Source organism: Kitasatospora sp. NBC_00070, from assembly GCF_045041205.1.
Taxonomy (GTDB): domain Bacteria; phylum Actinomycetota; class Actinomycetes; order Streptomycetales; family Streptomycetaceae; genus Kitasatospora.
In genome coordinates, this window is sequence record NZ_CP108247.1 from 5,184,670 (window position 1) to 5,300,012 (window position 115,343).

A 115,343-nucleotide genomic window follows, 5' to 3' on the forward strand; every position below is an offset into this window, starting at 1 on the left:
CGATGCGCTCTGGGTGCTGGTGTTCGTGACCGTCTACCAGCAGATCGAGAACTACCTGCTGCACCCGAGGATCACCGCGAAGACGGTGGACGTGCACCCGGCGGTGGCCTTCGGCTCGGTGATCGCGGGGGCGGCGCTGCTCGGCGCGGTGGGTGCGCTGATCGCGATCCCGGCGGCGGCCACCCTGCAGGGCTTCGTCGGGACGTACGTCCGCCGGTACGAGGTGGCCACCGACCCCCGGATCGACCGGGGCGCGGACCGCAAGGGGCGCCGGGAGCGCCGTCGGCAGGCGGCCCGCAGGCTGCGGCGGATGGTGCGCGGCTCGGACCGGCACGACCAGGACGACAGCTGAGCGGCCCGGCCGGGCGCGAACTGACGGGCGGTCACCCCTGACGGGGTGACCGCCCGTGTCGTCACTGCGGGCAGGCGTCGGGCATCTCGTTCAGGCTCTCGATGTGAGTCCGGGCCCGGACCACCGGCTCCGGCGGTGGGTCGGTTGACCTGAATCGAACTGGTGTTCCCTATACTGGCTCGCGGCGAGTTTTCCACAGGCGCGACCCATTCGGGGTGGATTGTCAGTGGGACGCGCTAGCGTCGAGCACGATGAAGCGCACAGGACAGAACCCGAGGGTGGAACCCATGGCAGGTACGGACCGCGAGAAGGCCCTTGAGACCGCACTCGCCCAAATCGAGCGGCAGTTCGGCAAGGGCTCGGTGATGCGCCTCGGTGAGAAGGCCAACGAGCCGATCGAGGTGATCCCGACCGGCTCCACCGCGCTGGACGTCGCACTCGGCGTCGGCGGGCTGCCGCGTGGCCGCGTGATCGAGATCTACGGCCCGGAGTCCTCCGGCAAGACCACGCTGACCCTGCACGCGGCGGCCAGCGCCCAGAAGCTCGGCGGCACGGTGGCGTTCGTGGACGCCGAGCACGCCCTCGACCCGGAGTACGCCAAGAAGCTCGGTGTGGACACCGACGCCCTGCTGGTCAGCCAGCCGGACACGGGTGAGCAGGCCCTCGAGATCACCGACATGCTGATCCGCTCCGGTGCGGTCGACCTGATCATCATCGACTCGGTCGCGGCGCTCGTGCCGCGCGCCGAGATCGAGGGCGAGATGGGCGACTCGCACGTCGGTCTGCAGGCCCGGCTGATGAGCCAGGCCCTGCGCAAGATCGCCGGTGCGCTCAACCAGTCGAACACCACCGCGATCTTCATCAACCAGCTCCGCGAGAAGATCGGCGTGATGTTCGGCTCGCCCGAGACCACCACCGGTGGCCGTGCGCTGAAGTTCTACGCCTCCGTCCGGCTGGACATCCGCCGGATCGAGACCCTGAAGGACGGCACCGAGGCGGTCGGCAACCGCACCCGCGTCAAGGTGGTCAAGAACAAGGTCGCCGCCCCGTTCAAGCAGGCCGAGTTCGACATCCTCTACGGCCACGGCATCAGCTGGGAGGGCGGCCTGATCGACATGGGTGTCGAGCACGGCTTCGTCCGCAAGGCCGGCGCCTGGTACACCTACGAGGGCGACCAGCTCGGTCAGGGCAAGGAGAACGCGCGGAACTTCCTGCGCGACAACCCGCAGCTGGCGGAGGAGATCGAGCTGAAGATCAAGCAGAAGCTCGGCATCGGTCCGAAGGTCGTGGAGCCGGCCGCTCCGGCCGACGCGCCCGCCGACGCGGCCACCGAGGAGGAGGCCAAGCCGGCCGCCAAGACCGCGGCCGCGAAGAAGACGGCGGCGGCGAAGAGCTGAGCCGACGTTGACGCACCACAGCGACGCCGAGGTGCCGGGTTCGGACGAACCCGGCACCGAGGTGTTTCCGGGTCTGCTGCGCGCCTCCGAGCTGACCGGCGGCCGTCGCCGCCGCCGGTCGGAGCTGGCGCCCCCGCCGACGGAACAACTCCCCGAGCCGCCGGTGCGCGAGCGCAGGCCGAAGCGGGAGCAGCGCCGGGCCGCGGCCCCCACCGACCCGGCGGCCCAGGCCCGGGACATCTGCCTTCGGCTGCTCACCGGCACGGCCAAGACCCGGAAGCAACTGGCCGACGCCCTGCGCAAGAAGGAGATCCCCGAGGAGGTCGCGGCCGAGGTGCTGGACCGCTACGAGGAGGTCGGGCTGATCGACGACGGGGCGTTCGCGGCGGCCTGGGTCGAGTCCCGGCACGCCGTCCGCGGGCTCGGGCGCCGGGCACTGGCCCAGGAGCTGCGGCAGCGCGGGGTGGCGGGGGAGCTGGTCGAGCGCGCACTGGAGCAGGTCGGTGGCGAGGACGAGGAGGAGGCCGCCCGCGAGCTGGTCCGCCGCAAGCTGCGGACGATGCGGGCACTCGACCCGCAGGTCAGGACACGGCGGCTGGTCGGCATGCTGGCCCGGCGGGGTTACTCCGAGGGCCTGGCGTTCCGAGCGGTGAAGGACGTGCTGGCGGAGGAGGACTGATGGACTTTCAGTGCCCGGACGTGATGGATCACCGACACATCTTGACCGTTTCGTGACCCACGCTTAGCCTCACAGAAATATGTGCTGAGCAGGACGGAGCGGTGCCCGATGTGGATCGCGATGGGGTGCGTCGGGGCGTTGCTGCTGGCCTGGGCGGTGTTCCGCCGGGTGCGGGCCACCGAGCGACGGGCCGTCGGCGCGGTGGCGTTCGTCGAGGCCGAGGTCGGCCGGCGGCGGGCGGAGCTGGAGCGACGGGAGGCGGCCGTCGCCGAGCTGGAGTCCGAGCGGCGCCGGGAGCTGGAGCGGCTGGCCGGTCTGACGGCCGGTCAGGCCCGGGCCGAGGTGCTGCTGGCGGCCGAGCTGGAGGCCCGCCGGGCGGCCGCGGTCACCGTCCGGGAGATCGAGCGGCGGGCCCAGGAGGACGGCGAGGCCCGGGCCCGGGAGATCGTCGCGGGGGCCGTGCAGCGGCTGGCGGGTGAGCAGACGGCGGAGACCGTGGTCTCGGTCTTCCGGCTGCCCGGCGAGGAGTTGAAGGGCCGGATCATCGGCAAGGAGGGGCGGAACATCCGCGCCTTCGAGGCCGTCACCGGCGTCAACCTGGTGGTGGACGAGACCCCGGGCGTGGTCCAGCTGTCCTGCTTCGACCCGGTCCGCCGGGAGGCCGCCCGGCTCACCCTGGAGGTGCTGGTCTCGGACGGCCGGATCCAGCCGGCCCGGATCGAGACGGTGCACGCCCGCAGCCTGCGGGAGATCGAGCGGCTCTGCACCCGGGCGGGCGAGGACGCGCTGCTGGCGGCCGGGGTGGGCGAGCTGGAGCCGGAGCTGACCCGGATGCTGGGGCGGCTGCGGTACCGGACCTCGTACGGGCAGAACGTGCTCGGGCACCTGGTGGAGAGCGCCAACCTGGGCGGGCTGATGGCGGCCGAGCTGGGCGCGGACGTGGCGCTGGTGCGGCGGGCCGCCCTGCTGCACGACGTGGGCAAGGCGCTGAGCCACGAGGTGCCGGGCAGTCATGCGGCGGTCGGCGCCGAGTTCGCCCGGCGCTGGGGCGAGTCGGCCGAGGTGGTGCACGCGATCGGGGCGCACCACGGCGAGGTCGAGCCGGAGACCGTCGAGGCGGTGCTGGTCCAGGCCGCCGACGCCTGCTCGGGCGGGCGCCCCGGTGCCAGGAAGGAGTCGGTGGAGGCCCATGTCCGGCGGCTGGAGCGGCTGGAGGAGATCGCCCGGGAGTTCGACGGCGTCGCCAAGGTGTACGCGATGCAGGCCGGCCGCGAGGTCCGGGTGATGGTCCAGCCGGAGCTGGTGGACGACCTCGGCGCCCAGGTGATCGCCCGCGAGGTGGCCAAGCGGGTCGCCGAGGAGCTCACCTTCCCGGGCCGGATACGGATCACCGTGGTCCGGGAGAGTCGCGCGGTGGAGTTCGCCCGGTAGACCCTGTCGGACCGTCGTCGGTGACGGCCCGTCAGGGGCTGGTGATCGGGGCCGGGCCGCCGCGGGCGTGCTGGGCCAGGGCCTGCAGGGCCTCGGGCTCGGCGCCGTGGGTGGAGCCGACCAGGTGGCCGTCGGGGCGGATCAGCAGGACGGTGTGCGGGTCGGCCGCCGGGTACCGCTCGGTGACCAGCACCTCGGTGGGGATCGGCAGGGCGGCGGCCAGCGTGGTCAGCCGGGGCATCAGGCCGGCCGACAGCCAGTGCTGGGAGGACCAGACCGTGGTGCCGGGGGCGACCAGCAGCAGCAGGAAGCCGGCCCCGAGCCGGGCGTGCAGCCGGTCGGTGCTGCCGTCGGTGGTGGTCACCGGCAGGTCGGGGGCGAGCACCCCGGGGGCGGTCGGCGGGAGCTGCTCGGTCAGCGAGGTGCCCCGGCCGCCGCGCTGCGGCGGGACCCGGCCGGGGATGCCGGACGGCGCCTCGGGGTAGGCGGGCGCACCGCCGAACCGGCCGGTGCCGAGCTGACCGTCCGCCAGCAGCGGGGCGTGCTTGCGGAACGAGCCGGTGAGCAGCGAGCGCCGGGTCTGCTGCCAGCCGCGCAGCGGCCGGAGCAGCGGCATCGCCTGGTCGACGGCGCGCAGCCGGGCGCCGACCGCACCGCGCCGTTCGGTCTCGTAGCCGTCCAGCAGGGTGGAGCCGGAGTGCAGGTGCCAGGCCAGCGCGAGCCGCCAGGACAGGTTGTCGGCGTCCCGCAGGCCGTCGGCGAGGTTCTGCATGCCGAGCGCGCCGTGCAGGTGGGCGGCGTCGCCGGCCAGGAAGCAGCGGCCGACCCGGAACCGGGCGGCCAGCCGCTGCTGGGCGGTGTGGTCGGCGGCGGCCAGCAGTTCGTACGGGGGGAGTTCGCCGCACCAGCCGGTGAGGGTGGCCTTCACCCGGGCCAGCAGGGTGTCGCCGGTGACGATGCCGGGCCAGGTGGCGTGCGGGTCGACCGGGGCGGTGGGGGCCGGGCGGCCGGGCGGCAGTCGCCAGTCCAGCCGCCAGAGCCCGTCCGGGAGCGGCCGGGCGGACGCCTCGCGGTCGCCCCGCCACGGGGGTTCGCGGTGCAGCCGGGCCTCGCCCGCGAACGGCAGGTCCACCCGGAGGGTGGCCACCGCGTGCCGGTCGACGGCGGGGCGGCCGGGGAAGCGCACCTTGAGCAGTTTGCGGACCGTCGACCGGGCGCCGTCGCAGCCGACCAGATGACTCCCGCGCCACCAGGTGACGGCGTTGGTCTGTGAGTTGACGGTCCGTGCGCTGACGCCGTCCTTGTCCTGCTCCAGCTCGACCACCCGGGTGAGCGGGCTGAGCTGGATCAGCGGGGTGGCGGTGACCGCGTCCCGCAGGCCGCGGTGCAGCCGGTGCTGGGGCAGATGGGTGATCCCGTCCAGCGGCATCCGGAGCACCTCGGAGCGGCGGCGCCAGATCGTGAAGGCGTCCCAGGCCGCCGCGTCGGAGGCGGCCCGCTGGTAGCCGAGCCTGGTCAGGAAGGCGGTGCCGTCCCGGGTGAGCACGACGCTGCGGGGGCCCTCGGAACAGACCCCCGCGCCTTCGTCCAGGACGATGCTCGGCACGTCCTGCCTGGCCAGGGCCAGGGCCAGGGCCAGGCCGACCGGCCCCGCCCCGACGATGATCACCGGGTCCACGGCGGGACCTCGCGCATGCTCGGAGGAGCCGAAAGGGCGGCGGAGCCCGACCGCATATCCGGCCCGGGCATGCGGCCCGGATATGCAGTCAGGCTCTCAGAGGTCCCGGGTGGTGTCACGAAGAGCAATGCAACAGATCACCTGGGTGTCCGTCAAGCAGCGGCAGGTGTGCGCCGGTTCGCGCCGCGGCGGCTCCGACCCTCGATCCACTTGGCGAGCGCCGTGAGCAGGAGGCAGAGCGTGATGTACATCGCGCCGATGATGATGGTGACCGGGATGTACGGGTAGCCGTCCGGGGTGGCCGTGTTGCTGGCGATCAGCTTCCCGACGTAGAGCAGTTCGGGGTAGGTGATGATCAGGCCGAGCGAGGTGTCCTTGAGGGTGACCACCAGCTGGCCGATGATGGCCGGCAGCATCGAGCGGACCGCCTGCGGGACCAGGATCGTCAGCATCACCTGGGTCTTGCGCAGGCCGAGCGCGTACGCGGCCTCGCCCTGGCCGCGCGGCACGGCGTTGATGCCGGAGCGGATGATCTCGGCCTGGACCGAGCCGTTGTACAGGGTCAGCCCGATCACCAGGCCCCAGAACGGGGAGGTGGTGAAGAGCGACTGGTACAGCGCGAAGATCATGATCAGCAGCGGCATGGCCCGGAAGAACTCGACCACCGCGCCGCACACCGCGCGGACCGGCTTGTGGTCGGAGAGCCGGCCCGCCGCGAACAGCGCGCCGAAGACCAGCGAGAGCACGGCCGCGGTGGCGAACGCCTTCAGGGTGGCGACCAGGCCGTCGGCCAGCTTCTGCTGGACCGCCTTGTACTGGAACGGGTCCCACATCGCGGCGGTGAACTGGTTGGCCTCGTCCAGGCTCCGGTAGACGTACCAGAGCAGTCCGAGCAGACCGATTCCGGCCAGCACGCCGAGCACCAGGTTGCGGGCCCGGGCCCGGGGGCCGGGGACGTCGTAGAGGACGCTGCTGCCGCTCATCGGGCCACCGCCAGTCGGGTTTCGAGGAAGCGGAAGGTCAGGGCGACGCAGGTGCTCACCAGGAGGTAGGCGAGCGCCACCCAGAAGAAGATCAGGTAGATGCCGTACCCGAGGTCGGTCAGGGTCTGCTGGAAGTGGTACAGCTCCGAGACGCTGAACGCACCGGCGACCGCCGAGTTCCGGGGGAGCGCGATGAACACGCTGCTCATCGGGCCCAGCACGGTCCGCCCCGCCTGCGGCAGCACCACCTGGGTCAGGGTCTGACCGAAGGTCATCCCCAGACTCCGGGCCGCCTCGGCCTGGCCGACCGGAACGGTGTTGATGCCCGCGCGCAGCACCTCGCAGACGAACGAGGAGGTGTACACGGACAGGGCTATCGCCGCGAACGTGAAGTTGTCGAAGTGCACGTTCAGGCGCGGGAGTCCGAAGACCACCGCGAAGAACAGCACGGTCAGCGGGGTGTTCCGGAAGGTGTTCACCCACACGGTGCCGAAGAGCCGCAGCACCGGGATCGGGGAGACCCGGAAGGCCGCCAGCAGGGTGCCCAGCAGCAGGGCGAACAGCGCACTCAGCGCGCTGAGTTCGACCGTCTGCAGGAAGCCGTCCCGGAACAGCGCCAAGTTTCCATGCTCGAACAGTGTGCCCATACCGGCGGCCCTCCTCTCGTTGCTTGGTTACTGGACGGGTCAGTTGGTCAGGGCCGGGATCTCCGGAGCCGCAGCGCCCGAGAGACCGAGGGTGGCGTCGTACGCCTTCTTCCAGTCACCGTTGTCCTCGTGCGCCTTCAGCGCGGCGGCGACGGCGGTCTGGAAGGCCGCGTCGTCCTTGGCGAGGCCGATGCCGTAGGGCTCCTTGGAGAAGGTCTTGCCGACCACCTTGAGCTTGCCGGCGTTCTTCGCGGCGAAGCCCTTGAGGATCGCGTCGTCGGTGGTGACCGCGTCGATCTCGCCGGTGAGCAGCTTGTCCACGCACTGGGCGTAGGTGTCGTACTGGGTGACCGGCATGACCGGCGCGTACTCCTCGATCTTCTTCACCGAGGTGGAACCGGTCGCGGAGCAGACCTTCTTGCCCTTGACCGACTCGGGGCCGGTGTACTCGGCCTTGTCCTTGAGCACCAGCAGGTCCTGGCCGGCCACGTAGTACGGGCCGGCGAAGGAGACCTTCTGCTTGCGGGCGTCGTTGATGGTGTAGGTGCCGACGTAGTAGTCGATCTGACCGCCCATCAGCGCGGTCTCGCGGTTCGCCGAGACGATCGTCTTGAACTCGATCTTGTCCGGGCCGAAGCCGAGGTCGGCCGCGATCATCTTGGCGATCTCGATGTCGAAGCCCTCGCGGGTGCTGGTGGTGACGTTCTCGAAGCCCAGGAACGGCTGGTCGGCCTTGGCGCCGACGATCAGCTTGCCGCGCTTCTTGGCCTCGTCGAAGGTCTTCGAGCCCGTCACCTTGGCGTCGGTCTTCACCGTGTAGGTCGGCAGCTTGGCGGTGGAGTCGGAAGCGGCCGGTGCGGCCTCCTTGCCACAGGCCGCGACGGCGGTCAGGGCGAGCACGGACATGGCGGCAGCGATGGTACGACGAGTCCTCATGGAGGGAGCTCTCCTCTGGAGTGGCCACGGAGTGTCCGGGCGCGGGGAGTTCAGGACATGACAGAAGGCTGACGCTAGGTCAGCGGGGGCCTCAGTGGTGCAGGATCTTCGAAAGGAAGTCCTTGGCACGGTCGCTGCGGGGCGCGGTGAAGAACGCCTCGGGGGTGTTCTCCTCGACGATCCGGCCGTCGGCCATGAAGAGCACGCGGTTGGCGGCGGAGCGGGCGAAGCCCATCTCGTGGGTGACCACGACCATGGTCATCCCCTCGGCGGCCAGGCTGCGCATGACCTCCAGCACCTCGTTGATCATCTCCGGGTCGAGCGCCGAGGTGGGCTCGTCGAAGAGCATCACCTTCGGGTTCATCGCCAGCGCGCGGGCGATCGCCACCCGCTGCTGCTGGCCGCCGGAGAGCTGGGCCGGGTACTTGGCCGCGTGCGCGGCCAGTCCGACCCGCTCCAGCAGGGTGTGCGCGGTCTTCTCGGCCTCGGCGCGGGCGACCTTGCGCACCTTCACCTGGCCGAGCACCACGTTCTCCAGCACGGTCTTGTGCGCGAAGAGGTTGAAGCTCTGGAACACCATGCCGACCTCGGCCCGCAGCTTCGCCAGCTGCTTGCCCTCGGCGGGCAGCGGGCGGCCGTCGATCGTGATCGCGCCCGAGTCGATGGTCTCCAGCCGGTTGATGGTCCGGCACAGCGTCGACTTGCCGGAGCCGGACGGGCCGATCAGGACCACGACCTCGCCCTCGTGGATCTCCAGGTCGATGTCCTGGAGCACGTGCAGGGCACCGAAATGCTTGTTCACACCGCTCAGCACCACCAGCGGGGCGGCGGTGGAGTCACTGACGGTGGTTTCGGTCATCGCGCCTGGCTCCCTCGTGGGCGAACCCCGGAGGTTGGTCCTCGCAGGGGGCGGTGCTGGTGCCGGGGGCTGTTCGCCGGCGGAGCTCGCAGCCCCCGGTTGGGCCGACCTTAGGGCGCTGACCATGCCACGTCAGCCGATCTGAGCGTTACTTGAGCATCACGATCCGGCCACGCTCCGTGGCCGACCGGTCCGGCCGTGACAGACGGAGCGGACTGGACAATACTCCGCAGGGATCGGACACCGAACGGAGGACCAGGATGCGACTGCTGCTCGTCGAGGACGACGAACGGGTGGCCGCCGCGCTGGTCGCGGTACTCGGCCGGCACGGCTTCCAGGTCAGGCACGCCCGCAGCGGGCACGAGGCGCTGGACGCACTGGTGCCGGACGGCAGCGACCCGTACCGGGTGGTGCTGCTCGACCTCGGCCTGCCCGACCGGGACGGCTTCGAGGTGTGCAGCCGGATCCGCGCGCACAGCGGCGTCCCGGTGATCATGGTGACCGCGCGGGCCGACATCAGGAGCCGCATCCACGGCCTCAACCTCGGTGCCGACGACTACGTCACCAAGCCCTACGACATGGGCGAGCTGCTGGCCCGGATCCACGCGGTGGCCCGTCGCGGCCTGGCCACCGAGCCGGCCGAGCCGGTCAGCCAGGGCGGGCCGCTGGAGGCCCGCGGCATCGTGATCGACCGCGAACGCCGCCGGGTCAGCGTGCAGGGGCGCGACGTCCCGCTCACCCGTAAGGAGTTCGACCTGCTGGCACTGCTCGCGCAGAGCCCCGGCGTGGTCTACCGGCGGGAGCAGATCTTCAGCGAGGTCTGGCGCTCCGGCTGGGAGGGCAACGGCCGGACTCTTGAGGTGCACATCGGTTCGCTGCGCACCAAGCTCGCGCTGCCCGGCCTGGTCGAGGCCGTCCGAGGGGTCGGTTACCGACTGATCCCCGAGCAGCCGGCCGGCTGATCCCCCGTGCGCACCCGTCTGCTCGGCATCCTGCTCTCCCTGATGACCGCCGTCCTGGCTGCCCTCGGAGTGCCGCTGGCGGCCGCGATGGCCGCCGCCGAGCAGAGCAAGGTGGTGGTCGACCGGATGGACGACGCCGCCCGGTTCGCCCAGAGCCTGCCCACCCAGGGCCGCCCGACCGCGGGCACCGCCGTCAAGGGCGACCCGAACCCGGTGGACGGCGACGGCGGCCGGCTGCACGCCCTGGTCGGCGAGGTGCAGCGCTACCACGAGCTGTACGGCATCCGGGTCGGCATCTTCCACCGGGACGGCAGCGCGGTCGCGGTCGCCCCCGCGGACTGGCAGGTGCCCTCCGACGGTTCCGCCGCCCAGGCGTTCCAGGAGGCGATGGACGGCCGCCGCAGCCAGAACCCGCCGCAGGCCTGGCCCTGGACCCCCGACCGCACCCTCACCGTGGCCGCCCCGGTGGTCCGGGACGGCGACGTGATCGCGGTGGTGATCACCGAGTCGCCGACGGGGCCGCTGCGGTCCCGGATCGTCTACCGGTGGCTCGGCATCGGCGCGGGCGAGTCGCTGGCCATGATCGCGGCCGTGCTGCTCTCGATGCGGCTGACCGGCTGGGTGCTGCGCCCGGTCCGCACCCTGGACCGGGCCACCCACGACATCGCCACCGGCCGGATGAACGCCCGGGTCGCCCCCAGCAGCGGACCGCCCGAACTCAGGCGGCTGGCCCGGTCGTTCAACGACATGGCGGACAACGTGCTGATCGCCCTGGACCAGCAGCGGGCCTTCGTCGCGGACGCCTCGCACCAGCTCCGCAACCCGCTGGCCGCCCTGCTGCTCCGGGTCGAGCTGCTCGGCCTCGAACTCCCCGAGGGCCACGACGCGGAGCTCGGCGCCGTCCGCGAGGAGGGGGTCCGGCTGGCCCGGGTGCTCGACGACCTGCTCGGCCTGGCCACCGCCGAGCACGCCCGCCCCGAGCCGGAACGGGTCGACCTGGCCGACCTGGCACTGGCCCGGATCGACGCCTGGCGGCCGGTCGCCGACCAGCGCGGCATCCGGCTCGACTGGGAGGGCCCGGCGATCGCGGTCGGGCTGGCCGATCCGATCGGGTTCGGCAGCGCGCTCGACGCGGTGCTCGACAACGCGCTCAAGTTCACCCCGAGCGGCGAGGTCGTCCGGCTCGGCGTCCAGCGCGGCAAGCGCGAGGTCACCCTGACCGTCTCCGACGCCGGCCCCGGCCTCACCGAGGAGGAACTGGCCCGGATCGGCGACCGCTTCTGGCGCAGCCCCCGCCACCAGAACGTCGACGGCTCCGGCCTCGGCCTCTCCATCGCCCGCACCCTCCTGCTGGCCGGCGGCGGCTCCCTCGAGTTCGCCCCGGTCACCCCGACGGGCCTCTCGGTCCACCTGACGGTCCCTCGGCCACGCTGACTTTTCGCAGAGCGCAGCCGTCTACGGCGTCAGGGGCTCGGGGCTCTGCTGTTGTGCGGCTCCGCCGCGTGGGCGCCGCCGGCCCTTGCAAGGTGATCGTCGCGTAGGTGGTCAGGCACTTTCGCGGTGACCCGAACGCTGGATCTCCTCGCCCACGCGGCGGAGCCGGACGTCAGCAGAGCCCCGAGCCCCTGACCGTAGATGCCCGGGCCCCTGTGAAGGGTCAGGGTTTGACGGAGAGGTAGTAGCGGCGGGCGCCCTCGTGCAGGGCCAGCGGGTCGGTGTAGACGGCGGTGCGGAGGTCCACCACCTGGGCGGCGTGGACCTCCGCGCCGATCGCGTCCCTGCTGTCGATGACCGCCTGGGTCATCCGCTCCACCAGGGCCGGGTCGACGTCGTCGCGGGTGATCAGCAGGTTGGGGACGGCCAGCGTGGCCACCGCCGTCGCGGTGGGCCGGGCCTTGGGGTAGGCGTCGGCCGGGATGGTGGCGGCGCGGTAGGCGTCGGCACCGCCGCCCTCGCCCCGGCCGACCGCCTCGGCCAGGTCACCGAGCGGGACGATCCGGATCGCGAACTGGTCCGAGAGGTCGGTCAGGGCGCTGGTGGGCAGCCCGCCGGACCAGAAGAAGGCGTCCAGCTGACCGTTCTTCAGCTGGTCGGCGGCGTCACCGACGCCGAGGTTCGCGGCGGCCACGTCCAGCTCCGGATCGAGGCCGGCCGAGGCCAGCAGGCGCTTCGTCACCAGCAGCACCCCTGACCGGCTCTGCCCGACCCCGACCCGCAGGCCCTTCAGGTCGGCGGCCCGCTGCACCTTGGAGTCGGCGGGCACCACCAGCTGCAGGTAGTCGTCGTACAGCCGGGCTATCCCGCGCAGCCGGTCCCGGCCGTCGCCCCGGTAGCTGGCCACCGCGTCGGCGGTGGCTATCGCGAACGAGTCCCGCCCGGAGGCGACCCGGTCCAGGTTGTCGATCGAACCCTGCGAGTTGTCCAGCCGCAGTTCGGCCCCGGGCATCGCGGTGTGCAGGTAGCTGCGGAGCAGCTGTCCGTACCGGTCGTACACGCCTCGTTGGACCCCGGTGGCGAAGCCGATCTCCCCGCGCGGGTAGTCCGCGCGGTCGGCGGCGGCCAGCCACCAGCCGCCCAACCCGCCGATGACCAGCAGCAACGCGGCGGCCGCGCGGCCGAAACGGCTGCGGGCCACTGCTTGCGGCAGGGCGACGGGTCTCCAGGTCATGGGGTTGGATACTGCCAGGCCGGGAGCGGGAAAGGGAGAGGGTCACGGAGCCCGATCCGGTTCTCGTACTCTTGGGTCCGTGGGTACGAGCCAGGATTCCAAGAGCTACAAGGTCGTCACGTACGGCTGCCAGATGAACGTGCACGACTCCGAGCGCCTCTCCGGGCTGCTCGAGGACGCCGGGTACGTGAAGGCCGACCAGGAGGGTGATCCCGACCTGGTGGTCTTCAACACCTGTGCGGTGCGCGAGAACGCCGACAACAAGCTGTACGGCAACCTCGGCCAGCTCGCCCCGGCGAAGACCCGGAACAAGGACATGCAGATCGCCGTCGGCGGCTGTCTGGCGCAGAAGGACCGCGACACCATCGTGAAGCGGGCCCCCTGGGTCGACGTGGTCTTCGGCACCCACAACATCGGGCACCTGCCCGCCCTGCTGGAGCGGGCCCGGATCGAGCAGCAGGCCCAGGTGGAGATCCTGGAGTCGCTGGAGACCTTCCCGTCCACCCTGCCGACCCGGCGCGAGTCCGCGTACGCGGCCTGGGTGGCCATCTCGGTCGGCTGCAACAACACCTGCACCTTCTGCATCGTCCCCGCGCTGCGCGGCAAGGAGGAGGACCGCCGCCCCGGCGACGTCCTCGCCGAGATCGAGGCGCTGGTCGGCGAGGGTGTCATCGAGGTCACCCTGCTCGGCCAGAACGTCAACGCGTACGGCTCCGACCTGGGCGACCGGGAGGCGTTCTCCAAGCTGCTCCGGGCGGCCGGGCAGATCGAGGGCCTGGAGCGGATCCGGTTCACCTCGCCGCACCCGCGCGACTTCACCGACGACGTGATCGCCGCGATGGCCGAGACCCCGAACGTGATGCACCAGCTGCACATGCCGATGCAGTCGGGTTCGGACACCGTGCTGCGGGCGATGAAGCGGTCGTACCGGCAGGACCGTTTCCTCGGCATCATCCGCAAGGTCCGCGAGGCGATGCCGGACGCGGCGATCTCCACCGACATCATCGTCGGCTTCCCCGGGGAGACCGAGGAGGACTTCGAGCAGACCATGCACGCGGTCCGCGAGGCCCGCTTCACCAACGCTTTCACCTTCCAGTACTCCAAGCGGCCCGGCACCCCGGCCGCCGAGATGGACGGGCAGATCCCCAAGGCCGTGGTCCAGGACCGCTACAACCGGCTGATCGCCCTCCAGGAGGAGATCTCCTGGGAGGAGAACAAGAAGCAGGTCGGCCGGGTGCTGGAGATCCTGGTCGCCGAGGGCGAGGGCAAGAAGGACGACCGGACCGACCGCCTCTCCGGCCGCGCCCCCGACAACCGGCTGGTGCACTTCACCCGCCCCACCGAGCCGGTCCGCCCGGGCGACACGGTGACGGTCGAGATCACCTACGCCGCCCCGCACCACCTCCTGGCGGAGGGCCCCACCCTGGCGGTCCGCCGCACCCGCGCGGGCGACGCCTGGGAGAAGCGGCAGGGCCTCCCGGCCGCGAAGCCGGCCGGCGTCATGCTCGGCCTGCCCACCATCGGGGTGCCGGCCGCGCTCCCCGTGGCCACGGGCTGCGGCGACTAGCCCTCCTGGCCCGGGGCTGCGCCGCGGGGCGTCTTTTTGCAGCTGCTCGGCCGCCTACGGTCCAGGGGCTCGGGGCTCTGCTGTTGTGCGGCTCCGCCGCGTGGGCGCCGCCGGCCCTTGCAAGGTGATCCGTCCGTGCGTGGTCAGGCATTTTCGCAGTGACCCGAACGCCAGATCTCCTCGCAGTTCCCCGAGCCCCTGGGTAGTGCAACCGAACGCCCTGCGAAAAGGTGAGCGTCCTGCCTCCCGAGGCGGATGTCCTAAGGTGAACGGCATGCTCGTTGCCGCTGCCGTCGTCCCCTGTCCGCCGTTGCTGGTGCCCGAGGTCGCCTCGGGTGCGGCGCCCGAACTGGAGCCGCTGCGGGCCGCCTGCCTGGCGGCGGTGCGGGAGTTGTCGGCCTCGGAGCCCGACCTGATCGTGCTGGTCGGCGGTGGTCCGGAGGGCGGGGTCTGGACCGAGGGCGGGGTCGGTTCGTTCCACCGGTACGGCGTCCCCCGGGTGGTGCGGCTGCCGTCGGGCGGGGTGGACGGGCCGGAGCTGGCGCCGTCGCTGGCCGTCGGCGCGTGGCTGCTGGAGCAGGCGGGGGTGACCATCCCCACCCATGCGTGTGCCGTCCCGGCCGACGCACCGACCGAGCGGCTGCTCGGCCTGGGCGGCGGGCTGGCCGAACTGGCCGACCGGGTCGCTCTGCTGGTGCTCGGCGGCGGGAGCGCCTGCCGCTCGGTCAAGGCGCCGGGCTACCTGGACGACCGGGCCGAGGGCTACGACGCCGAGGCGGCCCGGGCCCTGGGTGCGGCGGACGTGGCCGTGCTCGCCGGGCTCGACCCGGTGGTCTCGGCGGAACTGCAGGCGGACGGACGGGCGCCCTGGCAGGTCCTCGCGGGAGCTGCTCAGGGCGCCGGGTTGAACGGGAGGCTGCGCTACGACGAGGCCCCGTACGGGGTCGGCTACTTCGTGGCCTCCTGGAACTGACGCCCGGTCAGCTCTGACCCTCGTCCTTGGGCTTCGCGGCGAAGTGGTCCACCGCGCCCTTGGCCTTGCTGGTGCCGGTCTCGATCTTGTCGCTGTACTTGCCCTTGGTGGCCTTGTCCGCCGCGGCACCGGCCTTCTCGACCACCTGGTCGATCTTCTCGTTGTGCTTGCCCGCGAGCTCGCTGGCCTTGTCCTTGAGCTCCTCGGCCTTGCCCTTGAGGTTGTCCATCAGGCCCATGTCCGGTGCTCTCCTTCAGCTGGGTCCGCCCGGCGGACGGAGAAAATAGGTCATACCGTTCATATCTTTCCCCAGAGTGATCGCCTGAGACACGGCGCCACTCCCGTTCTTTGCGAGACTTGGCCCGTGAGCAGCTCTCCCGTCATCCAGCCCCGCGTCGTCTCTGTGGTCGGCGCGACCGCCGCGGGCAAGTCCGACCTGGCGGTCGCCATCGCCCGAAGCGTGGGCGGCGAGGTGATCAACACCGACTCGATGCAGCTCTACCGGGGCATGGACATCGGCACCGCGAAGCTCACCACCGCCGAGCGTGGCGGCATCCCGCACCACCTGCTGGACATCTGGGACGTCACCGAGGCGGCCAGCGTCGCCGAGTTCCAGCGGCTGGCCAGGGCCGAGATGGACCGGCTGCTCGCCGAGGGCCGGACGCCGGTGCTGGTCGGCGGCTCCGGGCTGTACGTCCGGGCGGCGATCGACGAGATGGAGTTCCCGGGCACCGACCCGGTGGTCCGGGCCCGGCTGGAGGCCGAGTGCGAGCAGCTCGGCAGCGGCGCGCTGCACCGGCGGCTGGCCGAGCTGGACCCGGCCGCCGCCGAGGCGATCCTGCCCAGCAACGGCCGCCGGGTGGTCCGGGCCCTGGAGGTCATCGAGATCACCGGCCGCCCGTTCACCGCCAGCCTGCCGACCAACACCGCCGTCTACGACACCGTGCAGATCGGCGTCCAGGTGGAGCGCCCGGAGCTGGACCGCCGGATCGAGCTCCGGGTGGACCGGATGTGGGAGGCCGGTCTCCCGGCCGAGGTCCGCGTGCTGGAGGGGCAGGGGCTGCGGGACGGTCTGACCGCCTCCCGGGCGCTCGGCTACCAGCAGGTGCTGGCGCACTTCGCGGGCGACTGCACCGAGCAGGAGGCGAAGGCCGAAACCGTCCGGGCGACCCGGCGGTTCGCCCGCCGCCAGGAGTCCTGGTTCCGCCGGGACGACCGCATCCACTGGCTGGCCCGCCCGGCCGGTGCCGACCCGACTGCGCTGCTGGCACGGGCCCTGGAGCTGATCGACCGTCAGATCTGAGCGGTTTCCGGCCATCCGGCCGGTGCAGCTGCAGGTGCACGACCAACTGAGGGTTACGGGCACATCACGTCATGGCCACGGATCACCCGACGGCCCGATGGGACCCGCGTCGGCGGCACCGGACATGCCATTATCGAGAACAACCAGGGGTCGGCCGGGTGGCCGCTCCTACCGCCCGCGAGTCCGTTGGCTCGTGTCGAACCGTCAGGGGAGGCCGCGTGTCCACGGGTACCGGCCCCGAAACCGAGGAACTGCCGAGCAGCGTCAGTGCCGAACTGGTGCTGTCGGAGGCCCAGATGCCCACCTCGTACGCCTTGGCCCTGCCGGTCCTCGCCGACCTGGCCGCACCCGGCGTGGTGCACGAGCGGGAGATCCGGCCGTTGCGCAGGCTGCGCTGGTGGCAGATCCTGCCGATCGTCCTGGTCGGTGCCGCCGGCGCCCTGATGTTCGCCTTCCCGCTCGCCTTCAGCTCCGGCGGCAGCGCCTCCGCGATGATCGGGATGCTCGGCCTGCTGCTCACCGCCGCCTCGGTCGGCTGGGGCGCGATGGCCGCCCGGGTGGCCGGGTACAAGTGGCCCGGCGTCCCGCGCCGGGGCAGTGGCCGCCGGGCCGGTCGCAAGGCGATCGTGCTCTACACTCTGGCCGCCGTGGTCGCGGTCGGTCTCGCCGTCTGGCGAGTGGTCCGCCTCGCCTCCTGACCGGTCGGTCTCAGTACCATCGGCTCTGTGAGCGCATCCAAGACCTTCGGCCTCCCCTTCCTCAAGGGGCACGGCACCCAGAACGACTTCGTGATCATCCCGGACCCGGACGGCCTGCTCGACCTCGGCCCGGCCGAGGTCGCCGCCCTGTGCGACCGCCGGGCCGGCATCGGCGGGGACGGCCTGATCCGGGTGGTCCGGTCGGCGGCCGATCCTGCGGCGGTCGGCATGGCCGACCGGGCCGAGTGGTTCATGGACTACCGCAACTCCGACGGCTCGATCGCCGAGATGTGCGGCAACGGCAGCCGGGTCTTCGCCCGCCACCTGGTCGAGGCCGGGCTGGCGAAGCCGGGCCCGATCCCGATCGCCACCCGGGCCGGTGTGCTCACCGTCCGGGTCGCGGAGGACACCGCCGAGGGGCCCGGCCTGGTCACCGTCGAGATGGGCAAGGTCCGGCTGCCCGGCCCCGACGGCGTCGAGGTGACGGTCGGCGACCTGGTCTGGCCCGCGCTGAACGTCAACATGGGCAACCCGCACGCGGTCGCCTTCGTCGACGACCTGGCCCAGGCCGGCGACCTGCTCGCCGCCCCCGGCGTCACGGCCGGGGTGTACCCCGAGGGGGTCAACGTCGAGTTCGTGGTGGAGCGCGGACCGCGGCACGTCGCGATGCGGGTGCACGAGCGCGGGTCGGGCGAGACCCGCTCCTGCGGTACGGGCGCCTGCGCGGTGGCCGTCGCGGCGGCCCGCCGCCACCACCTCGACCCCGCGGTCACCGGCGAGCCGGTCACCTACCGGGTCGACCTGCCCGGCGGCACCCTGGTGATCACCGAGCACCCGGACGCCCGGATCGAGATGGCCGGCCCGGCGGAGATCGTCGCGAGCGGGACGCTCCGCCTCTAGGCAGGGGCTCAGCCTTGTGCAGCTCCCGAGGTTGCACGATCCAGGGGCTCGGGGAACTACGAGGAGATCTGGCGCCGGGGGCACAGACGAAAGTGCCTGACCACCCACGCAACGGTGACCTGTTCCGAGGTCGGCGTCGCAGTTCCCCGAGCCCCTGCCTTCCGGACCACCTGCCAAAAGCGAGCGATGCTTCCCCGTCGGGTGCGGAGTGAATCCCCCCGTTCGGGTGGTGTTGGTGACGGTGCGGGAGCAGGGGGCTGCGGAACGTGCTCTGCTCGGTAGCATGGACCATCGCTGCCGGAGGTGCAGATGACCATCGAAGCCGAGGCTGGAAAGCGGTCCCGGAGCAGACTCAACCGAGCCTCCCTGGGCCGGGCCGGCCGCGCCGCCCTGCTGGCCACCGGCCGCGCCCCGCTGCCGGACGCGATCGAGCCGATCGTCGAGGCGCACCGGCGCCACCACCCGCAGGCCGACCTGGCGCTGCTCGGCCGGGCGTACCGGACGGCGGAGGCCAGTCACCGGGGGCAGACCCGGAAGAGCGGCGAGCCGTTCATCACCCATCCGCTCGCGGTGACCATGATCCTGGCCCAACTCGGGGCCGGGACCACGACCTTGGTGGCGTCGCTGCTGCACGACACGGTCGAGGACACCGAGGTGACGCTGGATCAGGTGGCCGAGGAGTTCGGGCCCGAGGTGGCCTATCTGGTGGACGGCGTCACCAAGTTGGAGAAGGTGGACTTCGGTGCGGCGGCCGAGGCGGAGACCTTCCGGAAGATGCTGGTGGCCACCGGCGACGACGTCCGGGTGATGGTGATCAAGCTCGCCGACCGGTTGCACAACATGCGGACCATCCGGCACATGAAGCCCGCCAGCCGGATCAGGATTGCCAAGGTGACCAGGGACGTGCTGATCCCGCTCGCCGAGCGGCTCGGGATCCAGGTGCTGAAGGCCGAGTTGGAGGACATCGTGTTCGCCACTCTGCACCCGGAGGAGTACGCCCGCACCGGTGCGCTGATCGCCGCGTACGACGAGCGGCCGGAGGAGCTGCTGCAGCCGTTCGCCGACGGGCTGACCAGGCAGCTGGCCGAGACCGGGGTGCCGGCCACCGTCACCGTCCGGCCCCGGCACTGCGTGTCCGTGCACCGGGTGCTGCTCAAGCGGACCTCGGCGGCCGGGCCGGACGGGCTGCCGCAGGATCTCCAACCCGCCGACTTCGGGCGGCTGTTGGTGGTGGTGGAGGAGAACGCCGACTGCTACGCGGTGCTCGGCGAGCTGCACACCTGCTGGACGCCGCTGCCCGGGGAGTTCAAGGACTTCATCGCGGGGCCCAAGTTCAACCTGTACCAGTCGCTGCACACGGCGGTCGCGCTGCCGACCGGCGAGGTGGTCGAAGTCCTGGTCAGGACACGGGAGATGCACCGGGTGGCCGAGTTCGGCGTGGTCGCCCTGGGCGATCCGCACCAGGTCGGTCCGGAGGACCCGGAGCGGACCGACCCGGCCCGGCCGGGCTGGCTGAGCCGGCTGCTGGAGTGGCAGCAGGAGACCCCGGACCCGGACACCTTCTGGTCCGCGCTCACCTCGGACCTGTCCGACGACCGGGAGATCACCGCCGTCACCGAGCAGGGCCAGACGCTGCACCTGCCCGCCGGGGCGAGCTGCGTGGACGCCGCGTACCTGCTGGGCGAGGAGACCGGGCACCGCTGTCTCGGGGCCCGGGTGAACGGGCGGCTGGTCGCGCTCTCCACCACGCTCGGGGACGGCGACGTGCTGGCGGTGCTGACCGAGCAGGCCCACGAGGCGTCCGGACCGGCCGCCGAATGGCTGGAACACGTCCGAACCCCGGCGGCCAGGCTGGCGATCGAACGCTGGCTGGCCGAGCACCCGGCCCGGCTGCCGGAGCCGGACGCCGGGGCGGCCAAGCCGGCCCCCGCCGGTGTCCCGTCCGCCGGGCGGCGGCAGGCGCCGGTGACCGTGCCGGGCCGTTCGGGCGGGATCGTCCGGCTGTCCAGGTGCTGTACGCCGGTGCCGCCGGACGAGCTGACCGGGTACCTGATCAGGGGCGGCGCGGTGGCCGTGCACCGGACCGACTGTCCGGTGGGGGAGCAGCTGCGGGAGGCCGGCCGGGAGCCGGTCCGGCCCTGCTGGGTGCCGGGTGCGGCGCCCGCCGACGGCTTCCGGGTGACCCTGCGGGCCGAGGCGCTGAACCGCCCCCGGCTGCTGGCCGACCTGACGGCGGCGATCTCGGCCCAGGGCGTCGGCATCATCGCGGCCGAGGTGGAACCGCCGCAGCAGCTGCGGGTCCGGCACAGCTACACGGTCGAACTGCCGGCGGCCGCCACCCTGCCGCTGCTGATGCGCGCGATGCTGCGGGTCTCGGGGGTCTACGACGTCTACCGGCCCGGCCCGGCACGGGGAAATCGGGATGACCCGGTCGGGGCGGGCGTGCGACCATCGTGGGGAATTCGCGGCCGGTCCGTGGCGTTCACCGGACGTAGTGGTTCCGGTGCCGGCCACGGCCTGCAGGGGTAGCTCGGCTCGCCACCTGGTATCGGGGCGTCAGACGGGGCACACTCCCAGGTGCGCACGGCGCACCGGCCCTTCCCGATCTACCTAAGGATGAGATTGACCTCCACGTTCGAGAGCCGCAGCAATTCCGACAGCCAAGGCAACCGACTGTCGGACCTCCGGGCGGAAGCCCTGATGGACGAGGACCTCGCGGCGAACGACGAGGGCTTCGACCGATACGACGGGGAGCAGTACGACCGGAGCGAGCGCGCCGCACTGCGCCGGGTCGCCGGTCTCTCCACCGAACTGCAGGACGTCACCGAGGTCGAGTACCGCCAGCTCCGCCTGGAGCGCGTGGTGCTCGTCGGTGTCTGGACCGACGGCACGGTCGAGGAGGCGGAGAACTCGATGGCCGAGCTCGCCGCCCTGGCCGAGACCGCCGGGTCCGAGGTGCTGGACGGCGTGATCCAGCGCCGTGACAAGCCCGACCCCGCGACCTACATCGGCTCGGGCAAGGCGCGGGAGCTGCGCGACATCGTCGCCGCCACCGGCGCCGACACCGTGGTCTGCGACGGTGAGCTGACCCCGGGTCAGCTGATCCAGCTGGAGGACGTGGTCAAGGTCAAGGTGGTCGACCGGACGGCCCTGATCCTGGACATCTTCGCCCAGCACGCCAAGTCCCGGGAGGGCAAGGCGCAGGTCTCGCTCGCGCAGATGCAGTACATGCTGCCGCGGCTGCGTGGCTGGGGTGCGTCGCTGTCCCGGCAGATGGGTGGTGGTGGCGCCGGCTCCTCCGGCGGCGGCATGGCCACCCGTGGTCCCGGTGAGACCAAGATCGAGACCGACCGTCGGCGGATCCGCGAGAAGATGGCGAAGCTCCGCCGGGAGATCGTCGACATGAAGAAGGGCCGCGACACCAAGCGCCAGGAGCGCCGTCGCAACCAGGTCCCCTCGGTCGCCATCGCGGGCTACACCAACGCGGGCAAGTCCTCGCTGCTCAACCGCCTGACCGGGGCCGGTGTCCTGGTGGAGAACTCGCTGTTCGCCACCCTGGACCCGACGGTCCGCCGGGCGCAGACCCCGAGCGGCCGGGTCTACACCCTGGCCGACACGGTCGGTTTCGTCCGGCACCTGCCGCACCACCTGGTCGAGGCGTTCCGTTCGACCATGGAGGAGGTCGCCGAGGCGGACCTCATCCTGCACGTGGTGGACGGTTCGCACCCCGAGCCGGAGACCCAGCTGGCCGCCGTCCGGGAGGTGATCGTCTCGGTCGAGGCACAGAACGTGCCGGAGATCGTGGTGATCAACAAGGCCGATGCCGCCGATCCGCTGGTGCTCCAGCGCCTGCTCCGCCGCGAGCCGCACGCCATCGTGGTGTCGGCCCGGACGGGGATGGGCATGGAGGAGCTGCTCCAGCTGATCGACGCTGAGCTGCCGCGGCCGGCCGTCGAGGTGCAGGCGCTGATCCCGTACACCCGTGGTGACCTGGTCTCCCGGGTGCACGCCGAGGGTGAGCCGATCTCCACCGAGCACACCGGCGAGGGCACGCTGCTGCACGCCAAGGTGGCGGCGGAGCTGGCGGCCGAGCTCGAGCAGTTCGCGGTGGTCACGCAGGGCTGAGGTTTCGCACGGGCTCGGCCGTCCACGGTCCGGGGGCTCGGGGAACGGCGACGATATCTGGCGTGCGGGTCACAGGCGAAAGTGCCTGACCGTGCACGCGGGAGAGACCTTGTACGAGGTCGGCGTCGCTGTTCCCCGAGCCCCCGGGTGTGTTCTGGCCGAGCGCGGTCCGTGAGCCCCTGGTGGGTTCACTCCTTGCGGGAGAAGTAGCTCAGCGCCTGTCGGGCCACGTCCTCCAGGTACGGGCCGTTCAGGGCGGTGTGGGCGAGGTTGCCGATCGAGGTGTTGCTGACCAGCGCTTCGCGGCCGTCCGGCATGGTGGCGAACCAGCCGCCGCCGCTGGAGCCGGCCGTCATGGTGCAGCCGGCCGAGAGCATCGGCGGGCGGCTCGGGTCGAAGGAGAGCTGGGTGGGGCGGCCGCTGTCGCAGCGGTAGAGCTCGCGGCCGTCGAACGGCTTGACGGAGGGATAGCCCCAGACCGAGACGGCCAGCCGGTCGCGCGGGGCGTCGAACCAGACCGGGACGGCGGTGCCCACGGTCTCCTCCAGCGAGCGGCCGCTGCCGTCCGGGTTGTGCACCTTGAGCACGGCGAAGTCGTACTGGTTGGCGGCGTTCCCGCCGTGGCCGCCCTCGGCGATCCACTGCGGTGAGCTGATCACGTTGTCGGCCCACCACTGGCCGAGCGGGGCGACCTCGGCGAGGGTGGGCTTCCGGTCGGCGGGGGTGCCGGCGCTGTTGTAGGCCGGCACGAAGATCAGGTTCTTGAACCAGCCGCCGCCGCTGCCCTCGTGCACGCAGTGCCCGGCCGTCCAGACCAGGTTGCTCCGCCCCGGGTGGGCCGGGTCCGCCACCACGGTGGCCGAGCACTGGCCGGTGCCGCCGCTCGGCGCGGTGGAGAACACCTTCCCCGAGGCCGGGTGGCTGGTGTACGGCCGGGGGACCGGGACGGCCTGCACCGGGCCCGGCTCCGGGTCGGCGGCGGCGGGGGACGCGGTCGGCACCACCGGCTGCTGCGGTGGGGCGTCGACCATCCGCTCCGGGTCCCAGAGGTCCCGGACCACCGGGTTCTCGTACAGGTGCTGCCGGGCCCAGCGGTCCCAGTCCTCGTCCCGCCAGGTCTTCAACTCCTGCCAGCGCTGCGCGAGTTCACCCCGCCACTGGGTCGGTACGGTGGTCGGCAGCCGCCAGTCGTCGGACGCCGTGCCGGTGCACCCCGTGAGCAGCACCAGTCCGAGCAGTGCCGCCGTCGTGCCCTTGGATATCGACCGCATGATTTCTCCAGCCCCCGTGTCGAACGCCGATTCTCCCACCGAGGGGCGCGGCGGGTGGCTCCGCGGTGCCCGTGTCGGTCCTGACCTGACCACTCCAACGGGTGAGTGATCGACGGGGATTCACCACAACGAGTGAGCCGATCTTGTGATCACCCGTCAGTGGCCAGTTCCCTTGGCCTGTCGGCGCCCTCGGTCCCACGAGCCTCGGCCGTCCCCCAACTCCCGGCGCCCGCACCATCGCTCGCCCCAAGGAGCAGCCTTGAGCACCGTCGCCCTCGCTGGAGTACCGCCCGTCGTCCATCCGCGGCCCCAGGACGCACTGCTCGACGCCGATCCGGCGGTGGCCGCCGAACAGGCCGGGGTGGAGAGCCTGTTGCGGTGCTGGGCGAGGGAGACCGGGGCCCGGCCGCGCCCGGACGGGACGCTCCGGGTGCCGGTGCTCGGCGGTGCGGTCGAGCTGGTCGCGGCGGTCCGGTACTGGTCGCCGACCGGCTGGCACCGGTTCGGCGAGGTCACCCTGGCCGGGCTGCCGGTGGACGTGGTGACGGTGGCCACGCTGGTCGCGGGCGCCGCCGCCGAACGGCCCGAGGCGGGCCAGCTGACCGACCTGGCCGCCCGGGTGGCCGACTCGGTGCTGCGGACCACCGAGGTGCTGGAGCGCCGCCGCTCCGGCAGCGGCCCCGACTGGCCGTTCCTGGCCGCCGAGCAGGCCCTGCTGCTGGGCCACCCGCTGCACCCCACCCCGAAGAGCCGGGACGGCCTGGGCCCCGCGCAGAGCGCGGCGTACTCGCCCGAACTGCACGGGTCCTTCCGGCTGCACTGGTACGCCGTGGACCGGGACCTGCTGGCCTCCGGTTCGGCGGTCGGCGTCCCGGCCGAGCAGCTGACCGCCCGGCTGCTCGGCGACCGGGCCGTGCTGCCGCCCGGCACCGCCGCGCTCCCGCTGCACCCCTGGCAGGCCAGGGAGCTGGCGCTGCGGCCCGAGGTGGCCGGGCTGCTGGCGGACGGTGCGCTGCACGACCTGGGCGAGCACGGCGCGGAGTGGCACCCGACCTCCTCGGTGCGCACGGTCTGCCGGCCCGGCACACCCTGGATGCTCAAGCTCTCGCTCGGCCTGCGGATCACCAACTCCCGCCGGGAGAACCTGCGCAAGGAGCTGCACCGGGGGCTGGAGGTGCACCGGCTGCTGGAGGCCGGGCTGAGCGCCGAGTGGCGGGCCGCCCACCCCGGCTTCGACATCGTCCGCGACCCGGCCTGGATCGGCGTCGACCTGCCGGGCGGCGCCGACCCGAACGGCCTGGACACCGTGCTCCGGCAGCAGCCGTTCGGCCTGCGCGAACGCGCGCTCTGCGTGGCGGGACTGGTCGCCGAGCAGCCGTTCGGCGACCGGGTCGACTCGATGCTCGGCCGGACCGTCCGGACCCTCGCCGAGCAGTGCGGCCGCCCGGTGCACACCGTCGCCACCGAGTGGTTCCTGCGCTACCTGGACGCCGTGGTGCTCCCGGTGCTCTGGCTGGACGGCCGGGCCGGGATCGCGCTGGAGGCGCACCAGCAGAACAGCCTGGTGCTGCTGGACCGGGAGGGCTGGCCGGTCGGCGGCCGGTACCGGGACAACCAGGGCTACTACTTCCGCAGCTCGTTCGCCGACCGGCTGGACGCCCGGCTGCCCGGGGTCGGCCGGGTCAGCGACACCTTCGTCGCCGACCGGGTGATCGACAAGCACTTCGCCTACTACCTCGGCATCAACCACGTGCTCGGCCTGATCGGCGCCTTCGGCTCCCAGCGGCTGGCCGACGAGAGCGTCCTGCTGGCCGCGCTGCGCGGCTTCCTCGGCGGCCGGCCGGCCGCCGCCACCGGCTCCGGGCTGCCCGCCCTGCTGCTCGACAGCCCCGACCTGCACTGCAAGGCCAACCTGCTGACCCGGCTGAACGGGATGGACGAGCTGGTCGGCCCGGTCGCCACCCAGTCGGTCTACGTGGACATCCGCAACCCGGTGGTGGCCGGGTGAGGACCGCAGCGGGTGAGTTCGAGCTCCGCGAGGTCGACCTGGCCACCGACCTGCCGCTGCTGGCCGGGTGGATGAACGATCCGGCGGTGGCCGCGTACTGGGAGTTGGCCGGGCCGCCGGAGACCACCGAACGGCACGTCGCCCCGCAGCTCGGCCCGGACAGCCACAGCTGTCCGCTGATCGGGCTGCTGGACGGCACCCCGATGAGCTACTGGGAGCTCTACCGGGCCGACGTGGACCGGCTCGCCGACCACTACCCCGCCGGGCCGGGCGACCTCGGGGTGCACCTGCTGCTCGGCCCGCCCGGCCACCGCGGCCGGGGGCTCGGCACCCTGCTGCTGACCGCACTGGCCGACCGGCTGCTGGCCGATCCCGACTGCGAGCGGCTGGTCGCCGAGCCCGACCTGCGCAACGCCCCCTCGCTGCGGGCCTTCCGGCGGGCCGGCTTCGACCCGGTCGCCGAGCTGGAGCTGCCCGAGAAGCGGGCCGCCCTGATGATCCGTCAACGCGACTAGGACGACATGGACAACCCGCAGCCCCACGCGCACGACGGACCGGCCGAGCAGCCCGAGGCGTACGACCTGCTGGGCGTCGGCCTGGGGCCGTTCAACCTGTCGCTGGCCGCGCTGGCCGACCGGGTCGGCGGGCTGGACTCGCTGTTCTGCGAGGCCAGGCCGGAGTTCCGCTGGCACCCGGGGATGCTGGTGGACGGGGCCCGGATGCAGGTGCCGTTCCTGGCCGACCTGGTCTCGCTGGTCGACCCGACCAACCCCTGGTCCTTCCTCAACTACCTGCGCGACCAGGACCGGCTGTTCCCGTTCTACTTCGCCGAGCGGTTCCAGCTGGCCCGCCGGGAGTACGACCACTACTGCCGCTGGGCGGCCGAACGGCTGGTCAACTGCCGGTTCGGCGCCGCCGTGACCGAGCTGCACTGGCATCCGGGGCACCGGCTGTTCCGGGCGGTGGCCGGCGGCGCCGAGCTCTGGGCCCGGAACGTGGTGCTCGGCGTCGGGACGACGCCGGTGCACCCGGAGGCGTTCGCCGGGCTGCGCGGGCACCCGCAGGTCTGGCACTCCGCCGAGTACCTGGACCGCCGGGCGAGCCTGGACCGGGCCAGGGACATCACCGTGGTCGGGTCCGGGCAGTCCGGCGCCGAGGTCTTCCTCGACCTGCTGCGCGGCCGGAGCGGTGACGGCACCCGGCTGCGCTGGCTGACCAGGACCAGGGCGCTGGCGCCGATGGAGTACTCCAAGCTCGGCCTGGAGCACTTCACCCCCGACTACACCCGCCACTTCCACGGCCTGCCACCCGCCACCCGGGACCGGCTGGTGCGCGAGCAGTGGCAGCTGCACAAGGCGGCCAGTGCCGAGACGCTGGCCGAGATCCACGACCTGCTGTACGAGCGGACCATCGGCCGGCCGCTGGACGCCGACCCGGTGGAGATCCGGCCCGGCACCGCCGTCACCGAGGCGCTGGCCGGGCCCTGCGGCGGCTTCGAACTGATCTGCCGTCAGGTCGACTCGGGCGTCGAGCAGGTGCTCCGCACCGACGCCGTGGTGCTGGCCACCGGCTACCGGGCGGTCCGTCCGGCGCTGCTCGACCCGCTCGCCGAGCTGGTGGACTGGGATGAGCAGGGCCGGTTCCGGGTCGGCCTGGACCACCGGGTGGTCACCCGGCCCGAGCTGACCGGCGGCCTCTACGTGCAGAACGCCGAACTGCACACGCACGGTGTCGGCACCCCCGACCTGGGGCTCGGCGCCCACCGGGCCGCCGTGATCCTGAACGCGGTGACCGGCCGGACGGTCCACCGGCTGCCCACCAGGACCGCCTGGACCAGCTTCGCCCCGCCCGTGCCCGCCGCTCCCGCTCCGGCCCTCCCGCGCCCGCAGGAGGGCCACCGTGCCGCCCCAGTCACCCGCTGAACTCCTCCGGAGGGCCACCGTGCCGCAGCCTCCCGCCGAGCTCCACCTGCCACCCCAGCTCACGGCCGCGCACTGGCGGCGGGCCCGCCGGGCGATGCTCGCCAAGATGCTCGGCGAGTTCGCCTACGAGCAGCTGCTCACCCCGGTGCCGGACGGCGCCGGCTACCGGCTCGACCTGCCCGAGGCGGTCTACCGGTTCACCGCCCGCCGGGGCGCGTACGGGAGTTGGCAGGTCGACCCGGGTTCGGTGGACTGCCCGGCGGACCCGGAGGGGGACCCGCTACGACTGCTCCAGCTGGCCCGCGGGGTGCTCGGGCTGCCCGGCGACACCCTGGGCCACCTGATCCGCGAGCTGACCGCCACCCTGCTCGCCGACGTCCGGCAGCTGGCCACCGAGCTGACCGCCGCCGAGCTGGCCGACCTGGACCACGTCCGGCTGGAGGGACGGCAGACCGGCCACCCGTGGATCGTCCCGAACAAGGGCCGGCTCGGCCTGTCCGCCCGCGACCTGGCCGCCTGGGCCCCCGAGGCGCGCAGCCCGCAGCGGCTGCCGTGGCTCGCGGTGCACCGGCGGCTGGCCGAGTTCCGGGGCCAACCGGATCTGTACGAGCAGGAGTTGAGCCCGGAGTTCCGGGCCGGGGTGGGGGAGGACTACCTGCTGCTGCCGGTGCACCCGTGGCAGTGGGACGAGGTGATCCTGCCGCTGTTCGCCCCCTGGATCGCCTCCGGCGAGATCGTCCCGCTGCCCAGCGACGGTGACCTGCGGCTGCCGCAGCAGTCGGTCCGCAGCTTCTTCAACCTCAGCCGGCCCGAGCGCTGCACCGTCAAACTGCCGCTCTCGATGCTCAACACCCTGGTCTGGCGCGGCCTGCCGACCGACCGCACGCTGGCCGCCCCCGCCGTCACCGCCTGGATCCACGGCCTGCGGGACGGCGACGAGTTCCTCCGGGACGAGTGCCGGGTGATCCTGCTCGGCGAGATCGCCTCGGTCACGGTGGACCACCCGGTCTACCGTGACCTGCCGGAAGTGCCCTACCAGTACAAGGAGTTGCTCGGCGCGATCTGGCGCGAGCCGCTCGGCAGGCACCTCGCCCCGCACGAGCGGGCCCGCACCCTGGCCTCACTGCTCCAGGTCGGCTCGGACGGCCGCGCGCTGGCCGCCGAGCTGGTCGCCCGCTCCGGCCTGCCCGCCCGGGACTGGCTGCGCCGGCTGTTCGCGGTGATGCTGCCGCCGCTGCTGCACTTCCTCTACCGGTACGGCACGGTCTTCTCCCCGCACGGCGAGAACGCCATCGTGGTGTTCGACCAGCACGACGCGCCCGCCCGGCTCGCGGTCAAGGACTTCGTCGACGACGTCAACATCAGCGACCGCGAGCTGCCCGAACTCGACGACCTCCCGGCCGAGGTGCGCGAGGTGCTGCTGCGCGAGCCGCCCGAGTACCTCTGCCAGTTCCTGCACTCCGGCCTGTTCGTCGGGGTGTTCCGCTACCTGGCGCCGCTCTTCGACGCCCAGCTCGGCGTCTCCGAGGCCGAGTTCTGGGAGCTGCTGCGCGAACGGATCACCGCCTACCAGCGGCGCTTCCCCGAGCTCGGCGAACGCTTCAAGCTCTTCGACCTCTTCACCCCCCGGATCGACCGGCTCTGCCTGAACCGCAACCGGCTGCTGCTGGACGGCTACCGGGACCGCCCCGAGCGCCCGCACGCCGCCGTGCACGGCGAGGTGGACAACCCGCTGCACTACGGCGGGAGCACCGGGCTGCCCCCGCAGCAGAGCCGGATTGTCACCCCCACGTCGTAGGCTGGGCGGGCCATGACGAACGACTCCGAACCCCAGGCCCTGCCCGGCGCCGACGAAGCCCCGGCACCCGTCTCCCGCGCCGCGCTCCCCGAGCTGCTGCACGCCGCCGTGACGGCCGTCGGGGGTGTCGAGCGCCCCGGCCAGGTCGCCATGGCCGCCGCCGTCGCCGACGCGGTCGGCAGCGGCGAGCACCTGCTGGTGCAGGCCGGCACCGGCACCGGCAAGTCCCTCGCCTACCTGGTCCCCGCGCTCGCGCACGGCGACCGGGTGGTGGTGGCCACCGCCACCCTGGCCCTCCAACGCCAGCTGGTGGAGCGGGACTTGCCCCGGACGGTGGACGCGCTGCACCCGGTGCTGCGCCGCCGCCCGCAGTTCGCGATGCTCAAGGGCCGGTCCAACTACCTCTGCCTGCACCGCGCCCACGAGGGCACCCCGAGCGAGGAGGGCGAGGGTCTGTTCGACCCGGTGGACGCGCTCGGCGGCCCGACCGGCAAGCTCGGCCAGGACGTGCTCCGGCTGCGCGAGTGGGCCGACGAGACCGAGACCGGCGACCGCGACGACCTCTCGCCCGGTGTCTCGGACAAGGCCTGGGCCCAGCTCTCGGTCACCTCCCGGGAGTGCCTGGGCGCCAGCAAGTGCACGTACGGGCAGGAGTGCTTCGCCGAGGCCGCCCGGGAGCGGGCCAAGCTGGCCGACGTGGTGGTCACCAACCACGCGATGCTGGCGATCGACGCGATCGAGGGCGCCCCGGTGCTGCCCGACCACGGCCTGCTGATCGTCGACGAGGCGCACGAGCTGGTGAACCGGGTGACCGGCGCCGCCACCGGCGAGCTCACCGTCGGCGCGGTGAACCGGGCGGTCAAGCGGGCGGCCCGGCTGGCCAACGAGAAGGCGGTGGACTCGCTCCAGGCCGCCGCCGAGAACTACCACGGCCTGATGGAGACCGCCCAGCCCGGCCGGGTCGAGGGCGAGCTGCCGGAGTACCTGGCCTACGCGGTCACCGCGATCCGGGACGCGGCCCGCCTGGTGATCACCTCGCTCGGTGAGACCAGGGACAAGGCGCTCACCGACGAGGACGCGGTCCGCAAGCAGGCGATGGCCTCGGCCGAGTCGCTGCACGAGACCGCCGACCGGCTGCTCTCCGACTCCGCGTACGACGTGATCTGGATCGAGCGCAGCGACCGGTTCGGCCCCGGCACCGCCTCGCTCCGGGTCGCCCCGTTGAGCGTCTCGGGGCTGCTGCGGGAGAAGCTCTACAAGGAGCGCTCGGTGGTGCTCACCTCGGCCACCCTCAAGCTCGGCGGCGACTTCACCGGCGTGGCCGCCTCGGTCGGCCTGCCGGGGGAGGGCCGGCTGCCGGACGAGCGCTCGCCCGAGGAGCCCGAGCTGGTGCACGGCGAGGACACCCCGCCGTACTGGCGCGGGATCGACGTCGGCTCGCCGTTCTCCTACCCCAAGCAGGGCATCCTCTACGTCGCCCGGCACCTGCCCGACCCGGGCCGCGACCCGGAGCGCCCGGAGATGCTGGACGAGCTCACCGAGCTGATCGGCGCGGCCGGCGGCCGCACGCTCGGCCTGTTCTCCTCGATGCGCGGGGCGAAGGCGGCCGCCGAGGCGCTGCGCGAGCGGCTGGACCACAAGATCCTGCTCCAGGGCGAGGACACCCTGGGCGAGCTGATCCGGGAGTTCGCCTCGGACGCCACCACCTGCCTGTTCGGCACCCTGTCGCTCTGGCAGGGCGTGGACGTCCCCGGTTCGGCCTGCCAGCTGGTGGTGATGGACCGGATCCCGTTCCCGCGCCCGGACGACCCGCTGATGAGCGCCCGTCAGAAGGACGTCGAGGAGCGCGGCGGCAACGGCTTCATGGCGGTGGCGGCCACCCACGCCGCACTGCTGATGGCCCAGGGCGCGGGCCGGCTGGTCCGCGCGGCCGACGACCGGGGCGTGGTCGCGGTGCTCGACCCCCGGGTGGCCACCAAGCGGTACGGGAGCTTCTTCAAGTCCTCGATGCCGGACTTCTGGTACACCGACGACCGGAACCAGGTGCGCCGTTCGCTGGCCGCGATCGACGCCTCGGCGGCGCCGGTCCGCCCCGTGACCAAGCGCGGCTGACGGTCCGTCGGCGGGCACGGAAAGGGCCACCCCTCGGGGCGGCCCTTTCCCGTGTGTCCGTACGGTGCGTCAGAGGCGGCGGAGCACCGCGACGACCTTGCCCAGGATGGTCGCGTTGTCGCCCGGGATCGGGTCGTAGGCCGGGTTGTGCGGCATCAGCCAGATCTTGCCGTCCTCGCGCTTGAGGCGCTTGACGGTGGCCTCGCCGTCGATCATCGCGGCCACGATGTCGCCGTTCTCGGCCACCGGCTGGCGGCGGACGGTGACCCAGTCGCCGTCGCAGATGGCCGCCTCGATCATCGAGTCACCGCGCACGGTGAGCGCGAACAGCTCGCCCTCGCCGACCAGCTGACGGGGCAGCGGGAAGACGTCCTCCACCGTCTGCTCGGCCAGGATCGGGCCACCGGCGGCGATCCGGCCGACCAGCGGCACGTACGAGGTGGAGGGCCGGCCGGCCGCCTCGGCGGTGTTCGGCCGGGCCACCTCGACGCCGCGTACCTCGTAGGCGCGCGGGCGGTGCGGGTCGCGGCGGAGGAAGCCCTTGCGCTCCAGCGCCATCAGCTGGTGCGCGACCGAGGAGGTCGAGCTGAGGCCGACGGCCTGGCCGATCTCCCGCATCGACGGCGGGTAACCCCGGCGCTGCACCGAGTCCCTGATGACCTCGATGACCCGGCGCTGGCGCTCCGTCAGCCCGGCCTCGTCGGTGCGGATGCCCGGCGGACGCCCGGCGAGCGAGCGCGTCGGGGTCGGCTGGCCGAGGACGTCGTCCTGGGCGGCGGAGTGCTCGATGGGCTGGCTCCGGCTCATGGTGGGGTCCACGCTCTCCTGCTCAGCGGTGCGCGCGGGGCGCTCCTGCACCGGGATGGAGGTCTTGGCTTCGACGGTGTTCACGGCATTCCTTCCGACAGGTCTCCCTTTGCCCAGCTCAACTGGTGCCCCTATCGAAAGGTTGCGCCAAACACACGTTCGAGTGAATTTATTCGAGTCGGGCTGACTCGATCAAGGCCTTGGGTGTACATCGCTTAAGTGTTCGACTTGCGCAGTCTATTTCACGGGTCGGAGAAATTTCACCCTGTCGCGGCGCGTCGGGCTTCCACCACTACATGTGGGGGCCTAGGTTCTCCGTTGGGCCCACCCCTAGTGGTCCGTGTAGAGTGTGCGAGTCCGTTGCGATGTTGTCAGAGAGGGAGTCCCCCGGTGCACTGCCCCTTCTGCCGACACCCGGACAGCCGCGTGGTCGACTCCCGGGCCAGCGACGACGGAAGCTCGATCCGCCGCCGCCGTCAGTGCCCCGACTGCGGCCGTCGATTCACCACGGTCGAGACCGCCACCCTGATGGTCATCAAGCGCAGCGGTGTGACCGAGCCGTTCTCCCGGTCGAAGGTGATCAGCGGTGTCCGCAAGGCCTGTCAGGGCCGCCCGGTCACCGAGGACGCCCTCGCCCAGCTCGGCCAGCGGGTCGAGGAGTGCGTGCGGGCCTCGGGCAGTGCCGAGCTCTCGACACACGACGTGGGTCTGGCCATACTCGGCCCACTCAAGGAACTGGATCTGGTCGCGTACCTGAGGTTCGCCTCGGTGTACCGCGCCTTCGACGATCTCGAAGACTTCGAGGCCGCCATCGCGGAACTCCGCGGTGAGCGCGCCCACCCCACCGAGGACGTCGCCGTCCTCTCCACCGCTCCCTGACCGACTGGTCCATGCCGGTCGTCCGGGGCGGTCCGGCGTGCCCGAAAACGGCCCGCTGAACACTGTCGTCCACCCTCAGTGCCCACGCATACTGGGATATTGGGGGATTTGCCCAAGAGGAGAAGCGAGAAGTGACCGACACCACGAGCGGGTCTGCACGCGGGTCGAAGGCTGCCAAGGGGGCCGGCAAGGCTCCCAAGGGCGGCCTGCGGATCGAACGCATCCACACCACTCCGGGCGTGCACCCCTACGACCAGGTCAGCTGGGAACGCCGCGACGTGGTGATGACCAACTGGCGCGACGGCTCGATCAACTTCGAGCAGCGCGGCGTCGAGTTCCCCGACTCCTGGTCGGTGAACGCGGTCAACATCGTCACCTCGAAGTACTTCCGCGGCGCGGTGGGCACCCCGCAGCGTGAGTGGAGCCTCAAGCAGATCATCGACCGGGTGGTGCTGACCTACCGCGCCGCCGGCGAGAAGAACGGTTACTTCGCCGGTCCGGACGACGCCGAGGTCTTCGAGCACGAGCTGACCTACGCCCTGCTCCACCAGGTGTTCAGCTTCAACTCCCCGGTCTGGTTCAACGTCGGCACCAAGCAGCCGCAGCAGGTCTCCGCCTGCTTCATCCTGGCCGTCGACGACTCGATGGACTCGATCCTGGACTGGTACAAGGAAGAGGGGATGATCTTCAAGGGCGGCTCCGGCGCCGGCCTGAACCTCTCCCGGATCCGCTCCTCCAAGGAGCTGCTCTCCTCCGGCGGCAACGCCAGCGGCCCGGTCTCCTTCATGCGCGGCGCGGACGCCTCGGCCGGCACCATCAAGTCCGGCGGCGCCACCCGTCGCGCGGCCAAGATGGTCGTGCTGGACGTGGACCACCCGGACGTCGAGGCCTTCATCGAGACCAAGGTCAAGGAGGAGGAGAAGATCCGCGCCCTCCGTGACGCGGGCTTCGACATGGACCTCGGTGGCGACGACATCACCTCGGTCCAGTACCAGAACGCCAACAACTCGGTCCGGGTCTCCGACGAGTTCATGACGGCCGTCGAGAACCGCACCGAGTTCGGCCTGAAGGCCCGGATGACCGGTGAGGTGATCGAGACCGTCGACGCCAAGAAGCTGTTCCGCAAGATGGCCGAGGCGGCCTGGGCCTGCGCCGACCCGGGCATCCAGTACGACGACACCATCAACCACTGGCACACCTGCCCGGAGTCGGGCCGGATCAACGCGTCCAACCCCTGCTCCGAGTACATGCACCTGGACAACTCCAGCTGCAACCTCGCCTCGCTGAACCTGATGAAGTTCCTCCGCGACGACGACTCGTTCGACGCCGAGCGCTTCGCCAAGGTGGTCGAGCTGGTCATCACCGCGATGGACATCTCGATCTGCTTCGCCGACTTCCCGACCGAGAAGATCGGCGAGACCACCCGCGCGTACCGCCAGCTCGGCATCGGCTACGCCAACCTCGGCGCCCTGCTGATGGCCACCGGCCACGCCTACGACTCCGAGGGCGGCCGTGCGCTGGCCGGCTCCATCACCTCGCTGATGACCGGCACCGCCTACCGCCGTGGCGCCGAACTGGCCGGCGTGGTCGGTCCGTACGACGGCTACGCCCGCAACGCGGCCCCGCACCAGCGGGTCATGAAGCAGCACGCGGACGCCAACGCGGTCGCCGTCTCCTACGACGACCTGGACGCCCCGATCTGGGCCGCGGCCACCTCCACCTGGGCCGACGTGCTGGCGCTCGGCGCCCGGAACGGCTTCCGCAACGCGCAGGCCTCGGTGCTCGCACCGACCGGCACCATCGGCCTGATGATGGACTGCGACACCACCGGCGTCGAGCCCGACCTCGCCCTGGTCAAGTTCAAGAAGCTGGTCGGCGGCGGCTCGATGCAGATCGTCAACGGCACCGTGCCGCGCGCCCTCAAGCGCCTCGGCTACCAGCAGGAGCAGATCGAGGCGGTCGTCGCCCACATCGCCGACCACGGCAACGTGGTGGACGCCCCCGGTCTGAAGCCCGCGCACTACTCGGTCTTCGACTGCGCGATGGGCGAGCGGGTCATCTCCGCGATGGGGCACGTGCGGATGATGGCGGCGATCCAGCCGTGGATCTCGGGCGCGATCTCGAAGACGGTCAACATGCCGTCCGTGGCCACCGTCGAAGAGGTCGAGGAGATCTACTTCGAGGCGTGGAAGCTCGGCGTCAAGGCGCTGGCCATCTACCGCGAGAACTCGAAGGTCGGCCAGCCGCTCTCGGCGAAGAAGACCAAGGAGGAGGAGAAGGCCGCGGCCGCTCCGGCTCCGGTGGTCGAGTACCGCCCGGTCCGCAAGCGCCTCCCGAAGGGCCGTCCCGGCATCACCACCTCGTTCACGGTGGGCGGCGCCGAGGGCTACATGACCGCCAACTCCTACCCGGACGACGGTCTCGGCGAGGTCTTCCTGAAGATGTCCAAGCAGGGTTCCACCCTCGCGGGCATGATGGACGCCTTCTCGATCGCGGTCTCGGTCGGCATGCAGTACGGCGTCCCGCTGGAGACGTACGTCTCCAAGTTCACCAACATGCGGTTCGAGCCGGCCGGTCTGACCGACGACCCGGACGTGCGGATGGCGCAGTCGATCGTCGACTACATCTTCCGCCGCCTGGCGCTGGACTTCCTGCCCTTCGAGACCCGCTCGGCGCTCGGCATCCACTCCGTCGAGGAGCGCCAGCGCCACCTGGACACCGGCTCCTACGAGCCGATCGAGGCCGAGGACGCGGATGTGGACGTGCAGTCGTTCGCGCAGTCCGCCCCGATCGCCACCCCCAAGCCCGTCCCGGTGGAGGCCCCCAAGGTCGCCCCGGCCCAGGCGCACAACTCCACCGAACTGATGGAGATCCAGCTCGGCCTCAACGCCGACGCCCCGCTCTGCTTCTCCTGCGGCACCAAGATGCGCCGCGCGGGCAGCTGCTACCTCTGCGAGGGCTGCGGCTCCACCAGCGGCTGCAGCTGATGACAGCCTGAGCGGGTGAACAGAGCGGGGAGCCGATGTGTCGGCTCCCCGCTCTGTCATGTCGCGGTGCTCTGCCGACGGGCCTGTTCGATCTCGTTGATGTGGGTCTCGGTCCACTGCCGGAGTGCGGTGATCGGCCCGGCCAGGCTGCGGCCGAGCTCCGTGAGGTCGTACTCGACCCGGGGCGGGATGGTCGGGTGGACGGTGCGGGTGACGAAGCCGTCGGCCGCCAGGGCACGCAGGGTCTGGGTGAGCATCTTCTGCGAGACGCCCTCGATGCGCCGGCTCAGGTCGGTGTACCGCATGGTGCCCTGGAGCAGTGCGTCCACGACCAGGATCGTCCACTTGCCGGAGATGTGGTCGAGCACCTGGCGGGTCGGGCACTTTGCGGAGTAGACGTCGGCCGGCAGGCCGGAGGATTCCACGACGGTCTTCATGCCGGGGGAGAGTAACGCACTTTTTAGTGCTCTCTTCCTGATGGAGCGTCACTCTCCAATAGTTAGCCGCATGACACTTTCCGTCGCGGACGCCATCCGCACCCGCCGTACGATCCGCCACTACCGGCCCGACCCGGTGCCGGCGGCCACCCTCGCCGCCCTGCTGGACCTCGCCGTCGAGGCACCCAGCAGCTGGAATCTGCAGGACCGTTCGATCGTGGTGGTGTCGGACGCCGAGGGCCGCGCCCGGCTGGCCCGCGCCACCGGCGGACAGCCCCAGCCGCAGGAGGCCCCGGTCGTGCTGGTCTTCGTCGCGGAGCCGCGAGCCTGGCGCGACGACCGCCTGGACGTCTACGACCGGGCCCGTCGCAACGGCGCATGGAGCGAGGAGTTCATCGCCGGGTTCGCCGCCGAGTCGACGGCCTTTCAGGAGGGCCTGGAGAAGCGTGGGTTGCTGCGCGAGTACGCGGTCAAGGACGCGATGATCGCGGCCTCCTTCCTGATGCTCGCCGCCACCGAACTCGGCCTGGCCACCTCCCCGATGAACGGCTGGGACGAAGCGGCGGTCAAGCAGGCGATCGGCATCGGCGACCGCGACGACCTCGCCATCGCCCTCCTGGTCTCCCTCGGCCATCCGGTGGAGCACCGTCCCCACCCGGGCCGTCGCGCCCCGGAGCGCAACATCTTCCGCGAACGCTACGGCGCGTGAAGGGCAACGGCGATTCGTCGCCCGGACCGTATTACCTGGCGGGTAATCGACCCCGGAGCGCCCGCCCGGCAGGCTGGGTGCAGGCCGCCGGGGAGGACCCCGGAGGGTCACCGACTGCTCGGAGGTTGTTCGTCATGGCTGTGAACTCGCTTGCTGGTGCTGTCCGTTCGACCGGTGCCGGGCACGGTTGGCTGCGTAGGGTGCTCGCGCTGGATGCCGTGGTGACCGGTGGCAACGGGCTGGCCTACCTGGCGTTCTCGGGGCCGCTCGGGGAGTTGCTCGGGATCGACCGGATGGTGCTGTTGGACATCGGGGCGTTCCTGCTGCTGTTCGGTGCCGGGGTGGGGTTCCTGGCGAGCCGGCGCCGGCCGTCGGAGTCGGCGGTGAAGGCGCTGGTGGACGCGAACCTGGTGTGGGCGGTGCTGAGCATCGTGTCGATGGTGGTGTGGTTCGAGCCGAGCACCGCCGGGACGGTGTGGATTCCGATGCAGGCCGCCACCGTTGCGGGGTTCGCGGCGCTGCAGTGGTGGGCGCTGCGCTCGACGGCGCGGTCAGCGCGCTAGCTGACGGTCCGTACCACCGCGCACCCCGGGGCCGAGCCGTTGCTCCCCGGGGTGCGCGCTGGTGTTTCAGGGCAGCACCTCGCGCAGGTAGGACGCGGTCTCCGGGTCGGCCGGGAGGAAGGTCTCGATGGCCAGCTCGGAGACGGTCACGTCCATGGGGGTGTTGAAGGTGGAGATGGTGGAGAGGAAGGACAGCACCCGCCCATCGTGCTCGAACAGGAGCGGGAGGGCGAACGGGAACAGTGCGGAGGCGTCCTGCACCTCGTCCTCGGCGGACGTGGGGTAGGCCCGGACCTCCTGGTAGAGCGCGCGCAGCGGCTCGGAGCGGACCAGGGCGATCTGACGCTCCATCTGCTCCAGCAGGTGGGATCGCCACTGGCGCAGGTTGCGGATCCGGGGCGCCAGGCCGCCGGGGTGCAGGGTGATCCGCATGGCGTTCATCGGCTGGGTGAGCAGTGCGGGGTCGACGTCCTCCAGCAGCAGGGCGATGCCCCGGTTGGCGGCGAGCACCCGGTAGGCGCCGTCGACGATCAGGGCGGGGTAGGGATCGTGCGCGGCGAGCAGCTGCTCCATGCCGGCGCGCAGCGCGTCCAGCGAGGGGTCGTCGAGCGGGGTCTCGGCGTAGTGCGGGGCGTAACCGGCCGCGAGCAGCAGGGAGTTGCGCTCCCGGACCGGGATGTCGAGGTGCTCGGCGAGCCGGAGCAGCAGGTCCTGGCCGGGGCGGGCCCGGCCGGTCTCGACGAAGCTGATGTGCCGGGCCGAGGAGTCGGCGCCCAGGGCGAGTTGGAGCTGGCTGAGGCCACGCCGCTCGCGCCAGTCGCGTAGCAGGGTCCCGGCGCCGGCCTCGGAGGACGTGGTGGTCATGGCACGACGGTAGCCGGTCCGTCGGGCGTCAACCTTGGTTGACAGCTGCGCTCCGTCAACCTATGTTGACATCATGAGCGAAACCAAGCAGCTCGCGGCAGCCGCGAGCAGTCGGGATCCGGGGGTCGGCCTGCGCGCCGTCCGGGCCCTGCGCGATCTGGCGGACCGGCTGGAGGACCTCCAGGTCGGCAACGCCCGCGGCCAGGGCTGGTCCTGGCAGGACATCGCGGTCTGCCTGGGCGTCAGCAGGCAGGCGGTGCACAAGAAGTACGCGAAGCGCGGCTTCGGCGGCGACGGCAAGGACGGAGGCTGAGGGATGTTCGAGCGATTCACGAAGGCGGCGCGGCAGGTGGTCGTGCAGGCCCAGGCCGAGGCGGTGGAGCTGCGGCACGGGTACATCGGTACGGAGCACCTGCTGCTCGCCGCGCTGGCCGACCCGGCGGAGCCGGCGGCGGCGCTGCTGGTGGCCCGGGGGCTGGACCACGACACCGTGCGGGCGGCGGTGGTCCGGCTGATCGGCCCGGCCGAGGGTCATGACGCGGAGGTGCTGGCCGCGATCGGGGTCGACCTGGACGCGGTCCGGGAGGCGGTCGAGGCGGAGTTCGGCGCGGGGGCGCTGGACGCACGGGGGGAGGAGCCGCGCCGGCGTGGCTGGTTCAAGAGCGACCACCGGCCGTTCACCCCCCGGTCGAAGAAGGTGCTGGAGCTCGCGCTGCGGGAGGCGCTGCGGCTCGGCGACAAGCAGATCGCGGTCCGGCACCTGCTGCTCGGACTGCTCCGCGACGGCGATGGACTGGCCGTCCGGGTGATCGCCGACCAGGGGGCCGACCCGGCCGGGTTGCGTCAGGAGTTGGAGGCGGTGGAGGGCTGACGACAGCTGCCCGGGGCGCGGTTTCCGGCCATTCACTCTGAGTGTGCAGATATCGAACGGATCGTCAGTTGTCCGCTTGAGTACAACTGGTGAATGGATATGATCTGCTGACCGCGTGTACTGATCAACCGCACGGAGCGTGTCCGAGGGCGCGCCCGTGCGGTGGTGCGCTGTCGTCCGCCCTCCCGCAGCCGTCCGCCCCCGAGGATCAGACTGATGAGAGCTCGCACGCGCCCCGACCCGGGCGCGGCCGTCCGCCGTCCGAACGGCAGTGCCGCCTGGTGGGCCGCGGCCGGCCTGCTGGTCGGGGCCGGAGCCGGAGCGGCCGCCGTGGTGCTGACCCCGACCGCGCAGCAGCCGGCCGTGGCCGGAACCGTGAGCGGGGCGCTGCTGCTCTGGTGCGGACTGCTCGCGCTGGCCTGCCGCCAGCTCGGCCGGGCCGACCGGAGCGCCGCCGAACTCGACGCCGTCCGGGACGAACTGACCGTCAGCACCGGCCGAGCCGCCACCCTGCACGCCGAGCTGAGCGCCGCGCACTACGCGGCCGCCGAGCTGCGCGCCGCACTGGCGACCACCCGGGCCGAGGCCGACGCCGCACACGCCGGACTCCGGGCCGCCGAGGTCGGACAGGCCGCCCTCCGGGCCGAGGCCGAGGACCTGCGCGAGCGGACCGGACAGGCGGCCGCCGACCGCGCCGCCCTCGACCGGCTCACCGCCGAGGTGCTGCCCGAGGTGGTCGGCCGGCTGCGCTCCGGCAGTTCGGTGGAGACCGCGCTGGCCCCGCACCGGGCGCTCCCGCACGCCGGGTTGCTGCGCACCGTGGCGACCGAGATCGGCCGGGGCGAGCGGCAGCGGGCCGCCGCGCTGGCGGTCTGCGCGACCGCCGCGGGCCGGGTCCAGGCACTCGCCACCAGCATGCACGCGGAGCTGCGTGAGATGCAGCACCGGCACGGCGAGGAGGTGCTCGGCGACCTGCTGACGCTCGATCACGCCACCGCCCAGGCGGGCAGGATGGCCGACTCGATCGCGGTGCTGACCGGTGCCCGCTCCGGCCGCCGGTGGACCAGGCCGATCGCGGTGGAGTCGGTCCTGCGCGGCGCGCTCGGCCGGATCGGCGCCTACCGGCGGGTCCGGCTGCACTCGGCCAGCAGCGCCGCGGTGGCCGGGTACGCCGCCGAGGGCGTGATGCACGTCCTGGCCGAACTGCTGGACAACGCCGCCAACTTCTCCGCCCCGCCGGCCGAGGTGCACGTCTACGTCGAGGAGGTGCACTCCGGTCTGGTGATCACGGTCGAGGACGGTGGGCTCGGCCTCGGCGAGAGCTGGCTGAAGCGGGCCGAGGCCGCGGTCTCGGCCGATCCGCTGGACCTCACGGCGCTCTCGGCCGGCACCCGGCTCGGGCTGGCCGTGGTCGGGGTGCTGGCCCGCAAGCACGGGCTGCAGATCTCGTTCCGGCCGTCCGCCCGGGGCGGCACCGGCGTGGTGGTGCTGATCCCCGAGCAGCTGGTCAGCCACCCGGCCCCGGTCCGGGCCGACGCCCCGGAGCCCGCCCCCGTGCACGAGCGGCCGACGGCCCCACCGGTCGCCGAGCGGGCCGCGACCACCGAGAACGGCCTGCCGCAGCGCCGCCGCGGCCAGACCCTGAGCACGGCCCCCGGCAGCGCCGGGGAGGCCACCGCCGCGCCCACCGCGCCGCCCGCCCGGACCGACGCGGCGGTGGCCGCCGCCCGGTTCGGCGCGTTCCGTCGCGCCCTCCAGGCCGGTCCCGGCGCGAGCCCCGACGACGCCTCCCGGAAGGACGACTCCCGATGAGCAGCACCGACCGCGATCTCGACTGGCTGTTGGAGAACCTGCTGGCCGCCACCCCGGGCGCCCGGCACGCCCTGGTGCTGTCGGCCGACGGCCTCAAGCTCTGCCACACCGCCGGGCTGACCGTCGATCAGGCCGACCAGCTGGCCGCGATCGCCTCCGGGATGCAGAGCCTGGCGCACGGTGCCTCGGTCGAGTTCGGCGACCGTACCGGCGGGGTCCGGCAGTCGATGACCGAGTTCCACGGCGGCATCCTGTGCATCGTCGCGGCCGGCGAGGGCGCGCACCTCGCGGTGGTCACCGACGAGAGCGCCGACGTGGGCGTGGTGGGCCACAACATGTACGGGCTGGTCGAGCAGATCGGCGCGTACCTGACCGCACCGGCGCGAGAGCCGGCATGAGCACCCGCCGGGGCACCCCGGGGCCGGACGACTCGCCGGACCGGCTCTACACCGTCACCCAGGGCCGCAGCCGCCCGCCGGAGCAGGCCTTCGACCTGGTGACCCTGATCGTCGCCGAGCAGGAGCCGACGCCCGGTATGCAGTCCGAGCACGCCCGGATCCTGGAGATCTGCGCCGACCCCACCGCCGTGGTCGAGCTGGCGGCCGAACTGGCCCTGCCGGTCAGCGTGGTGAAGATCCTGCTGGGCGATCTGCTGGAGTCCGGCCGGGTCACCGCCCGGCATCCGAGGTTCGCCCCCAGCAAGGCCCGGCTGCCCGACCTCGACACACTGAAGCAGGTGCTGAGTGGACTCGAACGGCTCTGACACCGCCGTGCTCCGGGCCCGGTCGGCCGCCCCGCTGCGCAGCACCGCCTCGGACGGCCTGAAGATCGTGGTGGTCGGCGGTTTCGGGGTCGGCAAGACCACCCTGGTCGCCTCGGTGAGCGAGATCCGCCCGCTCAACACCGAGGAGACCATGACCCGGGCGGGCGAGGGCGTCGACGACCTCACCGGGGTGGCCGGGAAGCGCTCCACCACGGTGGCTTTCGACTTCGGCCGGATCACCCTGGACGACCGGCACGTGCTCTACCTGTTCGGCGCGCCGGGCCAGGAGCGGTTCTGGTTCCTCTGGGACCGGCTGTTCGCCGGGGCGCTCGGCGCGGTGGTGCTGGTGGACACCCGGCGGCTGGCCGAGTCCTGGTACGCGATCGACCGGCTGGAGCAGCACGGCACGCCGTTCGTGGTGGCCAGGAACGACTTCGGCGGCCCCGAGCACAGCCTGGCCGAGGTGCGCGCCGCCCTCGACCTGCCCGACCACGTGCCGCTGATCGACTGCGACGCCCGGGACCGCGAGTCCGGCAAGCAGGTGCTGATCGGACTGGTCCGGCACATCCAGCAGTTGGCCCTGAGAGACCCAGAGGTGACCCCGTGACCGAGCCCGCGACCTCCCCGCCGCCGGGCTGCCCGGCGCACCCGGGTGCCACCCCGCTGTACGGGCCCCGGTTCCAGACCGACCCGGGCCAGCTCTACCAGGAGCTGCGCCGCACCCACGGCCCGGTGGCGCCGGTGGAGCTGGCCGGCGGCGTGCCGGCCTGGCTGGTGATCGGCTACCGCGAGCTCCAGCTGATGACCGGTCAGCCCAAGCTGTTCGGCCGGGACTCGACCCGGTGGAACCAGTGGCCGGAGATCCCGGCGGACTGGCCGCTCAAGCCGATGATGGCCCCCGTCCCGTCGATCCTGTACGCCGAGGGCGCCGAGCACCAGCGCCGGAAGGCGGCGGTCACCGAGGCACTGGCCGGCGTGGACCAGTACGAGCTGAAGCAGCACTGCGAGGAGGTCGCCGACGGGCTGATCGACGGGTTCGCCGGCAAGGGCGAGGCGGAGCTGGTCACCGACTACGCGCACCGGCTGCCGCTGCTGGTGCTCTGCCGGCTGCTCGGCCTGGACGAGGACGAGGCGCCGGTGCTGATCGCCGGCCTGGTGGCGATGCTGGACGGCGGCGCGGACGCCCAGGCCGGGGCGCAGCGGCTGCTGGACGTGATGCTCGGGCTGGTGCACCGCAAGCGCGCGGAGCCGGGCCCGGACGTCACCTCCCGGCTGCTCGGGCACGAGGCCGGGCTGACCGACGAGGAGGTGATGCGCGACCTGCGGGTGATCCTGATCGCGGGTCACCAGCCGTGCGCGTACTGGATCTCCAACGCGCTGCGGCTGATGCTCACCGACGACCGGTTCGCCGCCTCGCTCTCCGGCGGCCGGCGGAGCGTCGCCCAGGCGCTCGCCGAGGCGCTCTGGGAGGACACCCCGACCCAGATCTTCGCGGGCCGCTGGGCGACCAGGGACACCCAGCTCGGCGGGCAGCGGATCGCCGCGGGCGACCTGCTGCTGCTGGGCCTGGCCGGGGCCAACACCGACCCCTCGGTCCGGCAGCCGGACGGGACCCCGGCCGAGGGCAACCGGGCCCACCTGGCGTACTCGTACGGGCCGCACAGCTGCCCGTTCCCGGCCCAGGAGACCGCGGAGGTGATCGCCGCGACGGCGATCGAGGTGCTGCTGGACCGGCTGCCCGACCTGCGGCTGGCGGTGGCCGAGCACGCCCTGGTCTGGCGGCCCTCGGCCTGGGTGCGCGCGCTGGTGGCGCTGCCGGTCGCCTTCACCCCGGGCTACCAGGCCGGCTGACCGCGCTTCTGGCAGGTGCTCAGCCGTCTACGGAGTCAGGGGCTCGGGGCTCTGCTGTTGTGCGGCTCCGCCGCGTGGGCGACGCCGGCTTCGGGAGAGGTGATCCGTTCAGGGGTGGTCAGGCACTTTCGTCTGTGACCCGAACGCCAGATCTCCTCGCAGTTCCCCGAGCCCCTGGACCGTAGACGGCTGAGCACCTGCCAAAGGCTGAAGCCGCCACTCAACCGAAGGAGTACGTATGCCCGCACCGATCCTGATGGACCCGCTGGCCACCGACAGCGCCGCCGAGGGCGCGCTGCTGCGCGGGGCCGGGCCGGTGGTCGAGGTCGAGTTGATGGGGGGCGTCCGGGCGTGGGCGATCACCCGGCACGCTGCGGCCAGGGCGCTGCTCAACGACGAGCGGCTGGTGAAGAACGCCGAGCACTGGGCGGCCTACCAGCGGGGTGAGATACCCCGGACCTGGCCGCTGATCGGTCTGGCGGTGCCGGGGCCGAGCATGGTCACCACGGACGGTTCGGAGCACCGAAGGCTGCGCTCGATCGTGGCGCAGGCGTTCACCCCGCGCCGGGTGGAGGCGATGCGTCCCGGCATCGAGGCGATCACCGCCACACTGCTGGACCGGGTGGCGGCGGCCGGGCCCGAGCCGGACCTCAAGACGGTCTTCGCCTTCCCGCTGCCGATGTCGGTGATCGGGTCCCTGCTCGGCCTGCCGGAGCGGGACCACGCCCGGATCCGGGACCTGTACGAGCGGTTCTTCAGCAGTGTGAAGGACCCGGCCGAGGTCCCGGCGATCATCGCGGCGCTGAACGCGTTCGTGCAGGACCTGGTGGCCCAGCGTCGGGCCGCGCCGGGCGAGGACCTGATCAGCGCGCTGCTGGCGGCCGACGTCGAGGGCGGCGCGCTGACCGACGCCGAGGCGGCGGCCACCGTACGGGTGATCATCGCGGCCGGGCACGAGACCACGGTCAACCTGATCACCAACGCCGTCCGGGCCCTGCTCACCCACCCCGACCAGCTGGCGCTGGTGCGCAAGGGTGAGGTGCCGTGGTCGTCGGTGGTCGAGGAGTCGCTCCGCTGGACCCCGCCGACCAGCAACTTCCTGTTCCGGTTCGCCGCCGAGGACGTGCCGTACGGCGACGCGGTGATCCCGGCCGGGGACGCGGTGCTGGTCTCCTACAACGCGATCGGCCGGGACCCGGCCCAGCACGGCGTCACCGCCGAGGTGTTCGACGTGACCCGGGAGCCGTCCAGACTGCTCTCCTTCGGGCACGGCCCGCACATCTGTCCGGGGGCGTCGCTGGCGCGGATGGAGGGGCAGATCGCGCTGCCCGCGCTGTTCGAGCGCTTCCCCGGGCTTCGGCTCGCCGTGCCGGACGCGGAGCTGCGGCCGAGCCCGTCGATGGTGGTCAACAGCCTGAAGGCGCTGCCGGTCCGGCTCTGATCCGGCGCGCGGGTGCCCCGCCCGCGCAGCACGGCCAGGTCACGACTACGGTACCGGCCGATGAAGGTCGAACGCACACCTTGGCGCCGGATCACGACTGGGTTAACGTCTTCGAGCCAGCCCGACGGGTTGGGACACCCCCTTCTCTGGTTCAGCGCCTGTTGTTCCGTCTTAACTGCTGGCATGTCATGCCCTGGCAAGGAGGACCTCGTTGACCACCGTCCTGCTCGTGATCGAAGGCCGCCGATGACCTTTCGCCCCCGGCTGCTGGCCGTACCCGCCGTGCTCGCGTTGACCCTCACGGCGGCCTGCTCCAACTCCTCGGACAGCAACGGCGGTGGTGGCGGCTCGGCTGCCCCGCTGACCGGCGACTGCGTCAAGTACCAGCCCTACGCGGGGAGCTCAGGGAAGACGGTGACGATGTTCGCCTCGATCCGCAGCCCCGAGTCGGACTCGCTGGAGAAGTCCTGGGCCGAGTTCAGTTCTTGTACGGGGATCAAGATCTCGTACGAGGGCTCGCCGGACTTCGAGTCGCAGATCCAGGTCCGGGTGACCGGTGGCAACGCCCCTGATCTGGCGATCATCCCGCAGCCCGGGGTGCTGGCCCAGATGGTGAAGACCGGCAAGGTGGTGAAGCCGCCGGCCCAGACCGAGGCCAACCAGGCCAAGTGGAGCCCGATCTGGAAGACCTACGGGTCGGTGAACGGGACCTTCTACGCGGCGCCGATGAGCGCCAACATGAAGTCGCTGGTCTGGTACTCGCCGAAGGCCTTCAAGGCGGCCGGCTACCAGGTGCCGAAGACCTGGGCCGAGCTGATGACGCTGAGCGGGAAGATCGCCGCCACCGGCTCGACCAAGCCCTGGTGCGGCGGTATCGGCTCCGGCACCGCGACCGGCTGGCCGGCCACCGACTGGCTGGAGGAGATCGTGCTCGGCACCCACGGCGGTGACGTGTACGACCAGTGGGTGAGCCACCAGGTGAAGTTCGGCGACCCGAAGATCGCGGCCGCGATGCAGACGGTGGCGGACTGGATGCAGAACCCGGCCTGGGTGAACGGCGGTATCGGCGACGTGAAGTCGATCGCCACCACCACCTTCCAGGACGCCGGGGCGCCGATCCTGACCGACAAGTGCGCGATGCTCCAGCAGGCGTCGTTCTACGCGGCGCAGTGGCCCAAGGGCACCAAGATCGGCGCGGACGGCGACATCTTCGCCTTCCAGCTCCCGGCGGTGAACCCCTCGGTGCCCAACCCGGTCGAGGGCGGCGGCGAGTTCGTGGCGGCGTTCTCCGCGCGCCCCGAGGTGCAGGCGGTGCAGAACTACCTGTCCAGCTCGGAGTGGGCGAGCAGCCGGGTCAAGGTCACCAGTGGCTGGGTCTCCGCCAACCAGGGCGTGGACAAGAGCCTCTACACCGACCCGATCGACCAGCTCTCCGCCGCCGCGCTGACCGACCCGGCCGCGACCTTCCGGTTCGACGCCTCCGACCTGATGCCCGCCGCCGTCGGCGCGGGTGCCGAGTGGAAGGCGCTGACCGCCTGGTTCGCCGAGGGACAGGCCATCCCGAAGGTGGCGGCTGACATCGACGCGGCCTGGCCGCAGTAGCCGCCACGGGCGGCGCGGGTCCACCCGCCCGCGCCGCCCCCTCCGGCCGGTCCGCCACGCAACGTCGGACCGGCCCTCGGGCCCGGACCTCCGGGCCCGAACCGTCTTGCCGGGAAGGACACCTGAATGCCCGCCACCCTCCATGTGGCCGCCTCCGCCGGGCCGCTGGCCGCCTCGGCGTGGACCGACGCCGGGGTGAAGTTCGGCAACAGCCTCGGTGCGATCGCCGGGTTCCTGGGCATCCTGCTGCTGATCTTCTTCGCGGCCGGCCGGGCCACCGGCCGGTTCGCCAAGCCGCTCGCGGTCCTGGTGATGCTCGGCCCGGCCGTCCTGCTGCTGCTGGTCGGCCTGGTCGCACCGCTGGTCCGGACGGTCTTCCTGAGCTTCTACAACGCCGACAGCGACCGCTCGGTGGGCCTGCGCAACTACGGCTGGGCCTTCACCACCGACTCGATCCACACCGTGCTGCTGAACACCGCGCTCTGGCTGGTGGTGGCACCGCTCACGGCGACCGGCCTCGGCCTGGCGCTGGCGCTGCTGGTGGAGCGGATGCGCTGGCAGGGGCTGTACAAGTCGCTGATCTTCCTGCCGATGGCGGTCTCGCTGGTCGGCGCCGGGATCATCTGGAAGTTCGTCTACGAGTCCCGCGGCGCGGGTCAGCCGCAGATCGGCCTGCTCAGCCAACTGGCCGTCAGCCTCGGCTGGGACGACCCGCCGAACTGGATCCTCACCCAGCCGCTGAACAACTTCCTGCTGATCGCGGTGATGGTCTGGGTGCAGACCGGCTTCGCCATGGTGGTGCTGTCGGCCGCGATCAAGGCGATCCCGGACGAGGTGACCGAGGCGGCCCGGCTGGACGGTGCGCGCGGCGTGCGGCTGTTCTGGTTCATCACGGTGCCGATGATCAGGACCACCCTGGTGGTGGTGCTCACCACCGTCATGATCACCACGCTGAAGGCCTTCGACATCGTCCGCACCATGACCGGCGGCAACTTCGGCACCCAGGTGCTGGCCAACGAGATGTACGCGCAGTCCTTCACCCAGTTCGACGTGGGCCGGGGGAGCACCCTCGCGGTGATCCTCTTCCTCGCGGTGCTGCCGCTGGTGGCCTACAACATCGTCCAGCTGCGCAAGGAGCGTGAGACCCGATGAGCGGTGCGAAGGACGCGACGGACGTGGCGGACGGGGCGGACACCGCGGGGCCGACCGGGGCGAGGGCGGTCCGACGGTCCTTCAGCGGGCCGCTCGGCTCGCTGTTCGTGATCGTGGTGACGGTGCTCTGGACCATCCCCACCTTCGGCCTGCTGGCCACCTCGCTGCGCCCCAAGCAGGAGGTGGCGACCAGCGGTTGGTGGGAGGTGTTCACCCACCCCGAGCTGATCCTCTCCAACTACCACACGGTGCTGTTCGAGGGCGGCTTCGGCGTCAGCGCGGGGATGATGCCGTTCCTGGTCAACTCGCTGGCGATCAGCGTGCCGGCCACCGTCTTCCCGCTGGTGATCGCGGCGATGGCGGCGTACGCGCTGGCCTGGGTGCGGTTCCGGGGCAGCGACACGGTCTTCTTCGTGATCTTCGCGCTCCAGGTGGTGCCGCTGCAGATGGCGCTGATCCCGCTGCTCCAGCTGTTCTCCGGCGGGGCCCACCTGGGCGGCCTGACCATCATCCCGGCGGTGAACCTGAGCGGGACGTACGCGCCGGTCTGGCTGGCGCACACGATGTTCGCGCTGCCGCTGGCCACCTTCCTGCTGCACAACTTCATCTCGCAGCTGCCGCGCGACCTGATGGAGGCGGCGATCATGGACGGGGCCTCGCACTTCAAGATCTTCCGCTCCATCGTGCTGCCGCTCTGCACCCCGGCGCTGGCCTCGTTCGCGATCTTCGAGTTCCTCTGGGTCTGGAACGACCTGCTGGTCGCCCTGACCTTCGCGGGCGGCACCCCCGAGGTGGCCCCGATGACCGTCCGGCTGGCCCAGCTCTCCGGCTCGTTCGGCGGCCGCTGGGAGCTGCTGACGGCCGGTGCCTTCCTCTCGCTGATCATCCCGCTGATCGTCTTCTTCGCGCTCCAGCGGTACTTCGTGAGAGGACTGCTCGCCGGTTCCGTCAAGGGCTAGATGTCCGACGGGGTGTCATGCCCCGGGAATGTGTGGATTCTGCGTACGTGGGCTCTCCCCAACCGGTACACCGGTAACGGCATTTCGCCAAAGATGTTGTTATCAGACACTTGGGGATGGGTGTGGGGTACAGAGAACGACTCTCGGGGCTGATGGTGGCCCTGCTCGCGGCAACGGCGCTGTCCGCCGGGCCCGCGAGCGCGGCCGAAACGGCCAAGCTGGGCAACAGCACGATCGGCACCGCCACCGACTCCGGCGACTCCAACCACCTCAACGCCTCCCGGTTCGTCACCGGAGCCAAGGGGGGCCAGGTCAGCAGCATCAGTGCGTACGTCGGCCCGGTCGGGACGGCGCCGAACAACCAGTACCAGCTGGCGGTCTACCAGGACGCCAGCGGCAAGCCCGGCGCCCTGCTGGCCAACAGCACGGCCGGCACGCTGACCGCGAACAGCTGGAACACCCTGCCGGTGGCGGCCACCCTGGCGCCCAACACGCCGTACTGGCTGGCGTACAACAGCAACGGCGCGACCGGGGCGGTCAACAACCTGAAGTACAACACCGGAGGGAAGGGGATCTACAGCAACGCCGGTACGCCGTACGGCAGCTGGCCCGCGAGCTTCGGTGCGTCGACGAACACCTCGCTGGAGTTCTCGATCTACGCGACCTACACCCCGACCGGTGGCGGGGCCGCCACCCCGGGGGCCGGGCCCGGCGGTTCGGGGCCGGTGCTGCTGGTCACCACCGCGGGCAACCCGTACAGCAGGTACTACACCGAGATCCTGAAGGCCGAGGGGCTGAACCACTACCAGGTGGTCGACCTCGCGCAGGTCACCCCGGCGCTGCTGGCGCAGCACGACCTGGTGCTGCTCGGTGAGACGGCGCTGACGGACAGCCAGGTCACCGTGCTGACCAACTGGACCAACGGCGGCGGGCGGCTGGTCGCGATGCGGCCGGACAAGAAGCTCGCCCCGCTGCTCGGCCTGACCGCCACGGCGGGCACCCAGGCCGACGCCTACCTGCGGATCGACACCTCGGCGGCGCCCGGCGCGGGCCTGACCGGGGACACCATGGGCTACCACGGCACCGCCGACCGCTACACGCTGAACGGCGCGACCGCGGTCGCCACCCTGTACAGCGACGCCTCCACCGCGACCGTCAACCCGGCGGTCTCGGTCCGCGCGGCCGGCTCGGGCCAGGCCGCCGCCTTCACCTTCGACCTGGCCAGGTCGGTGGTGCAGACCCGGCAGGGCAACGCGGCCTGGGCCGGGCAGCAGCGCGACGGCACCGACGGCTACGAGGCCAGCGAGATGTTCTTCGGCCTGAGCGGGCAGTCGAACTGGAACGACCTGGACAAGGCGCTGATCCCGATCGCCGACGAGCAGCAGCGGCTGCTGGCCAACCTGGTCACCCGGATGGACCTGGCGAAGACCCCGCTGCCCCGGTTCTGGTACTTCCCCCGGGACGTCAAGGCGGTGGTGGTGATGACCGGTGACGACCACGGCGTGGGCGGCACCTCGGGCCGCTGGGACTACTACATCACGCAGAGCCCGCCCGGCTGCGTGGTGGCCGACTGGGAGTGCGTGCGCGGCTCCTCGTACCTGTACACCGGTGGTCCGATGACCGCCTCGCAGGCGCAGGCCTACTCGGACGAGGGCTTCGAGGTGGGCGTGCACATCACCACCGACTGCCGCCCCTGGGGCACCCCGGCCGACCTGCAGGCCGTGTACGCGAGCCAGTTGAGCGCCTGGAAGGCCAAGTACCCGGCGCTGCCCACGCCTTCGGGCAGCCGCACGCACTGCGTGGAGTGGGACGACTGGGCCACCCAGGCCAAGACCAAGCTGGCCAACGGCATCCGGCTGGACCACGACTACTACTTCTACCCGTCCTCCTTCGTGCAGAACCGGCCCGGCTACTTCAACGGCACCGGGATGCCGATGAAGTTCGCCGACACCGACGGCAGCCTGATCGACGTCTACCAGGCGACCACCCAGCTGACCGACGAGTCCGGCCAGTCCTACCCGGGCACGGTCAACACCCTGCTGAACGCGGCCTACGGCCCGCAGGGTTACTACGCCGCGCTGACCGCCAACATCCACACCGACTTCGCCGCCTCCCAGACCTCCGACCAGGTGATCGCGGCGGCCAAGGCGAAGGGGGTGCCGGTGGTCTCCGGCCGCCAGCTGCTGACCTGGCTGGACGGGCGGAACGGCTCGGCCTTCACCGGGCTGTCCTGGAACGGGAGTTCGCTCAGCTTCGGGATCACCGGCGGGACGAACGGGCTGCGCGCGATGCTGCCGGTGCAGTCCGCCACCGGGACGCTGACCGGCGTCAGCCGGGGCGGCCAGTCGCTGCCGTACCGGGTGGAGACGGTCAAGGGCGTCGCCTACGCCTTCTTCGACGGCGCGGTCGGCAGCTACACCGCGACCTACGGCCAGGACACCACCGCGCCCACGGTGACCGGCACTTCGCCGGTGGCGGGCGCCCCGGCCGCCCCGGCCGGGAACCCGGTCCGGTTCTCGTTCAGCGAGCCGCTGGACGGGGCCACCGTGAACGGCGCGGCCCTCACCCTCCGGCCCACCGCCGGCGGTGCCGCGGTGGCGGGCACGGTCTCGTACGACTCCACCACCAGTGGGGTGGTGTTCACCCCGACCGCGCCGCTGGCGCTGACCACCGGGTACACCGCGACCGTGCAGGGCGTTCGGGACGTGGCGGGCAACCAGTTGGCGGCGCCGTACGTCCTGACCTTCAGCACGGCCGGTCCGCCGCCGCTGACCATCGGCAACAACGAGATCGGCACCCAGATCGACGACAACGACGCCAATCACCTGAACGGCAGCCGGATCGTCACCGGCGCCGCCCCGGTGACGCTGAACCAGCTGAGCGTGCACGTCGGCGCGGTCAGCCCGGCGCCGAACAACCAGTACCAGCTGGCGGTCTACAGCGACCTCGGCGGCGCCCCGGGCACCCTGGTGGCCACCACGGCGCCGGGCACGCTGACCGCCAACGCCTGGAACGCCCTGCCGATCAACCTGACCCTGAACGCGGGGACCAGCTACTGGCTGGTCTACAACAGCAACGGGGCAAGCGCGACGGTGAACAACATGCACTTCAGCACCGGCGTGTACGGGGACGGCGCGTACCAGGGGGCGGCGGTGCCGTTCGGGACCTGGCCGAGCAGCTTCGGCACGGCGACCAAGACGGTGCTGTCGTACTCGCTGTTCGGGTCCTACTGATCGGTCAGGTTCTGTCACAGCTCTGCGACAAGGGGGTCGCGGGAGTGTTTTGAACCTGTTCAGAAGTACCGTCCGAGCCCTAGGGTCACGAGCGGCGCGGCTTCCCCGTCCGGAACCGCGCTGCTCGTCGATCTCTGAGGGAGCGTCATGTCCAGTCCTACCGTGCCCGGTCCGCCGATACCCGGGGCTGCCGCCGCTGCCCGCGCCGGTGCCCCGACCGGCCCGGCCGGCGGCCCCTGGCGGCCGCCGCCGGCGCCGCCCAAGCCCGTCTGGGTGACCGCGACCGAACCCCGGGTGCCGGTCACGCCCCCGCTGCGGGTGCTGGGTGCGGCGATCGGGGCCGGACTGTTCTCGGCGGTGCTGATGAGCCACGGCCTCGGCCTCAACCTGCTGCTGTTCGCCCTGGCCGCCGGTGCCGCCGCGGCGCTCGCCGCCCGGGCGGGCGGCCGCCGGGCCCGGCCGTGGACCGTGCTGTGGATCGTGTCCGCGCTGGTGCTGGCCGCCGTCCCCGCCTTCACCGACGCGGGCTGGCCGGTCTTCCTGGCGGTCGCGGCCGCGCTCGGTGTCGCCTCGCTGGCCCTGCACGGCGGGACCAGGTGGGCCGGGGTGCTGCTCGGCCCGCTGGGCGTCTGGGCGCACGTCCTGCCCTCGCTGTTCTGGGCGGCCGGATCGGCCCGGGGCAGGTCGTACCCCGCCAAGGCGAAGGTGCTCCCGGTGCTCAAGGCGGTCCTGGTCGCCTTGGTGCTGCTGGTGGTCTTCGGCGCCCTGTTCGCCAGCGCCGACGCGGCGGTCGCCGACCTGCTCGACGGACTGACCCCGGGTGCGGACCTGTCCGACCTGCCGGCCCGGTTGATCTTCTTCTGGGGCGGCCTGCTGGTCGCGCTGGGTGCCGCGCACACCGCCGCCGCCCCGCGCCGCTGGGACCGACTGCCCGTCAAGCCCGCCCGGGAGCGCGGCCGGACGGAGTGGGCCATCCCGATGGTCGCGCTCAACCTCCTGTTCGGCGGCTTCGTGGCGATCCAGGCCGTGGTGCTGTTCGGCGGCTACGAGGCGGTGATGAGCAAGCCCGGGCTGGTCCCCGCCGAGTACGCCCGGCAGGGCTTCTGGCAGCTGCTCTGGGTCACCGTGCTCACCCTGGCCGTGGTCGCCCTGGCTCAGCGCTGGGCGCCCCGGCGGACCGCCGCCGACCGGCTGCTGGCCAAGAGCCTGATCGGCCTGCTCTGCGCGCTGACCCTGGTGGTGGTCGCCACCGCGTACTACCGGATGCAGCGCTACGTGGACGCCTTCGGGCTGACCCGGCTGCGGATATCGGTCACCGCCGTCGAACTCTGGCTCGGCGTCGTCCTGCTGCTGGTGCTGGTCGGCGTGCTGCTCGGGGCCCGGCGCTGGCTGCCCCGCGCGGTCGTGCTGAGCGCGGTGGTCGGGGTCTCGGTCTTCGGGCTGATCCGCCCGGACGCGCTGATCGCCGAGCAGAACGTGACCCGTTTCGAGGCCGGCGGCAGCATCGACCTGGACTACCTGCGCGGCCTCTCCGCCGACGCGGTGCCCGCCCTGGACCGGCTGCCGGGCGACCGGCGCACCTGCGCGCTGCAGGAGATCGCCGCCGCGCTGACGTCGGACCGGGACCGGTCCTGGTACGCGACCAGCCTGGCCGAGGCACGGGCGGCCGAGCTCCTGCGGGCCCGGCCGGTGCCGGCGGACCGGGACGCCTGTGCCCGGTTCACCGACCCGGGTGCGTCCGCCGCCCGATAGCGGCCTCCGGGCCGGGGACTTGGCGGTCGTGGGCGTGCCGGGGGGCACGTCCACGACCGTCGGGACAGCCACGGGGGTTGTCGTAGGCTGAAGGCGTCAGACCTTCGTTGCCGGAATGGACCCCCGATGCCGTACGAGCCACCCACCCACTCGGTCGAGCGTTCGCTGCGCCGGGCGGGAGCCCAGCTGGTGGCCGGGCTGGACGAGGTCGGCCGGGGCGCCTGGGCCGGGCCGGTCACGGTCGGCGCGGCGGTGACCGGGTTGCGCAGGCCGCCGGAGGGGCTGACCGACTCCAAGCTGCTGACCGAGAAGCGCCGGACCGAGCTGGCTCCGGTACTGGCCGACTGGGTCACCGCGTACGCGCTCGGCCACGCCTCGCCGGAGGAGTGCGACGAGCTGGGCATGACCGCCGCGCTGCGGCTGGCCGCGACCCGGGCCCTGGAGGCGCTGCCGGTCCGCCCGGACGCGGTGATCCTGGACGGCAAACACGACTACCTCGGTGGCCCCTGGCGGGTCCGGACGGTGATCAAGGGCGACCAGTCCTGCGTCTGCGTCTCGGCCGCCTCGGTGCTCGCCAAGGTGAAGCGGGACGCGATGATGGCCGAGATCGGCCTGGAGCACCCGGAGTTCGGCTTCGGTGACAACGCGGGCTATCCCTCGCCGGTGCACCGCGCGGCGCTGGAGGAGTACGGCCCGACCGGGCAGCACCGGCTCTCCTGGTCCTACCTGGACGCGCTGCCGAAGTGGAGCCACCTCAAGCGCAGCCGGTTCGACGAATCCGCCGACGAGCAGCTCTCGTTGGGTTTCTGACCCCGTCGGCCTGCCGTTGGCCGGGGGTTGGCCCGCTGTTGGGACGCGCGGCGACCGTTCGGGTTCCAATGATTGCCGGTCGGTTCCAACTGGTGGGGCGCCCGTGCGCATTCGACCGGCATTTGATAGACATCGGGCATGCCTGTCTTCCCCGAGGAGCCGGAGATTCACGAGAGCAACCCGGGCCCCGGCGTTCCCTTTCCGCGAGAGTCGGACGCACGAGCCCCCCGTACACCTGTCCCCGCCGGAGCCGCCCGCCCGGTGCCGGGCCCGCGCCCGGCCGCACCCAGGCCCGGGCCCCGTCCCGGTCCGCCGCCCGCCCGACGACCCGTCACCCCGGTGCAGTTGGTGCCCTCGACCACCCGTGGCGCGGTGGACCGGGCCGACGACACCGTCGACCGGCTGCTGGAGTCCGGCCGCCGTCCGGACACCGTCCTGGTCCTGACGGTCGGTGAGCCGCACCCCTGGCAGCAGCACGAGATCGGCTTCGGCGAGGAGCGCTACTGGGCGCAGCTCACCGAGGGCGGCGACGTCTTCTACGCGGACGCCGCCGCGACCCGGACGGTCGGCCGCGAGGTGGTCGTGCTGGTGGTCAACTCCCCGGTGTCCACGCAGGGGTTGACCAAGGCCGCCCGGGCCGCGCACGCGCTGGCCGGGGAGCTGCTGCTGGTCTGCGGCGACGTCGACACGGTGGCGCCGCTGTTCCCGGCAGCCGGGGCACCGGTCCCGGCCTGACCGGACGGTGGCGGTCCCGCGCCGAGGCGCGGTGGCCGTCCCGAGCCGACGCGCTGTGGCGACCCCGGTCGGGGTCGCCACAGGCTCGGGCCCGAGGGCCCAACTCCCTTCGCGTCAGCCGATGCTGATCCGGAACAGCTTGTCCGCGCCGTCGGCCGCCCCGCCGTTGTTGTCGGCGTTGGTGGTGGTCAGCCAGAGCTGGTCGGCGCCGGGCACCTTGCTGACCGTGCGCAGCCGGCCGTAGCTGCCGACGTAGTAGGAGGTCGGCGTACCGACCGTCTCGGTGTCACCGTTGATCGGGATCCGCCACATCCGCTCGCCGCGCAGCGCCGCCATGTAGACCACGTTGCGGACGATCGCGATCCCGCTGGGGGAGGCGACGTTGACCGCCCAGCCGGCCTTCGGGTTGGTCATCCCGGCCGTGCTGCAGGTGCCCTCGCAGGTCGGCCAGCCGTAGTTGGCGCCGGGCTTGATCAGGTTGAGCTCATCGAACTTGGAGTCGCCGAACTCCGCCTCCCAGAGCCGCCCGTTCCGGTCGAAGGCCAGGCCCTGCGGGTTGCGGTGGCCGTAGCTGTAGACGTAGTTGTTGAACGGGTTGCCGGGGGCCGGCTTGCCGTCGGTGGTGAGCCGCAGGACCTTGCCGTTCAGCGAGTTCTTGTTCTGCGCGTTGGACGAGGTCTGGGCGTCCCCGGTGGTGGCGTACAGGAACCCGTCCGGGCCGAACGCCAGCCGACCGCCGTTGTGGTAGCGGTTCTTCTGGATGCCCTGGAGCAGCACGGTGTACCCGCTGAGGGTGCTGCCGTCGTAGGTCATCCGGACGATCCGGTTGCCCTCGGCGGCGGTGTGCATGAAGTAGACCCGGTGGTTGGTCGACCAGTTGGGGTCGACGGCGACCCCGAGCAGCCCGCCCTCGCCGTCGGTGGTGACGGCGTTGGGGACGGTGCCGACCTGGGTGCGGGCCCCGGCGGTGGTGGTCCTGAACACCTTGAAGCTGTCCCGCTCGGTCACCAGCGCGGTCTTGCCGTCGGGCAGCCAGTAGACGCCCCAGGGGATGGTCCAGCCGCTGGAGAGGGTGGCGGGGGAGCCGGGCACGCCGCCGTCGGCGGAGCAGGCACCGGTGGTGAAGGAGACCGCCCCGGACGGTACCGAGTAGCCGCCCGCGGTGTCCTGCGCCACCACGGTCAGGGTGAACGGTGCGTCACAGGCCAGGCCGGTCACGGCGGTCGAGGTGGCCGGCGGCGTACCGGTCACGGTCTTGACCACGGCGCTGCCGCTGCGGATCTCGTACGCCACCACGCCCTTGTCGTCGGTCGAGGCGGCCCAGGTCAGCGTCGCGCCGGTGGAGCCGACGCCCGAGACGGTGGGCGTGCCGGGGGTGCTGGGCAGCGGGTCGCTGCCGGCCGGCGTGGTGCAGTCGATCGCGACGCTGGCCGGCGAGGCGTTGCCGGAGGCGTCCCGGGCGATCACGGTGAGGTTGTAGGTGGTGCTCGGGGTGAGACCGGTCAGCTGCTTGGCGGTGGCGTCGCCGGCCGCCTCGGCGAGCTTGTTGCCGTGCTCGTAGATGTCGTAGGCGCTGACCCCGACGTTGTCGGTGGAGGCGCCCCAGGACAGCGTGAGGCCGTTCGCCGTGACGGCCGAACAGCTGGGCGTGCCGGGCCTGCTGGGCGCGCTGGTGTCGGCGCCGACGCCGACCTGGAGCCGGTCCAGGTTGGGGCCGCCGTTGGCGGTGGTGGCGGTGGCCCGCACCGTGTTGGTCCCGACGTTCAGGGCGGCGTTGACCGTCCTGGTGGACCAGGTGTCCCAGTTCGCGGTGGGCGGGAAACTCACCCCGGCGGCGATCACGGTGCCGTTCACCGTGATGTCCATCGGCCGGTCGGCCGTCCCGGCGTTGGCGTACCGGAAGGCCAGCGCGGCGCTGCCGGCCGTGGCGGCGCTGACCGTGAACTCGACGTAGCTGCCGGCGACGTTGGTGTAGTCGACGAAGCCGGTGCCGGTGTAGCCGGTGTGGTTGGTGGCCACCGCGGCCTGGCCGGTCGCCGCGTCCTCGGCCTGGTAGTCGGCGGTCGGCGCGGTGACGTCGAGGTCGAGCGCGTCGAGGTTGGGCAGGCCGGTGGCACTGGTCGAGGTGAGCCGGATCCGGTTGGACCCGGCGTTGACCTGGGCGGTGACGGTGGAGGTGGCCCAGTCGTCCCAGGTCCCGGTGGAGGGGAAGGAGCGGGCGGCGGAGACCACCGTGCCGTTCACGGCCAGATCGCCGGGCCGGTCGACGGTGGTGCCGTTGGCGTACCGGATCGCGATGGTCGCGGTGCCCGCCGTGGCGGCGTTCACCGTGAACTCGATCCAACTGCCCGCCACGTTGTCGCCGTTGACGAAGCCGGTGCCCGAGTAGCCGGTGTGGTTGGCCTCCACCACACCGAGCGAGCGGGCCGCGCTCTCGGCCTCGTACCGGGTCGGGGCGGCCGAGGCGGCCGGTACGGTGACCACCCCGACGAGCAGGGCCGCGACGGCCAGGCCGCCGACTGCCTTGAGTGGGCGCATGGTTGGTCTCCTCAGCCCTGGTACTGGACGACGATCTTGGTGAAGTCGTACGCCTTCTGGGAGATGCCGCTGCACGCGTCGGCATCGGTGCCGCTGCCGCAGGGGCGGTCCCGGTTGACGGACCAGAACGAGAACCGCGCGATGTGGTGCTGGTTGGCGTACGCCAGGATGGTCTTGAAGTCGCCGGTCGTGACGGTCTCGCCGGGCTCGTCGGTGATGCCGTTCATCGAGGAGACCCCGATGTGCCGGTAGGCGGCGTCGTCGCTGTAGCCGTAGGCGCTCTTCACCGCGGCCTTCAGCCCCTGCAGGGCGCTGACCGTGGCCTGGCCCATGGTGCCGCTGTGGCCGCCGAAGTCGAACGGCATGATGATCCAGCCGTCGTTGGCCAGGCCGGCCGCCGCGCCCCGCTTGATCAGGTCCTTGCCGGTGGAGTCCGGACCGCTCGGGGTGGTGCCCATGGTCACGTAGGTGACGATGCCGGGGTTCTTGGTCTTGACGATCTTCAGCGCGTCGACCACCCGCTGACGGACCGTCGCGTTGGAGAACTCGGTGTCCTCGATGTCGATGTCCAGCGCCTTCAGGCCGTAGGCGTTGATCACCTTCTGGTACGCACCCGCCAGCGCGGTGGCGCTGGAACACTTCTCGCCGAGTTTGTTGCCGCTCCAGCCGCCGACCGAGACGACGATGTCGCCGCCGGCCGCCCGGATCGACTTGATCGCCGCCTCGTCCGAGCCGCCGGTCAGCGCCCGGCTGCCGTCCCACTTCGGGTTGCACGAGCCGTCGGACAGGATGAACGCCAGCGTGAACCACTTCACCCCGGTCGCGGCCATCACGTCCGTGGGCTTCTGCGGGCTGCCCCAGCCCAGGTACTCGTACGGGGCGGCGGCCATCGTGCCGGGGTCGGCGGCGGTCGCGGTCGCGGTTGCGGTGGTGTTGGCGGTGGCGGTCGGGGCCAGTAGCAGGGCGGTGCCGCCTAGGGCGGCGGCCAGCAGCACGCTGGCGGTGCGACGGGGAGCGTAACTGGGCATGTCTGCTCGCTTCTTGGGTCTGGTGCGGGGGAAGTGCCGGGCGGGAAGCCGGACTTGATGGGCACCGTTCAGAATCGAGCCGCCGGGGCGAGGGGTCAAGGGTTTGGTTAGGAAAGTTTCCGATCAGTCATTCGGGGTAACTCGGCGTGGGAGTCGGGCTCGTAGGTCTCCGGCCGCCGGCCCTGGGCCTCTGACCTTGGGCCCGGGCTTGGGCTTGGGCTTGGGCTTGGGCTTGGGCTTGGGCCCGGGCTCCGGCGACCGGGGTGGCTTGCGGGCCGTGTCGTGCCGCCCGGTCAGCCCGTGGCGAACCGGTGCAGCGGGCGGACCGGGGCCACCAGGTCGGCCGGGCCCGCCTGCGCGCTCTGCGGGCGGGACGGACGCGCCGGGCGCGGGGTGAGCTCGGTGACGGTGTGCACCGGGCCGTCGGCCCAGGAGCCGGAGTGCGGGTTGCGCCCGCTGCGCCCGTCCCCGAGCGACTGCCAGCCGCTGGGGGTCAGCGCGATGTACGAGCCGCAGCGCAGCCCGTGCAGCGCGGCCGCGTCCCGCAGGGCCCACATCCAGGCGCCGTCCTGGCGCGTCCAGCCCGACGCACCGTCCCGGCAGCGCAGCAGCACGGCCGTCCGCCTCGGCTGCGCCAGCCGGAGGTCGTGCGGGGTGACCTGGCGCAGGTGGGTGAGGATCTCGTGCCGGTGCTGCCAGCCGTCCTCGCCGTGCGGGCGGGTGGCGAACGAGGCGGAGGCGGTCACCTGGTGCAACGCGTCCAGCACCGCGACCACCGTGGTGCCCGGCTGCGGGAGGTGCCGTTGGTGCAGCTCGGCGACGAACTCGCGCGGGTCGCGCAGCAGGGGGACGTCGGCGCTGTGCCAGCTCTCCAGGTCGAGAACGCGTCTTCCGGAGAACCGGTTTCGGTCGCTGCCGTTGATCACGATCCTCCTCCCGGTCCGCCGCCCGTGACGTGCTGGGTGGCAGGTGTCTGCGTACGCCGATGGCCGGGTCCGTCGGACCGGGCGCTGGGTACCTCCCAATTCTCAGGTCAGATGGGGACGAGCGGCAACGATGAAATGACGAACGCCGCCCGAATGCCGATGGTCTGCCGGATATATTCCACCGCGAGTCGGCTGCCATTCGACTGACGGAGGGTCGGCTCTGTCAGGTCGGTGGGGTGGCCCTCCCGCCGGGGTTGCCGGGGCGGGTCACCCCGGGGGTCGGGCCGGGGCAGACCAGGGGTGGTCGGGGCGGGCCGTCCGTGGTCGGCTCCTGGCGGCTTCGGCTTCGGCTTCGGCTTCGGCTTCGGACGGGGCCGGGGGGCGCGGTCGGCGGTCAGGCCTGGACGGCGAGGGTGAGCGGGAGCACCGGACCGGCGCCGGCCTGGCGGAGCAGGCGGGCCGCCACGGTGACCGTCCAGCCGGAGTCGACCAGGTCGTCGACCAGCAGCACCGGGCCGGGGGCGGCGGCGATCGCCGCCTGCAGCGCGGGGGGCACCAGCAGGGCGCCGGCCAGCGAGTGCAGGCGCTGGGCGCTGTTGCTCCGGGCGCCGCGCGGAGCTTCGCCGCCGACGTACTCCAACTGCCCGAGCAGCGGGAGCCGGCCGACCTCGGCCAGCCGGGCGCCGAGGCTGCCGACCAGCTGCGGACGGCGGGCCGAGGCCATCGTGACCACCCCGACCGGGCGGGCCGCCCGCTTGCCCTCCGCATCCGCCGGGCCGGCCCAGCCGCCCGGGCCGCGCGCCCAGTCGGCCAGCACGGTGACCATCGCGTCCAGCACCTCGGCGGGGACCTGGGTGTCCGGGGCGTCGTCGGCGAGCAGGGCACGCAGCCGGGTGCCCCAGCCGATGTCGGAGAGCCGCCCGAGCGCCCGGCCGGTCTCGGCCTGCTCGCCCGCCGGGATCCGGCCCTTGAGCGGGACGCCGATCGCCTCCATGCCGGTCGGCCAGAGCCGGCGCGGCTCGAAACTGACGCCGGGTCGGCCGAGCGCGGCCCGGGCCGCCGCATCGGCCTCCGCCGAGATCTCGGCGGTCGGCCGGGTGCCCGCGCAGTTGTCGCAGCGGCCGCAGGGGGCGGCCTGCTCGTCGTCCAGTTGGCGGCGGAGGAACTCCATCCGGCAGCCGGTGGTGGTGGCGTACTCGCGCATCGCCCGCTGCTCGGCCTCCCGGGACTCGGCCACCTTGGCGTAGCGCGCCGCGTCGTACGCCCAGGGCTGCCCGGTGGCCGTCCAGCCGCCGCGCACCCGGCGGACCGCGCCGTCCACGTCGAGCACCTTGAGCATGGTCTCCAGCCGGGCCCGGCGGAGGTCGACCCTCGGCTCCAGGGCGGCGGTGGAGAGCGGGCGGCCGGCCTCGGCGAGGGCGTCCAACGTCCGCCTGACCTGCTCCTCGGCGGGGAAGCCGAGCGAGGCGAAGTACCGCCAGATCGCCTCGTCCTCGCGGCCGGGCAGCAGCAGCACCTCGGCCCGGTCCACCCCGCGCCCCGCACGGCCGACCTGCTGGTAGTACGCGATCGGGGAGCCGGGCGAACCGAGGTGCACCACGAAGCCGAGGTCGGGCTTGTCGAAGCCCATGCCGAGCGCGGAGGTGGCGACCAGGGCCTTCACCCGATTCGCCAGCAGGTCGGCCTCGGCGGTACGACGCTCGGCGTCCTCGGTGCGGCCGGAGTAGGAGGCGACCGGGTAGCCGCGCTCGCGGAGGAAGGCGGTCACCTCCTCGGCGGCGGCCACGGTGAGGGTGTACACGATGCCGGAGCCGGGGAGCTCGGCCAGGTGGTCGGCCAGCCAGGCCAGCCGCTGCGCCGGGTCGGGCAGCTGGAGCACGCTCAGGCTCAGGCTCTCCCGGTCCAGCGGGCCGCGCAGGACCAGTGCGCCCGCTTCGCTGTCGGCGCGGTCGCCCGAGCCGGTGCCGAGCTGGTCGGCGACGTCGGCGGTGACCCGGGCGTTGGCCGTCGCGGTGGTGGCCAGCACCGGGACGCCGGGGGAGAGCTCGGCCAGCATGGTGCGCAGACGGCGGTAGTCGGGGCGGAAGTCGTGGCCCCAGTCGGAGATGCAGTGCGCCTCGTCGACCACCAGCAGGCCGGTGGAAGCGGCGAGCTTCGGCAGCACCTGGTCGCGGAAGTCGGGGTTGTTCAGCCGCTCGGGGCTGACCAGCAGCACGTCCACCCGGCCGGCCGCCACCTCGGCCTGGATCTCGTCCCACTCCTCGGGGTTGGCCGAGTTGATGGTGCGGGCGTGGATGCCCGCCTTGGCGGCGGAGTCCACCTGATTGCGCATCAGGGCGAGCAGCGGGGAGACGATCACGGTGGGGCCCGCGCCCCGGGCCCGGAGCAGCGCGGTGGAGATGAAGTAGACGGCGGACTTGCCCCACCCGGTGCGCTGTACCACCAGGGCCCGGCGGTGGTCGACCACCAGGGCCTCGATGGCCAGCCACTGGTCCTCCCGCAGCACGGCGGTCGGGCCGGCCAGCTCACGGAGCACGGCCTCGGCCTGCGCCCGGACGGCGGCGCGGTCGGGGGTGGGAGCGGGGTGGTGCAGCGGCTGGGTCATGGCTCATGGATACAGGCTGGGGACGACAGAGGGCGAACTTCGGGCGGTGAGCGGGGAGGCCGGTTGGTCATTAGATCATCTGAATGAGTGTCATTTGTCTTGATCTGTACCCATCTCGCGGCTGCTCCGAACGGGTGTACAGATGCTGAACCCCCGTAGTTGTCCACAGGCCCGGGGAGGGCTCCGGACGGCGAAGGGCTGCGGCGGGACCCTTCTCGGCATGAACGGCAACGAGGAACACCTGGTCCAGTCCGTCACCGGCCCGCTCTCCGGGCAGGTCCCGCTCCAGCTGCGCGGCCCGGCCGACATGGCCGAGATGCTGCCCTACCTGCTCGGTTTCTTCCCCGACGACAGCATCGTCGCGGTGGGCCTGCAGGGGCCGATGCTCCAGCAGGGCGGCGTCATCCGGCTGGACATCCCCACCGACCCGGCCGACTGGCCCTCGGTCGCGGCCGACACCGCCCGGCTGCTCGTCACGCTCTCCGGGCAGCGGGACAGGCCGCCCGAGCAGGTGCTGCTCTACCTCTGCCGGGATGCGGTCGCCCCGGCCCCCGGAGCCGGGAGGGAGGCCGACGACGGGGCGGGCGGTGGGGTGGCCGACGGCCCGGGGGTGCTGACCGGGCTCCGGCCGCTGGCGGAGCAGCTGGCCCAGGCGTTCCGGGCCACCGGGGTGCTGGTGAAGGAGTCCCTGCTGGTCTCGGGTGGCCGCTGGTGGTCCTTCCTGTGCGGCGGCGAGAGCTGCTGCGACCCGGCCGGGGTGCCGATCCGCTCGGTCCGGCTGCCCAGTCCGGTCGCCGCCGCTGCCGCCTTCGCGGGGGTGGCGCCGCGCGGTAGCCGGAAGGCGATCGCCGCCGGGCTGTTCCCGGTCGGGCCGCCGGAGGACGCCCCGGCCCGGGAGGCGATCGAGCGGGCCGGGCCGCAGCTGGTCCACGAGCTCTCCGGCCCCGGCGGCCGGTCGGCGACGCTGGAGCGGACGGCCGTGCTGCTCGCCGAGGTGTTGGCCGAGTTCGGCGCCGGGGCCCGCGAGCTCGACCGGGGCCGGACGGCCCGCCTGCTGGTCGGTCTCCAGGACAAGCTGGCCCGCGACCGCGCCGCCGAGTACGCCGAGCCGGACGAGCTGGTCCCGGCCCAGCGGCTCTGGCGCTACCTCGCCCGGCAGTGCGTCCCGCCGTTCGAGCACTACGCGGCACCCCCGCTGACCCTGCTCGCCTGGACGTCCTGGCTGGCGGGGGACACCGCGACGGCCCGGGTGGTGCTCTCCCGGGTGCTCGACCTGGACCAGGGGTACACGCTGGCCCAGCTGCTGTACGAGTCCCTCAACGGCGGCCTGCACCCGAGCGAGCTGCACGACCGGGTCCGCCAGGAGCGCCGGGCCCGCGAGCGGTTGGCGGTCCGCCGGCCGGCGGATGTGGTGGTGCCTCCGGACGACCCCACACCGCCCGCCGCGCCGCCCGCGCCCGGAGACCCGGCCGTGCCGACGCCGCGTCAGCACCGTCCGACCACGCCGGAGGAGCCCGCGGGCCCGGCTGGTGCGGCGAATCAGCCCGACCGGCCCGAGCAGCCCCGGGTGCCCCGTCAGGTCGGTGATCCGGGGAGCTCCGGCCGGCCGCCCTCGTCCCGGCAGAGCCGTCGGAAGGCCCGCCGCTCGGGCCGGGCGGGCGGTGGCGGCCCGGCGTTCGGCCTCCCGGAGGAGGCGGGCCCGCTCACCGTCCGGGCGGCGAGGCGGGCCCATCGTCCGCACCGGGCCCACCGGGCCAGGCGGGCCCGGTGACGGGCCCGCCCGGCCCCGGACGGCGCGTCCTAGACCTCGCCGCGTGCCATCCGGATCAGCCGGTCGAGGACGGCGCCACCACCGGCCCGCAGCCCGTCGTGCTCCCATTCGTTGGTGACCCACACCCGGGTGCCCCGGACGGCGTCCGCCGTGGCCAGCGAGTCGGCGGTGTCGACGTACATGTCGTCGTGGTAGACCGCTGCCACCACCGGGACTTGATTGGCCGCCAGCTGCTCCGGGGAGTACAGGTCCGGCCAGTCGGTCCGCTCCGCGAGCAGCTGGGCGGTCTCCCGCAGCGGCCGCAGCGCGGGGTCGTTCTCGAACAGCGCGGGGTAGATCATCTCCCCGGTGAGGAGCACCGGCCGCCCCTCCCGCACCGCCGCCTCGGCGTCGAACTCGGGGTACTCCTTGCGGACGCGCTCCGCCGCCCACTCGGTCCCGGCCGGGTCCACCGACCGCTGGCCGTAGATGGCTTCGTGCAGCACCGCGTACAGCGGCCCCTGGGCGAAGGAGAGGTGGGCCTGCACCTCGGCCAGGAAGGTGTCGGAGAGCTCGGGCCCGGCGACGCCCTCGACCCAGGCGTCCTCCAGCAGGTAGTGCAGCACGTGCGAGCCGCTCCCGGTGCCGAGCAGCATGCCCAGCCCCTGGAACGCCTGCACCGTGAGCAGGCCGCCGTCCGGCAGCTCGGCCGGCCGCTCCAGCAGGTGCGCGGCGATCCGCTGAACGGCCGTCACATCGCCCGGGTAGCGGGCGTAGTGCCCGGCGTTCTTCCGGGCCACCCGGGGGTAGGCGGCCCGATATACGTCCTCGGCCGAGCTGCGCAGGCCCGCCAGACCACCGGTCACGAAGGCTTCGCGGACACCCTCCGGGGCGATCGAGAGGTAGCTGAGGACGCAGAAGCCGCCGAAGCTCTGGCCGAGAAGGCTCCACCGGCCGGAGTCCCCGAGCAGCTGACGGCGGATCAGCTCCGCGTCCCGGACGATCGAGTCGGCCCGGAAGTGCGCCAGGTAGTCGGCCTGCTGCCGGGGGGTGCCACGGCGGGCCAGGGTCTGCCGGGTGGCGGGGGTGGACCGGCCGGTGCCGCGCTGGTCGAGCAGCAGCACCCGGTAGTCGTCCAGGGCCCGGACCAACCAGCCGTCCCGGCCGATCGGGCGGTTCGCCCGGCCGCCGGGGCCGCCCTGCAGGAAGAGCAGCCACGGCAGGTGGTCGCCCTCCCGGCCGGAGGCGACCACCTCCCGGGCGTACACCTCGATCTGCTCGCCCTCCGGGGTCCGGTGGTCGAGCGGCAGGTGGAAGACGTGGTCGGTGGTGACAATCCCGGGCAGCCGGCTGGCGGTGGACATACAACTCCTCGGTACACGCTGGTCACAGGCGCTGAGCGGCGGCCACCCACGGAGTTCCCGGTGCGCCCGCCGCCGCCACCGCACCGTATCCTGGCGCGGGCGAAGCAGCCGCAGGGCCGGGATCCGGTCGGGGCACTCCGGCCGCGAACGACTCGGGGGAGCCGTCGCCGAGCGCCGCCGACAGCGGCTGTTCGAGGTGGTGCGACAACTGGTGCGGCGGCCGAGCGGTCCGCCGATGGCCGCCGGATCGGCGTGACCTGGGGGAGGTGCGGTGCGTTCAACCTGCGAGTCATATGCGCCGACCGATCGAACGACGTCCGGGCGGCGGATGTCCGGGTGCCGGGGCAGCGCGGCCCACGACACGACCGGCCCGTCCGCCCGGCACCACACCACGGGCGTGGGCCCGGTCCCACGCTCCATGAGCGGTGCGCCCGCCGCCGCTGCCCAGCCGTACCCGCCCGTGATCGACCACGAGCCCGGCCGACCGGCAGTCCAGCCGTCGACCGGCCGAAGAAGGAGAGCCTGGTGACCGACCCAAGGCCGCCCCGGGCCACACCGCCCCCCACCGGGTCTGCCGCACCGTCAGGTCCCGCCGGGCCCGCTCTGCACCCCGCCCCCGGCGCCGCCTCCACCGGCCCGGGCCCCGCCTGGTCCGGCGTCGTCCCGGCGGCCCCGCCGCACTCCGTGCCCCAGCCTGCGGGCAACCCCACCGGGCAGTTCGCGCCCCCCCGCCCGCCGTACGCACCGGCCGGCGGGGGCCCGTCCGCCGACGCACCGTCCAGGGCCGGTGTCCCGCGCCCCGAGCAGGCGCCCGGCGCCACCCCCGCCCCCCACCCCGCCCCGCATCCCGCCCCGGCGGCCGGGGCGCCCGGCCAGCCGCCGCGCCCGCCCGTCCAGGCCCGCCCGCAACCCGTCGCCACGCACGCCACCGTGCTGTGCGTCAGCGCCCCGGCGATGGCTGCCTCAGGCCCGGACGGCCAGCTGCGCGGGCACGGCCTGCACGGCTTCTACCGCGCGGGCGTCCGCACCCTGGCCAGGATGGAGATCCGGCTCGGCGGGATGGAGCCGATGCCGCTCCAGGGCACCCTCACCTCGGCGGCCGGGGCCCGCTTCGTCGGCGCCGTCCGGCTGCCCGGCGACCCAGATCCGGATCCGACCCTGACGGTCGAACGGCTCCGCCACGCCAACGGCGTGGAGACCGTGACGGTCCGGAACACCGGCAGCCGTCCGGCCCGGATACCGCTGGAGATCGCGCTCGGCACCGATCTCGGCCTGCTGGCCGAGATCGCCGCAGGCCAGCGCTCGGCGGACCTGCCCGGGCAGGTCCAGTCGGCCGGGCTGCGCTGGGCCGGTCCGCAGCACAGTGCCACCGCCACCGCCCGGCCCTCACCGCACGCCGTGCTGGCCGGTGCCGGTGTCCTGCGCTGGGACTTGGAGGTGCAGCCCGGCGCCCGCTGGTCGGTCGAGCTGAGCACCGCCCTGGAGACCGCCGCCCCGGTGGGCGTCCGTCCGCCGACCGGGCGCGGCGCGGGCGTGCCGCTGCCCTGGTCCGAGCCCGAGGTCAGGTGCGACGACTCCCGGGTGGCGCTCCTGGTGCCGCGCTCGCTGGACGCGCTCGGCAGCCTGCTGGTCGCCGACGCGGACCGGCCGACCGATCTCTACCCCGTCTCCGGTGCGCCCTGGCGGTTCGGCCTGACCGCCGCCGACGCGCTCTGGGCGGCCAGGCTGGTGCTGCCGCTCGGCACCCGGCTGGCGGCCGGTACGTTGCGCGCGCTGGCCCGTCGCCAGCCGACCTCGGGGCCGCAGTCCGGGGTGATCCCCGGGGTGCTCCGGCACGCCGGGCCCGAGCTGCCGCCGTCCTGCACGGCCACCGAGGCGACCCTGCTGTTCGTCACCGTGCTGGCGGAGGCGTGGCGTTGGGGCCTGCCCCGCCAGGAGGTCGCCGACCTGCTGCCCGCCGCCGAGCGGGCACTCGCCGCCCTGCACGCCAACGTCTCCGACGACCGGCCGGCGGCCGAGGACGTCGGCGGCCCCGAGGGCCCGGTCGGCTTCGTCACCGACCTCGGCCGTTCCGCCGAGGAGCGGGCTGCCCGGCCGGTGCCGGCCCGCTGCGAGGTGCAGGCCCAGGCCCACCGGGCCGCGCTGCACGGGGCCGAGCTGCTGGAGGCGTTCGGCCGCCCCGGCGCCCCGGAGTGGCGGGCCTGGGCGGCCGGTCTGCGCGACCGCTTCCGGGACCAGTTCTGGATCGACGACCTGTCAGGTGGCCGCCCCGCCGCGGCACTTGTCGGCCCGGGGCGACCGCTGCCCGCCGTCGCGTCCTCCTTCGTGCACCTGCTGGATCTCGGCCTGGCCGGAGGCGGTGCCCAGCACGAGGGCCTGCTCGACCGGGAGCAGACCAGGATCCTGGCGCAGCGCCTGGTGGCCCCGGAGTTCGACTGCGGCTGGGGCCTGCGGACCCTCAGTGCCAAATCGCCCCGGTTCAACCCGCTCGGCCACCGCAGCGGCGCCAGCCGGGTGCACGAGACGGTGCTCGCCGTCACGGGCCTGGCCGAGGCCGGGTTCGAGCGGGAGGCCCGGGTCCTGCTGGACGGCCTGCTGGACGCGGCCGCCCACTTCGAGGGGCGGTTGCCCGAGATGTACGCGGGGGAGCAGCGGGTGACGGGCTGTCCGCCGGTGCCGCACCCGGCGGCCTGCCGTCCGGCGGCGCTCTCCTCGGCCGCCGTGGTCCACCTGGTGACCGCACTGGCCGGCGTCCGGCCCGACGTGCCCGCCGGGCGGGTCACCGTCCGCCCGGCCAGCACCGCACCGCTGGGGGAGCTGGAGCTCGGTGGCCTGCGGGTGGCGGGCGAGCCGTTCTCGGTCCGGGTCAGCCGGATCGGAGTGGCCGTGGTGGAGGAGGCGTCACCGGAGCTCCAGCTCGGCGCCCGCTGAGCCCGCCGGGCGGGGCCGGGCCGCTTCGGGCCGGCCCCGGAGCCGACCGGGGCCGGCTGACGAGGTCTGCCGACGGCTGTGCTTATCGTCAGAGAGACGACTATGATCGGCGCCATGTCGCGTTATGACCCGTCGGCCTTCCCCCCGTTCGCAGTCACGGTCGACCTGGTGGTGCTGACGGTGCGGGAGCACGCGCTCTGTGCACTGCTGGTCCGACGGGGCGAATCCCCGTTCCAGGGCTACTGGGCGTTGCCCGGTGGTTTCGTCCGGCCCGGCGAGGGCCTCGCCGAGGCGGCCTCCAGAGAGCTGGCCGAGGAGACCGGCCTGCGCGCCCACTCCGCGCCGGGCCCGGGCCCGAGCGCGGTCGGTGCCCACCTGGAGCAGCTGGCCACCTACGGCCACCCCCAGCGCGACCCCCGGATGCGGGTGGTCAGCGTGGCCCACCTGGTGCTGGCTCCCGACCTGCCCACCCCGCAGCCCGGCGGCGACGCCAGCAGCGCCCGGTGGGCCCCGGTCGGCGACCTGCTCGGCCCCGCCCCGGTCGAGGGGGTGCCACTCGCCTTCGACCACGGCAGGATCCTCGCCGACGGCGTGGAGCGGGCCCGCTCCAAGATCGAGTACTCCTCGCTGGCCACCGCGTTCTGCCCGCCCGAGTTCACCGTCGGCGAGCTGCGCCAGGTCTACGAGGCGGTCTGGGGCGTCGTCCTCGACCCCCGGAACTTCCACCGGAAGGTCACCGGCACCCCGGGCTTCCTGCTGCCCACCGGCGGGACGACGACCCGTCAGGGCGGCCGCCCCGCCCAGCTCTTCAAGGCGGGCGGCGCCACCGTGCTCAACCCGCCGATGCTCCGCCCCGAGGGCTGACCTGAGTCCTGTGCCGAGTCTTGACTCAGGTCGGCCCCCCGGTCGCCCCAGCCGGCCCCGGCCGGTGCTCGCCGACTGCCACGTCCGGCCCCGCCGCTGTCCCCTGATCGGGTGAGCTGGACGGGCACACCGTCCCAGCTGCGTCCGTAATGACCGATTTCTCGCCCTGCTCGCCCTACTGTGCAGGCTCGGGGCCAGCGGTGCTCCGTGGCCCCGGTCGGCCGAGACATGGGAGCAGGCAGCGATGATCCAGATCACCGGACTGACCAAGGTCTACCGCCGGGGCCGCGCACCGGCCCTGCTCGACCTGAGCTTCGACGCCCGTCCCGGCGTGGTCACCGCCCTGCTGGGCGCGGAGGGTGCGGGCAAGACCACCGCCCTGCGGCTGATGGTCGAGCTGGAGCGCGGCCAGGGGATCACCCTGTTCGACGGCCGGACGTACCGCGGGCTCCGCCGTCCCGAGCGCCACGTGGGCGTGCTGCTCCCCGGCGCCGACGGCGACGTGGCCGCCAGTGGCGGCCACCCGGGCTTGAAGGCCCGCGCACACCTGCGGATGCTCGCGGGTGCGGTCGGCGTCCCCGCCTCCCGGGCCGACGAACTGCTGGAGCAGACCAGGCTGGCGGGAGTCGCCGGGCACCGGCTGCGCTCGTTCTCGCCCGGGATGCACCGCCGGCTGGCCCTGGCGGTCGCGCTGCTCGGCTCGCCCGGGACGCTCCTGCTGGACGCCCCGACCGAGGGCCTGTCCCCGCGCAACGTCGAGTGGTTCCACTCCTTCCTGCGCTCCTTCGCGGTTTCCGGCGGCACCGTCCTGGTCACCACCCGCACGCCGCGCGAGGCCGCGCTGCTGGCGGACCGGGTGGTCACGCTGGACCAGGGGCGGCTGATGGCCGACCAGCCGGTGGTCGAGTTCCGTCGCACCAGGCTGCACCCCGAGGTGTCGGTCCGGGGCCCGCAGATGGCCCGGCTGGCCGACCTGCTGACCGAGCAGGGCCACCAGGTCCGCCGGGACGGCGGGGTGGGCATCGCGGTGAGCGGTCTCGGCCGCACCGAGATCGGCGAACTCGCCTACCGCCACGGCATCCTGCTGCACGAACTGGCCGACCGCGTGGTCGAGCAGCCCGTCCCGTACCCCGCCCTGCCCACCGCCTCCGGCCGCTCCGGCCACGTCCTCCCGGTCCCGCCGGACTCCCCGGGGGCCCAGCGTGGCGACGCCCAGCCGCCGCAGCAGACCGCCCAGTCCGGCCTGCCCGGGCAGGCCGACCAGTCGGCGCACCCCGGCCACGCCACCGAGCACCCCGGGCAGGCCACCGAGCACGGCAGGCAGTCCGCCGAGCACCCCGAGCGTCCCGAGGAGCAGACCGCCACCCTGGTCCCGCAGCTCGCCGCCGCCAGCGCTGGCTCCGGCGCCGAACAGCCGCCGCACAACACCGTCTTGACCGGCCGTCAGTTGTTCCGCGACGAGACCCCGACCCCCCACCCCACCCGCCGTCCCACCCCCCGGCCCGTCGCCGGGCCCGACCACCGGAGCGAGTGACCGTGCGCGTACTGGCATACGAGGTGCGCCGGCTGCGCGGCCTCCGGTCCACCTGGCTGATCCTGGCCGCCGTCCTGCTGACCGACGCCGCCGTGGCGGCGGTGCTGGCCCGGCAGCTCCCCGCCGGAGCGATCGGCACGGCCGCCGCGGTCCGCTGCGTGACGGCCGTCGTCCCGCTGCTGCCGCTCCCGATCGCCGCGCTCGGCGCCGGGGCGATCGGTGCGATGTCGTACGGCCACGAGGTCCGGTACCCGGGCCTGCCTGCCGGCCGGGTCTCGTACCGTCGCCGGCTCGGGCTGCTGGTCGCCAAGCTGGCCGTGACCGGCGTCCTGGCGGTGCTGGTCGCGGCCACCACCGTGCTGCTGGACGCGGCCGTGCTGCGGCTGCTGCACGCCCCGGGGGCACAGGTCGCCGCCCTGTTCGACCCGGCCTCGGCCGAATTCGCCGATCCGCTCCGCCCGTTGCTCTTCTTCGTCGGTCTGACCGCACTCGCGGGCTGGGCCGGGCTGCTGGTCACCTCGCTGGTGCGCAGCGCCGCGGCCGGTCTGCTGATCCTGTGCGCCGTCCCCGCCCTGCTCGAACCGGTGCTGTCGCTGCTGCTCCGGCAGAGCGGCCGGGTCTGGCCGGGCCAACTGCGTGAACTGCTGCCTTTCCAGTACGGGTTGGACCTGGTGCGGGGCGCCGATGCCCAGCAGCTGGCGGTCGCCCCGGCGCTGGACGGCCTGCTGCTGGCCGCCGTCTCGGTGCCGGCGGTGCTGCTGCTGTCGGCCGGCCTGCTGGTCCAGGTCCGCCGTCGCGCGCTCTGACCGGTGCCCGCCGCAGCCGTTCGGACGCGCGGATCGGCTTGCGCCACGGCATTGGTGACGTCCTGTCACCAAGCTCGGCAGCCCAAGGGCGAAATGGTGGCTTCTGGCTGATAAGAAGTCAATTATCCGGTCACGGGCGATCACCCTTTCGTGTGCTTTTCACGAGAATTCTCAAGCCGGGCCCGCCGATCGCCGACAAAGGACCTGTGAGTACCCTTGCGCACCCCACCATGACCACCGCTCGCCCGTCCGACGCAGTCGGCCCCGCCGAGCTGGACCGCTTCTCCTACGCCGAACGGCCCACCCCGCCCGCCCCCCGATGGGAGGGCGCCGAGTCCGAGCTCCGGGTCGGCCGGAAGACCACCAGCAGCCGGGGCCGCGGCCTGCACGGCCAGTTGGTCCAGCAGCTCGGTCAGATGATCGTCTCCGGCGACCTGGGCGCCGACCGTCCGCTGGTGCCGGAGGAGATCGGCCAGCGGTTCGAGGTCTCCCGCACCGTCGTCCGCGAGTCCCTCCGGGTCCTGGAGGCCAAGGGCCTGGTCAGCGCCCGGCCGAACGTCGGGACCAGGGTCCGCCCGGTCAGCGACTGGAACCTGCTCGACCCCGACATCATCGAGTGGCGCGCCTACGGGCCGCAGCGCGACGAGCAGCGCCGCGAGCTGTTCGAGCTCCGCTGGGCGATCGAGCCGCTGGTGGCCCGGCTGGCGGCCGGCCACGGCCGGGAGGACGTCCAGCAGCGGCTGGCCGAGCTGGCCGAGCTGATGGGCCTCGCCGCCACCCAGGGCGACCTGGTCGGCTACGGCCGGGCCGACCTCGAACTGCACGCGCTGATCCTGCAGATGGCCGGGAACCGGATGCTGGAGCACCTCTCCAGCATCGTGTCCTGCTCGCTCCAGGTCTCCGGCGGCCCGGCCACCTCCTGCGAGCGTCCGTCGGAGTCCTCGGTCAACCTGCACATCCGCCTGGTCGACGCGCTCGGCACCGGTGACGGCACCGCCGCCGACGCCGCTGTCCGCGCCCTGCTCACCGTGCACCCCGAGGTCGAGCACTCCGTCCCGGCCCCCCGCGAGCACTGACGGCCGGCTCCGGTCGCCGACCCCGATCGTGAACCCGGCTCGCGGCACCGCCCGCGAGCCCTGATCCGGCACCCTGCCAGGCCGAACACCGTCCGGGCGGTCGAACGAAACCTCGATCACGAGCCCGAAAGGCAACGATCCGAGTACGGATACGCGTCGGTACCCAATGGCCCTTCAGCCGTCTTCACCTGCGGCTGAAGGGCCATGGCCGTCTTCCGGCCGTGATCCGGGCCGCTCGGGGCCCGCCGGTGTGACCGGCGCCACCAAGGCCATGCGTAACACTTGAGGAGCAGCGGCGATGTGTACGGAGCGGAAGCAACTCCGGAATACCACCACCGTGTCAGAATGCTGTGTTGGTCTGCGGCGCCGCTGCCGTCCTGCACACCCCAGTCCTCAAGCCCGAGCCGGTCGGAGCCGGGCCAGCGCGGATCGCGCGTGGCCGCTCCTGTCGCCTCGGCAGCCGGGTACTGGTGTCGAGTTAACTCATCGTCCGAGAGGTTGTTCGTGTCGGCCAGCACATCCCGTTCGCTCCCCCCCGAGATCGCCGAGTCCGCGGCTCTGCTGGCGCTCATCGAGCGGGGCAAGGCCCAGGGGCAGATCGCCGGTGACGACGTGCGTCAGGCTTTCGAGGCGGACCAGATCCCGGTCACCAAGTGGAAGAACGTCATGCGCAGCCTCAATCAGGTTCTGATTGAGGAGGGTGTGGACCTCATGGTCAGCGCGGCGGAGCCCACCGCCGCCAAGCGCAAGAGCGTCGCGGCCAAGACCACTGCCAAGCGCACGGCGGCCAAGGCCGTCACCACCCGCAACCCGTCCGCCCCCACCAAGCCGCCGGTGCGGATCGCGCCGTCCGCGAACCCCGTCGCGGCCCCGGTCGTGGCCGAGGTCCGCGTGGTGGAGAGCCTGGAGACGGACGCCGTGACCGGCGAGGTCAAGGTCGTCACCGCCAAGAAGGCGGCCGCGCCCGCCAAGAAGGCGGTGGCCAAGAAGGCCGCCCCGGCGAAGAAGACCGCCGCCAAGAAGACCGCCGCCAAGTCCGGCGACGAGCCCGGTCCCGAGGACGAGATCGAGGACGATGCGCTGCCCGGCGACAAGCCCGAGGCCGAGCCGGAGGAGGAGTCGAAGGGCTTCGTGCTCTCCGACGACGACGAGGACGACGCCCCGGCGCAGCAGGTCGCGGTCGCCGGTGCCACCGCCGACCCGGTCAAGGACTACCTGAAGCAGATCGGCAAGGTCCCGCTGCTCAACGCCGAGCAGGAGGTCGAGCTCGCGAAGCGGATCGAGGCCGGCCTGTTCGCCGAGGACAAGCTGTCCGCGGCAGACAAGCTCGCCCCCAAGCTCAAGCGCGAGCTGGAGATCATCGCCGAGGACGGCCGCCGGGCCAAGAACCACCTGCTGGAGGCCAACCTCCGCCTGGTGGTCTCGCTGGCCAAGCGCTACACCGGCCGCGGCATGCTCTTCCTGGACCTGATCCAGGAGGGCAACCTGGGCCTGATCCGTGCGGTCGAGAAGTTCGACTACACCAAGGGCTACAAGTTCTCCACCTACGCGACCTGGTGGATCCGGCAGGCGATCACCCGCGCGATGGCCGACCAGGCCCGCACCATCCGCATCCCGGTGCACATGGTCGAGGTCATCAACAAGCTGGCCCGCGTCCAGCGCCAGATGCTCCAGGACCTGGGCCGCGAGCCCACCCCGGAGGAGCTGGCCAAGGAACTCGACATGACCCCCGAGAAGGTCATCGAGGTCCAGAAGTACGGCCGCGAGCCGATCTCCCTGCACACCCCCCTCGGCGAGGACGGCGACAGCGAGTTCGGTGACCTGATCGAGGACTCCGAGGCGGTCGTCCCGGCCGACGCGGTCTCCTTCACCCTGCTCCAGGAGCAGCTGCACTCCGTCCTGGACACGCTCAGCGAGCGCGAGGCGGGCGTGGTCTCGATGCGCTTCGGCCTGACGGACGGTCAGCCGAAGACGCTGGACGAGATCGGCAAGGTCTACGGCGTGACCCGCGAGCGGATCCGCCAGATCGAGTCCAAGACCATGTCGAAGCTGCGCCACCCGTCCCGCTCCCAGGTGCTGCGCGACTACCTCGACTGATCGGGAGTCACCTCCCCGAGGCGTCACCCCGAAGGGCCCGGAGCACTCCAGCTCCGGGCCCTTCGGGCCGTCCGGGGCGGGTGTTGGTCAAACGGCCCCGGACCGGGTCCCCCGTCCGGGTGTTCCCGGCGCGGGCGACCGCACGGTGCGTGATCGTTCCACTACGCTGTGCCGGTTGCTGCCGCCGACCAGCTTGGAGAATCCGGTGCCGCCCATTCTGGACGCCCGCCCGACCCCGCCGCCCGCCCGGCGCCACCGCCGGGGGATCGCCCTGGCGCTGCTCGCCACCCTGCCGACCTCGCTCCTCGCGCTCGGTGCGGCCACGCCGGCCCAGGCACAGCGCAGGATCGTCGGCGGCCAGGAGGTCAGCACCCAGCAACTGCCCTGGATGGTCGCGCTGGCGAGCCGCCAGCAGTTCGGCAACGCCCGCTCCGGCCAGTTCTGCGGCGCCGCGCTGGTCTCGCCGACCAAGGTGGTCACCGCCGCGCACTGCTTCTTCGACGAGAGCACCGGTCACCAGGTGAAGCGGCCCGGTCTGCGGGCGGTGATCGGCCGGGACGACCTGAGCGGCCGGGCCGGCCGCGAGGTCGAGGTGAAGGCGATCTGGGTGCACCCCGAGTACGACTTCTCCCGGAACCTGAACGACGTGGCGGTGCTCACGCTGGCCGAGACGCAGGGCGGCCGCCCGGCGATCGAGCTGGTCGGGCAGGGCGACAACGAGCCGTACGCACCGGGCACCCCGGCGACGGTCTACGGCTGGGGTGACACCAAGGGCAACGGGAGTTACTCCACGCGACTGCGTTCGGTCCAGGTGCCGATCGTCTCGGACGAGACCTGTGGCCACGCGTACTCGCACGGTGAGGACGGTGCCTACGACCCGCGCGTGATGGTCTGCGCGGGCGAGGAGAAGGGCGGCAAGGACGCCTGCCAGGGCGACAGCGGCGGCCCGCTGGTGGTGCACGGCAGGCTGGTCGGGCTGGTCTCCTGGGGCACCGGCTGCGCCGACCCGAGGTACCCCGGGGTCTACACCAGGGTGGCCGCGGTCTCTGACGCAGTACGCTCCGTGCTCTGACGGACACGCTCCGACACCTCGTCAGGTGACAGGGCGTCGGAGACGCGACGGAGCCGGACGGCCCGCCCCGCGAGGGGTGGGCCGCCCGGCTCCGTCGGTCAGCTCTGCGCGCTCGCCTGTGCGAGCGGCGAACTCAGCGTTCGTCCTCCGAGGCGTTGGTGCTCGGCTCCGTGAGGCGGCCGCTCTCGTCGTGTATCTCGGACGCGATCTTCTTGAGCTCGGGCTCGAACTTCCGCCCGTGGTGGGCGCAGAAGAGCAGCTCTCCGCCGCTCGCGAGTACGACGCGCAGGTAGGCCTGGGCGCCGCAGCGGTCGCAGCGGTCGGCCGCGGTGAGCGGGCTCGCAGGGGTCAGAACAGTAGTCACGTCGCCTCTTCTCTAGCTCGACGAGCTGTCGTACCAGGGTCAACATCCAACCAGGCCGAAAACGTTCCCGCTCGTGGCTTTTCTTCTCTGAGGATTCTGCTGTGTTGTTGCTGAGGACGTGCCCAAGGCGTCGGCGGTTCATGCCTGCCGAATCCCAGGACTCGCCATTTGGCTCGAACTCCCGATCGGTCGGGGGTCGAGGTCCGCGTAGCATAATCCTCTGCTGGGTTGGAGCATAAGCCCCGTCCCCGACACCGGTAGCCTGCATATCGCCTGTTCCACCGCCTGGTCCCCGGGCGACGGTCCTTCAGGACCCGTGGTGGCAGGAGGAGATGGCGCTCCGGTGACCCCGGATCCGGCGCAGACCTTGTTCGCGCAGCGCGTACAAGCTGCGCAGGCCGTCTCCGATGTGTCTCAGGCATTGGGAACACTGTGGGGCCGGCCGGGGAAGCACCGGGCCGGAAGTCAGACGAGTCAGAACGTCATTGAGGAGTGCACACCGAGTGAGCGCCGATCCGAACGCGTCGTCCGCCCTGCTGGCCGGAGACGACGGCTCCAACTACACCGCTCGGCACCTGCTCGTCCTGGAGGGGCTGGAGGCGGTCCGCAAGCGCCCCGGCATGTACATCGGCTCCACCGACAGCCGCGGCCTGATGCACTGCGTCTGGGAGATCATCGACAACGCGGTGGACGAGGCGCTCGGGGGCCACTGCGACCGGATCGAGGTGGTCCTGCACGAGGACGGCTCGGTCGAGGTCAAGGACAACGGCCGCGGCATCCCGGTCGACGTGGAGCCGAAGACCGGGCTCTCCGGGGTCGAGGTCGTGATGACCAAGCTGCACGCCGGCGGCAAGTTCGGCGGCGGCTCCTACGCCGCCTCCGGCGGCCTGCACGGCGTCGGCGCCTCGGTGGTCAACGCGCTCTCCGCGCGGCTGGACGTCGAGGTGGACCGGGGCGGCCACGTGCACGCGATCAGCTTCCGGCGCGGCACGCCGGGCATCTTCACCGAGCTCAGCCCGGACGCCCCGTTCGAGGCGGGCAGCGGGATGTCGAAGAAGGGCAAGGTCGCCAAGGGGAGGACCGGGACCAGGGTCCGCTACTGGGCCGACCGGCAGATCTTCCTCAAGGAGGCCAGGCTCTCGCTGGAGAACCTGCACGCCCGGGCCCGGCAGACCGCCTTCCTGGTCCCCGGCCTCACCATCATCGTGCGTGACGAGCGCCTGACGGAGAGTGAGAAGGTCCAGACCGAGACCTTCCGCTTCGACGGCGGGATCAGCGAGTTCTGCGAGTTCCTGGCGCCGGACAAGCCGGTCTGCGACGTGCTCCGGCTGCACGGCGAGGGCAGCTTCAAGGAGACCGTCCCGGTGCTGGACGCGCTCGGTCACATGACCCCGACCGAGGTCACCCGCGAGCTCGGGGTGGACATCGCGCTGCGCTGGGGCGCCGGCTACGACACCACGCTGCGCTCCTTCGTGAACATCATCGCCACCCCCAAGGGCGGCACCCACGTCACCGGCTTCGAGCGCTCGCTCGCCAAGACGGTCAACGAGGCGCTGCGCTCGGGCAAGTTGCTCCGGGTCGCCGAGGACGACATCACCAAGGACGACGCGACCGAGGGCCTGACCGCGGTGGTCACCGTCCGGCTGGCCGAGCCGCAGTTCGAGGGCCAGACCAAGGAGGTGCTCGGCACCTCGGCCGCCAACCGGATCGTCGCGGCGGTGGTGGCCAAGGAGCTGAAGGCCTTCCTCACCTCGGCCAAGAAGGACGAGAAGCTCCAGGCCCGCGCCGTGCTGGAGAAGGTGGTGGCGGCGGCCCGGACCCGGGTGGCGGCCCGTCAGCACAAGGAGGCGCAGCGCCGGAAGACCGCGCTGGAGACCTCCTCGCTGCCGGCCAAGCTGGCCGACTGCCGCAGCGACGACGTCGAGCGCAGCGAACTCTTCATCGTGGAGGGCGACTCGGCGCTCGGCACCGCCAAGCTGGCCCGCAACTCGGAGTTCCAGGCGCTGCTGCCGATCCGCGGCAAGATCCTGAACGTGCAGAAGGCGTCCGTCGCCGACATGCTCAAGAACGCCGAGTGCGCCTCGATCATCCAGGTGATAGGAGCCGGTTCGGGCCGGACCTTCGACATCGACCAGGCCCGCTACGGCCGGGTGATCTTCATGGCCGACGCCGACGTGGACGGGTCGCACATCCGCTGCCTGCTGCTGACGCTGTTCCAGCGCTACATGCGCCCGATGGTGGAGCAGGGCCGGGTGTTCGCCGCCGTCCCGCCGCTGCACCGGACGGAGCTGACCGCTCCCAAGCGCGGCCAGGAGAAGTACCACTACACCTACTCCGACGCCGAACTGCGTTCCACCCTGCTGGAGTTCCAGCGCAAGGGGATGCGCTGGAAGGAGCCGGTGCAGCGCTACAAGGGTCTCGGTGAGATGGACGCCGACCAGCTGGCGGAGACAACCATGGACCCGCGGCACCGCACCCTGCGGCGGATCAACCTGGGGGACCTGGAGCAGGCCGAGCGGGTCTTCGACCTGCTGATGGGCAACGACGTGGCGCCGCGCAAGGAGTTCATCGTCGACTCGGCGGCCACCATGGACCGTTCGCGGATCGACGCCTGACCCTGTTCGATCGCAGCTGAGCCCCCGTCGGTCGACGGGGGCTCACCTGTTTGAGTGAACGTATCTGCAAAGCCACCGCGAACGGCTCCGCGGGGGTTCCATGCTGGAGCGGTCCAGGTGACCGGAGGCTCGCCCTCCGGTGCCGATGCCGACCGTGGAGCAGCCGTGGCCCAACAGGAGATCGCACCCCAGCAGAGCGTGGGCCGGGCCGAGGTGTACCGGACGGTCCAGGAGAGCGACGCGTTCCAGCAGATCCGGCGCGGCTACCGGGGGTTCGTGTTCCCGGCCACGGCCGGCTTCCTCGGCTGGTACCTGCTCTACCTGGTGGCCCAGACCGCCGCCCCCGGCCTGATGAGGCAGCAGGTGGCCGGTCCGCTGAACGTGGCCTGGGTGTTCGGCCTGCTGCAGTTCTCCTCCACCTTCGTGCTCACCTGGCTCTACGCCAGGAACGCCCGGGCCGGCCGGGACGCGGCCGCCCTGGAGCTGCGCTGGGACACCCAGGACCAACTGCGGTGAACAGTGCCCGACACGGTCTGGCCGTGGTCCTGTTCGCCGTCATCGTGCTGGTCACCCTGGGCATCACGCTGTGGGCCGGCCGCCGGGGGCAGGCCGCCGAGGAGTTCTACACCGGCGGCCGGGAGTTCAGCCCGCTGCAGAACGGCCTGGCGCTCTCCGGCGACTACCTCTCGGCCGCCTCCTTCCTCGGCGTCACCGGCCTGATCGCGCTCTACGGCTACGACGGCGTGCTCTACAGCATCGGCTTCCTGGTCGCCTGGCTGGCGGTGCTGATGCTGGTCGCCGAGCTGGTCAGGAACGCGGGCCGCTACACGCTGGCCGACGTGCTGGCGCTGCGGATGCGCCAGCGGCCGGTCCGGGGCGCGGTGGGCAGTGCCAGCGTGGTGGTCACCCTGCTCTACCTGGTCGCGCAGATGGTCGGCGCGGGCAGCCTGGTGGCCCTGCTGCTCGGCACCGGGAACGGCTCGGCGAAGACCTGGGCGATCGTCGGGGTGGGTGCCCTGATGATCGTCTACGTCACGGTGGGCGGGATGAAGGCCACCACCTGGATCCAGATCGTCAAGGCCGTGCTGCTGGTGGCCGGTTCGGTGCTGCTCACGGGACTGGTGCTGGTCCGCTTCCACGGCGACCTGGCCGAGCTGATGCGGTCCGCCGCCCGGGGCAGCGGGGCGGGTGAGGCGTTCCTCCAGCCCGGTCTCAAGTACGGGACGGGGGCGGCCAGTCGGCTGGACTTCTTCTCGCTCGGGCTGGCCCTGGTGCTCGGCACCGCCGGGCTGCCGCACATCCTGTCCCGGTTCTACACCGTGCCGACCGCCCGGGCCGCCCGCCGCTCCACGATGTGGGCGATCGGGCTGATCGGCGGCTTCTACCTGATGGCCATCGTGCTCGGCCTCGGCGCCGCCGCCCTGGTCGGCAGCGCCGCCGTCCGGACCGCCAACCCGGCCGGGAACACGGCGGTCCCGCTGCTGGCCCAGGCGCTCGGCGGGGGAGCGGGCAGCATCGGCGGGGTGCTGCTGTTCGCGCTGATCTCGGCGATCGCCTTCGCCACCATCCTGGCGGTGGTCGCCGGGCTGACGCTGGCCTCCTCGGCCGCCTTCGCCCACGACCTGTTCGCCCGGGCCTGGCGCCGGGAGGGCGGGCGTCCGGTGACGGAGCGTCAGGAGGTGGTGGTGGCCCGGATCGCCGCCGTGGTGATCGGCGCGCTGGCCATCGTGCTCAGCCTGTACGCCCAGCGGCTGAACGTCGCCTTCCTGGTCGGCCTGGCCTTCGCGGTGGCCGCCTCGGCCAATCTGCCGACCCTGCTCTACTCGCTGTTCTGGCGCCGCTTCACCACCCGGGGCGCGGTCTGGTCGGTCTACGGCGGGCTGGTGCCGGCCGTGGTGCTGGTGCTGTTCTCCCCGGTGGTCTCCGGTTCGCCGACCGCGGTCTTCCCGGGGGCGGACTTCCACTGGTTCCCGCTGGAGAACCCGGGCCTGGTCTCCATCCCGCTCGGTTTCCTGGCCGGCTGGCTCGGCACCGTCACCTCCCGGGAGGCCGCCGACCCGGACAAGTACGCGGAGCTGGAGGTCCGCGCGCTCACCGGGGCGGGAGCGGCGTAGGCAGGACGTACCGGTGCTCGGGGCGGCCGGTGTCGCCGTAGCGCAGGCTCAGCCGGAGCCGGCCGTCGCGCTCCAGCTGCTTGAGGTAGCGCTGTGCGGTGGAGCGGCTCAGCCCGGTGTCGTCGGCCACCTCCTGGGCGGAGAGCGGGCGGCCGGCCCGGCGGAGCACGCCGAGCACCAGGTCGGTGGTGGGCGCCGAGTGGCCCTTGGGCAGGGTGCTCGGCGGGGCGGCGGCGCTGCGCAGGGTGGCGTACATCCGGTCCACCTCGTCCTGGCAGGTCTCCCGGGCGGCCGGTCCGGCCAGCGCGTGCCGCAGCTCGGCGTACGCGACCAGCTTCTCCCGCAGCCCGGCGAAGCTGAACGGTTTCACCAGGTACTGCAGGGCGCCGTGCTGCATCGCGGCGTGCACGGTGGAGACGTCCCGGGCGGCCGTCACCATCATCACGTCGCAGCCGATCCCGGCCGCCCGCATCCGGCGGACCAGGGCCAGGCCGGTCTCGTCCGGCAGGTGGTGGTCGAGCAGCACCAGGTCGACCGGGGTGCGCTCCAGCGCGGCCAGCGCCGCCCCGGCGCTGTGCGCCCGGCCGGTCACCCGGAAGCCGGGCACCTTGGCCACGTAGGCGGCGTGCACGTCGGCCACCCGGAAGTCGTCGTCCACCACGAGTACGTCGATCACGCGGTCACCGCCGGGTGCAGCGCCTCGGGCAGTTCGACACTGAAACGCGCTCCGCCGAGCGGCCCCTGATCGACCGTCACCTGCCCGCCGGACCGTTCCACCAGCCGGCGGACCAGGGCCAGGCCCAGGCCGCGCGGGCGGTGCGCGGGGGCGGTCTTGTCGGTCCAGCCCTCCTCGAAGATCGACTCCCGCAGCTCGACCGGCACGCCGGGGCCGCTGTCCGCGACCTCGATCAGCAGGGCGTCGCCGCAGACCCGCAGGCCGACCGCGACCACCCCGCCGGAGAGCACGTCCAGCGCGTTGTCGACCAGGTTGCCGAGCACCGTCACCAGCGCGCGCGGGTCGACCGCCGCGTCCGGCAGATGGCTGTCCGGGGTGATCTCCAGCCGGACGCCGCGCTCGGCCGCGACCGCCGCCTTGCCCGCCAACAGGGCCGCCACGTGCGGGTCCTGGACCTGCTCGGCGATCCCGGCGGCGACCGCCGCGTGCGAGCCCGACTGCTCGGAGATGAACTCGGCGGCCTGCCGGTGGCGGCCGAGCTCCAGCAGCCCGAGCAGCGTGTGCATCCGGTTGGCGTGCTCGTGGTCCTGCGCCCTGAGCGCCTCGGTCAGCGTCCGGGTGCTGTCCAACTCCCGCACCAGCGCCTCCAGTTCGGTCCGGTCCCGGAGGGTGATCACGGCGCCCTCGTGCTCGGTGGCCATCCGGTTCACCACCAGCACCCGGTCGTCCCGGACGGCGGGCAGGTCGGTGCCCTCGATCCGGCCGGTGAGCACCTCGGCCAGCCGGCCGGGCGGCAGCAGCTCGTCGATCGCCCGCCCGGTGCAGTCCGCCGGCAGGGCGAGCAGCCGGACCGCCTCGTCGTTGGCCAGCCGGACCCGGCCGCGCCGGTCGAGCGCGACCATGCCCTCCCGGATCGAGTGCAGCATCGCCTCCCGCTCGACCAGCAGGGCGGAGATGTCGGCGATCACGATGTTGTGGGTGCGCCGCTTCAGCCGCCGGGCCAGCACCAGGGTCGCCAGCAGCCCGGCCGCCAGGCCCGTACCAGCGCAGAACAGGATGCCCGCCACCATGCTGAGCAGCCGCCGCCGGATCGAGAGGTCGCTGATCCCGACCGACACCTCGCCGACGATCCGGCCGTCCGCCAGTCTCAGCGGCACCTTGCCCCGGGCCGTCCGGCCGAGCGTGCCCTGCTGGATCGCGGTCACGCTCTCCCCGCGCAGCGCGGGTTCCGGGTCGGTGCTGACCCGGAAGCCGATCTTCGACGGGTCGGTGTGCGAGAGCCGGATGCCGTCCAGATCGGTGACCACCACGAAGCTGGCGCCGGTGGCCAGCCGGATCTGCTCGGCGTTGCGCTGCGCGGCCACCTCGTCCCGATCGGCCGCGGCCCGGACGATCGCCTCGTCGGCGGCGGTGGACTGGGCGATCGACAGCGCCCGCTGCTTGGCGTCGTGGTCCAGCTCCCGGCTCACCGGGGCCAGGAACAGACCCGCCGTCACGGCGGTGACCCCGACCGTGACCACGGTCTGGCTCAGCAGCAGCTGGGCGAAGACCCGGCGCGGCCAGTGCGGGCGTCTCACGCGGGTCTCCTTCCTGACGGTTCGGGTGGGATCGACACCATATGTTTCCCCGGTGTTTCTGTCAGCCCCCGCTCCGCTGTTGTAGCGGAAGCAAAAGGAGCAGAACAGCCCTCAACGCCGGGAAGCCGCAGTACGCCCGCAAGGGTGCCGCCGTGACCCGCGCCACTCCTAACCTCCGGGGCAGACACAGACCCCGGCGACGGCGCCGGGAGCTCGGAGGTGGAGATGAGCGGGCTGACAGACACAGCCCCGGCGATCGAGTTGACCGGTGCGACCAAGCGGTTCAGGACGCCCTCGGGCACCCTGCACACCGCCGTCCGGGACCTCGATCTGACGGTGGCCCCGGGCGAGTTCGTCGCGGTGGTCGGCCCGACCGGCTGCGGCAAGTCCACCACGCTGACCCTGGTCAGCGGTCTGGAGGAGCCCACCGAGGGCGAGGTGCGGGTGCACGGCGAGCAGGTCGAGGGGATCAACGGCCAGGTCGGCTTCGTCTTCCAGCAGGACGCCGTCTTCCCCTGGCGGACGGTGCTCTCCAATGTGATGGCCGGCCCCCGGTTCCGCGGCGCCCCGGTGGCCGAGGCCCGTGAGCGGGCCCGCGACTGGCTGGCCCGGGTCGGTCTGGCCGCCTTCGAGGACCGCTACCCGCACCAGCTTTCCGGCGGCATGCGCAAGCGGGTCGCGCTCGCCCAGACCTTCGTCAACGACCCGAAGATCCTGCTGATGGACGAGCCCTTCTCGGCTCTCGACGTGCAGACCCGGGCCCTGATGTCCGATCAGCTGCTCGAACTCTGGGCGGGCACCGGCTCCTCGGTGGTCTTCGTCACCCACGACCTGGACGAGGCGATCGCGCTCGCCGACCGGGTGGTGGTCATGACGGCCGGCCCCGCCACCGTCAAGGAGATCTTCACCGTGGACCTGCCCCGGCCGCGCACCGTGGAGGCGGTCCGGCTGGAACCGCGCTTCGTCGAGCTCTACCGCGAGATCTGGGCGTCGCTGGGCGAAGAGGTCCGGATCACCCGGGAGAGAGGAGCGGGCAATGCCGCTTGAGACCGCTGCCGCCGCACCGGCCGCCGCACCCGTCGTCACCCGCACCGCCGCCCGCGAACGGGCCGCCCGGAACCGGAGGTTCACCGTGTACGGGGCCCGGGCCGGGGTCCTGGTCGCCTTCCTCGGCCTCTGGGAGCTGTGCGCCAGGACCGAGGTCATCGACCCGTTCAACTTCTCCCAGCCGTCCAGGATCTGGGCCCAGATCTGGCAGTGGGTCACCCACGGCACCGCCCAGGGCTCGCTCGGCGAGCAGATCGGCTACACCCTCTACGAGGCCCTCACCGGCTGGGTGATCGGGGTCACCGGCGGCGTCCTGCTGGGCATCGCGCTCGGCCGGATCCGCTTCCTGGCCGACGTGTTCGGCCCGTACATCAAGGTCCTGAACGCCATCCCGCGGATCGTGCTGGCCCCGATCTTCCTGATCTGGTTCGGTCTCGGCCCGGCCTCCAAGGTCGCCTCCGCCGTGGTGCTGGTCTTCTTCCCGGTCTTCTTCAACGCCTTCCAGGGGGCCCGCGAGGTGGACCGCAACCTGATCGCCAACGCCCGCATCCTCGGCGCGGACCAGCGCCGGCTCACCCTCCAGGTGGTCATCCCGGCCGCCACCACCTGGATCTTCACCAGCCTGCACGTCAGCTTCGGCTTCGCCCTGATCGGCGCCATCGTCGGCGAGTACATCGGCGCCACCAAGGGCCTTGGCCTGCTGGTCGCGGCCGCCCAGGGCACCTTCAACGCCGCCGGGGTGTACGCCGCGATGACCATCCTCGCGGTGGTCGCCCTGTTCACCGAGGGCCTGCTCACCTCCGCCGAGAAGCGGCTCTTCCGCTGGAAGCCCGCCGACTCCGGCGACGGCCGCTGACCCTCCCTCACCCACCCGCAGAGACAGGCAGATCCCCCATGCGCAGAACCGCCGCCGCAGCCCTCGCCGCCGCGCTGCTCCTCTTCCTCACCGCCTGTGCGAACGACGCCGCCTCCTCCACCCACGCCGAGGCCGGGCAGCAGGTCGAAGGACCCAAGGTCAAGATCATGGTCGGTGGCCTGGACAAGGTCATCTACCTGCCCGCGATGCTCACCCAGCGGCTCGGCCACTTCGCCCAGGCCGGCGTCAACGTCGAGCTGCTGACCGAACCGGCCGGCGTCAACGCCACCACCGCCCTGCTCGCCGGGGACGTCCAGGGCGCGGTCGGCTTCTACGACCACACCATCGACCTGCAGGCCAAGGGCAAGAACGTCGAGTCGGTGGTCCAGTTCTCGCAGGCCCCCGGTGAGGTCGAGGTGGTCTCCGCCAAGCAGGCCGACGCGATCAGGACCGGCGCGGACTTCAAGGGCAAGAAGCTCGGCGTCACCAGCGTCGGCTCCTCCACCGACTTCCTCACCAAGTACCTCGCCGTCAAGAACGGCGTCGCGGTCAGCGAGTTCAGCCCGATCGCGGTCGGCGCCGGGCAGACCTTCATCGCCGCCATGCAGCAGGGCAGCATCGACGCCGGCATGACCACCGACCCGACGGTGGCCACCATCCTGGCCAAGAACCTCGGCACCGTGCTCTACGACCTGCGCACCCCCGAAGGCTCCAAGGCCGCGCTCGGCGGGCTCTACCCGTCCTCCTCGCTCTACATGAACACCGACTGGGTCGAGAAGAACAAGGACACCGCCCAGAAGCTGGCGAACGCCTTCGTGAAGACCCTCAAGTGGATGTCCACCCACACCCCCGCCGAGATCGCCGCCCAGATGCCGGCCGACTACGCCCAGGGCGGTGCCGAGCAGTACGCCGAGGCGATCAAGGCCACCCTGCCGATGTTCACCACCGACGGCGTGATGCCCCCCGAGGGCCCGAAGACCGTGCTCGCCGTCCTCACCGCCTTCCACCCGGACGTCAAGGGCAAGGAAGCCTCGATCGACCTGGCGAGGACCTACACCACCGAGTTCGTCAGCAAGGCGGGCTGACCCCCGCTCAGCCCCGGTGCCGGCCGCTCCGGCGCCGGGGCTGTCGTTCGTCCGCATGACCACCACCACCGTCCTGGTCGACACGGCCGTGGCCGCCTCCGTGCTCGCCGGACTTCGGCTCGGCCCCCGGCTGCCGCGCCACGCGGTCCCGCCCGGAACCGGACGCACCGTCATCCCGGAGGTGCTGCTGACCGGGGTCGTCGGCCTGGTCTACCTCAACCAACTGCTCTGCGCCGCCTACCTGCTGCGGGTGCACGGCGGGGACGTCACGTTCGTCACCCGGTACCTGCCGCCGGGCTGGTTCGACCAGCCGGACGGCAACCCGCCGGTGCGGCTGATCGCCGACCACCTGCCCGCCCCGACGCTGTTCGGTCCCACCGTGCTCCGGGTCCAGGCCCTCCTGGAACTGCCGTTCGTCCTGCTCGCGTACGGCACCGTGCTGCGCCGGCTCAGCCCCGCGCTGTACCGGACGGTGCTCGGCTCCCGCCCGCTGGTGTGGTCGGCCGTGCTCTCCTACTCCGTGGTCTTCGGGGCGGTCGAATGGGGCCTGCACAACCCCTGGACCGGCCAGGACCTGGCGGTCCGAGCGGTCTCGGCGCTCCTCACCGCACCGCTGCTGACCGCCCTCGCCCGGCGCGATCGGGGTGCCGACCGGGAGCCCGGGGTGGCCGGACTGCTGCTCTTCGCCGCCTCGCTCTGGGCCGTCGGCCAACTCGTCATGGTGGTCTACGACACCGCGCTGCTCTACAACCTCGGCCACCTGGGCGCCCGTTGGCCCGAGCTGCTGCTCGCCCTGGCGGTGCTCGCGATCACCGCGCGGTGGCAGCCGGACCGCCCGGCCGGGGGCCCGAACCTGGCCGCTCTGGACGCGGTGCTGCGCCGGTCCCTGACGCTCTTCCTGGTGCCGGCGCTGGCGATCCGCTACAGCGCCGACTTCGGCACCCTGCTGCTCGCGGCGGCCGGGGCCCTGTCGGTCGGCGCGGTCGCCCTGTGGCACCGGCCGGTCCGGGACGCGCTGCTCCCGCTCGCCCTCGGCGGGGCGGCCGGACTGGCCGCCGCGTACCTGGCGGTGCGGCTGGTCCTCGACGTCTACTACGAGAGCGCCCTGCTGCGGGCGATGCTCGCCCTGCTCGTCGTGACGACGTCGGCCTGCGCCCTGGCCGACCGGCTCAGACCTGAGCCACGGTCAGCTCGCGCAGTGAACTGACGTCCATCCGGGCCGGGGTGGCCGGGCTCTTGCCACAGCTCTCCGCGCGGGGCGGCTCGCTGACCCCCTGCACCACCTCGGTCAGCCAACGGCGGCCGTCGGTGTGCCGGACCGTCACCGACCAGGTGGCTTCGGCGGTCTCCTGCTGAGTGAGGGTCAGCGCGTCGGCGGCCGTCTCCCCGGTCAGCACCCGAACGGCCTGCTCGGCGGCCTGGCCCGGCCGGTCCCAGTACGAGCGGCCGCGCGACCACTCCGTCACGGTGTGCCCGGCGGCGGTCGCCGCCAGCACCTCCTTGGCCCCCGTCGGCGTCAGCCGCCCGTACGCGTACCCGAACGGCAGCACCAGCATGGTGGGGGAGAACCGGTGCCCGCCCAGATGGGTGGCCTCCCACACCTCGGCATGCCCGGCCGCCGCCAGCTCGGCCGCCAACGGCCGACCCAGCAGCGCACAGCAGCGGTCCCGTCGGCCGTTGGTGCACACCAGCGCCAGCGGGTCGCCCCGGTGCTCGGCGCCGAAGCTGCCGTGCACGCCCGCGCCCAGCGCGGCGAAGTCGAGTGCGAGCAGTTCGGCCGGGTCGGTCACCGCCGTACGCCGCACCCAGGAGCCGCCCGGCGCCGTGTGCGCGACGATCACCTCGTGCCGGGCGGTCGGCAGGCAGTCCGCATGCCGCCCCGGACGCCGGATCAGCGCGACCCGCACCCCCGTACCCGCCGCGGCAGCGTCCAGCGCCCGCCCCACCCCGGCATCCAGGTGGCTCTCGGTCAGCGCCTTCGCGCCCCACGGCCCGGCCTGCTCCACCAGCAGCCAGGTCGCCGCCGTCGCCGCGGTGGCAGCCAGCGGCTCGGTCAGTTCGCGCGACAACGTTGCACAGGTGCTCACACAGGCAAGGCTACCTTCGGCCGCCATTCGCAGGCGCTTCAGCATCTACGGTCAGGGGCTCGGGGAACTGCGACGCCGACCTCGTACAAGGTCACGCGTGCGTAGGTGGTCAGGCACTTTCGTAGTGACCCGAACGCCGGACCTCCTCGCAGTTCCCCGAGCCCCTGGACCGTAGGTGCCCGAGCACCTGCCTACGAGGCCGGCCCCGCCACTACCGCGATGGTGCCCGTCACCGGGGTGCCGGAGCCGTCCCGGCGGGGGTCGCGTTCGGGCAGCGAGACCGGAGCCCCCGCCGCCGTGGCCGCGCGGGCCGGAGCCGGGCCCGCCCAGGCGAAGGCCAGGGCGTCCTCACCGCGCAGGAAGCGCTGGCACCGCACCCCACCCGTGGCCCGCCCCTTCCGCGGGTACTGCTCGAACGGCGTGACCTTCCAGCTGGTGTGCTCACCACCCGTCAGCGTCGCCGAGGCGGCCGCGACCGAGACCACCACCGCGTCCACCGCGGGGTCCACCGCCGTGAACGAGAGCACCCGCGCGCCGTCCGCCAGCTTCACCCCCGCCATGCCGCCCGCCGGGCGGCCCTGCGGACGGACCTGCCCCGCCGGGTACCGCAGCAGCTGGGCGTCGGACGTGATGAAGACCAAGTCCTCCTCGCCCGTGCGCAGTTCGACCGCGCCGATGACGGAGTCACCCTCCTTGAGGGCGATCACCTCGAACTCGTCCTTGTTGGCCGGCCACTCCGGCACCACCCGCTTCACCACACCCTGCACGGTGCCCAGCGCCAGCCCCGGCGAGGACTCGTCCAGCGTGGTCAGCCCGATCACCCGCTCGCCGTCCTCCAGTCGAAGGAACTCGCTCACCTGCGCCCCGCCCGCCAACGACAGCGTCGGCGACGGCGGCAGCGCGGGCAGGTCGATCACCGGCAGCCGCAGCGCCCGCCCGGTCGAGGTCACCACGCCCACGTCGCCCCGGGCGGTGGCCGACACCGCCGAGACCACCACGTCGTGCTTGGCCCGCGAGTCGGACAGCTCGACCGGCTCGCCGTCCGCCAGCCGGGCCAGCAGCCCGGTCGAGGAGAGCAGCACCCGGCAGGGGTCGTCCGCGACCTCCAGCGGCACCGACAGGGTGGCGGTCGGCACCGCGCCGGCCTCCAGCAGCACCGTCCGCCGCTCGGTGCCGAACTGCTTCGACACCGCGCCGAGTTCGGTCGAGACCACGGTGCGCAGCTTGCTGTCCGACTCCAGGATCTCGGTCAGGTCGGCGATCTCGGAGAGCAGCTTGGTCTGCTCCGCCTCCAGCTCCACCCGGTCGAACCGGGTGAGCCGGCGCAGCGGGGTGTCCAGGATGTACGAGGTCTGCGTCTCCGACAGGGAGAAGCGCTCCATCAGGCGCTCCTTGGCCTGGGTCGCGTTCTCGCTCGACCGGATGATCGCGATCACCTCGTCGATGTCGACCAGCGCGACCAGCAGACCCTCGACCAGGTGCAGCCGCTCCTGGCGCTTGCGCCGCCGGAACTCGCTGCGCCGCCGGACCACCGTGAAGCGGTGGTCGACGTAGACCTCCAGCAGCTCCTTCAGGCCCAGCGTCAGCGGCTGGCCGTCGACCAGCGCCACGTTGTTGATGCCGAAGGTCTCCTCCATCGGCGTCAGCTTGTAGAGCTGCTCCAGCAGCGCCTCCGGCACGAAGCCGTTCTTCACCTCGATCACCAGCCGGAGACCGTGCGAACGGTCCGTCAGGTCCTTGACGTCGGCGATGCCCTGGAGCTTCTTCGACCCGACCAGGTCCTTGATCTTGGCGATCACCTTCTCCGGGCCGACCGTGAACGGCAGCTCGGTGACCACGATGCCCTTGCGGCGCGCGGTCACCGCCTCGATCGAGACGGTGGCGCGGATCTTGAAGGTACCCCGGCCGGACTCGTACGCGTCCCGGATGCCGGACAGGCCGACGATCCGGCCGCCCGTCGGCAGGTCGGGGCCCGGCACGAACCGCATCAGGGTGTCGAGATCCGCCGTCGGATGCTTGATCAGGTGCCGGGCGGCGGCCACCACCTCGGCCAGGTTGTGCGGCGGCATGTTGGTCGCCATGCCGACCGCGATCCCGGTGGCGCCGTTCACCAGCAGGTTCGGGAACGCGGCGGGGAGCACGGTGGGCTCCTGCTCGCTGCCGTCGTAGTTCGGCCCGAAGTCGACGGTGTCCTCGTGGATCGACTCCACCAGTGCCATCGAGGCGGCCGTCAGCCGCGACTCGGTGTACCGCATCGCGGCCGGCGGGTCGTCGTTGCCGAGCGAACCGAAGTTCCCGTGACCGTCGATCAGCGGCAGCCGCATCGAGAACGGCTGCGCCATCCGGACCACGGAGTCGTAGATCGAGGCGTCGCCGTGCGGGTGCAGACGGCCCATCACCTCGCCGACCACGCGGGCGCACTTGACGTGCGCACGGTCGGGGCGCAGGCCCATCTCGTTGGCCTGGTAGAGGATGCGCCGGTGCACCGGCTTGAGCCCGTCCCGGGCGTCGGGCAGAGCACGGGAGTAGATGACCGAGTAGGCGTACTCCAGGAAGGAGCCCTGCATCTCGTCCACCACGTCCACGTCGAGGATGCGCTCCTCGAAGTCTCCGGGCGGCGGGGTGGGCGAACTGCGGCGGGCCATCGCGGCGGGGCTCCCTTGCGTCTCTGACGGGTACTTCGGTAACTGTCCGGGCGGCTGCTGGGGTACGGCGCCCCCCATTGTGGACCCTCGCACCGACAGCCTTGGTCAACCCCCTCCTTACGAGCCCACTTCCGCCCGTGGCGAACGCCCTGCTGGCGCGGGCACATCCAAGCGCCTCACGCGTTGCACCACAATGAGGGAACGGCAATCCAGCCGCCCGGACCGACGATTCGAAGACGGGAAGGACCCAGCATGGCCAACCCGGCCCCCGCCTCCACCCGAGGCCTCGCCATCACCGAGCACCGCCTGGCCAACGGCCTGCGCGTGGTGCTCTCCGAGGACCACCTCACCCCGGTGACCGCCGTCTGCCTCTGGTACGACGTCGGCTCCCGCCACGAGGTGAAGGGGCGCACCGGCCTGGCCCACCTGTTCGAGCACCTGATGTTCCAGGGCTCGGCCAACGTGTCCAACAACGGCCACTTCGAACTGGTCCAGGGCGCCGGCGGCTCCCTCAACGGCACCACCAGCTTCGAGCGCACCAACTACTTCGAGACCATGCCGGCCCACCAACTCGAGCTCGCGCTCTGGCTGGAGGCCGACCGGATGGGCTCGCTGCTGGCCGCCCTCGACGACACCTCGATGGAGAACCAGCGCGACGTCGTCAAGAACGAGCGCCGCCAGCGCTACGACAACGTCCCGTACGGCACCGCCTTCGAGAAGCTCACCGCGCTCTCCTTCCCGGACGGCCACCCGTACCACCACACCCCGATCGGCTCGATGGCCGACCTGGACGCGGCCACCCTGGAGGACGCCCGGGCGTTCTTCCGGACGTACTACGCGCCCAACAACGCCGTGCTCTCGATCGTCGGTGACCTCGACCCCGAGCAGACCATCGCCTGGGTGGAGAAGTACTTCGGCACCATCCCCGCCCACGACGGCAAGCAGCCGCCGCGCGACGGCGCACTGCCCGAGGTGATCGGCCGGGAGATCCGCGAGCTGGTCCAGGAGGACGTCCCCTCCCGGGCGTTGATGGCCGCCTACCGCCTGCCGCACGACGGCACCCGGGAGGCCGACGCCGCCGACCTGGCGCTCACCATCCTCGGCTCCGGCGAGTCCAGCCGGCTCTACAACCGCCTGGTCCGCCGCGACCGCACCGCCGTCGCGGCCGGCTTCGGCCTGCTCCGGCTGTCCGGCGCCCCCTCGCTCGGCTGGCTGGACGTCAAGACCTCCGGCGACGCCACCATCGACCGGGTGGAGACCGCCGTCGACGAGGAGCTCGCCCGGTTCGCCGCCGAGGGCCCCAGCGCCGAGGAGCTCGAGCGCGCCCAGGCCCAGATCGAGCGCGAGTGGCTCGACCGGCTCGCCACCGTGGCCGGCCGCGCCGACGAACTCTGCCGCTACGCCGTCCTGTTCGGCGACCCCAAGCTGCTCAACGACGCACTCGGCAAGGTCCTCGACATCACCGCCGAGGAGGTCAAGGCGGTGGCCGCGGCCCGGCTGCGCCCCGACAACCGGGCCGTCCTGGTGTACGAGCCCACCACCACCGACGACGCTGCCGAGACCGAGGACGAGGAGGCGGCGGCATGACCGACCCCACCCCCACCATGACCTTCCACCCGCAGCCGACCGCGGGCACCCCGACCCCGTGGGCCTTCCCGGCCCCCGAGCGCACCACGCTGGCCAACGGCCTCACGGTGCTGCACTGCGACCGCCCCGGCCAGCAACTGGTCGCCGTCGAGGTCCAGTTGGACGCCCCGCTGGCCGCCGAGCCGGACGGCCTGGACGGCATCGCCAACATCCTCGCCCGCGCCCTCAGCGAGGGCACCGACACCCTCACCGCCGAGGAGTACGCCGGTGAGCTGGAGCGGGCCGGCGCCACCCTGGACGCGCACGCCGACCACCCCGGAATCCGGGTCTCGCTGGAGGTCCCGGCCTCCCGCCTGGAGCGCGGCCTGACCCTGCTCGCCGACGCCCTGCGCGCCCCCGCCCTCCCCGAGGACGAGATCGAGCGGCTGGTCGCCAACCGCCTCGACGAGATCGTGCACGAGCAGGCCAACCCGGCCCGCCGCGCCGCCAAGGCGCTCTACGCCACCCTCTTCGAGGAGGCCGACCGGCTCTCCCGCCCGCGCAGCGGCACCGCCGACACCGTCAAGAACATCACCCGGGCGGCCGTCCAGTCCTTCTACGCCGACCACGTCCGGCCCGCCACCGCCACCGCCGTGGTGGTCGGCGACCTGACCGGCCTCGACCTCGGCGCGCTGCTCGAAGCCACCCTCGGCGGCTGGACCGCCGCACCCACCGCGGCCGGCGTGCACGCCCCGGTCACCGGTGACGACACCGGACGGGTCGTCATCGTCGACCGCCCCGGCTCGGTCCAGACCCAGCTGCTGATCGGCCGGATCGGCCCCGACCGCCACGACCCGCTGTGGGCCGCCCAGATCCTCGGCACCTACTGCCTCGGCGGCACCCTCACCTCCCGGCTCGACCGGGTGCTGCGCGAGGAGAAGGGCTACACCTACGGCGTCCGGGCCTTCGCCCAGCCGCTGCGCTCCAACGCCGAGGGCTCCGGCCGCGCGCTGCTCGCCATCAGCGGCTCGGTGGACACCGCCTCCACCGCCCCCGCGCTGGCCGACACCTGGACCATCCTGCGCACGCTCGCCGCCGAGGGCCTGACCGACGCCGAGCGCGAGGAGGCCGTCCAGTTCCTGGTCGGGGTCGCCCCGCTCAAGTACGAGACGGCCGGTTCGGTCGCCGCCACCCTGGCCGACCAGGTCGAGCAGTACCTGCCGGACGACTACCAGGCCGAGATCTACCGGCAGCTCGCCGCCCTCGACACCGCCGCCGCCACCGCGGCCGTGGTGGCCGCCTTCCCGCCGGACCGGCTGGTCACCGTGCTGGTCGGCGACGCGACCGTGATCGCGGACCAGGTAAGGGAGTTGGGCATCGGCGAGGTCACCGTCGTCAGCTGACCCACCGCGTGCCGCGACGGCCCGACGGAGCATCAGCTCCGCCGGGCCGTCGTCGTTTAATCCGTTGCCGGGGTGTTGCCGCGTGTGGCTAGATGGCACCCGTCGCCCGGTCGGGCGGCCACACACAGGAGAGGAGGCGGTCACCATGCGGGTCGAGCGAACCAGCTCCCTCAGGCGACCGTACTTCCCCTGTACCGCTCGCTGAGCCGAGCTCCTCGCCTTCCCCGAGCCACGCCGGAAGCTTCGCGCGGCACCCCCTTTCCGAGCTCGGAACCAGCCGACCCCTGGAGGTCGTTCACCATGTCGTACACCGAAGTCCCCGGTATCCGGGTCCCGATCCGGATGTGGACCAACCCCTCGACGGTCGAGGGCCAGGCCATGCAGCAGCTGCGCAACATCAGCTCGCTCCCGTGGCTGCACGGCCTCGCCGTGATGCCCGACGTCCACCTGGGCAAGGGCGCCACCGTCGGTTCCGTCATCGCCATGAAGGGCGCGGTCTGCCCGGCCGCGGTCGGCGTCGACATCGGCTGCGGGATGAGCGCGGTGAAGACCTCGCTGACCGCGAAGGATCTTCCCGACGACCTGTCCCGGCTGCGTTCGAAGATCGAGCAGGTCATCCCGGTCGGCCGGGGCCTGCACTCCGACCCGGTCGACCCGAAGAAGCTGCACGGCTTCTCGACGGGTGGCTGGGACGACTTCTGGAGCCGCTTCGACGGCATCGCCGGCGAGGTGAAGTGGAAGCGCGAGCGGGCGGCCCAGCAGATGGGGTCGCTGGGCGGGGGCAACCACTTCGTGGAGGTATGCATCGATACGTCCGGTTCGGTGTGGCTCATGCTGCACTCCGGATCGCGCAACATCGGCAAGGAGCTGGCGGAGCACCACATGGGTGTCGCTCGCTCGCTCCCGCACAACCAGGGCCTGGTCGACCGGGACCTCGCGGTCTTCATCTCGGACACCCCGCAGATGGCGGCCTACCGGAGCGACCTGTTCTGGGCGCAGGAGTACGCCAAGAACAACCGCGCGGTGATGATGGCGCTGTTCCAGGACATCGTCCGGCGCGAGTTCCCGAAGGCGAAGGTCGCCTACGACCAGGTGATCAGCTGCCACCACAACTACGTTTCCGAGGAGCGCTACGACGGTGTCGACCTGCTGGTCACCCGGAAGGGCGCGATCCGGGCCGGCTCGGGCGACTACGGCATCATCCCCGGCTCGATGGGCACCGGCTCGTACATCGTCCGCGGTCTCGGCAACGAGGCGGCGTTCAACTCGGCCTCGCACGGCGCGGGCCGGAAGATGAGCCGGACGGCCGCGAAGAAGACGTTCAGCACGCGTGACCTGGCGGAGCAGACCAAGGGCGTCGAGTGCCGTAAGGACAGCGGCGTCGTGGACGAGATCCCGGGCGCGTACAAGTCGATCGAGAAGGTCATGGAGCAGCAGCGCGACCTGGTCGAGGTGGTCGCCCAGCTCAAGCAGGTCGTCTGCGTGAAGGGCTGACCGACGGTCAGGGCCGGGGTGCGAGAGCACCCCGGCCCTTTCGTGTTCAGAATGGGCGCTGTGGACTACCAGCAGCTTCTGCACGACGTGATGGACACCGCCCTGCGCGCGCCCGAGCGTGGCCGGCCCGCCGACTACATCCCGGCCCTGGCGGCCGTGGACGCGAGTGCGTTCGGGATGGCGATCGCGACCGTGGAGGGGGAGGTGTACGGGGCGGGGGACTGGGAGACGCCGTTCTCGGTGCAGAGCGTGTCGAAGCTGTTCACCCTGGCCCTGGCGCTCGCGGAGGGTGGGGACGAGCTGTGGAAGCGGGTGGGGCGGGAGCCGTCGGGGAATCCGTTCAACTCGTTGGTGCAGTTGGAGACCGAGCACGGGATCCCGCGCAATCCGTTCATCAACGCGGGGGCGCTGGTGGTGACGGACCGGCTGCTGGAGCTGACCGGGGACGCGGTGGGGGCGGTGCGGGACTTCCTGCGGGCGGAGGCGGGGAACGACGGCATCGAGGTGGACGACGCGGTGGCCTCCTCGGAGGCGCGGCACGGGCACCGGAACGCGGCGCTGGCCCACTTCATCGCCAGCTACGGGAACCTGCGCAACCCGGTGGACAGCGTGCTGGCGCACTACTACGCGCACTGCGCGATCACCGCCAGCTGCCGGGACCTGGCGCTGGTGGGGCGGTTCCTGGCCTCGCACGGGGTGCGGGCGGACGGCTCGCGGCTGCTGACCCGCAGTGAGGCGAAGCGGGTGAACGCGGTGCTGCTCACCTGCGGGACGTACGACGCGGCGGGGGAGTTCGCGTTCCGGGTCGGGCTGCCGGGCAAGAGCGGGGTGGGCGGCGGGATCCTCGCGGTGCTGCCGGGGCGCGGGGCGGTCTGCGTGTGGAGCCCGGGGCTGGACCAGGCGGGGAACTCGGTGCTGGGGGTGGCGGCACTGGACGCGCTGACCACCGCGACCGGGTGGTCGGTGTTCTAGGCCGAGGTCGGAGCATGCGGAAGGGGTGCACCGAGACTTCCGGTGCACCCCTTCCGGCGGTGGGTCAGGCGGCGGGGAGCTCGTCCAGGCCCTCCTGGACCAGCTTCGCCAGGCGGTCCAGCGCCGCGTCGGCGCCCTCGGCCTCGGAGGCCAGGATCACCGGGTCGCCGCCCTGGGCGCCGAGGCCCAGCAGGGCCAGCATGGAGGCGGCGTTGACCGGGTTGCCGCCCTCCTTGGCGATGGTGACCGGCACGCCGACGGCGGTCGCCGCGCGGACGAAGACCGAGGCGGGACGGGCGTGCAGGCCCTCGGGCCAACCGATGGTGACGCGGCGCTCAGCCATGAGACGTGCCTTTCAGGTGGTGCTGGTGGAGCCATGTTGTCTAGACCATTGTGGCACGCAAACCGCGAGGTCGCGCCGTCCCGGGACGCTTTGGTGGCCAAGGTCCCACCCTGCCCCGCCGACCGGCCCTACGCCACGCGGCTCGCCGCCGACCGGCGGCGCGAGCACGCCGACGGGTGGCGCAAGGAGTTCGTAAGACCCACCCGCGCGACCGGCTCCACCACCCGTTCGAGCGTCTAACCTGACGCTGTGGAAGACTCCGGCCCCCGCGCGCCGCACGGCGACGAGCACAGCTACCCCCAGCACTGGGAGGCCGACGTCCTGCTGCGGGACGGCGGCACGGCCAGGATCCGGCCGATCACCGAGGACGACGCCGAGCGGCTGGTGGAGTTCTACGAGCTGGTCTCCGACCAGTCGAAGTACTTCCGGTTCTTCGCGCCCTACCCCCGGCTCTCCGACAAGGACGTCCGCCGGTTCACCCACCACGACTACGTCAACCGGGTCGGACTGGCCGTGGTGGTCCGGGACCGGTTCATCGCGACCGTCCGGTACGACCGGATCGACCCGGACGGGCGGCCGTCGACCACCGGCACCGACGCCGAGGTGGCCTTCCTGGTGCAGGACGCGCACCAGGGCCGGGGCGTGGCCTCCGCGCTGCTGGAGCACATCGCCGCGGTCGCCCAGGAGCGCGGCATCCGCCGGTTCACCGCCGAGGTGCTGCCGGAGAACCGCAAGATGGTGAAGGTCTTCACCGACGCGGGCTACACCCAGCAGCGCTCCTTCGCCGACGGCGTGGTGCACCTGGAGTTCGACCTGGAGCCGACCGACTCCTCACTGGCCGTCATGCGGGCCCGCGAGCACCGCGCCGAGGCCCGCTCGGTGCAGCGGCTGCTGACGCCCCGTTCGGTCGCGGTGATCGGGGTGTCCCGCGGCCCGCAGTCGGTCGGCCGGGCGCTGCTGCGCAATCTGAGCGGCTTCCGGGGCGAGGTGTACGCGGTGAACCGGAACGCCCCGCCCGGCACCGACATCGACGGCGTGCCCACCCACCGCTCGGTGCTGGAGATCCCCGGACCGGTCGACCTGGCGGTGATCGCGGTGCCCGCCACCGCCGTGCCGGGGACGGTCGCGGACTGCGGCGCGCACGGCGTGCAGGGCCTGGTGGTGGTCACCGCCGGGTACGCCGAGACCGGCCCGGAGGGGCGGGACCGCCAGCGCGCGCTGGTCCGGCAGGCCCGGGCGGCCGGGATGCGGGTGATCGGCCCGAACGCCTTCGGCCTGCTGAACACCGACCCCGGGCAGCCGCTGAACGCCTCGCTGGCCCCCGTCCTGCCCGAGCGCGGCCCGTTCGGCCTGTTCTGCCAGTCCGGTGCGATCGGGGTCGCCCTGCTGGAGGTGGCGCACCGCCGGGGCCTGGGCATCTCCTCGTTCGCCTCGGTCGGCAACCGGGCCGACGTCTCCGGCAACGACTGGCTGCAGTACTGGGAGGAGGACCCGGCCACCGATGTGGTGCTGCTCTACCTGGAGTCCTTCGGCAACCCGCGCAAGTTCACCCGGATCGCCCGCCGGCTGGCCGCCAACAAGCCGGTGGTGGTGATCAAGGGGGCCAGGCACACCGGCAGCCTGCCGCCGGGCCACGCCGTCCAGCCCGCCGCCAGCCGGCTGCGGGACGCCACCGTGGACGCGCTGTTCCAGCAGGCCGGTGTGCTCCGGGTGGAGACCATCACCGAGCTGTTCGACGTCGGCGAGCTGCTGGCCCACCAGCCGCTGCCGGCCGGGGACCGGGTGGCGGTGGTGGGCAACTCCGACTCGCTCGGGCTGCTCACCCACGACGCGCTGCTGAGCGCGGGGCTGCACCCGCGCTCCCCGGTCGACCTGACCACCGGTGCCACCGGCGAGAACTTCCGGATCGCGCTGGACACCGCGCTCACCGACCCGCTGATCGACTCGGTGATCGCGGTGGCCATCCCGCCGATCGCGGCCCAGGGCCCGTCCCCCGACCTGGGGTCGGACGAGCCCGAGTTCGCCGACGCCCTGCTCGAAGCCTCCGGCCGGGCCCGGGAGTTGGGCAAGCCGCTGCTGCTCGCCCACCTGGCGCTGACCGAGCTGCCGGAACGGCTGCGGGCCGGTGGCATCCCCGCCTACCCGGCCCCCGAGCGGGCGGTGCACGCGCTGGCCCAGGCGGTCAGGTACGCCGACTGGCGGCGCCGGACGGCCGAGGCGGAGCAGACCGCCCGGGTGCCCGAGCTGGGCCGGATCGCCGAGACCGAGGCCCGCGCCCTGGTCGAGGCCGCCCTGCAGACCAGGACCGCCGTCGCGGCCAGGACCCAGCCCGGCGGGGCGCGGATCACCCTGTCCGACGCGACGGGCGCCGCGCTGCTCGGCCACTACGGCATCGACGTGCACCCCGCGCTGCCCGCCCCCGACGAGGAGAGCGCGGTGCGGGCCGCCGCCACCCTCGGCTACCCCGTCGCGCTCAAGGCCACCGCCGAGCACCTGCGGCACCGTCCCGACCTGGGCAGCGTCCGGCTCGACCTGACCGGCGAGCCCGGACTGCGGCGCGCCTTCCAGGAGCTGGACGCCCTGCTGGGCGGCGCGGCGAGGGCCGCCCTGGTGGTGCAGCGGCTCGCCCCGCGCGGGGTGGACACCGTGATCGGCGCCACCGTGGACCCGGCGGTCGGCGCGATCCTGTCCTTCGGCCTGGCCGGCGCCCCGGCCGAGCTGCTCGGCGACGTCGCGCACCGACTGATCCCGGCCACCGACCAGGACGTGGCGGCCCTGATCCGGGAGGTCCGGGCCGCCCCGCTGCTGTTCGGCTGGCGCGGCGCCGAGCCGGTCGACACCGCCGCCCTGGAGGAGCTGCTGCTCCGGGTCTCCCGGCTGGTGGACGACCTGCCGGAGGTCGCCTCGGTGGACCTGGAACCGGTGGTGGTGGGCTCGAACGGGTTGGCGGTGCTGGCCGCCCGGGTGCGGATCGCACCGCTCCCGGTACGAAGTGATCTGGGGCCGCGCGCCATGAGCACCCTGTAACCTTCCTTGGTTGCGTCCGACAGCGGACGCCCACGGCCAGAAGCTCGGCGCAGTGCCGCCCGCTTCGTCCGCGGGACATGCCAGGATGGAGCTATGGCGAAGACCGGTACCACGACCACGCAGGACCTGCGCTCGGCGATCGAGCGCAGTGGCTACTACCCGGCGCTGGTCTCCGAGGCCGTGGAGTCCGCGGTGGGCTCCGAGCCGATCGTCTCCTACCTGGTCCACCAGGAGACCACCTTCGACGCCAACGAGGTCCGCCGGCACGTCACCGTGCTGGTGCTGACCTCCTCCCGGTTCGTGGTCAGCCACACCGACGAGCAGAACGGCGACGCCGCCACCCCGGTGCCGTACGCGACCACCTCGACCGAGTGCGTCCGGCTGGACCGGATCGGCTCCGTGGTGCTGAGCCGGATGGTCGCCAACCCGGAGACGTACACCCCCGGCACGCTGCCGCGCGAGGTGGTGCTCACGATCGGGTGGGGCGCGGTGCAGCGGATCGACCTGGAGCCGGCCGGCTGCTCGGACCCGAACTGCGAGGCCGACCACGGCTACACCGGTTCGGCCACCGCCGACGACCTGTCGCTGCGGGTCAGCGAGGCGGGCGACGGCCCGGAGACGGTGGCCCAGTCGCTGGTCTTCGCCCGGGCGCTGTCCGAGGCGACCATCGCCAACCGGGGCTGACGGGGCTCCCATGACCACGCACCTCGGGTACGAGGCCTTCGAGATCCTCGACCCCTCCGACGCGCCTGCCCCGCACTACGGCACCGGCTCGCTGGCCGACCTGCTGCCCGCGGTGGCGGCCGGGCTCGGCGTGCCCGGGTTCGAGAGCGGTCTGGCGCTGGCCCCCGCCGACCGGGTCTGCGTCTTCCTGGTGGACGGGCTCGGCTGGGAGCTGATCAAGCGTCACCCCGAGTACGCCCCGTTCCTCAACTCGCTGATCGACGGCGGCGGCCGCTCCCTCACGGCCGGTTTCCCGTCCACCACCGCCACCTCGCTGGCCTCGGTCGGCACCGGCCTGCCGCCGGGCCTGCACGGCCTGGCCGGGTACACCGTCGCGGTGCCCGGCACCAACCAGCTGATGAACCAGCTGCGCTGGCAGCCGCCGGTCAAGCCGAGCGTCTGGCAGCCGTACCCGACCGTGTTCCAGCAGGTGCACGCGGCCGGGGTGGCCACCGCGCAGGTCTCCTCCCCGCTGTTCGCGCAGACCCCGCTCACCCAGGTGGCGCTCTCCGGCGGCAGTTTCCTCGGCCGCACCACCGGCGAGGAGCGGATGGACCTGGCCGCCCAGTGGCTGGCCGAGCACGACCGCGCGCTGGTGTACACGTACGTCAGCGAACTCGACGGCGCCGGCCACCGGTTCGGGGTCGACTCGGACGAGTGGCGGATGATGCTGGACAAGGTGGACCGGCTGGCCAAGCGCCTGGCCGAGCAGCTGCCGCCGCGCTCGGCGCTGTACGTCACGGCCGACCACGGCATGATCGACATCACCCCGGAGGACCGGGTCGACTTCGACGAGGACTGGGAGCTGAGCGCGGGCGTCGCCCTGCTCGGCGGCGAGGGCCGGGCCCGGCACGTGTACGCGGTGCCCGGGGCCGCCTCGGACGTCTTCACGGTCTGGAGCGAGGTGCTCGGGGACCGGATGTGGGTCGCCACCCGGGACCAGGCGATAGCGGCCGGCTGGTTCGGCCCGACCGTGGACGAGCGGGTGTACGGGCGGATCGGCGACGTGGTCGCGGCCGCCCGGGACGACATCGCGGTGATCGCCTCCCGCAACGAACCGGGCGAGTCCTCGATGATCGGGCTGCACGGCTCGATGACCCCGGTCGAGCAGATCGTGCCGCTGCTCGAAGTCCGTGCCTGAACCGCTCCACGACCGAAAGGCTCCTGCTCCACCCATGGCTGAACTGGTGTTCTTCTCGGGCACGATGGACTGCGGCAAGTCGACGCTCGCGCTCCAACTCGACCACAACCACGCCGCCCGCGGCCGCCGGGGCATCATCTTCTCCCGGCACGACCGGGCCGGGGCCTCCACCATCTCCAGCCGCCTCGGCCTGCAGGCCGAGGCGGTCGAGGTGACCGACGGCTTCGACTTCCACGCGCACGTGGTCCAACTGCTCTCGGCCGGCGGCCGGGTGGACTACCTGATCTGCGACGAGGCCAACTTCTACACCTCCGAGCAGGTCGACCAACTGGCCCGGGTGGTCGACGAACTCTCCATCGACGCCTTCACCTTCGGCATCACCACCGACTTCCGTACCAAGCTCTTCCCCGGCTCGCAGCGGCTGGTCGAGCTGGCCGACCGGGTCGAGGTGCTCCAGGTCGAGGCGCTCTGCTGGTGCGGCGCCCGGGCCACCCACAACGCCCGCACGGTCGGCGGCGTGATGGTGGTCGAGGGCGCCCAGGTGGTGGTCGGCGACATCGCCAAGAACGAGGGCGAGGTCGGCTACGAGGTGCTCTGCCGCCGCCACCACCGCCGCCGCCTCACCGCCGCCACCGCCCGCGCCTCGGTCCTCTCCCCGGACGTCCTCCCCTTCGGTGACGGCACCCACCGCACCTGACCTTTTGGCAGGTGATGCACCCCTCAGGGGCTCGGGGCTCTGCTGATGTGCGGCTCCGCCGCTCGGGCACGTGGTGCACCACCAGGGGCTCGGGGAACTGCGACGCCGGCCCTTGCAAGGTGATCCGTCCGTGCGTGGGCAGGCACTTTCGCAGTGACCCGAACGCCGGACCTCGTCGCGGTTCCCCGAGCCCCTGGGCAGTCGACCGTTGAGCACCTGCCTACAGCGCAGCCCCGACCGCGACCACCGAGAAGCGGCCGCCCTGCGGATCGGCCAGCCGGGCCACCCGGCCCCGCTCGGTGTCGTGCGGAGCCACCAGCACCCGGCCGCCCAGCCGTTCGGCCTGAGCCGCCGTCAGGTCCGGGTCGGCGACGGCGAAGTGGACCCGCCAGCGGGCCGGACCGTCCCGCAGGTCGCCCGGCCGGACCGTGCGTTCGACCCCGGTGCCGAACACCATGTCGTAGAAGAAGCCTGCCTCCTGGTCCGGGGTGAGCAGCTCGGCCCAGGCCGGTGCGCCCGGCACGTTCATGGCGTCCCAGCCGTGGTGCTGGTCGCCCTGCCAGAGGCCGAACACCGCACCGGAGACGTCCGAGGCGATCGCCAGCCGCCCGGCGTCCGCGGCCTGCAGCGGCCCGACCGCCACGGTGCCGCCGCACTCGCGGATCCGCTGCGCCACGTCGTCCGCCTGGTCCACCGCGAAGTACGTGGTCCACTCGACCGGGTGGCCGCTGCCCAGCGGCTGGTCGCCCAGGCCGGCCACCTTGGCCCCGTTCAGGGTGGCCCGGACGTAGAGTCCGAGCTGGCTCGGCCCCGGCCCGAACTCCCAGCCCAGCAAGGTGCGGTAGAACGTCTTCGCACCCTCCAGGTCATCCGTCATCAGGCTCACCCAGCAGGGCGTGCCCTGGGCGAGTCGGGCCTGTACCGCAGTCATGGCGGACCTCCTTGGGAGCGCGTCGCAGGGGAATGGTTCCACCGTCGACGGTGTGCCTTCCTGACATACCCCGGCGAGCCGGGCAAAGACCAGACAAAGTGGCGAGTTGCGCGGGAAGAATAGGGGTCATGACCTCCCCCCTGATCACGGCCGCCGAGCTGGCCGCCGACCTCGACACCGACCGGCCGCCGGTCCTGCTGGACATCCGCTGGCAGCTGGGCGGCCCGCCCGGCGCCGAGGAGTACGCCGCCGGCCATCTGCCGGGTGCCCACTACCTGGACCTGGACCGGGAGTTGGCCGCCCCGCCCGGAGCCGCCGGGCGGCACCCGCTGCCGGACGTCGAGGTGTTCGGCGCCGCGCTGCGCCGGGCGGGTGTCCGGGCCGACCGCGCCGTGGTGGTCTACGACGCCGGCCCGGCCACCTCGGCGGCCCGGGCCTGGTGGGTGCTGCGCTGGGCCGGGCACCCCGACGTCCGGGTGCTGGACGGCGGCCTGGCGGCCTGGCGGGCGGCCGGTCTGCCCGAGTCGGTGGAGCAACCGGCCGACGAGCAGGGCGACTTCAAGCCGGAGCCCGGCGCGCTGCCCACCGTGGACGCCGCCGGTGCAGCCGAACTGGCCCGTACCGGGCTGCTGTTGGACGCCCGGGCGGGCGAGCGCTACCGGGGCGAGGTGGAGCCGGTGGACCCGAGGGCAGGGCACATCCCCGGCGCGGTCAGCGCCCCCACCGCCGAGAACCTGGCCGCCGACGGGCGCTTCCTGCCGCCGGCCGTGCTGGCCGAGCGGTTCCGCGCGCTGGGCGTGGACGGGGCCACCGAGGTCGCGGTCTACTGCGGCTCGGGGGTGACGGCCGCGCACCAGTTGCTGGCCCTGACCGTCGCGGGGCACCCGGGCCTGACGCTCTACCCGGGCTCGTGGAGCGAGTGGTCCGCCGACCCGGCGAACCCGGTGGCGACCGGCGCCTGAAACGGCCGACGGCGGGTCGGGCAGTGCCCGACCCGCCGTACCGGTGCTGCGCTCAGTCCTGCTTCTTGCGACGGCTGCCGAAGACGATCTCGTCCCAGCTGGGCACCGTGGCGCGCCGGCCGGGCCGGACACCGTCCGCTTCGGCCTGCCGGTCGGTGGTGCCGACCAGCCGCTCGCGGTGCGGGGAGACCGCCCGCGGCATCAGGATGTCCGCGTACGCCGAGCCGGCGCCGACGCTGGCCGCCGGGGCGGCCTGCTCCTCGGTCTCCGCCGGCTCCTCGGCGATCACCGGCTCCGCCACGGGGGCGGTGAGGTCGCCGCGGTAGGCGGGCACCACGTCGAGCAGGCTGGTGAGCGAATCCCGGGTCTCGGCCGTGGCCTCCCGGACCTCGCGCACCTCCCTGGCCTCGCGCGCCATGATCCGGTCGGGGAGGGCGGGCCGCTCGATCATCGGGCGGGCCGGCCGGTCCTGGGGGAGCCGGGCGATCCGCGGGATGAACGGGAAGACCTGCTCCTCCTCGCGCTCGACGTTCTCGCCGATCAGCGCGCGGGCCTCGTCGTCGTTCGGCTGGACCAGGCGGCGGGGCGGGTCGTACGTCCAGGTCGCCGTGCGGGTCTCGCCGTCGGCGCGGTAGGAGAGGAAGATCTCCCAGGTGCCGTCGTCCCGGCGCCAGGAGTCCCAGTTCTCGGCGTCCTTCTCGGCACCCCGCAGGGCCAGCCGCTCCGCGACCGCCTCGCCGAGCTGGGGACCGGTGGACTCGCCGTGCCGACGGATCGCGGTCTTCCGCGCCCGCTCGGCCATGAAGGCCCGCTCGGCCAGCACCGGACCCTCGAAGCGACGGACCCGGTCCACCGAGATGCCCGCCGCCTGCGCGACCTCCTCAGCGGAGGCACCGGCTCGTATCCGGGCCTGGATGTCACGGGGGCGGAGGTGGCTCTCGACCTCGATCTCGATCTGGCCGAGGCGCGGACGGTCACCCCTGATCGCGGCGCGGAGGCGCTCGTCGATGGGAAGGGTGTACTCCGTGCTGTCGGCAGCTTTGAGCACCAGCCGTGTGCCGTCGTTGCTGACGGCCACGACGCGCAGTTCGGGCACGGTTACCTCCCGGGTGGTGCCTGCCGACGTCACCTGCGTCGCTGCTCCCGTACTGAGTGTGGCCTGCCCACTCACGACTGGCCACAACCTTGCAGAGTTACTCGGCGTGTCGGGCTTTCGCCCGGCCCTGCCGTTGTGGCACGGTTGCCTGTTTGCCACGTCGTCGGTCGACGCTGCGCCCGGGATGCCCCGGCCGCCGTCTGATGGACAGTCGGCACTGATGACCGAAGGCTCAGGCTTCACGAACAGTACTCCATTCGTGGCACCCAGAGGGGCGGCTCGCCGCTCAAGTCTCCCGCGATTCACGGGAATCTCAAGGGTGGGCACTCCAATGGCCGACCGTCGATCAGTGCGCGGTGATCATCTTCACATATATCGACCGCCGAGAACCAGATTTTCGCCCGTTGTGTCCTTCTTTGTGCAAGATGGAGGGACTTTTCCCACTCCCAGCCGTACCCACCGAGGGATGTTGATGCCCCAGCAGCGCGCACCGCAGGACGTCGCCGAACCGTCCGCGCAGTCCGAGACGACCGCGAGCAAGCCCAGGCGGATCGACCTGAGCGTGGCTCAGGTGGCGGCCAGCGCACTGGCGACGATCGTCGGCGCACTGCTCGCCTCGGAGCTCGGGGTCTACGGCACGATCATCGGCGCGGCGGTGGTCAGCATCGGCGCCACCACCGGCGGGGCGATCTTCCAGCACCTGTTCCGGCGGGGCGGCGAACAGCTCCGGCAGGCGGTCGACCGGGTCGGCACCGGCCGGCAGCCGGCCCTGCCGCAGCCCGCCGGGGTGGCTCCGGTCACCGAGCTGTCCTCGGCGTGGAACGAACCGCGGACCGTCCGGGCGAAGCGGCGCTGGACGTGGAAGTCGTACCTGGCGGTCTCCGGCCTGGTCTTCGTGCTCGCGATGGGCCCGATCCTGGCCTTCGAGATGGCCACCGGCCAGCCGGTGTCCGCCACCGTGAAGGGGGAGAGCGGCTCGGGCACCTCGTTCGGTGGCACGGTGCAGCAGAAGCACGCCTCCACCCCGCCGGCCGATCCCGCCTCGACCCCGTCCGACGACGCCGGGTCGACCCCCTCCCACAGCCCGAGTCCGACCCCGTCCGGGACACCTTCGGGCACGCCGTCCTCGACCCCGAGCGGGAGCCCGTCCCCGACGCCGAGTCAGTCGCCGTCCGGCAGCCCCTCCGGCACCCCGTCCGCCCCGCCGTCGGCGGACCCGACCGGCAGCACCTCGCGGGACGCGGCCACGCCGATCGGGACGCCGTCGCCCTGACGGCCGGTCAGTCGCCCAGCACCCGGCGGAGGTAGTCGTTGGCGAACAGCCGGCCCGGGTCCACCTTGTCGCGCAGCGCGGTGAAGTCCGCGAAGTGCGGGTAGACCGACGCCAGGTACGCCGCGTCCCTGGTGTGCAGCTTCCCCCAGTGCGGACGGCCCTGGTGAGCGGTCATCAGCTTCTCCACCTCGGTGAAGTAGCCCTGCTCGGCGGTGCCCCGGTAGAGGTGCACGGCTATGTAGACGCTGTCCCGGCCGTTCGCGGTGGAGAGCCAGAGGTCGTCGGCGGGCGCCACCCGGACCTCGACGGGGAAGCTGATCCGCCAGTCCGACCGCTCCACCAGTGCCTTGAGCTCCCGCAGCACGGTGGTGGCCGCCGCGCGCGGCACGGCGTACTCCATCTCGATGAAGCGCACCTTGCGCGGGCTGGTGAACACCTTGTACGCCGTGTCGGTGAAGGTCCGCTCCGACCAGGCCCGGCTGGCCAGCTGGGCGATCGTCGGCACGGCGGCCGGGAACCGGCGGCCGACCCGGCAGGCGCCCTCCCAGACCGTGTTGGAGAGGAAGTCGTCGTCCAGCCAGGACTTGAATCTCGGCAGCGGCGCGGCCGGGCCCTGGCTGCGGTTGTTCCGCTTCACCGAGCAGCGGTCGGTGTGCGGGAACCAGTAGAACTCGAAGTGCTCGTTCACCGCCGTCAGGTCCTCGAAGGCGGACAGCACCTCCTCGAAGCCCATCGGCCGCTCGTGCGCCGTCAGCAGGAAGGCCGGCTCCACCCCGAAGGTCAACGCGGTCACCACCCCGAGCGCGCCGAGCCCGAGCCGGGCGCCCTGGAACAGCTCGGCGTTCTCGGTGGGGGAGCAGTGCTGCACGGTGCCGTCCGCGAGCACGATCTCGACCGCCCGGATCTGCGCCGCCAGCGAGCCGGAGTCCCGGCCGGTGCCGTGCGTACCGGTGCTGGTGGCCCCGGCCACGGTCTGCACCTCGATGTCGCCCATGTTGGTCAGCGACAGCCCGGCCGCCTCCAGCAACCGGTTCAGCTTCCACAGCGGCAGGCCGGACTCCACCGTCACCGTGCCGCCCGCGCGGTCCAGCTCCCGGACGGCGGTCAGCCCGTCGGGCCGCACCAGCACCCCGTCACCGGCGGACGCGATCGACGTGAACGAGTGCCCCGATCCGACCGCCTTGACCGTCCGTCCCTGCTCGGCCGCCTGCCGGAACACCTCGCCGAGCTGCTCGGCCGAAGCCGGCGCGACCGTCCGGCTGGGCCGGGCGCTCTGGTTGCCGGCCCAGTTCCGCCAGTCGACCGATGTGCCCTGGGGCATGGGGGTGCCTCCTGCTCCGGGGCCAACGGCACCCGTACGTACCGGTGGGTAGGGGGAGCGTAGCCACTCGACCCGCACAGGTCTACGGCCCACCGGCTCGGGGGCGACGCCGACCTTTCGGTACCTGGTGCACCACCAGGGGCTCGGGGAACTGCGACGCCGACCTTTGCAAGGTGATCGTCGAGTGGGTGGTCAGGCACTTTCGTAGTGACCCCGGCGCCAGATCTCCTCGCAGTTCCCCGAGCCCCTGGACCGTAGCTGCCCGGGCGCCTGCCAAAGGCGCAGCCGTGAGGGTGCGTCAGTCCCGGGCCGGCTCCGCCTCGGCCGTCGCCAGACCAGCCCGCAGGCGCGGCAGCCCGACGAACGCCACCACCATCCCGAACGTCGCGGCGGCGAGCGGCACCCAGTACCCCGCCGGGGCCCCTTCGGCGTCCACCACGAGCCCGGCCGTCGAGGACCCGAGGGCCACCCCGAGCGCCAGCCCGGTGGTGGTCCAGGTCATCCCCTCGGTGAGCTTCGCGGCCGGCACCAGCCGCTCCACCAGCGCCATCGCGGTGATCAGGGTCGGCGAGATGGAGAACCCGGCGACGAACAGCGCCGCGCTGATCGCGAGCAGCCCCCCGACGCCGTGCACCAGCTCACCGACCAGCAGCAGCGGCACCATGCTCGCGGCCATCACCGCCGCCCCGACCGGGAACCGGGTCGCCATCGACCCCTTGAGCTTGAGCGTCCCGAAGATCACTCCGGCCAGGCAGGAGCCCAGCGCGTAGACCGCGAGGACCAGACCGGTCCAGCTCTTGTGCCCCTGCTCCTCGGCGAACGCCAGGGTGACCACCTCGACCGAACCGAAGACCGCACCGGTCGCCACGAAGGTCACCACCAGCACCTGGAGCCCGCCCGAGAGGATCGCCGGGCCGCCGGTGTGGTGCTCGGCGGGGTGCACCGGGGGCTCGGTCCGCCGCTGGGCGGTGAACAGCAGCACGCCCACCGTCAGGAACACCCCGGCCAGCAGGATCCCGGCCTCCGGGAAGACGCTGGTGGCCAGCGTGATGGAGAGGATCGGGCCGATGATGAAGCAGATCTCGTCCACCACCGCCTCGAACGAGTACGCGGTGTGCAGCTTCGGCGGCGAGGAGTTGTAGAGGTGCGCCCAGCGGGCCCGGACCATCGAACCGGTGCTCGGCATCACGCCCATCCCGAAGGCGCAGACGAACAGCGTCCAGGTCGGCGCACCGGACCGGGCGCACAGCAGCAGCCCGACCGCGGCCAGCACGGTGACCGCGGTCGCCGGCAGGGTCACCCGGCGCTGTCCGTGCCGGTCCACCAGCCAGGAGACCGCCGGTCCGAGCACCGCCGCCGCGCACGCCATGGTGCCCGACACCCAGGCGGCCAGCCCGTACGAGCCCCGCAGCTGGGACAGCATGGTCACGATGCCGATCCCGGTCATCGAGATCGGCATCCGGGCGATGAAGCCGGCGAGGGAGAAGGCCAGGCTGCCGGGGGCGGCGAAGATCTGGCGGTAGCTGGACAGCAAGGGGGCTCCGCTGGGTCACAGTAAGGAACATTGGTCGCGTACACAGCTTACGTACTCGGACAACGGGGTTTCCTCACCCCGGACCTGACCCGGTGTCGGGTGCCGTTGGTGGCAGGATCGGAGCCATGTCCGACTCGCACTCCCTCACCCACCCTGCCGCCACCGCGGACCCGGCGCCTTTCGACGCGCTCCTGCTGCTCTCCTTCGGCGGGCCGGAGGCCCCCGAGGACGTGGTGCCGTTCCTGGAGAACGTCACCCGGGGCCGGGGCATCCCGAAGGAACGGCTGGCCGAGGTCGGCAAGCACTACTTCCTGTTCGGCGGGGTCAGCCCGATCAACGAGCAGAACCGCGAACTGCTCGCCGCGCTGCGCAAGGACTTCGCCGGGCACGGCCTCGACCTGCCGGTCTACTGGGGCAACCGGAACTGGGCGCCGTACCTGACCGACACGCTGCGCGAGATCGCCACCGACGGCCACCGCCGGGTGCTGGTGCTGGCCACCAGCGCGTACGCGGGGTACTCGGGCTGCCGGCAGTACCGGGAGAACCTGGCCGACGCGCTGGCCACCCTGGCGGAGGAGGGGCGGCCCGCCCTGGAGGTCGCCAAGCTCCGGCACTTCTACAACCACCCGGGCTTCGTCGGCCCGATGGTCGACGCCACCCTGGCCGCGCTCGCCGAGCTGCCCGCCGGGGTGCGCGACGGCGCGCAGCTCGCCTTCACCACCCACTCCATCCCGGACGCCATGGCCGAGACCTCGGGTGCCCCCGACGACCCGGCCCGGGGCACCCCCGGCGGCGCGTACGTCGCCCAGCACCTGGAGGTGGCCCGGCTGGTCGCCGAGGCCGTCGCCACCGCCACCGGGGTGGCCGACCGCCCCTGGGAGCTGGTCTTCCAGAGCCGCAGCGGCGCCCCGCACATCCCCTGGCTGGAACCGGACATCTGCGACCACCTGGAGTCGCTGAAGGCGGCCGGGGCGCAGGCTGCCGTGATGGTGCCGATCGGCTTCGTCTCCGACCACATGGAGGTCAAGTACGACCTCGACACCGAGGCCACCGCCAAGGCGGCCGAACTCGGCCTGCCGGTCAGCCGGGCGGCCACCGTCGGGGCGGACCCCCGGTTCACCGCAGCCGTCCGGGACCTGGTGCTGGAGCGGGCCGCGACCGAGCGGGGGGCGGCCGTCGAGCGCTGCGCGCTGGGGGCACTCGGCCCCAGCCACGACGTGTGCGCGGTGGCCTGCTGCCCCAACCCGCGCGCCCCCCGCCCCGCCGCCGCCCAGCTCTGACACCCCGTCATCCGCCGGAAGGAATCCCCGTGCCCGACCTCGCCCTGTCCGACGACCTGCTGGACGAACTCCTCGACGTCGCCCTGGAGGCGGCCGGCCGGGCCGGCACCCTGCTCCGCGACGGCCGCCCCGCCGACCTCGGCGTGGCCGCCACCAAGAGCAGCCCGGTCGACGTGGTGACCGAGATGGACCTCGCCTCCGAGAAGCTGATCCTGGAGCTGATCAACGCCCGCCGCCCCACCGACGGCTACCTCGGCGAGGAGGGCGCCGACCACCCCGGCACCAGTGGCGTCCGCTGGGTGGTGGACCCGCTCGACGGCACCGTCAACTACCTGTACGGGCTGCCCTCCTGGGGCGTCAGCGTGGCCGCCGAACTGGACGGCGAGGCCGTGGTCGGCGTGGTCGCGGTCCCCGCCCGGGGCGAGCTGTTCCACGCCGTGCTCGGCCGGGGGGCCTACCTGGACGGCGCCCCGATCCGCTGCCGCCCGGCCCCGCCCTGGGGCCAGGCACTGGTCGGCACCGGCTTCAACTACGTCCAGTCCGCCCGGGTCCGCCAGGCCGAGGTGCTGCTCGCCCTGATGCCCGAGGTCCGCGACATCCGCCGGGCGGGCGCCGCCGCGGTCGACCTCTGCGACGTCGCGGCCGGCCGCCTGGACGCCTTCTACGAACGCGGCCTCCAGCCCTGGGACCGCGCCGCCGGCGCCCTCATCGCCGCCGAGGCCGGCGCCCACACCGGCGGCCCCGAAGGCATGACCTGCACCGCCCCACCCGGCACCTACGAACACCTCCTCACCCGCCTCCAGGCCCTCAACGCCTGAACCCTCGGCAGATTCTTCGGAAGGGTCAGGGGCTCGGGGCTCTGCTGATGTGCGGCTCCGCCGTGTGGGCGACGCCGGCATTTTTGCAGGTGCTTCGGGGCTACGGTCCAGGGGCTCGGGGCTCTGCTGATGTGCGGCTCCGCCGCGTGGGCGACGCCGGCTTTTTGCAGGTGCTTCGGGGCTACGGTCCAGGGGCTCGGGGAACTGCGACGCCGGCCTCGGAAAAGGTGATCGTCGTGTGGGGGGTCAGGCACTTTCGCAGTGACACCCGCCGGCCACGAACCGTCGCCGTTCCCCGAGCCCCTGGGTAGTGCAACCTCGGGACCCGCAAAAAGCTGAGCGCATGCAGAAGCCCTGGCACACGGGGGGTGCCAGGGCTTGGTGGTGCGTACTGCAGGAATCAGGCGGCGGCGCGGTGCATCTCGCGCACGGGGTCGATGCCGTGTTCGGCGGCGAGCCTGCGGAGGTCGTCCAGTTCGGACTGCTCGACCTCGGCGAGGAACTCGTCACCGGACTCGAGAGCGCGGTGCAGATCTGCTTCGGCGTTCCTTATGCGCTGAATGATGCCGGCGGTGAAGGCGTCCATTCTGGCCCCCTTGCTTTGTCGGACGGGCACGGTCCGGCGTTCCCCGGAACGGGCTTCGGTGCCAACGGAAATGCCCCAGCCGGTGGTGCTCTCCCCGGCTGGTGCGGTGGCGGTCAGGGACCGCCCGATGGACTCCGATACCCGGGCCGGTGCGGATGAACGCACGGCGGGTGGTGACTGCGATCGGCGCTTCAGCCCGATCGCCGGTGTGAAGCTGTCCTCCCCGCCACCGACGGCGGGAAACCTGAGTCACCGAGAAAGTTGCCCGCGTCACAGTCCGTTCGTGGAACCGGAGCCCTGCAGGTTCCCCCGCTTACCGGTGCTTTACCGGCCGACCAGGCAGGATGTAACCACCGTCGGACTGGGGTGCCCGACCTCGGCCGCCCCCCGTTCCGCGCCCGCGCACCCACGGCCTGCGCGGACGGAGTCACGGTGGGCCGCTGTTGGAGAAGGGACGACCACCGTGCGGGTTCTCGTTGTGGAGGACGAGCAACTGCTCGCCGAAGCCGTTGCCACCGGACTGCGCCGCGAGGCGATGGCCGTCGACGTGGTGTACGACGGCGAGGCGGCGTTGCAGCGGATCTCGGTCAACGACTACGACGTGGTGGTGCTGGACCGCGACCTCCCGCTGGTGCACGGCGACGACGTCTGCCGCAGCATCGTCGAGCAGAGCCTGGCCACCCGGGTGATCATGCTGACCGCCTCCGGCGACATCAGCGACCGGGTCGAGGGGCTGGAGATCGGCGCCGACGACTACCTGCCCAAGCCGTTCGCGTTCAGCGAGCTGGTCGCCCGGGTCAGGGCGCTCGGCCGTCGGGCGACCGTACCGCTGCCGCCGGTGCTGGAGCGGGCCGGGATCTCGCTGGACCCGGGTCGCCGCGAGGTGCTCCGGGACGGCAAGCCGGTCCAGCTGGCGCCCAAGGAGTTCGCCGTGCTGGAGGTCCTGATGCGGGCCGGCGGTGCGGTGGTCTCGGCCGAGCAGCTGCTGGAGAAGGCCTGGGACGAGCACACCGACCCGTTCACCAACGTGGTCCGGGTGACCGTGATGACCCTGCGCCGCAAGCTCGGCGACCCCGCCGTGATCGTCACCGTGCCGGGCTCCGGGTACCGGATCTGACCGACCCTCAGCCCCCGCCACCCCGCACCCGGACCGCACCCGAGAGGACAGCCATGACCACCCCGCCCCCCACCGGCGGGGCCCCCGGCGCGCATTCCGGCGCCCCGGTGCCGCCGCGCCCGACCCAGCCCCCGACCGTCGCACCGGCCCGGCCGACGCCCCAAGTGGTGCACGGCGAGGGCCTGTTCAGCTGGCTGCCGCTGCGCCCCACCATCCGGATCAGGCTCACCCTGCTGTACGGCGGGATGTTCCTGATGGCCGGCGTGGTGCTGCTGATGCTGATGTACTTCTTCGTCCGGCAGGCCTTCTACGACGCCGCGCTGCCGCCGCTCCGGCTGGGCTCGAACGTGCAGATCCAGACCGAGGACGGCACCGTGATCACGGCGGCCAACTTCGAGCAGTGGCTGCGGCACTTCCAGAGCGTCCAGGCCGAGGCCGCGCTGACCACCCTGCTGCGCAAGTCGCTGACCGTGCTGGTCTGCCTCGCGGTGATCGCGTTCATCCTCGGCTACGCGATGGCCGGCCGGGTGCTGCGCCCGCTCAACCGGATCACCAGGACCGCCCGCGAGGTGGCCGGTTCCGACCTGCACCGGCGGATCGACATGGACGGCCCGGACGACGAGCTCAAGGAGCTGGCCGACACCTTCGACGACATGCTGGAGCGGCTGGACCGGGCCTTCGACTCGCAACGCCGGTTCGTCGCCAACGCCTCGCACGAGCTGCGCACCCCGCTGGCGATCAACCGGACCCTGCTGGAGGTCCAGCTCTCCGACCCGGAGGCGTCGGCCGACCTGCAGCAGCTCGGCAAGACCCTGCTGGCCACCAACGAGCGCAGCGAGCAGCTGGTGGAGGGCCTGCTGCTGCTGGCCCGCAGCGACAACGAGCTCACCGACCGCCGCCCGATAGAGCTCGCCGAGGTGGCGGTCCGGGCGCTGGAGCAGATCCGCCCCGAGGCGGCCGGGCGGGAGGTCGAGCTGCGTTCGGTGCTGGAACCGGTCCAGGTCAGCGGGAACGGCGTGCTGCTGGAGCGGATCGCGCTCAACCTGCTGCAGAACGCGACCCGGTACAACACCCCCGGCGGCTGGGTGGAGATCACCACCTCGCCGGTGCCGGGCGGGGCGGGTGAGCTGGTGGTGAGCAACACCGGGCCGGTGGTGCCGGGGTACGAGCTAGAGCACATCTTCGAGCCGTTCCGCCGGGTGAAGGGCGCCGACCGGACCCGGAGCGACAAGGGGGTCGGGCTCGGCCTCTCGATCGTCCGCTCGGTGGTCCGTGCGCACGGCGGGGCCATCGAGGCCTCCGCGCGCGCCGGGGGCGGCCTCACCATCCGGGTCCGGATCCCGGGAGCCTGACCCACCCCTATCGCCCGTGAGGGGTCGCCGCAGCCACCCCAGTGTCCTTTTCGGTCGGATTTCGCTCCGTGCGCGGAGCATCCCGGCAGGCCCCCGAGCCGCCCCCACCAGGCCAGTCGGCATGACAAACGGCCTGGCGGGGGCGGCTTGTCATTTTCGGTCGGGACAACTTACGGTGTCGTAACCTACGGAGCCGTAAGGTTGGTCGTAGCCACCCGGCCAGACGCGACCCCCGTCGTCCCTGCCCCGCCCTTTCAGGAGCACCGCCGTGACCATCGCACCCGAGCAGCGCACCGCCGCCACCCCTTCCGCCGCCTCGCTCACCACCGCGGGCTGGACCGACGCGCGATTGATCATGGCGCTCGAGGAGGTCGTCGAGGTCGAGCTGAACCGGCACCTGAAGGTCGCCAAGGAGTGGATGCCGCACGAGTACGTGCCCTGGAGCCTGGGGCGCGACTTCGACGGCGTGCTCGGCGGCGAGGCCTGGGCGCTGGACCAGTCCAAGGTGACGCCGCTCGGCCGGATCGCGCTGGTGGTCAACCTGCTCACCGAGG

General features: G+C 72.6%; 95 protein-coding genes (2 of these 95 only partly in view). 68 read left to right on the forward strand and 27 right to left on the reverse strand.

Annotated features, from left to right (window positions below):
- The 4 genes from OHV05_RS23705 to rny form a co-directional block, all read left to right on the forward strand.
- Positions 1 to 352, forward strand: the 3' portion of a protein-coding gene (locus OHV05_RS23705) for an AI-2E family transporter (RefSeq protein ID WP_403046238.1). It extends 836 nt beyond the left edge of the window; only the last 352 of its 1,188 coding nucleotides appear in the window; the start codon falls outside the window, past its left edge; the stop codon is at positions 350 to 352.
- 287 nt (positions 353 to 639) lie between these two features.
- Positions 640 to 1,749, forward strand: coding sequence for a recombinase RecA (gene recA, locus OHV05_RS23710; protein ID WP_405019432.1), 1,110 nt, complete (start codon positions 640 to 642; stop codon positions 1,747 to 1,749).
- Positions 1,750 to 1,756: 7 nt separating this feature from the next.
- Positions 1,757 to 2,428 carry a regulatory protein RecX gene (locus OHV05_RS23715; protein ID WP_405019433.1) on the forward strand — a complete coding sequence of 224 codons (672 nt, stop codon included), beginning with the start codon at positions 1,757 to 1,759 and terminating at the stop codon, positions 2,426 to 2,428.
- A 108-nt stretch (positions 2,429 to 2,536) separates the two neighbouring features.
- Positions 2,537 to 3,859 (forward strand): ribonuclease Y, encoded by a 1,323-nt coding sequence (rny, locus tag OHV05_RS23720; RefSeq protein WP_405019434.1) that lies wholly within the window; start codon positions 2,537 to 2,539, stop codon positions 3,857 to 3,859.
- Between the two features lie 31 nt (positions 3,860 to 3,890).
- Here rny and OHV05_RS23725 read toward each other — a convergent pair whose 3' ends face one another.
- The 5 genes from OHV05_RS23725 to OHV05_RS23745 form a co-directional block, all read right to left on the reverse strand.
- Positions 3,891 to 5,537: an FAD-dependent monooxygenase gene (locus tag OHV05_RS23725; RefSeq protein WP_405019435.1), complete on the reverse strand. Its 1,647-nt coding sequence runs from the start codon at positions 5,535 to 5,537 to the stop codon at positions 3,891 to 3,893.
- A 152-nt stretch (positions 5,538 to 5,689) separates the two neighbouring features.
- Positions 5,690 to 6,520 (reverse strand): amino acid ABC transporter permease, encoded by an 831-nt coding sequence (locus OHV05_RS23730; RefSeq protein WP_403046214.1) that lies wholly within the window; start codon positions 6,518 to 6,520, stop codon positions 5,690 to 5,692.
- Positions 6,517 to 7,167 (reverse strand): amino acid ABC transporter permease, encoded by a 651-nt coding sequence (locus OHV05_RS23735; RefSeq protein WP_331730496.1) that lies wholly within the window; start codon positions 7,165 to 7,167, stop codon positions 6,517 to 6,519. The genes OHV05_RS23730 and OHV05_RS23735 overlap by 4 nt, the downstream gene beginning before the upstream one ends.
- Positions 7,168 to 7,206: 39 nt before the next feature.
- Positions 7,207 to 8,103 (reverse strand): glutamate ABC transporter substrate-binding protein, encoded by an 897-nt coding sequence (locus OHV05_RS23740; RefSeq protein ID WP_405019436.1) that lies wholly within the window; start codon positions 8,101 to 8,103, stop codon positions 7,207 to 7,209.
- A gap of 91 nt (positions 8,104 to 8,194) precedes the next feature.
- Positions 8,195 to 8,962 (reverse strand): amino acid ABC transporter ATP-binding protein, encoded by a 768-nt coding sequence (locus OHV05_RS23745; protein WP_405019437.1) that lies wholly within the window; start codon positions 8,960 to 8,962, stop codon positions 8,195 to 8,197.
- A 260-nt stretch (positions 8,963 to 9,222) separates the two neighbouring features.
- Here OHV05_RS23745 and OHV05_RS23750 point away from each other — a divergent pair, with 260 nt between their 5' ends.
- The gene (locus tag OHV05_RS23750; RefSeq protein WP_403046205.1) at positions 9,223 to 9,924 is read left to right on the forward strand and encodes a response regulator transcription factor; all 702 of its coding nucleotides are present in this window, start codon (positions 9,223 to 9,225) and stop codon (positions 9,922 to 9,924) included.
- A 6-nt stretch (positions 9,925 to 9,930) separates the two neighbouring features.
- Complete coding sequence (locus tag OHV05_RS23755) at positions 9,931 to 11,358, forward strand: sensor histidine kinase (RefSeq protein WP_405019438.1); 1,428 nt, start codon at positions 9,931 to 9,933, stop codon at positions 11,356 to 11,358.
- Positions 11,359 to 11,581: 223 nt separating this feature from the next.
- Here the strand turns inward: OHV05_RS23755 and OHV05_RS23760 are convergent, their stop codons facing one another.
- Positions 11,582 to 12,592, reverse strand: a complete 1,011-nt coding sequence (locus OHV05_RS23760) for a TAXI family TRAP transporter solute-binding subunit (RefSeq protein WP_405019439.1) — start codon at positions 12,590 to 12,592, stop codon at positions 11,582 to 11,584.
- A gap of 79 nt (positions 12,593 to 12,671) precedes the next feature.
- Between OHV05_RS23760 and miaB the strand changes: the two genes are divergently transcribed.
- On the forward strand, positions 12,672 to 14,159 hold the full coding sequence (gene miaB / locus OHV05_RS23765; protein WP_405019440.1) for a tRNA (N6-isopentenyl adenosine(37)-C2)-methylthiotransferase MiaB: 1,488 nt from the start codon (positions 12,672 to 12,674) through the stop codon (positions 14,157 to 14,159).
- Positions 14,160 to 14,433: 274 nt separating this feature from the next.
- Entirely contained in the window at positions 14,434 to 15,132 is a 699-nt protein-coding gene (locus tag OHV05_RS23770) for a class III extradiol dioxygenase subunit B-like domain-containing protein (protein WP_405019441.1), read from the forward strand.
- 7 nt (positions 15,133 to 15,139) lie between these two features.
- On the opposite strand, the gene OHV05_RS23775 is transcribed toward OHV05_RS23770, so the two are convergent.
- Positions 15,140 to 15,370, reverse strand: a complete 231-nt coding sequence (locus tag OHV05_RS23775; RefSeq protein ID WP_405019442.1) for an antitoxin — start codon at positions 15,368 to 15,370, stop codon at positions 15,140 to 15,142.
- Between the two features lie 126 nt (positions 15,371 to 15,496).
- On the opposite strand from OHV05_RS23775, the gene miaA reads away from it, so the two are divergent.
- The 5 genes from miaA (at position 15,497) to hflX (ending at position 22,158) form a co-directional block, all read left to right on the forward strand.
- Positions 15,497 to 16,435 (forward strand): tRNA (adenosine(37)-N6)-dimethylallyltransferase MiaA, encoded by a 939-nt coding sequence (miaA, locus tag OHV05_RS23780; protein ID WP_405019443.1) that lies wholly within the window; start codon positions 15,497 to 15,499, stop codon positions 16,433 to 16,435.
- A 218-nt stretch (positions 16,436 to 16,653) separates the two neighbouring features.
- Positions 16,654 to 17,133 carry a hypothetical protein gene (locus OHV05_RS23785; RefSeq protein WP_403041524.1) on the forward strand — a complete coding sequence of 160 codons (480 nt, stop codon included), beginning with the start codon at positions 16,654 to 16,656 and terminating at the stop codon, positions 17,131 to 17,133.
- Positions 17,134 to 17,160: 27 nt separating this feature from the next.
- Complete coding sequence (gene dapF, locus OHV05_RS23790; RefSeq protein ID WP_405019444.1) at positions 17,161 to 18,033, forward strand: diaminopimelate epimerase; 873 nt, start codon at positions 17,161 to 17,163, stop codon at positions 18,031 to 18,033.
- A gap of 309 nt (positions 18,034 to 18,342) precedes the next feature.
- Positions 18,343 to 20,562 (forward strand): RelA/SpoT family protein, encoded by a 2,220-nt coding sequence (locus OHV05_RS23795; RefSeq protein WP_405019445.1) that lies wholly within the window; start codon positions 18,343 to 18,345, stop codon positions 20,560 to 20,562.
- A 171-nt stretch (positions 20,563 to 20,733) separates the two neighbouring features.
- Entirely contained in the window at positions 20,734 to 22,158 is a 1,425-nt protein-coding gene (gene hflX / locus OHV05_RS23800) for a GTPase HflX (RefSeq protein ID WP_405021528.1), read from the forward strand.
- A gap of 188 nt (positions 22,159 to 22,346) precedes the next feature.
- Here the strand turns inward: hflX and OHV05_RS23805 are convergent, their stop codons facing one another.
- Entirely contained in the window at positions 22,347 to 23,429 is a 1,083-nt protein-coding gene (locus OHV05_RS23805; protein WP_405019446.1) for a hypothetical protein, read from the reverse strand.
- 259 nt (positions 23,430 to 23,688) lie between these two features.
- Between OHV05_RS23805 and OHV05_RS23810 the strand changes: the two genes are divergently transcribed.
- The 5 genes from OHV05_RS23810 to OHV05_RS23830 are packed head-to-tail and all read left to right on the forward strand — an operon-like array spanning position 23,689 to position 31,269.
- Positions 23,689 to 25,437, forward strand: coding sequence for an IucA/IucC family protein (locus OHV05_RS23810; RefSeq protein WP_405019447.1), 1,749 nt, complete (start codon positions 23,689 to 23,691; stop codon positions 25,435 to 25,437).
- Positions 25,329 to 25,952: a GNAT family N-acetyltransferase gene (locus tag OHV05_RS23815; protein ID WP_405021529.1), complete on the forward strand. Its 624-nt coding sequence runs from the start codon at positions 25,329 to 25,331 to the stop codon at positions 25,950 to 25,952. Before OHV05_RS23810 ends, OHV05_RS23815 begins: the two co-directional genes overlap by 109 nt.
- 6 nt (positions 25,953 to 25,958) lie before the next feature.
- A complete protein-coding gene (locus OHV05_RS23820; RefSeq protein ID WP_405019448.1) occupies positions 25,959 to 27,359 on the forward strand; it encodes a lysine N(6)-hydroxylase/L-ornithine N(5)-oxygenase family protein in 1,401 nt (466 codons plus the stop codon).
- Between the two features lie 19 nt (positions 27,360 to 27,378).
- Positions 27,379 to 29,157, forward strand: coding sequence for an IucA/IucC family protein (locus tag OHV05_RS23825; protein WP_405019449.1), 1,779 nt, complete (start codon positions 27,379 to 27,381; stop codon positions 29,155 to 29,157).
- 12 nt (positions 29,158 to 29,169) lie between these two features.
- A complete protein-coding gene (locus OHV05_RS23830; RefSeq protein WP_405019450.1) occupies positions 29,170 to 31,269 on the forward strand; it encodes an ATP-dependent DNA helicase in 2,100 nt (699 codons plus the stop codon).
- 69 nt (positions 31,270 to 31,338) lie between these two features.
- Here OHV05_RS23830 and lexA read toward each other — a convergent pair whose 3' ends face one another.
- Complete coding sequence (lexA, locus tag OHV05_RS23835; protein WP_403041705.1) at positions 31,339 to 32,076, reverse strand: transcriptional repressor LexA; 738 nt, start codon at positions 32,074 to 32,076, stop codon at positions 31,339 to 31,341.
- A 390-nt stretch (positions 32,077 to 32,466) separates the two neighbouring features.
- On the opposite strand from lexA, the gene nrdR reads away from it, so the two are divergent.
- Together nrdR and OHV05_RS23845 are read left to right on the forward strand one after the other, a co-directional pair.
- On the forward strand, positions 32,467 to 32,955 hold the full coding sequence (nrdR, locus tag OHV05_RS23840) for a transcriptional regulator NrdR (protein WP_403041540.1): 489 nt from the start codon (positions 32,467 to 32,469) through the stop codon (positions 32,953 to 32,955).
- A gap of 131 nt (positions 32,956 to 33,086) precedes the next feature.
- Positions 33,087 to 35,942, forward strand: coding sequence for a vitamin B12-dependent ribonucleotide reductase (locus OHV05_RS23845; RefSeq protein WP_405019451.1), 2,856 nt, complete (start codon positions 33,087 to 33,089; stop codon positions 35,940 to 35,942).
- Between the two features lie 56 nt (positions 35,943 to 35,998).
- Here the strand turns inward: OHV05_RS23845 and OHV05_RS23850 are convergent, their stop codons facing one another.
- Positions 35,999 to 36,379 (reverse strand): winged helix-turn-helix transcriptional regulator, encoded by a 381-nt coding sequence (locus OHV05_RS23850; protein ID WP_405019452.1) that lies wholly within the window; start codon positions 36,377 to 36,379, stop codon positions 35,999 to 36,001.
- A 70-nt stretch (positions 36,380 to 36,449) separates the two neighbouring features.
- On the opposite strand from OHV05_RS23850, the gene OHV05_RS23855 reads away from it, so the two are divergent.
- Together OHV05_RS23855 and OHV05_RS23860 are read left to right on the forward strand one after the other, a co-directional pair.
- Positions 36,450 to 37,088 carry a nitroreductase family protein gene (locus OHV05_RS23855; RefSeq protein WP_405019453.1) on the forward strand — a complete coding sequence of 213 codons (639 nt, stop codon included), beginning with the start codon at positions 36,450 to 36,452 and terminating at the stop codon, positions 37,086 to 37,088.
- A gap of 134 nt (positions 37,089 to 37,222) precedes the next feature.
- A complete protein-coding gene (locus tag OHV05_RS23860) occupies positions 37,223 to 37,651 on the forward strand; it encodes a hypothetical protein (RefSeq protein WP_405019454.1) in 429 nt (142 codons plus the stop codon).
- Positions 37,652 to 37,717: 66 nt separating this feature from the next.
- On the opposite strand, the gene OHV05_RS23865 is transcribed toward OHV05_RS23860, so the two are convergent.
- A complete protein-coding gene (locus OHV05_RS23865; protein WP_405019455.1) occupies positions 37,718 to 38,515 on the reverse strand; it encodes a helix-turn-helix domain-containing protein in 798 nt (265 codons plus the stop codon).
- 73 nt (positions 38,516 to 38,588) lie between these two features.
- On the opposite strand from OHV05_RS23865, the gene OHV05_RS23870 reads away from it, so the two are divergent.
- From OHV05_RS23870 to OHV05_RS23940, 15 genes are all read left to right on the forward strand, one after another.
- Entirely contained in the window at positions 38,589 to 38,828 is a 240-nt protein-coding gene (locus tag OHV05_RS23870) for an RNA polymerase subunit sigma-70 (RefSeq protein ID WP_403041552.1), read from the forward strand.
- Between the two features lie 3 nt (positions 38,829 to 38,831).
- Positions 38,832 to 39,386, forward strand: coding sequence for a Clp protease N-terminal domain-containing protein (locus tag OHV05_RS23875; RefSeq protein ID WP_405019456.1), 555 nt, complete (start codon positions 38,832 to 38,834; stop codon positions 39,384 to 39,386).
- 216 nt (positions 39,387 to 39,602) lie between these two features.
- Complete coding sequence (locus tag OHV05_RS23880) at positions 39,603 to 41,198, forward strand: sensor histidine kinase (RefSeq protein WP_405019457.1); 1,596 nt, start codon at positions 39,603 to 39,605, stop codon at positions 41,196 to 41,198.
- A complete protein-coding gene (locus tag OHV05_RS23885; RefSeq protein ID WP_405019458.1) occupies positions 41,195 to 41,596 on the forward strand; it encodes a roadblock/LC7 domain-containing protein in 402 nt (133 codons plus the stop codon). The genes OHV05_RS23880 and OHV05_RS23885 overlap by 4 nt, the downstream gene beginning before the upstream one ends.
- Positions 41,593 to 41,961, forward strand: a complete 369-nt coding sequence (locus OHV05_RS23890) for a DUF742 domain-containing protein (protein WP_403041562.1) — start codon at positions 41,593 to 41,595, stop codon at positions 41,959 to 41,961. The genes OHV05_RS23885 and OHV05_RS23890 overlap by 4 nt, the downstream gene beginning before the upstream one ends.
- Positions 41,942 to 42,568 (forward strand): GTP-binding protein, encoded by a 627-nt coding sequence (locus tag OHV05_RS23895; protein WP_405019459.1) that lies wholly within the window; start codon positions 41,942 to 41,944, stop codon positions 42,566 to 42,568. The genes OHV05_RS23890 and OHV05_RS23895 overlap by 20 nt, the downstream gene beginning before the upstream one ends.
- Positions 42,565 to 43,812 carry a cytochrome P450 gene (locus tag OHV05_RS23900; RefSeq protein ID WP_405019460.1) on the forward strand — a complete coding sequence of 416 codons (1,248 nt, stop codon included), beginning with the start codon at positions 42,565 to 42,567 and terminating at the stop codon, positions 43,810 to 43,812. The genes OHV05_RS23895 and OHV05_RS23900 overlap by 4 nt, the downstream gene beginning before the upstream one ends.
- Before the next feature lie 238 nt (positions 43,813 to 44,050).
- Positions 44,051 to 45,253, forward strand: coding sequence for a cytochrome P450 (locus tag OHV05_RS23905; protein WP_405019461.1), 1,203 nt, complete (start codon positions 44,051 to 44,053; stop codon positions 45,251 to 45,253).
- A gap of 246 nt (positions 45,254 to 45,499) precedes the next feature.
- Positions 45,500 to 46,855 carry an ABC transporter substrate-binding protein gene (locus tag OHV05_RS23910; RefSeq protein ID WP_405019462.1) on the forward strand — a complete coding sequence of 452 codons (1,356 nt, stop codon included), beginning with the start codon at positions 45,500 to 45,502 and terminating at the stop codon, positions 46,853 to 46,855.
- Positions 46,856 to 46,981: 126 nt separating this feature from the next.
- The gene (locus OHV05_RS23915) at positions 46,982 to 48,007 is read left to right on the forward strand and encodes a carbohydrate ABC transporter permease (protein ID WP_403041573.1); all 1,026 of its coding nucleotides are present in this window, start codon (positions 46,982 to 46,984) and stop codon (positions 48,005 to 48,007) included.
- Positions 48,004 to 48,966: a carbohydrate ABC transporter permease gene (locus OHV05_RS23920; RefSeq protein ID WP_405019463.1), complete on the forward strand. Its 963-nt coding sequence runs from the start codon at positions 48,004 to 48,006 to the stop codon at positions 48,964 to 48,966. The genes OHV05_RS23915 and OHV05_RS23920 overlap by 4 nt, the downstream gene beginning before the upstream one ends.
- A 152-nt stretch (positions 48,967 to 49,118) precedes the next feature.
- The gene (locus OHV05_RS23925) at positions 49,119 to 52,199 is read left to right on the forward strand and encodes an Ig-like domain-containing protein (RefSeq protein ID WP_405019464.1); all 3,081 of its coding nucleotides are present in this window, start codon (positions 49,119 to 49,121) and stop codon (positions 52,197 to 52,199) included.
- Between the two features lie 147 nt (positions 52,200 to 52,346).
- Positions 52,347 to 53,951 (forward strand): DUF4153 domain-containing protein, encoded by a 1,605-nt coding sequence (locus tag OHV05_RS23930; RefSeq protein WP_405019465.1) that lies wholly within the window; start codon positions 52,347 to 52,349, stop codon positions 53,949 to 53,951.
- Positions 53,952 to 54,077: 126 nt separating this feature from the next.
- A complete protein-coding gene (locus OHV05_RS23935; protein WP_403041581.1) occupies positions 54,078 to 54,761 on the forward strand; it encodes a ribonuclease HII in 684 nt (227 codons plus the stop codon).
- 348 nt (positions 54,762 to 55,109) lie between these two features.
- Positions 55,110 to 55,496, forward strand: a complete 387-nt coding sequence (locus tag OHV05_RS23940; protein WP_405019466.1) for a hypothetical protein — start codon at positions 55,110 to 55,112, stop codon at positions 55,494 to 55,496.
- 114 nt (positions 55,497 to 55,610) lie between these two features.
- On the opposite strand, the gene OHV05_RS23945 is transcribed toward OHV05_RS23940, so the two are convergent.
- The 4 genes from OHV05_RS23945 to OHV05_RS23960 all read right to left on the reverse strand — a co-directional run bounded on the left by OHV05_RS23945 (position 55,611) and on the right by OHV05_RS23960 (position 62,593).
- On the reverse strand, positions 55,611 to 58,034 hold the full coding sequence (locus OHV05_RS23945) for a PQQ-dependent sugar dehydrogenase (protein ID WP_405019467.1): 2,424 nt from the start codon (positions 58,032 to 58,034) through the stop codon (positions 55,611 to 55,613).
- An 11-nt stretch (positions 58,035 to 58,045) separates the two neighbouring features.
- Positions 58,046 to 59,062 carry a chitinase gene (locus OHV05_RS23950; protein WP_405019468.1) on the reverse strand — a complete coding sequence of 339 codons (1,017 nt, stop codon included), beginning with the start codon at positions 59,060 to 59,062 and terminating at the stop codon, positions 58,046 to 58,048.
- A gap of 293 nt (positions 59,063 to 59,355) precedes the next feature.
- Positions 59,356 to 59,937: a hypothetical protein gene (locus tag OHV05_RS23955; protein WP_405021530.1), complete on the reverse strand. Its 582-nt coding sequence runs from the start codon at positions 59,935 to 59,937 to the stop codon at positions 59,356 to 59,358.
- A gap of 445 nt (positions 59,938 to 60,382) precedes the next feature.
- The gene (locus tag OHV05_RS23960; RefSeq protein WP_405019469.1) at positions 60,383 to 62,593 is read right to left on the reverse strand and encodes a DEAD/DEAH box helicase; all 2,211 of its coding nucleotides are present in this window, start codon (positions 62,591 to 62,593) and stop codon (positions 60,383 to 60,385) included.
- 220 nt (positions 62,594 to 62,813) lie between these two features.
- Between OHV05_RS23960 and OHV05_RS23965 the strand changes: the two genes are divergently transcribed.
- A complete protein-coding gene (locus OHV05_RS23965) occupies positions 62,814 to 64,364 on the forward strand; it encodes a DUF4192 domain-containing protein (protein ID WP_405019470.1) in 1,551 nt (516 codons plus the stop codon).
- Between the two features lie 29 nt (positions 64,365 to 64,393).
- On the opposite strand, the gene OHV05_RS23970 is transcribed toward OHV05_RS23965, so the two are convergent.
- A complete protein-coding gene (locus tag OHV05_RS23970; protein WP_405019471.1) occupies positions 64,394 to 65,707 on the reverse strand; it encodes an alpha/beta fold hydrolase in 1,314 nt (437 codons plus the stop codon).
- Between the two features lie 525 nt (positions 65,708 to 66,232).
- Between OHV05_RS23970 and OHV05_RS23975 the strand changes: the two genes are divergently transcribed.
- From OHV05_RS23975 to OHV05_RS24005, 7 genes are all read left to right on the forward strand, one after another.
- Positions 66,233 to 68,638, forward strand: a complete 2,406-nt coding sequence (locus tag OHV05_RS23975) for a glycogen debranching N-terminal domain-containing protein (protein ID WP_405019472.1) — start codon at positions 66,233 to 66,235, stop codon at positions 68,636 to 68,638.
- A gap of 114 nt (positions 68,639 to 68,752) precedes the next feature.
- Positions 68,753 to 69,502, forward strand: coding sequence for an NUDIX domain-containing protein (locus tag OHV05_RS23980; RefSeq protein ID WP_405019473.1), 750 nt, complete (start codon positions 68,753 to 68,755; stop codon positions 69,500 to 69,502).
- A gap of 244 nt (positions 69,503 to 69,746) precedes the next feature.
- Entirely contained in the window at positions 69,747 to 71,036 is a 1,290-nt protein-coding gene (locus OHV05_RS23985) for an ATP-binding cassette domain-containing protein (protein WP_405019474.1), read from the forward strand.
- 2 nt (positions 71,037 to 71,038) lie between these two features.
- Entirely contained in the window at positions 71,039 to 71,842 is an 804-nt protein-coding gene (locus OHV05_RS23990; protein ID WP_405019475.1) for a hypothetical protein, read from the forward strand.
- 152 nt (positions 71,843 to 71,994) lie between these two features.
- Positions 71,995 to 72,918, forward strand: coding sequence for a FadR/GntR family transcriptional regulator (locus OHV05_RS23995; RefSeq protein ID WP_405019476.1), 924 nt, complete (start codon positions 71,995 to 71,997; stop codon positions 72,916 to 72,918).
- 504 nt (positions 72,919 to 73,422) lie between these two features.
- A complete protein-coding gene (locus OHV05_RS24000) occupies positions 73,423 to 75,015 on the forward strand; it encodes an RNA polymerase sigma factor (protein ID WP_405019477.1) in 1,593 nt (530 codons plus the stop codon).
- 205 nt (positions 75,016 to 75,220) lie between these two features.
- Positions 75,221 to 76,087 (forward strand): S1 family peptidase, encoded by an 867-nt coding sequence (locus OHV05_RS24005; protein WP_405019478.1) that lies wholly within the window; start codon positions 75,221 to 75,223, stop codon positions 76,085 to 76,087.
- A 133-nt stretch (positions 76,088 to 76,220) separates the two neighbouring features.
- On the opposite strand, the gene OHV05_RS24010 is transcribed toward OHV05_RS24005, so the two are convergent.
- Positions 76,221 to 76,451 (reverse strand): hypothetical protein, encoded by a 231-nt coding sequence (locus OHV05_RS24010; RefSeq protein WP_403041614.1) that lies wholly within the window; start codon positions 76,449 to 76,451, stop codon positions 76,221 to 76,223.
- A 503-nt stretch (positions 76,452 to 76,954) separates the two neighbouring features.
- Here OHV05_RS24010 and OHV05_RS24015 point away from each other — a divergent pair.
- The 3 genes from OHV05_RS24015 (at position 76,955) to OHV05_RS24025 (ending at position 81,180) form a co-directional block, all read left to right on the forward strand.
- Entirely contained in the window at positions 76,955 to 79,066 is a 2,112-nt protein-coding gene (locus tag OHV05_RS24015; RefSeq protein ID WP_405019479.1) for a type IIA DNA topoisomerase subunit B, read from the forward strand.
- A gap of 165 nt (positions 79,067 to 79,231) precedes the next feature.
- Positions 79,232 to 79,582 (forward strand): DUF485 domain-containing protein, encoded by a 351-nt coding sequence (locus OHV05_RS24020; protein WP_403041619.1) that lies wholly within the window; start codon positions 79,232 to 79,234, stop codon positions 79,580 to 79,582.
- A complete protein-coding gene (locus OHV05_RS24025; protein ID WP_405019480.1) occupies positions 79,579 to 81,180 on the forward strand; it encodes a cation acetate symporter in 1,602 nt (533 codons plus the stop codon). The genes OHV05_RS24020 and OHV05_RS24025 overlap by 4 nt, the downstream gene beginning before the upstream one ends.
- Here OHV05_RS24025 and OHV05_RS24030 read toward each other — a convergent pair.
- Both OHV05_RS24030 and OHV05_RS24035 read right to left on the reverse strand, forming a co-directional pair.
- Complete coding sequence (locus OHV05_RS24030) at positions 81,158 to 81,856, reverse strand: response regulator (protein ID WP_403041624.1); 699 nt, start codon at positions 81,854 to 81,856, stop codon at positions 81,158 to 81,160. The two genes, OHV05_RS24025 and OHV05_RS24030, sit on opposite strands and share 23 nt — an antisense overlap.
- Positions 81,853 to 83,433, reverse strand: a complete 1,581-nt coding sequence (locus OHV05_RS24035; RefSeq protein ID WP_405019481.1) for an ATP-binding protein — start codon at positions 83,431 to 83,433, stop codon at positions 81,853 to 81,855. Before OHV05_RS24035 ends, OHV05_RS24030 begins: the two co-directional genes overlap by 4 nt.
- A 225-nt stretch (positions 83,434 to 83,658) precedes the next feature.
- Here OHV05_RS24035 and OHV05_RS24040 point away from each other — a divergent pair, with 225 nt between their 5' ends.
- The 4 genes from OHV05_RS24040 to OHV05_RS24055 are packed head-to-tail and all read left to right on the forward strand — an operon-like array spanning position 83,659 to position 87,628.
- On the forward strand, positions 83,659 to 84,480 hold the full coding sequence (locus OHV05_RS24040) for an ABC transporter ATP-binding protein (protein WP_403041629.1): 822 nt from the start codon (positions 83,659 to 83,661) through the stop codon (positions 84,478 to 84,480).
- Positions 84,470 to 85,336: an ABC transporter permease gene (locus tag OHV05_RS24045; protein ID WP_405019482.1), complete on the forward strand. Its 867-nt coding sequence runs from the start codon at positions 84,470 to 84,472 to the stop codon at positions 85,334 to 85,336. Before OHV05_RS24040 ends, OHV05_RS24045 begins: the two co-directional genes overlap by 11 nt.
- A 38-nt stretch (positions 85,337 to 85,374) precedes the next feature.
- Positions 85,375 to 86,421, forward strand: coding sequence for an ABC transporter substrate-binding protein (locus OHV05_RS24050; protein WP_405019483.1), 1,047 nt, complete (start codon positions 85,375 to 85,377; stop codon positions 86,419 to 86,421).
- 55 nt (positions 86,422 to 86,476) lie between these two features.
- Entirely contained in the window at positions 86,477 to 87,628 is a 1,152-nt protein-coding gene (locus OHV05_RS24055) for a hypothetical protein (RefSeq protein WP_405019484.1), read from the forward strand.
- Here the strand turns inward: OHV05_RS24055 and OHV05_RS24060 are convergent.
- Together OHV05_RS24060 and OHV05_RS24065 are read right to left on the reverse strand one after the other, a co-directional pair.
- Positions 87,591 to 88,508, reverse strand: a complete 918-nt coding sequence (locus tag OHV05_RS24060) for a sucrase ferredoxin (protein WP_405019485.1) — start codon at positions 88,506 to 88,508, stop codon at positions 87,591 to 87,593. The two genes, OHV05_RS24055 and OHV05_RS24060, sit on opposite strands and share 38 nt — an antisense overlap.
- Positions 88,509 to 88,699: 191 nt before the next feature.
- On the reverse strand, positions 88,700 to 91,153 hold the full coding sequence (locus OHV05_RS24065) for a DNA topoisomerase (ATP-hydrolyzing) subunit A (protein WP_405019486.1): 2,454 nt from the start codon (positions 91,151 to 91,153) through the stop codon (positions 88,700 to 88,702).
- 252 nt (positions 91,154 to 91,405) lie between these two features.
- On the opposite strand from OHV05_RS24065, the gene OHV05_RS24070 reads away from it, so the two are divergent.
- From OHV05_RS24070 to OHV05_RS24085, 4 genes are all read left to right on the forward strand, one after another.
- Positions 91,406 to 92,740, forward strand: a complete 1,335-nt coding sequence (locus tag OHV05_RS24070; RefSeq protein ID WP_405019487.1) for a M16 family metallopeptidase — start codon at positions 91,406 to 91,408, stop codon at positions 92,738 to 92,740.
- Positions 92,737 to 94,122: a M16 family metallopeptidase gene (locus OHV05_RS24075; RefSeq protein ID WP_405019488.1), complete on the forward strand. Its 1,386-nt coding sequence runs from the start codon at positions 92,737 to 92,739 to the stop codon at positions 94,120 to 94,122. The genes OHV05_RS24070 and OHV05_RS24075 overlap by 4 nt, the downstream gene beginning before the upstream one ends.
- A gap of 300 nt (positions 94,123 to 94,422) precedes the next feature.
- Positions 94,423 to 95,616, forward strand: a complete 1,194-nt coding sequence (locus OHV05_RS24080) for an RtcB family protein (RefSeq protein ID WP_405019489.1) — start codon at positions 94,423 to 94,425, stop codon at positions 95,614 to 95,616.
- A gap of 51 nt (positions 95,617 to 95,667) precedes the next feature.
- Positions 95,668 to 96,588 carry a glutaminase gene (locus OHV05_RS24085; protein WP_405019490.1) on the forward strand — a complete coding sequence of 307 codons (921 nt, stop codon included), beginning with the start codon at positions 95,668 to 95,670 and terminating at the stop codon, positions 96,586 to 96,588.
- Between the two features lie 64 nt (positions 96,589 to 96,652).
- Here OHV05_RS24085 and OHV05_RS24090 read toward each other — a convergent pair whose 3' ends face one another.
- The gene (locus tag OHV05_RS24090; protein ID WP_403041657.1) at positions 96,653 to 96,931 is read right to left on the reverse strand and encodes an HPr family phosphocarrier protein; all 279 of its coding nucleotides are present in this window, start codon (positions 96,929 to 96,931) and stop codon (positions 96,653 to 96,655) included.
- 93 nt (positions 96,932 to 97,024) lie between these two features.
- On the opposite strand from OHV05_RS24090, the gene OHV05_RS24095 reads away from it, so the two are divergent.
- The 5 genes from OHV05_RS24095 to OHV05_RS24115 all read left to right on the forward strand — a co-directional run bounded on the left by OHV05_RS24095 (position 97,025) and on the right by OHV05_RS24115 (position 102,519).
- A complete protein-coding gene (locus OHV05_RS24095) occupies positions 97,025 to 97,171 on the forward strand; it encodes a hypothetical protein (protein ID WP_405019491.1) in 147 nt (48 codons plus the stop codon).
- Between the two features lie 9 nt (positions 97,172 to 97,180).
- Complete coding sequence (locus OHV05_RS24100; protein ID WP_405019492.1) at positions 97,181 to 99,958, forward strand: GNAT family N-acetyltransferase; 2,778 nt, start codon at positions 97,181 to 97,183, stop codon at positions 99,956 to 99,958.
- A 93-nt stretch (positions 99,959 to 100,051) separates the two neighbouring features.
- The gene (locus OHV05_RS24105; protein WP_184913544.1) at positions 100,052 to 100,642 is read left to right on the forward strand and encodes a DUF5998 family protein; all 591 of its coding nucleotides are present in this window, start codon (positions 100,052 to 100,054) and stop codon (positions 100,640 to 100,642) included.
- Between the two features lie 10 nt (positions 100,643 to 100,652).
- Entirely contained in the window at positions 100,653 to 101,822 is a 1,170-nt protein-coding gene (locus OHV05_RS24110; protein ID WP_403041661.1) for an alkaline phosphatase family protein, read from the forward strand.
- A gap of 34 nt (positions 101,823 to 101,856) precedes the next feature.
- Positions 101,857 to 102,519 (forward strand): thymidine kinase, encoded by a 663-nt coding sequence (locus OHV05_RS24115; protein WP_405019493.1) that lies wholly within the window; start codon positions 101,857 to 101,859, stop codon positions 102,517 to 102,519.
- A 220-nt stretch (positions 102,520 to 102,739) separates the two neighbouring features.
- Here the strand turns inward: OHV05_RS24115 and OHV05_RS24120 are convergent, their stop codons facing one another.
- Positions 102,740 to 103,450: a VOC family protein gene (locus OHV05_RS24120; protein WP_405019494.1), complete on the reverse strand. Its 711-nt coding sequence runs from the start codon at positions 103,448 to 103,450 to the stop codon at positions 102,740 to 102,742.
- Positions 103,451 to 103,578: 128 nt separating this feature from the next.
- Between OHV05_RS24120 and OHV05_RS24125 the strand changes: the two genes are divergently transcribed.
- Entirely contained in the window at positions 103,579 to 104,412 is an 834-nt protein-coding gene (locus OHV05_RS24125) for a sulfurtransferase (RefSeq protein ID WP_405019495.1), read from the forward strand.
- Between the two features lie 52 nt (positions 104,413 to 104,464).
- On the opposite strand, the gene sepH is transcribed toward OHV05_RS24125, so the two are convergent.
- Positions 104,465 to 105,541 carry a septation protein SepH gene (gene sepH / locus OHV05_RS24130; RefSeq protein WP_405019496.1) on the reverse strand — a complete coding sequence of 359 codons (1,077 nt, stop codon included), beginning with the start codon at positions 105,539 to 105,541 and terminating at the stop codon, positions 104,465 to 104,467.
- Positions 105,542 to 105,974: 433 nt separating this feature from the next.
- Between sepH and OHV05_RS24135 the strand changes: the two genes are divergently transcribed.
- Positions 105,975 to 106,781, forward strand: coding sequence for a hypothetical protein (locus tag OHV05_RS24135; RefSeq protein WP_405019497.1), 807 nt, complete (start codon positions 105,975 to 105,977; stop codon positions 106,779 to 106,781).
- Positions 106,782 to 106,788: 7 nt separating this feature from the next.
- Here OHV05_RS24135 and OHV05_RS24140 read toward each other — a convergent pair whose 3' ends face one another.
- Together OHV05_RS24140 and OHV05_RS24145 are read right to left on the reverse strand one after the other, a co-directional pair.
- Positions 106,789 to 108,102, reverse strand: a complete 1,314-nt coding sequence (locus OHV05_RS24140; RefSeq protein ID WP_405019498.1) for a D-arabinono-1,4-lactone oxidase — start codon at positions 108,100 to 108,102, stop codon at positions 106,789 to 106,791.
- 298 nt (positions 108,103 to 108,400) lie between these two features.
- On the reverse strand, positions 108,401 to 109,636 hold the full coding sequence (locus OHV05_RS24145) for an MFS transporter (RefSeq protein WP_405019499.1): 1,236 nt from the start codon (positions 109,634 to 109,636) through the stop codon (positions 108,401 to 108,403).
- 125 nt (positions 109,637 to 109,761) lie between these two features.
- On the opposite strand from OHV05_RS24145, the gene OHV05_RS24150 reads away from it, so the two are divergent.
- Positions 109,762 to 110,916 carry a ferrochelatase gene (locus OHV05_RS24150; protein ID WP_405019500.1) on the forward strand — a complete coding sequence of 385 codons (1,155 nt, stop codon included), beginning with the start codon at positions 109,762 to 109,764 and terminating at the stop codon, positions 110,914 to 110,916.
- Between the two features lie 44 nt (positions 110,917 to 110,960).
- Positions 110,961 to 111,734, forward strand: coding sequence for an inositol monophosphatase family protein (locus OHV05_RS24155; RefSeq protein ID WP_405021531.1), 774 nt, complete (start codon positions 110,961 to 110,963; stop codon positions 111,732 to 111,734).
- A gap of 400 nt (positions 111,735 to 112,134) precedes the next feature.
- Here OHV05_RS24155 and OHV05_RS24160 read toward each other — a convergent pair whose 3' ends face one another.
- A complete protein-coding gene (locus tag OHV05_RS24160; RefSeq protein WP_057229287.1) occupies positions 112,135 to 112,320 on the reverse strand; it encodes a hypothetical protein in 186 nt (61 codons plus the stop codon).
- Between the two features lie 463 nt (positions 112,321 to 112,783).
- Between OHV05_RS24160 and OHV05_RS24165 the strand changes: the two genes are divergently transcribed.
- The 3 genes from OHV05_RS24165 to OHV05_RS24175 all read left to right on the forward strand — a co-directional run.
- Positions 112,784 to 113,437, forward strand: coding sequence for a response regulator transcription factor (locus OHV05_RS24165; RefSeq protein ID WP_403041682.1), 654 nt, complete (start codon positions 112,784 to 112,786; stop codon positions 113,435 to 113,437).
- Between the two features lie 53 nt (positions 113,438 to 113,490).
- Positions 113,491 to 114,789 (forward strand): sensor histidine kinase, encoded by a 1,299-nt coding sequence (locus tag OHV05_RS24170; protein ID WP_405019501.1) that lies wholly within the window; start codon positions 113,491 to 113,493, stop codon positions 114,787 to 114,789.
- 268 nt (positions 114,790 to 115,057) lie between these two features.
- A protein-coding gene (locus tag OHV05_RS24175; protein WP_403041687.1) for an acyl-ACP desaturase crosses the window boundary here: on the forward strand, positions 115,058 to 115,343 show its 5' end (the start). It continues 716 nt past the right edge of the window; 286 of the gene's 1,002 nt are visible here — the first part of the coding sequence; the start codon lies at positions 115,058 to 115,060; its stop codon lies off the right edge, out of view.

Excerpts from the sequence above, each read along its gene's own strand:
- recA (WP_405019432.1), top strand. The coding sequence starts at position 640 with ATGGCAGGTACGGACCGCGAGAAGGCCCTTGAGACCGCACTCGCCCAA.
- rny (WP_405019434.1), top strand. The coding sequence starts at position 2,537 with ATGTGGATCGCGATGGGGTGCGTCGGGGCGTTGCTGCTGGCCTGGGCG.
- OHV05_RS23730 (WP_403046214.1), bottom strand. The coding sequence starts at position 6,520 with ATGAGCGGCAGCAGCGTCCTCTACGACGTCCCCGGCCCCCGGGCCCGG.
- OHV05_RS23735 (WP_331730496.1), bottom strand. The coding sequence starts at position 7,167 with ATGGGCACACTGTTCGAGCATGGAAACTTGGCGCTGTTCCGGGACGGC.
- OHV05_RS23740 (WP_405019436.1), bottom strand. The coding sequence starts at position 8,103 with ATGAGGACTCGTCGTACCATCGCTGCCGCCATGTCCGTGCTCGCCCTG.
- OHV05_RS23745 (WP_405019437.1), bottom strand. The coding sequence starts at position 8,962 with ATGACCGAAACCACCGTCAGTGACTCCACCGCCGCCCCGCTGGTGGTG.
- OHV05_RS23750 (WP_403046205.1), top strand. The coding sequence starts at position 9,223 with ATGCGACTGCTGCTCGTCGAGGACGACGAACGGGTGGCCGCCGCGCTG.
- OHV05_RS23760 (WP_405019439.1), bottom strand. The coding sequence starts at position 12,592 with ATGACCTGGAGACCCGTCGCCCTGCCGCAAGCAGTGGCCCGCAGCCGT.
- OHV05_RS23770 (WP_405019441.1), top strand. The coding sequence starts at position 14,434 with ATGCTCGTTGCCGCTGCCGTCGTCCCCTGTCCGCCGTTGCTGGTGCCC.
- OHV05_RS23775 (WP_405019442.1), bottom strand. The coding sequence starts at position 15,370 with ATGGGCCTGATGGACAACCTCAAGGGCAAGGCCGAGGAGCTCAAGGAC.
- OHV05_RS23795 (WP_405019445.1), top strand. The coding sequence starts at position 18,343 with ATGACCATCGAAGCCGAGGCTGGAAAGCGGTCCCGGAGCAGACTCAAC.
- hflX (WP_405021528.1), top strand. The coding sequence starts at position 20,734 with ATGGACGAGGACCTCGCGGCGAACGACGAGGGCTTCGACCGATACGAC.
- OHV05_RS23805 (WP_405019446.1), bottom strand. The coding sequence starts at position 23,429 with ATGCGGTCGATATCCAAGGGCACGACGGCGGCACTGCTCGGACTGGTG.
- OHV05_RS23820 (WP_405019448.1), top strand. The coding sequence starts at position 25,959 with ATGGACAACCCGCAGCCCCACGCGCACGACGGACCGGCCGAGCAGCCC.
- OHV05_RS23830 (WP_405019450.1), top strand. The coding sequence starts at position 29,170 with ATGACGAACGACTCCGAACCCCAGGCCCTGCCCGGCGCCGACGAAGCC.
- lexA (WP_403041705.1), bottom strand. The coding sequence starts at position 32,076 with ATGAGCCGGAGCCAGCCCATCGAGCACTCCGCCGCCCAGGACGACGTC.
- OHV05_RS23850 (WP_405019452.1), bottom strand. The coding sequence starts at position 36,379 with ATGAAGACCGTCGTGGAATCCTCCGGCCTGCCGGCCGACGTCTACTCC.
- OHV05_RS23855 (WP_405019453.1), top strand. The coding sequence starts at position 36,450 with ATGACACTTTCCGTCGCGGACGCCATCCGCACCCGCCGTACGATCCGC.
- OHV05_RS23860 (WP_405019454.1), top strand. The coding sequence starts at position 37,223 with ATGGCTGTGAACTCGCTTGCTGGTGCTGTCCGTTCGACCGGTGCCGGG.
- OHV05_RS23865 (WP_405019455.1), bottom strand. The coding sequence starts at position 38,515 with ATGACCACCACGTCCTCCGAGGCCGGCGCCGGGACCCTGCTACGCGAC.
- OHV05_RS23870 (WP_403041552.1), top strand. The coding sequence starts at position 38,589 with ATGAGCGAAACCAAGCAGCTCGCGGCAGCCGCGAGCAGTCGGGATCCG.
- OHV05_RS23875 (WP_405019456.1), top strand. The coding sequence starts at position 38,832 with ATGTTCGAGCGATTCACGAAGGCGGCGCGGCAGGTGGTCGTGCAGGCC.
- OHV05_RS23880 (WP_405019457.1), top strand. The coding sequence starts at position 39,603 with ATGAGAGCTCGCACGCGCCCCGACCCGGGCGCGGCCGTCCGCCGTCCG.
- OHV05_RS23885 (WP_405019458.1), top strand. The coding sequence starts at position 41,195 with ATGAGCAGCACCGACCGCGATCTCGACTGGCTGTTGGAGAACCTGCTG.
- OHV05_RS23890 (WP_403041562.1), top strand. The coding sequence starts at position 41,593 with ATGAGCACCCGCCGGGGCACCCCGGGGCCGGACGACTCGCCGGACCGG.
- OHV05_RS23905 (WP_405019461.1), top strand. The coding sequence starts at position 44,051 with ATGCCCGCACCGATCCTGATGGACCCGCTGGCCACCGACAGCGCCGCC.
- OHV05_RS23910 (WP_405019462.1), top strand. The coding sequence starts at position 45,500 with ATGACCTTTCGCCCCCGGCTGCTGGCCGTACCCGCCGTGCTCGCGTTG.
- OHV05_RS23915 (WP_403041573.1), top strand. The coding sequence starts at position 46,982 with ATGCCCGCCACCCTCCATGTGGCCGCCTCCGCCGGGCCGCTGGCCGCC.
- OHV05_RS23920 (WP_405019463.1), top strand. The coding sequence starts at position 48,004 with ATGAGCGGTGCGAAGGACGCGACGGACGTGGCGGACGGGGCGGACACC.
- OHV05_RS23925 (WP_405019464.1), top strand. The coding sequence starts at position 49,119 with ATGGTGGCCCTGCTCGCGGCAACGGCGCTGTCCGCCGGGCCCGCGAGC.
- OHV05_RS23930 (WP_405019465.1), top strand. The coding sequence starts at position 52,347 with ATGTCCAGTCCTACCGTGCCCGGTCCGCCGATACCCGGGGCTGCCGCC.
- OHV05_RS23935 (WP_403041581.1), top strand. The coding sequence starts at position 54,078 with ATGCCGTACGAGCCACCCACCCACTCGGTCGAGCGTTCGCTGCGCCGG.
- OHV05_RS23945 (WP_405019467.1), bottom strand. The coding sequence starts at position 58,034 with ATGCGCCCACTCAAGGCAGTCGGCGGCCTGGCCGTCGCGGCCCTGCTC.
- OHV05_RS23950 (WP_405019468.1), bottom strand. The coding sequence starts at position 59,062 with ATGCCCAGTTACGCTCCCCGTCGCACCGCCAGCGTGCTGCTGGCCGCC.
- OHV05_RS23960 (WP_405019469.1), bottom strand. The coding sequence starts at position 62,593 with ATGACCCAGCCGCTGCACCACCCCGCTCCCACCCCCGACCGCGCCGCC.
- OHV05_RS23965 (WP_405019470.1), top strand. The coding sequence starts at position 62,814 with ATGAACGGCAACGAGGAACACCTGGTCCAGTCCGTCACCGGCCCGCTC.
- OHV05_RS23970 (WP_405019471.1), bottom strand. The coding sequence starts at position 65,707 with ATGTCCACCGCCAGCCGGCTGCCCGGGATTGTCACCACCGACCACGTC.
- OHV05_RS23980 (WP_405019473.1), top strand. The coding sequence starts at position 68,753 with ATGTCGCGTTATGACCCGTCGGCCTTCCCCCCGTTCGCAGTCACGGTC.
- OHV05_RS23985 (WP_405019474.1), top strand. The coding sequence starts at position 69,747 with ATGATCCAGATCACCGGACTGACCAAGGTCTACCGCCGGGGCCGCGCA.
- OHV05_RS24040 (WP_403041629.1), top strand. The coding sequence starts at position 83,659 with ATGAGCGGGCTGACAGACACAGCCCCGGCGATCGAGTTGACCGGTGCG.
- OHV05_RS24045 (WP_405019482.1), top strand. The coding sequence starts at position 84,470 with ATGCCGCTTGAGACCGCTGCCGCCGCACCGGCCGCCGCACCCGTCGTC.
- OHV05_RS24050 (WP_405019483.1), top strand. The coding sequence starts at position 85,375 with ATGCGCAGAACCGCCGCCGCAGCCCTCGCCGCCGCGCTGCTCCTCTTC.
- OHV05_RS24055 (WP_405019484.1), top strand. The coding sequence starts at position 86,477 with ATGACCACCACCACCGTCCTGGTCGACACGGCCGTGGCCGCCTCCGTG.
- OHV05_RS24065 (WP_405019486.1), bottom strand. The coding sequence starts at position 91,153 with ATGGCCCGCCGCAGTTCGCCCACCCCGCCGCCCGGAGACTTCGAGGAG.
- OHV05_RS24070 (WP_405019487.1), top strand. The coding sequence starts at position 91,406 with ATGGCCAACCCGGCCCCCGCCTCCACCCGAGGCCTCGCCATCACCGAG.
- OHV05_RS24075 (WP_405019488.1), top strand. The coding sequence starts at position 92,737 with ATGACCGACCCCACCCCCACCATGACCTTCCACCCGCAGCCGACCGCG.
- OHV05_RS24080 (WP_405019489.1), top strand. The coding sequence starts at position 94,423 with ATGTCGTACACCGAAGTCCCCGGTATCCGGGTCCCGATCCGGATGTGG.
- OHV05_RS24085 (WP_405019490.1), top strand. The coding sequence starts at position 95,668 with ATGGGCGCTGTGGACTACCAGCAGCTTCTGCACGACGTGATGGACACC.
- OHV05_RS24090 (WP_403041657.1), bottom strand. The coding sequence starts at position 96,931 with ATGGCTGAGCGCCGCGTCACCATCGGTTGGCCCGAGGGCCTGCACGCC.
- OHV05_RS24105 (WP_184913544.1), top strand. The coding sequence starts at position 100,052 with ATGGCGAAGACCGGTACCACGACCACGCAGGACCTGCGCTCGGCGATC.
- OHV05_RS24110 (WP_403041661.1), top strand. The coding sequence starts at position 100,653 with ATGACCACGCACCTCGGGTACGAGGCCTTCGAGATCCTCGACCCCTCC.
- OHV05_RS24115 (WP_405019493.1), top strand. The coding sequence starts at position 101,857 with ATGGCTGAACTGGTGTTCTTCTCGGGCACGATGGACTGCGGCAAGTCG.
- OHV05_RS24120 (WP_405019494.1), bottom strand. The coding sequence starts at position 103,450 with ATGACTGCGGTACAGGCCCGACTCGCCCAGGGCACGCCCTGCTGGGTG.
- OHV05_RS24125 (WP_405019495.1), top strand. The coding sequence starts at position 103,579 with ATGACCTCCCCCCTGATCACGGCCGCCGAGCTGGCCGCCGACCTCGAC.
- OHV05_RS24135 (WP_405019497.1), top strand. The coding sequence starts at position 105,975 with ATGTTGATGCCCCAGCAGCGCGCACCGCAGGACGTCGCCGAACCGTCC.
- OHV05_RS24140 (WP_405019498.1), bottom strand. The coding sequence starts at position 108,102 with ATGCCCCAGGGCACATCGGTCGACTGGCGGAACTGGGCCGGCAACCAG.
- OHV05_RS24150 (WP_405019500.1), top strand. The coding sequence starts at position 109,762 with ATGTCCGACTCGCACTCCCTCACCCACCCTGCCGCCACCGCGGACCCG.
- OHV05_RS24160 (WP_057229287.1), bottom strand. The coding sequence starts at position 112,320 with ATGGACGCCTTCACCGCCGGCATCATTCAGCGCATAAGGAACGCCGAA.
- OHV05_RS24170 (WP_405019501.1), top strand. The coding sequence starts at position 113,491 with ATGACCACCCCGCCCCCCACCGGCGGGGCCCCCGGCGCGCATTCCGGC.